The following is a 115,343-nucleotide window of genomic DNA, read 5'->3' as shown; positions in this document are numbered from 1 at the left end:
GTAAAAGCCGCAAAGGAAGCATTTAGAGGGGTTGAAATTTAAACTCATTTTGCGCCTATTTTTGCTCTAAAATTTTTAATGATCCTGTAAAATTTTATTTTCATTAGTGAGTGTGATGTGATTATGAGATTATAACCAATCCTTGCTGGTAAATAGAAAGCTAAAATTTACTACAACAATATGCTTTAAAAGTCAACTAGCTTTGTAGATTTTAGCTTTGTTGCTTTTGCAACTAAAATTTATGTGGGAGATATTTGCTTTAATGTGAGTATAAAATTTTGATTTTAGCTTCTAGCTCAAATTTGTGTGAAATTCGAGCTAGATTAAGGCTTTTAGCCCTCAATGTAGTTTTTAAGTTTTCTACCAACTTTTGGGTGTTTTAGTTTTTTGATAGCTGAGCTTTCTATCTGGCGAACACGCTCGCGAGTGACATTTAGTGCCTTGCCGATCTCTTCAAGTGTGCGGTCGCTCTCATCTTCAAGCAAGCCAAATCTCATCGAAATAACCGCTTTTTCGCGCTCATTTAGCTGCGAAAGTACGTCATCTATCTGCTCTCTAAGGTCACTTTTTAAAATTTGCTCTATCGGAGAAAGTGAGCTTTTATCCTCGACAAAATCTCCAAATTTACCGTCTTCTTCGTTTGCGATCGGAGCTTCGAGGCTGATAGGTTCTTTTGTGATCTTGATAACTTGCTTTACCTTATCAACGCTTAGCCCAACCTCTTTTGCAATAATGCTTACATCAGGCTCTTTCCCCTCTTCTTGGAGGTATTTGCGGTTTATTTTGTTGATACGATTTATCGTTTCTATCATGTGGATAGGTATCCTAATCGTCCTTGCCTGATCAGCGATCGCGCGCGAAATAGCCTGGCGGATCCACCATGTGGCGTAGGTTGAAAATTTATAGCCTTTTCTATATTCAAATTTATCAACCGCCTTCATAAGACCGATGTTGCCCTCTTGGATGAGATCTAAAAACGGCAAGCCCCTGTTTGTATAGCGTTTTGCGATACTTACGACTAGACGGAGGTTTGACTTAGCCATTCTAGCTTTTGCCTCGTCAGAAATTTTCTTTCCGCGTTTGATCTGCTCTAAAATTTCTTTTAGCCTTGTTGGTTCAAGATCAAAGCCTTGCTTGCTTGCCTCTTTTGTCGTAAATAGCTTTTTGATCTCGACATAAGTTGAGACCATCGTAGCTTCTGGCACACGAGCTGCGATCTCTTCTTTACTAAGCTTGATGATATCTTTTAGTATGCTTTTGTGATTTTTTTTAAGCTCGTCGCTAAACATTGGTAGGCGATACTCCAAGCGTTTTAGCTCTCTATCAAATTCGTCATCACTTTTTAGTGCTGTCTCCATTGATTTTACTATCTCGCTAATTAACTTGCTTGTTGGGCCAAGATCCATTAGCTTCTCTTTTAAAATTTTCTTTTTAAATGCAAGAGTCATCTTTGAAGCTGTGTCATCGCTCTCAACTTTATCTTGCTTATTTGCAGTCTTTAGCCACTCTTTTTTTGCCTTTTCGAGGGCCTTGAAACTCTCTATAACTTTTTCTGCGCGCTTGTCGTTTTTGGCTGATTTTTTAGGAGCTTCGTTTTCTTCGTTTTCTTCATCTTCCTCGTCTATATCGTCTTCGCTATCTTCATTTTCTTCGTTTTCACTCTCGTCTTCAAAGCTTTTAAAAAGCTCTTTTACACGGCGTTCTCTATTGATGAGCGGCTCTTTATAGTCAAGTATGAAATCGATCAAAAATGGCACAGAACAAAATGCATCGATAATGATATCTTCGCCAAGCTCAATCCTTTTGCTGATCTCAACTTCTTCATCTTTTGTAAGAAGCGCGATCTGCCCCATCTCTCTTAGATACATCCTCACTGGACTATCAGATCTTGACCACTCTAAAAGGTCACTTTCACCTGAAAGATCGAGATCTTCGTCGATATCTTGATCACTTTTTTGAGCGTTTTCTTGGCGCTTTTTAGCATCAGCTAAATTTCTAAGTTTTGCAGCCTCAGCAGATGTGATGAGCTGGACTTTATTTGTTTTTGCTAGTTGTTCTATTTTTTTTACTATCGTAGCAGTCGGAGCTTTGTCTAATAATTTTACTAATTTTTCGTATGTCAAAAAGCCTTTTGCATTTTCAGCGAAAAGCTCTTCTATCTGAGAAAAAGAGTCTTTTGCGGCGCTCATAAATTTCCTTTCGAATCGTCTAATTGTGATTTAAGTGTTGTTTAAAAGAAAGTGGATTATATCCAAATTTTTTAAAAAGTGCATCAAAGCAGTGAAATTTTATCTATACAAAGCTACCGCAAAAGTCTAAAATTGCGGTAGCTATAAATTTATTAAAACGTCATCTCAAATGTCAGCTTGAAATTTCTGCCAGGCGAGTAAAATCTAGCAAGACCCCTACCAGTATCTTTATTGACCATATTGTTTGTGCCAAAAGTCCTTATACTTCTTGCACTATCCCAGCTTGTGTATTTTCTATCTGTGATGTTATACACACCTGCTGTAAATGTGAAATTTTTCATCGGTCTGTAAAACGCTACAAAATCAAATAGACTATATGTATTACTGACATATCTAACATAAGTATTTTTTGCATCTGGATCATCTTTGGCATAGATATTGTAAGTATCTTCTGGACGTTTTGCTTTTACGTGCGTCATATATAGATTTGCTCCAAATTTATCATTTCTTGTGTGATATCCGACGTTATAGACAAATTTCGCTGGCTGGATGGCATTCATTGGAGCGTCTAGCTTGCCACTCTCATCTACTGACATTCTACCTTTTTGATATAGGTATTTATAGCCGACATTAAAGCCACTTAGTCCACTATAAACTTGCTCTAGGTCTAGATTTGCACTTAGTTCAACACCTCTTACGCGAGCCTTTGCCCTATTTACGTTTTGGTATATTTCCACGGGCATTCTGCTACCGGCATTACCGTATGTTAGTTTGCCACGACGGAGGTATTTTAGATCGATGAAATTTTTATAGTCGGTTTGAAAGAGATTTATCGTAAAAAAGCTAGGTGAGTTGTGAAGAGTCACAGCAAATTCTTTTGTTTTTGCAATCTCAGGCTGAAGGGCTAAATTTGGAAATATCGTAAAATCAGGATGTTGAAATGTAAAATAAATTTCATCAGATGTTGGGGCTCTAAAGCCATTTGCGTATTTTGCCTGAAGTCTTACGTGATCAAATGGATCAAAATTTGTCGCAAGTGAATATGAATGATGTGTAAAATCCCTCTTTTGACTTGCTAGGTATAGTGCATTTTCTTCGGCATTTTTGGTTTTTATCCTTTTTGCTTCTTCTTTATTAGTGCCAGGCGGTATGGTAAAAGGTATAAAAACACCAGCAAAAAGATCAGTTGGTAGCTTTGGTGTTTTGCCTGGTATATAGCTTGGATTGTGTGTTATTTTGTCAAATCTATAGTTTAAATCAACGCTTAAAATTTCAGTCAAAGATATATCATCACCTAGATAAAATGCCTTTGTCTTCGTCTCAACTGGTATTAAGAAGCTAAACGTATCATCTTCATGGCTACAAAGTGTTGTAAATTCGTTTCCTTTATATGGCATACACTTATTTGGTTTCCAGTCGCCAAGTATAGCGGCTCCCTTGCTTGCATCAGCCTTGCCAAAAAAGTATTTTGCCCACCATGCTTTGTTGTATGCTTCGTATCCTTGTCTATTTGTCATACTTTTATCTGTTTGGTTATAAAGCCCACCGTATTTTAAGGCGTGATCCATTTTAAATAGACTAAATTCCTTTGTCGCATCTAAATTTAGCTGTTTTGTATCGGTATTTAGATCCCTATCTTTCCAGTTATTTTCAATGTATCCTGGAGCTCTTGGCAAAAATAGTTCCTCCCCTCCTGGGGTTTTTGGGGTAATCTCTGCATATTTTCCATTTCCATCTGGCATATCTTTTGGAGTTAGATTATAAGTTTTGTATGTATAGGTATTTTTATCAAAAAGAGTTAGTGGTTTTGAGCAGTCGTATTGGTTACAATCAACATAAATATTAGATGCTCCAGATAAAAGAGATGGTTTGTTTGATATACCTTCATAAAAAGTATCTTTTACCTCGTCTCCATGACTATCAACTACTATATTTTCATCATAAAAAAAATTAGCTCCAGGATAGAATTCTTTTTGTATTGTTTTAGTGCTTAGCTCACCACCATATTTATCCACCAGTTTACCTTCGTTATTTAACTTTAATCCTGATGGATTTAGCAGGCCCTGACAGTCGTTTTTATCGCAGTACTCATCAGTCCTTGCTTTTAGCTGGATCTTTTGTTTTGAGTAGGTTAGCTTCATGCTATCCCAAAGTGGATTTTCATCGTAGTTTTCGTATGTGTAAAAGATATTTTCGCGCTTATTTTTGTCATTTACGTGCCTTGTGTCGGTGCTATAGACTATGTCATTTGTATTACCACTTTGAAAAAGAGCAAATTTATACGACCAGTCAGTTCCCATTGTCTCTTTTGTGCTTCTGTCAATACCTACGCTAAAGCGATTAGTCTCATTAAAATTTACGCCAAATTTAAACAGTCTACTATCTGTTTTTATGGAGTAAGGATCTGGCTTTTCTCTCTCTTTGCCTAGTACGCTATCATCGTATGTTTTGTATCCCCAGTTTTTCATCTCATGACCATCTCTTTTTGTAGTGATAAAGAGAATATCAAACCACTTCGCACGTGCAGCCATGGTATGAGAAAAAAGACTTTCGTCATTTGCTGAGGATTTTTGTGCTTTAAAGCCGTAAAACCAGTCTTTTTCTGTAAGATAATCTCTAGCGTCCTTTGTTTCAAACATCACGGAGCCACCAAGTGCGCCTGAGCCAGTTTTTATGCTATCTGCACCTTTTGTAATATTTACTTGTTGGATATTTTCTATCTCGACACCATTTCTTGTGTTGTTAAAATTTCCATATCCTTCAAAGAGATCCTTAAAGCCCTGTGATGAAAGTGTTTCAGCTTGATTAAGTCCATCGATACTGATAGCTACGCGGTTTTCATCAACACCTCTTATAGCATATCCGCTAGAACCAAAGCGACCAGTCTCAACTACGCTGACACCAGTGTCATAGCGCACCATATCTCTAGTATCGCTTACTTGTTGTTTAGTAAGCTCACTTGCTGTCTTTTTTACTTCACTAATCTTTTTATTTTTTACATTTTCTTCTTCCGCCGTTACCTCTACTCCGCCAAGTTCAACTTCTTTTATATTTTCACTCTCTTGGGCTAGCAAATTTAAGCCAGCACAAAGCAAAACAACTAGTGAAGCCTTTTTCATAATAATGTATGTCCTTTTTGTATTTTTATTGTTTTTAATAGTCATTATCTATATTAAAGCTGCGAATCTTAACATTAAATAAATAAATTATTTATTAAACTTTATAAAGTATTTAATAATTAAAAAATCAAAATTTTGGAACAGCTATTGCTTTAAAAATCGTGACAATAATGATTTTTAGGAAATTGTATGCAAAATGGTTATTATCAAGCTACTGCTGGCATGGTAACGCAGTTTAACAGATTAAATGTGATCTCAAATAACCTTGCAAATGTAAATACGATCGGCTATAAGCGAAATGATGTAGTTATCGGTGACTTTGCGAGAATTTTTAAAGAGACGCAAGATGAGCTTCCTCTTAAAAATCACACAAAAGATGGAGCTAAATTTTTAAATAGAACGCTTGACCGCGTACCACAAGTGAGCGAAGAGTACACCGACTTTAGCGCTGGAGGCTTTAAATACAGCTCAAACACGCTTGACTTTGCGATAAAAAGAGATGACGCGTTTTTCTTAGTTGATACCCCAAATGGTGTAAAGCTTAGCAAAAACGGCTCTTTTAGCCTTGATGGCGACGGCTATATCGTCACAAAAGAGGGCTATAAAGTTTTGCCAAGCGGCTACGAGGCACAAAATCCTGGCCAAAGAGGTATCCAAGTGCCACAAGGTGAGGTGCTAACTGCCGATAAAAATGGAAATTTATACTCAAATAACAATCAATTTTCTAAATTTTTTATAGCTCAGCCAAGAGAGATAAGAGATCTTAAAAAGGTTGGAGATAATCTCTTTGAGAGTAGAAATTTTGACGACATCACAGAGCTTGAAGAAGCTGATAGCGTGATGCAAGGTTATGCTCAGATGTCAAATGTAAATCCAGTTTTAGAAATGGTTGGTCTAATAGAAACCCAGCGCTTAGTTGATATGTATCAAAAGGTTATGACAAGCCACATGAATGATCTTAACCAAGATGCTGTTCAAAAACTAGCCCTAAAAGCTTAATAAAAGGATAAAACTATGATGAGATCACTTTACACTGCAGCCACTGGTATGATAGCCCAGCAGACGCAGATAGACGTAACCTCACACAACATCGCAAACGTAAATACTTATGGATACAAGAAAAATAGAGCTGAATTTGCCGATCTTATGTATCAAGTAATGGAGTACGCAGGTACGGCTACAAGCCAGACTACCACAAGCCCAACTGGTATCGAAGTGGGTCTTGGCGTGCGCCCAACGGCGATAAATAAAATTTTCTCTCAGGGCTATTTTAAAGAGACCAGCAACAACCTAGATATGGTAATAGCTGGCAACGGATTTTTTCAGATTCAGCTGCCTGATGGCACTACGGCTTATACTAGAAATGGTGCATTTAAGCTTGATGCAAACGGCACTATCGTAAATAGCGATGGCTATCAGCTAATCCCTCAGATCACCGTGCCTGCAAATGCGACGCAAATTTCTATCGGCACAGATGGCACCGTATCAGTACTCCAAGCAGGTGAGAGAGAGATGGCTCAGATAGGTCAGATTGAGCTAGCAAATTTCATAAACCCAGCTGGCCTTCACTCAATGGGTGATAACAACTACCTGGAAACAAGCGCTAGCGGTAACGTGGTGGTAGGTGTTGCAGGACTTGATGGACTTGGTACGATAAGACAAGGGTTTGTTGAGATGAGTAACGTTCAGCTAGTTGAAGAGATGACCGATCTTATAACTGGTCAGCGCGCATACGAGGCAAACTCAAAGGCTATAACTACGAGTGATTCGATGCTTGAAATAGTAAATGGGCTTAAAAGGTAGGTAGTATGAACGCGACTCTAATTATTGTTGGGCTTATACTACTTTCTTTCATGCTTGAGGTATTTTGCTTTTTAAACAAAACGCCAAAAGGCAAGGACTCGATAAAACAGACGCATTAATTTGGGCGAAATTATAAATTTTTAAGGCATCTTTGTAACTGCCTGTAAAATTTTCTCTTATCCTGCTATCACTTTGATATATTTCGTCCAAAATTTCTGCTTTTAAGAGCAAGAATAAAAGTAGTTTTTAATTAATTAAAATTTTTAAGCTACTGCAAGCTTCATTCAAATCAAGCTCGCAGGCTTTTTTATAGTAGTTTTTTGCTCTATTTTTATCTTTTGGTATACCAGCATCTCCGGTTTCGTAGATAAGTGCAAGAGTGTAGCAAGCAAATGCATTTTTTAGTTCGCAAGCTTTATTATAAAGCTTAAGCCCTTCTTCTTTTTCCTGCGCTAGAGCATCTTTTTGTAGATATATATTTCCTAAAAATAGACAGCTATGTGGATTGCCTAGCTCACAGGCCTTGTTTGCCATAGCTGACATTTTATCGCGCTCATTTTTGTCAAGGTAGATATATATAAGATCGGTGCAGCTTTCTACGTTATTTAAAGCGCATTCACTTTCAAGCTTAGTGGCATCAAAATTTTTACCCCAAGAAAATAGAACACAAAATAAAATTAAAATTACTTTTTTCATCTTTTGGCTCCATAAATTTTTATTATTTTATAAAATTAGCTCCATTTTTACTCTAAATTTTTCAAATTTTGCTAACATTTCGGCTTTTTATGAAGGTAAAAATTTGACATTTAACTACGTTTTTAAACTATCTATTCCTATCTTTATGGGCTATTTCCCACTTGGCGTCGCATTTGGGATACTGGCTAAAGGTATGGGCGTTAGCGCATTTATCGCTGTGGCACTTAGCACATTAGCTTATGGCGGCGCAGCGCAGTTTATGATGCTCTCGCTATTTAGCGTTGGCACGAGCTACGTTGAGGTCTTTATCGTGAGCTATCTAGTAAATTTGCGCCACACTTTTTATGGAATTTCACTTTTAAAAGAGTATAGTGGGATCAAATTTAGGCTTTTAAACATCGCTTTGCTAACAGATGAGACCTTTGCCATATTTAAAAATTTAAAGCTAAAAGAGGCGAGTGATCGAAGCTTTGTCTTTACTTGGCTAAATATCCTTTCTTGGTCTTACTGGGCGGCTGGGACGCTGCTTGGAGCGATACTTGGTGATTTTATCAAGGCTGATACAAAAGGGCTTGAGTTTAGCTTGACAGCACTTTTTATAGTTATTGTGATTGAAATGTTTAAAAATGATAAAAACTACCGCGTGCTCTTTGTGGCGACATTTTTTGGCGTGCTTGGAGTGAGCCTATTTCCGGCTAAATTTGTGCTTGTTGGCTCAATGGCACTTTGTTTTGTATTTTTGCTTTTGTTTAAGGATAAAATTTGATAAGTGTAAGCTCAAGCGAGATGGTGATTTTTGTGGCTGTGCTTTTAAGCGCCTTGGCTACTTTCATCACAAGGGCGACACCGTTTTATGCATTAAGAAACTATAAGTCAAACCCTTATTTAGACGCCATTGAGAAGCATATGAGTATGATGATAATGGTCGTTTTGGTCTGCTACGGCTTAAAAGATACGAAATTTAGCGAATTTCCTTACGGTTTAAGCGAGATAGTAGCGGTTTTTACGGCTATTTTGATGCATTTAAAATTTAAAAATACCCTTCTTAGCGTAGTTATTTCAACCGGAATTTATATGTTTTTGATAAGAATTTTTTAAATAAATATAAAGTTTGGAAGTTAATAATTTTTTTAAATAAATGGCATTATAATGACTTTGCAAATTTTAATGTAAAGGAGCTAAAATGCGTTTAATCTTTAAGGCGGTGTTACTCATGATTTTAGGTGCTACTTTAGCGGTTGCAAAGCCAACCATCTACATACTAGCTACTGGTGGAACGATAGCAGGAAGCGGCTCAGGATCGCTTGATTCGAGCTATACTTCTGGAACTGTTACGGTCGATAAACTAATCGCAGCCGTGCCAGACATCAACAAGATCGCTACCATAAAAGGCGAGCAAATTTCAAATATCGGCTCACAGGATATGAACAACGAAGTTTGGCTAAAGCTTGCAAATAGAATCAACGAGCTTCTAAATAGCGGCAAAGCTGATGGTATCGTCGTTACTCACGGAACGGATACTATGGAGGAGACGGCGTACTTTCTAAATTTGGTCGTTAAAAGCGACAAGCCAGTCGTGCTTGTAGGTGCGATGAGAAATAGCGGCTCACTAAGCGCAGACGGTCCACTAAATTTATTTAACGCTGTAAACGTAGCTATTAGTAAAGATAGCGTAGGCAAGGGTGTTGTGGTCACTATGAATGACGAAATTCACGCCGGTAGAGAGGTGACAAAGACCAACACAACAGGCGTTGATACATTTAAATCACCAAATAGCGGCAAAATCGGAACAGTCTTTTATGGTAACGTAAAATACTATATGAATCCGATCAGAAAACACACAGCAAAATCAGCATTTGACCTAGAAGGCGTAAAAGAGCTTCCAAGAGTCGATATCATCTACTCTCATGCAAATGACAATCCTGACTTTGTAAACATAGCTGTTAAAAACGGCGCAAAAGGTATCGTTAGCGCTGGTCTAGGCAACGGCAACCCTTACTTTAGCGTGCTAGAGGCTCTTGGTGAAGCTTCAAAAGCTGGCGTAGTGGTAGTTCGCGACTCACGTGTAGGAAGTGGCGAGACGACTATGGACGGCGAGGTGGACGACTCAAAATACGGCTTTTTAACAAGCGACAACCTAAACGCGCAAAAAGCCAGGGTGCTTTTGATGCTTGCACTTACAAAAACAAGCGACAAAGCTAAAATTCAAGAGTATTTCTTAACTCACTAAAAAAGAGGCGGCTTGGTCCGCCTTTTAAATTTAAGCTATAAATTTGATCGCTGGATCTGATTTATAGCTTAAATTTTTATATTTGTTAGCTAAATTTCAAGGCTTTTTATGGACTTCTTACTCTTTTTCGCCACGCTTGCTCCTATCTCGCTAATGCCGGGCATCAACATGACCTATGCGATGAGTATCGGTATGAGCTTTGGTTATAAGCACTCGCTTATTATGATGACCGGACAGCTTCTTTCGCTTGCTTTCGTGGCATTTTGCTGTATGCTTGGCGTGGGCGCGGTGCTTCATCATTTTGAGTACGCATTTAAGGCGCTAAACATCATCGCAGGGCTTTATATGCTCTATCTTGGCGCGATGCTTCTTTTTGGCAAGGGCGAGCTTAGTGTAACAAACGTCTCAAATTTACCAAGCAAAAAGCAGATGTTTATAAACGGCCTCATCGTTTGCGTCACAAATCCAAAGGCATGGATATTTTTCTCGGCTTTACTGCCTACATTTTTGGACAAAGAAGATCCCTTTAGCCTTACTCGTATGTGCGTGATCGCGGCAACGCTCGTTTTCATCGAGTTTTGTTCGCTAAATATCTATGCGCTTGGCGGAGCTATGCTAAAGAAATTTCTACAAACGCACCTAAGGCTACTTGAAATTTGCACCGCCATTATCGTCTGTACGATCGGCGTACTTTTACTTTTTAGATAAATTTAGCCTCTTTTTATATAGCTTGGCTAAAATTTGCCCGGTTTGCGCTACATTTTTGGCAAAAGGAGAAAAGGATGAAAAAATTTCTATTTATACTTACAAATCAACCATACAACGGTACCGATAATGCTTACAACGCATTAAGGCTAGCTAAAACGCTAAAAGAAAAAGGCGAAGAGGTTAGAATTTTTCTAATTAACGACGCGGTCGATCTTGCGCGAAATAGCACCAAAAAGCCGGAAAACTACGACGTAGATCTAGTGGCGATGTTAAAAGAGCTTTACGCTAGCGGCGCTATGTTAAAGGTTTGCGGTAGCTGCCAAACGAGGTGCGGTTTGCATGCGGGAGAGCCTTATTTCGAGGCTGAGGTGAAAGGCAGCATGGATATCTTGTCCGAGTGGGTTAGGCAGTGCGATCAAGTAATGACGTTTTAGAGTAGGCGAAAGAGAATTTATGAGCGTAACATTTAAGGTAAAAAATAAAAAGAAGCTTTTCGGCGGATATGAAAAGGCGTTAAGCGAGCGTGAAATTTCAGAGTTTATAGAGGGATTTTGCTTTTTTAATGGTCAAAACGACGAGCCGAGCGAGCTTTCGCTAAACGAAAACGTGATGATCGCAGGCGTATGGCAAAAGAGCGCTCGCGGCTTTGAACTAAGCTACGAAGACGGCAAATATATCGTGCGAGTCTGCACTCCAAGCGGCGTTGGCGACTGGCAGACGGCGATTTTGTTTCTTTCTAAAATTTCAGCCAAAACCGGCTCGAAAATAGAGCGCGACAATGAAGAAATTTACGATAGCGAGCAAATTTTAAAATTTGATTATGAAGCCGACATAATGTGGGGACTCGAAGCTCTAAAGGAGGCAAAAGAGAAAAATCAAATGCTTTATATCTCTGGCCTGGAGCGCGACGTGGCGTTTGATGCGGTTATGATAGATGAAATTTTTGCAAGCTCTAGCCCTGCGGCTAAATTCGATGAGATGATGAGGCAGGTGCAGTATCTTGACGCTTATAGCGCAAGAGAGAATTTATACGAAGATAAAGACGGCAACGAAATTTTTGGCGCGTATACGCTTAGCGAAAATTTACCGACTATCTTGCCTTGCGCTCCCTCTCCGTCATGGCAGGCGCAAGAAGTTCTAGGAGAGCGCAAGGTCTCGCGCTGGATACTTACGCTAGTAGTCGGCGTAGACGATAGGGACGCGCACGTGCTTGGCGAATGCGAATACAACGCTTTTATGAAAAATTTACCAAAAGAAAAATATCGATTCATTGATGCGGCAAATGTGCTAGTTGAGCCACTGAGTGAAGAAGAGATGAGAGAAATTTTTAAAAAGGCAAATGAAGCTTAGGTTTAAATTTTATAAACCACCCGGAGATGAAAATTCGCCTCATATTTGCTTAAAAATTTAAGTCGGTTTTAAGCGCGGATTTAAACTCGTAAAAGCTAGGATTTTACCGGTATTGCCGCTTTTGGGGCTAAATTAGGCGAAATTCAATCTAAAATAATTTATGATTGCTTGGTTTAAAAAAGGATAAAAATGAAAATTTTAAAAACTATTTTAGCGGCGGCATCGGCAGTTTGTTATCTAAACTCGGCCGTTTTACCGCAAAACGACTGGAGCAAAAGAGAGCTAAAAGGCGAGGTAAAAAGCATGACGGCTACGGAGTACGAATACTCAATGGACGGCTCCGGGACGCTAGAAAATACGCGCGTAAAGCGGACGGAGTTTAACGAAAACGGCTATATAGTGCAAGAAACCGAGCATATAAACGGCGTACCGAACGGCTCGGTTTTGTTTGAGTACGGCAAAGACGGGCTAGTGCGCAAAAAGTATCAAGATAGCGCCGTTTATCTCTACGAATACGAATTTGACGGCGAAAATTTAGTCGCGACGGCCAAAGAACAGCACGTAGAGGATAAATTTTATCCCCGCACGGAGAAAATTACCTACGGCAAGGACGGCAAAATGATCGCTCGGGCGGCGTATTCGGGCGGGACGCTAGTGACGGACGATAGCTACGTCTACGACGAAAAGGGCGTTTTAACGCGGATAGAAAATAATATGGAGCTGCGCCACGGCATAGAGATAAGCTTCGAGCGCAAGCCAAACGGCGAATACGAAAAAATCACGCAAGCCCCAAACTCAAAATGGGTTTATTACTACGCCGCAAACGGCGACGAGATGGAGTATACGTCGGTAAATTACTTCGGCTCCGAGGCAAAAATCGGGCAAATCTTGCAGTTTAAAGACATAATGAGGGACGAGCGGGGAAATTTGACGCATAAAACCTCGGTCAAATTTAAGCCAGCGGACAAATACTACGAAAACGGCGACATAACGGAAATCGGCCTATATAAAAAGTTAGAAATCAGCTACGAATACTACTAAAGTAAATTTTTGAGCTAAGGTTATTTTTCCGAAAAAATTTCGCCGTTTATTATAGATTTAACCGTTAAAAATCCGACTATCAAAATCGAAGCGACTAGAACCGCAAAAGCGCCGACTCCTAAAACTAAGTAAAAATCGCTTTGCGTAATTTCGTAAGCTTTTAAAAACGCTATGGAGCTAGCGGCCGTCGGGAAGGTAAAAGCCCACCACGATAGGGCGAATTTGAGTTTAATAAATCTTTTATACGAAAAAAGTATAAGCGCCGCGAAAAATACGTTTATATTAAGTAGTATCGCCGCAAAAGCGTCGAATTGCTCGGTTAATTTTACGTATCCCAAAAACGCCATAGCCGGCGGCGCTAGCGTAATGACTAGCGTCGGGACGAATTTGTCGGCTAACTTATCGCAAAAAACTAACCTATAAAATATAACGGCGAATAAAATAATCCAGAAAAATAACCCCAAACTAAAATAATACCAGATCGCTTGAGATTTTTCGGCTATGATCGGGATTAGCAAGTTGCCCACTACGGGGATAAACCATGCCGGGTTTAGCGTCGCGATATCGAATTTTTCGTCAATCCAAAAAGAAATTACGTAAAGCGTAAAAATCGTTTGCAAGCCTAAAGCCGCGTAAAAAAGCGAGTAGTATAGTAGCGGCGCGTCTTTGTAGGCTAGAGCTAAAAGAAAAAGCGAGATGATAAACCCGCCGAAAAAATTTATCTTTATAGGGTGCGAAAATTCGGCCTTTACTTCTTCTTTAAATTTTAAAAGCTTAAAGAGGTAAAACGCCGAAAGCAGGCAAAATACCGTGCAGTCTAACGCTCTAAGCGCCGAGAATATCTCGCTAGGTAAATCAAATATTTCGCTTAGTTTCTTATAGGCCGCGCAAAGCCCTCCAAGCCCCATAGTACCGGCAAAAAGCATAATCGGAAGCGATTTTATTTTGCTTTGCGAGTCGTTTTGCTTAACGTTGTGCATTGTTTTTCTTTTCGTATTAAATTTTTATGCAATATTACCTATAATAAGGTTAAATTTTTGTAACGAAGTCACGAAAGGGCAAAATGCTAAGCGAAGAGTTAAAAGAAATTTTGCGCGAGAGATTTACGAATAATTTCGATCTAGCAAGCGAGGATCTAAATGCGATCTTTGCTAACGCGTATCTAAAAACCGTAAAAAAGGGCGATATATTTTACTCCGGAAACGATTGCTTCGGATTTATACTTATACTAAAAGGCGTTTTAAGGGCGTTCGTATCGTCTAACTCAAAGGAAATAACGATATTTAGGCTAACTAAAGACGAGAGTTGCGTGTTGTGCGATACGTGTTCTATAAATTCGCTAGAAAATAAAGTAAGCGTCGAAATCGAGCAAGATAGCGAGATCATCGTTATTCCAGCGCGAATTTACAAACCTCTTAAAGAAAAATATCCGAGCATTTTAAATTTTACTCTAAAAATCGTAGCCGATCGGTTTGCCAGAACGATAAACGTTATGGAGCAGGCTTTGTTTTCGCCGCTTTCGGCGCGGATTATGAATTTTTTATCCCAAAGCATCGAAAATCTAAACGAAAATTTTATAAAAATAACTCACGAAGAACTGGCGAATCATCTAGGAAGCGCTAGAGAAGCGGTATCTAGGGTGTTAAAAGAGCTTGAGAGAAGCGGGCAAATAACGCAAAGCCGCGGCGAAATAAGGCTGGTTTCTTAAAATTCTCGTTTTAAGGTAACTTTGTTACGGAGAGAGCGGCCTTTTTTATGTAGCATTTCATAAACTCGTTTAAAAGGAGAATTTATGAAAGGACTGCAAAGAAGAGACACTTTAAAGCTAATGGGGGCCGCGGGACTAGCCGCGAGTATGAGCGGTTGCTCGGTAACGGGTGGCGAAAACGACGATATAAATTCTAAAATCGTCATAATGGGCGCGGGACTTAGCGGTATCGCGTTGGCGGCTAAACTTAGAAGAGATACGCCTAACGCCAAGGTAATTCTCGTGGATAAAGACGAGAAATTTTACTACCAGCCGGGCTTTACGCTAATCGCCGTCGGAATTTACGAAGCTAGCGACGTCGTTTACGAAAAAGCGGATTATATCCCGCAAGGAACCGAGTGGATACGCAAAAACGTATCGGAGATAAAGCCCGAAGCCAATCTGCTCGTTTTAGACGACGGGAGCGAGCTAGGGTATGATTATCTAATCGTAGCAAGCGGCGTGGAATACGACTTTGAAGCCGTTAAGGGGCTGAGCTTAGAGGATATTAACGATACGAGCGGTAACATATCCTCCGTCTACACTCTACAAGGCGCTGTAAAGAGCAACGAGTTGATGAAAAAATTCTCTCAAAACGGCGGTGCAGCGGTATTTTGCGATCAAAAAACCCCGATGAAATGCAGCGGCGCAAATAAAAAAGTAACTTGCATGAGCGAAGATAGGCTGAGGTTGGCCGGCAATCGCGATAAAGGCAGCGTTAATCTTTACGTCGGAGGCGGCAAACTTTTCGGCGATCCGACTTATGCCGCGGCGATGACTCAAATAATGATAAAAAGAAAGATAAAATTTAATCTTCGCCACCAAATCGTAGCCGTCGATAAAAGCTCAAATACCGCTACTTTCGAGTTTTGGACGGCATATAGACAAAACGGCGAAGATAAAATCGCGTCTGAGCTAATCGACGTAAAATACGACTGGCTTCACCTGCCGCCTAAGCAAAAAGGAAGCGAAATTTTAGCTCGCGCCGGCCTAACCAAAGAGGGCGACAAGCTAAATTTTCTAGCCGTCGATAAATACAGCCTGCAAAGTACAAAATTTAAAAATATATTCGGTATCGGCGATATTTGCGGATTTGCAGCCGGTAAAACGGGGGCTAGCGTTAGGAAAATGTATCCGATCTTAGCTAAAAATTTAGCCGATACGATAAAAGGACGAGAACCTAGCGAGAAATTTACCGGATATACGGCTTGCCCTTTTATCACCAAATACGGCAAGGCCATAATGGTAGAGTTTGACTGGGAGGGAACGGCTCCGACGCTAGAGTGCTTCGGCGCTACTAGAGAGAGCTATATGAGTTGGCTGGTTAAAATTTACGGATTTAAACCTATGGTTATGAACGGAATGCTAAAAGCTTTAGCTTAAAGGAGATAAAATGAGCGTTTTAGATAAAACTATACGTTTGATTATAGCGGCGATTTGGTTTTTTATTTTCGGATTTATTTGCGACTGCTGGTTGTGGACGGTCGGGCTAATTCCGCTTTTAACGGGATATTACGGTTACTGCCCGCTTTATAAAATTTTTAAAAAAAGGTAAAAAATATGGTAAGCGTAAAAAGTAGAATTATTAGGGTCGTACTGGGGCTGATTTTTACGGTAGCGGTTTGGTATTTTTACGAGAGCTACTGGGCGTTAATCGGGTTAATCCCGATTATCGTCGGCGTTACGGGTTTTTGCCCGGCGTGTAAATTCCTAGGCAGGTGTTCTTTAAATTTAAAAAAATAAAAAGTGGCGTTTAGCGCCCTTTGCCTTGCCCTTTAGCCGTTTAGGCCGCAAATTTTATTCGCCGTTTGATGAATTATTTAGCTACTTTTGGCTAAAATCTCGAAAATTTAAAAAAGGCGAAACGATGAATAAAGTTTGGAAATTCGGCGACAATATCGATACCGATATAATTATCGCCGCCAGATACTTAAATACTTCCGACGAAAATATCTTAGCAAAACATATAATGGAGGACGCCGATCCTAATTTTAGCTCCAAGATAGATAAGGGCGACATTATCGTAGCGGGCGAAAATTTCGGCTGCGGTAGCTCTCGCGAGCACGCTCCTATCGCGCTTAAAGCTGCCGGTATAGGCGCGGTGATAGCTAAAAGCTATGCGAGAATTTTTTATAGAAATAGCTTTAATACGGGGCTTTTGATACTCGAGATCAAAGAAACGGACGAGATAAACGAGGGCGATGAGCTAAAAATAGACGTAGATAACGGCGCGGTCGCAAATCTAACCAGCGGCAAAGAGTATAAATTTAGCCCTATACCGCCGTTTATGCAAGAGCTTCTAAACGCCGGCGGACTTATAGAATACGCAAAAGTAAAGTTGGATTAAATAATGAGAGAATATAAAATTTGTGTTATAAAAGGCGATGGCATCGGCCCTGAGATCATAGATGAGGCGATAAAAATTTTAGATGTCGTTAGCGCTGAGTTTGGAATAAAATTTGAGTACGACTACAAGCTTATGGGCGGTGCAGCTTATGATGTATTTGGCGTGCCTTTGCCAGATGAGACGCTTAACTCTGCTCTAAACTCTGATGCTGTGCTTTTTGGGGCGATCGGCGGCGAGAAGTGGGATAGCTTGCCAAGACATCTAAGACCAGAGAGCGGGCTTTTAAAGATTAGAAAAGAGCTTGAAGCTTATGCGAATTTACGCCCAGCCATTGTTTTTGATGAGCTAGTGGATGCTAGCACGCTAAAGCCAGAGGTTTTAAGAGGCGTTGATTTTGTCGTGGTTCGTGAGCTAACAGGCGGACTTTATTTTGGGCAGCCACGTGAAAAAGGCGAAGATAGAGCGTTTAATACGATGGTTTATTCTAAAATGGAGATCGAACGCATCGCAAAGATCGCTTTTGAAACAGCAATGCTTCGCAAAAAAAGGGTCTGCATGGTCGATAAGGCAAATGTGCTTGAGACAAGTCAGCTTTGGCGTGAGGTGACTAGCGAAGTGGCTAAAAATTACCCTGAAGTAGAGCTTAGCTTTATGTATGTGGATAATGCAGCTATGCAGCTAGTAAGAGCTCCAGCAAATTTTGACGTCATACTTACTGAAAATTTATTCGGTGATATTTTAAGCGATGAGGCGAGTATGATCTGTGGCTCGATAGGACTTTTGCCAAGCGCTAGCATGGGCGGCAAAGTGGGAATTTATGAGCCAATACACGGCTCAGCTCCAGACATCGCAGGGCAGGGCATAGCAAATCCAATCGCAACAATTTTAAGTGCAGCGATGATGCTAAGATACGCATTTAGTGAAAATGAAGCCGCAGATGCGATAGAAAATGCTGTGAAAGAGGCACTTGCAAAAGGCTATAGAACAAAAGATATCGCTGCTTTTAATGCGGTTGAAATTTGCTCAACTAGCGAGATAGGCGATGTTATCGCAGGATTTATCAAAAAATGAAAAACACAATCACTGAAGCACTGATCTACGAAGCTCAGGGGCTAAAAGATGATGCACTTGAAATTTATAAAAATATCTTAAAGCAAGATCCGTCAAACAAAGATGCCCTTAGCGCGATAAACCGTCTGAGCGGACTTCGCAAAGAGCGAGCGATAAAAAACGAGCAGATGAAAGAGTTTTTTATCAGAATGAAAAGTGATGAAGAGATAAATGAATTTAAAAGGTGGTTGATAAGATTATGAAGCTTGATGATATCGCTAGAATGGCAATCAGTGAGGTTAGTGCCGAGCTTGAGAAAATAGAAGCATTGCAAAGTAAAAAGCAAGAAGAGCTTGAGCGTGAGAATTTAAAAAAAGAGCTTTTGGCTATAGAGACTAATGAAAATGCACTAAATAACGAGCTAAAAGTTGAGACAAATTTACAAAATGAGCAAGCGTTTGAAGTAAAAGAGGAGCCAGTAAGTCCAATAAAAAATAGAGAGGTGAGCGAAGAGAAAATTTTCTTAACAAACCTTGCTGAACGCATAGAAGTACTTTTTGAAGGGCTTAAACAAACTCCTGAGCAAAATCTCGCTTCAAGGCTTGAGCTAACGACAAAATTTTTAGAATTTACCCTTGCAAATATCGAAAATAGACTCCAAAATCTCTCAAAATAAGCCATTAGACGGCTTAAAAAATGAGATAAAAATCAAAAATAAAATTTATAAAAATAGCGAGCTAGACTTTTTTAGATCGCTATTTGCTCCATTTACTTCACGTGTCTATCTAGTTGGTGGCTGCGTGAGAGATGCATTTTTGGGGCGAGAAATTTATGATTATGACATCGAAGCTTATGACATTGAGCCTACTAAATTTAATGAGCTAATGGCTAGCATAGGCGCTAGCGGAGTTGGTAAAAGCTACTTCATCTACAAATACAAAAACTACGACATTGGGCTTCCAAGAAGCGAGAGCAAAACTGGAAATTCACACAAAGACTTTGCAGTAAGCTATATTAACGATCCCAAAATGGCGAGTCTTAGGCGAGATTTTACGATAAATGCCATGATGATGAATATCTTTAATGGAAAAATTTTAGACTTTTACGGTGGAAAGCAAGATCTGGCAAACAAGACATTAAAGCACATTGATAGTGAAAAATTTAAAGAAGATCCACTAAGGGTGCTTCGTGGTGTGCAGTTTAGTGCGAGGCTTGATTTTAGCATAGCTGATGAGACGCTAGCTCTTATGAAAAGCCTTAGTTTAGAGCATCTAAGCAGAGATAGGATAAATACTGAGCTTATTAAATTTTTTCGAGCAAAGCATCTAGAAAAAGGAGCTTATTATCTTTTTAAGCTTGGGCTTTTTAAAGAAATTTTTGGTATGCAAATTTCTATGGATGATGGGTTTTTAAGCTATCTTAAGAGTGCTAGAGAATTTGTGGATGATGAGAGATTATTTTTATATCTACTTTTTGGAAATTTTGAGTCTAATGCAAAAGAAATTTTAGAGAAAATGCGTCTACCAAAGAGCTACTTTTCTATCTTAAAGCAGCCTTATTTTAAGGATATACCAAGCGATAAAGAGCTAATGCAAATTGCCCTAAATATGCCCATAAAATCATGGCTTGGAGCTTATAATAAAGAGCGGATAGAGCGTGCCAAGAAGCTTGGAATTTATGAGGTAAAATTTGACGCGAAAGTTGATGTGGCAGAAATTTTATCAGCTGGTTTTAAAAACGAAGAGATCGCAAAAGAGATAAAACGTAGGCAAGAGTTTGAAATTTCAAAATATCTAATCGAGTATAGGCCTAGAAAAGATTAGTCTTTAAAACTCTTAAAAGCCCATTTTGGCTAAAATAGGCTAGTTTATAACACTTTTTAAGGCAAAGAAAGCTTATGTTTAACATAGTCCTAGTCCACCCTCAGATACCGCAAAATACTGGAGCTATCGGTAGAATGTGCGTTAATGCAAATTTAAAGCTACATATCGTTAAGCCAACGGTCTTTGATCTGAGCGAAAAGGCTGTTAGACGAGCAGGGCTTGACTACTGGAAAATTTTAAATCCAAAAATTTGGGATAGTTTGGAAGAATTTTTAGAAGCGAACTTAAGCCACAAGGATAGATTTTTCTTCGCTACCACAAAGACAAATAGGCTTTACTACGAGGCCGAGTTTAAGCCAGGAGATTTTATATTTTTTGGTGGCGAGAGTACTGGGCTGCCAAGAGAATTTATGGATATAAATTTTAAAAATGCCATAACCATACCAATGGGAAAAGAGGGCAGGAGCTTAAATTTAGCTATGAGCGCTGGCATTATCGCGTATGAGGCGATCAGGCAAAATATCACTGAATTTGACTTTAGGAGTGAGATTTGAGAGTAGTTTTTGCTTTAGTTTTTACCATTTTAGTGGCATTTGCGAGTGAAATTAGCATCGCAACTTATAATGTACAAAATTTATTTGATTGCAAAGATGATGGTAGTGAATATCTTGATTTTAAAGTAGGCGTATCAAAATGGGACTGTGAGGCAGCTGATTCAAAACTACAAAGAACAAGACAAGTCATAAATGCATTAAATACTGACATTATCGCACTTCAAGAGATCGAAAATGAGCAGGTTTTAAAAGCTCTGGCAAGTGATAGCGAGTATAAATTTGTTAGTTTTACAAAGGAGAAAAATTCGCCTGTTGGGCTTGGGCTTATTTCAAAATTGCAGCCAAGTGGCAGTGAAATTTTTAAAGTTCCAAACGTAAAGACGAGAAATATTTTAAAGGTTATTTTTGAGACGGAAGGTAAAAAATTTAGCATATTTGTAAATCACTTTCCAACTTATAAAAATGGCATAAATATGCAAAAAAAGGCTGAAAAAACGTTAAGAACGGCTCTGGGTAAAGAGAAAAACGCGATTATTTTGGGTGATTTTAACTCGCCCTTTGGACAAAAATCCATCCTAAATGATATCATCGCAACGAGAAATTTTTATGATCTTTATAAAGAGCTTGAGCCAAAAGATAGATATTCTCACGCAGTGCATGGCAAAAAAAGAGCGATCGATCATGTTTTGCTTTCGCCCAGCTTTATGGAAAATGGCGATCTAAGTTATGTTAGTGGCAGTTTTGAAGTCTTTAAACCAAGCTTTGCAATCGATGAAAAAGGCTTTGCAAAGAGCGACCTTTACTCGGATCACTTTGCGTTAAAGTTTAAAATTTCAACTGATCCAAGCCCAGTAAAAAAAGGCTTTGTAAGTAAAATTTTTAAAAAAGATGAAAATAAAGCCAATAAAAAAATAAGCGAACAAAGCTATAAGACGGCTGATGTAGATACGCTTTTTGATCATCCAGAAGCTGTGCCAGCAGTGATTGAAAAAGCGGTTGTTATCTTAAAAGATAAGCATGGCTTTATTTTCTCGAAAAATCACCGTGGAATTTATGTTTATGATCCTAAAAATAGCGTTACTGTAGGCGAAGAGCTAGATGTTTTAGTAAAGCGAATGAAAATTTATAAAGATGCGCTTGAAGTCAGCTCTTATGAGATCATAAATGAGCATGGCACAAAAGATATTAGCGAAAATTTATTAGATGCATCGCAATTAAGCGAAGCTAGAAGTGGCGATGTCTTTGCTAAAATTTCGGGCAGACTAGAGAGGGGCTATCTACATACACCATACGGTAAGATCAGGGTTTATAGCAAGAAAAAGCTAAAAGATGGCGAGTATAGTTTTGAAAACGCGAGAGTTAAAATTTACAAGAGAGAAAACCAAATCGTTGTGGAGTAGAGAGTGCAAATTTTAGATATTTTTATGATTACGGCGTTTGTTTTATTTCTTATTTTTATGATAAGAGGCGTCATTTTGCAGTCGCAAGAGAAGGAGAGAGTAAGAAAAATGGTAAGAGAAAAAAGAGAAAATTTTAATAAAAAGAGTGAAATATGAAAGAGTTATTATTAGAAATTGGAGTTGAAGAGCTTCCAGCGATACCGTTTTTAAGGGAGCTGCCAAATATCAATGCTAAATGGCAGGCTGTACTTGAAAAATATAATCTTGTAAGCCCTTTTAAATTTTATTATACGCCGCGTCGTTTGGTCTTTTTTCATGAGAAATTTCCACAATCTCAGCCTGACAGCGTGGCTAGCTTTATCGGTGCGCCAAAGCAAGTTGCGCTAAAAGACGGAGTCTTTACAAAGGCAGCACTTAGCTTTGCAAATAAATGCGGCATAAGCGAGAGCGAGCTTAAATTTAAAGAGATAGACGGCAAAGAGGTGCTTTACTACGAAAAAGAGGTAAAAGGCGAGCCGGTTGCTAGGATAATGGGCGAGATGGTTGAGGAGTTTTTAAAGAGTCTTAACTTTGGCAAGTCTATGCGCTGGGGCAACGGAGAGTTCGAGTTTATCCGCCCGATAAGATCGTTTTTGTGTTTACTTGGTAATGAAGTCATAAAATTTAATAAATTTGGCGTAGAGAGTGGTGATTCAACCTATCCACACAGAAGTATCAGCTACGACAAGATAAAAATTTCAAATATAAAAGAGTATTTTGAAGGCTCAAAGAGCCGTGGTGTCGTGCTTGAAGCAGGCGAGAGAGAAAAAATAATCCTTGATGAGTTTGAAAAGATCAGCCAAAAAAGCGGGCTAAAGATCGAAATCGATAAAGACTTGTTAGCTGAAGTTGTGGCGATCACCGAGTATCCGACAGCACTTCTTGGCTCGTTTGAAGAGGAATTTTTGGAGGTGCCAAGCGAGGTCATCATCACTTCTATGAAAGAAAATCAGCGCTACTTTCCAGTCTTTAAAGATAATAAGCTCGCAAATGGCTTTGTAGTCGTTAGTAACGCCATAACGCAAGATTACTCACTCATTATTAAAGGTAACGAAAAGGTGCTAAGAGCAAGGCTAAGCGATGCGATGTTCTTTTGGCAAAGCGACCTAGCGCACGAATTTGGCCCAGAAAAACTAAAAAATATAACTTATCTAAAAGAGCTTGGAAGTATCTACGAAAAAGAGCTTAGAGAGCTAAAAGTGGCTAAAAAGCTTGCTAGCAACTATGACGAGCTACTTAAAAAAGAAGCTGGCGAGTACAGGGCTAAGCTAGAGCGAGCTGTGATGCTAAGCAAGGCTGATCTTACAACGCAGATGGTTTATGAATTTACCGAGCTTCAAGGTATCATGGGCGCTTACTACGCAAAGGCAAAAAATGAGGATGAAGACGTCGTTTTGGCCATAAAAGAGCAGTATCTGCCAGATGGCGAGGAGGCGCAGTGCCCAAGTAAGGTCTTTAGCTCGGTCATGGCGCTTTCAAATAAGCTTGATACGCTAATGGGACTTTTTAGCATCGGCAAAATCCCAAGTGGCACCAAGGATCCTTACGCTCTAAGGCGCGCGGCAAATGGCGTGATAAAGATCGTTTTGGCGCATAATTTGAAATTTAACGTAAAAGAAATTTTAGAAGATATCGCAAAAGATTATAAGAAATTTGACGTTGAAGTGCTTATAAATTTCATCCTTGATAGGCTCTATACCTTCTTTGACGCAAACGTTTCTATCGTAAAAGCGTGCATAAAAAGTGGCGAAAAGGACATCTTGGAGCTAACCAAGATGATAGAGGCGCTTGCTAAAATTTCAAGTGAGCCAAATTTTAGAGAGAATTTCTCGACATTTAAGCGCCTTGCAAACATCATAAAAGATGATAAATTTAGCAAGGTCGATGAGAGCCTCTTTGAGATAGATGCTGAAAAAGCCTTAAATGATGCATTTAATGCAGTTGATAAGAGCCTAGCGTATGAGCCAAGGCTAAAGGCGCTATTTGCATTAAAACCACAGATCGATGAGTTTTTTGACAAAGTTATGATAAATGTTGAAAACGAGAAAGTGCGAAACAATCGCATCGCAATAATCGGTCAAATTTATAGTGAGATACTAAAAGTAGCTGACATAAAAGAGATCAGCTTTTAAATTTTACGCTAGCTTGTAGCTTTTGCTTGGGCTGGCTTTTTAAAATTTATATTCTAAACTACCTAAAAATATCAAATTCTGGCTCATAGACCTTAGTTTTTATTCCAAAATATCCAAGAACTGAGCTAAATATAAAATCATGTGAAAGGCTTTCATCTCTCCTAGTTTTTAGCCTTTTCAAAAGTTCGCTATCGCTTGAAAAGACGATGGCTGGGATGTGTTTTTGCTCATCTGGAGCGATGGAGTAAGGCAGACCATGTAAATATATACCGTTTTCACCTAGGCTATCTCCGTGATCTGAGAAAAAGAACATGGCAACTTCAAATTTATCTTTTCTTGCTTCAAGAGCGTTTATTAGCTCGCTTTGTAGATAGTCCTCATATAAAATGGTGTTGTCGTAGGTGTTTGCTATCTCTTCTGGTGTACATTTGTTTAGCTCGGCAGTATCGCACGTTGGGGTAAATTCTTTAAATTTGCTTGGGTAGCCTTTGTAGTAGATAGAGCCGTGTGAGCCTTGCAGGTGTAGCACGATAAGGGTAGTGGAATTTGCATCTTCGATGACCTTTTTTGCTTCATTAAATATCACTTCGTCAAAGCCTTCTGCTCTATGATCTGAAGTATGATTTTGATCAAGATTGTCGCAAACGCCCTTGCAGCCGCCGCTATTGTTGCCAAAAAAGTATGTTTTTATTCCAAGTTTGTTGATGATATCAACTAAATTTTCACGAGCTTTAGCTTCGCGGTTGCTAAAATTTTCTCGCTTTAAGTCTGAAAATAAGCAAGGCACGCTAGTCTCTGTGGCTGCTCCACATGAGTAGAAATTTGTAAAACTTACCACACCTTTTTGTTTAGTAAATTTATTCGTATCGTTTTTGGCGTAGCCATTTAGTGAGTAGTTTCTGCTTCTTTGCGTCTCGCCAACTATCAAAACTAAAATTTTCTTTTTATTATCAGCTAGTACCGCATCATCTGCTACATAGGTAAAAGGTAGTGGTTTTTATGTGATCGATTTTACTAGTTTTATAGCCGAGTAGATGGGATAGTATGGGAGCAATGCGGTCCTTAAATTCGAATGCTCTCTAAAAAATGGTATAAAAATTTTAGACGTTAATGAAAATATGATAGCTATCGCAACTATAGAAAATGAGATAATTTTTGCTCTTAATTTAAGCTCATTTTTGAAACTATCATAGTTAATTTTTACAAATAATACATATACGCAAGGTAAGATGGTTGTAAAAATTATCCAAAAAACTAAACCTGTGCTAAAGTAACTAAAAGCTTCTTTGGTATCGGTATGTAGGACGTTTAATAACATATCTTTATCTATAATAACACCATATGCTTGCATAAAGTAAGCAGATATGCCACTTGCTAAAATCAAAATAATCGCAACTGGCTTTAGCGAAAAAGGCAAAAATAAAATACAAAAAATACTAGCGAAAACCAAGATAAAGATAATTGCAAATATAAGAAAAAAGAATATGGAAAAAGAGAGTTGATTATTTTGTAGAAAGCCTGAAAAAACGCCATTGTATAAAAATATATAATTTATAAAAAATATGTAAGCAGTAAATAAAATCAGAAATTTTAAAAAACTGATATTTTTAAATTTATTAATATTTAGCATCTTTTCAGCCTTTGTAAAAAGCCATAATAATAGGACTCAAATGTAAATGGCTAGAAAATTTAAATAAAAAATAAGATTATTTTTTCTTGCCTTTGGAGTTTTTGCTTCAGCTTTTTTGACTTTCGCATTCTCTTTTATACTAAGTTTTTCTTTAACTTTTTGCATATCGTTAAAGCCAATACCTTGGACTTTTTCAAGCTCATCGATGCTTTTAAATTTATGGGCTTTTCTGTATTTTATAATGTTTAACGCTTGACCTTTACTTAGCCCAAGCCCCATTAACTCGTTTTTGCTGGCCGTATTTAGATTAGCGCCATATGCAATACTTGCGACTACTAAACAAAGTAAAATTTTAATCCTCATCTTATCTTCCTAGAATAATAATCCATCATTTTCTTGATCTTGTATGATGTCATTTGCCGGTATATTTTGAGGTAGTGGTGAGTCGTTTGTGTAGTATTCGTCACTGCCTCCATAATAGCCTTTATAAACACCGTCTGGCTGCTCAAATGTACGTCTTAAAGTAGGATAAAGCTTAATGTAGCCTTCCATAAATTTCTTAAACACAGGTGCGGCTGTTCTACCACCGCCTTCAATCTTTTTCATAGGGCTGTTGTCGTCATTTCCGTACCAGATTATCGCTTCGATATCAGGTGAGTAACCACAAAACCAAGCATCGATGTTATTATTTGTTGTGCCGGTTTTGCCTGCTATTTGGATGCCATTTATTTTTGCGTTGCGTCCAGTGCCGTTATTTACGACATTTTGAAGAAGTGTCGTCATCAAAAATGCTTGTTCTGGTTTTAGCACCTGCTTCTTTTGTGGTTCATAGTCCATCGAAGTCCCAAAGCTATTTTCTATATGCTTAATAAGTGTCGGCTCAACCATCTCGCCCTCATTTGGGAACATCGAGTAAAATTTTGCGAAATCAAGTGGCGAAATCCCAAAACTTCCAAGTGCAATAGATAAATTTTCTGGGATATCGTTAAAGCCCATATCTGTAAGCTGTTTACGAACCGAGCTAAGACCAAGATCGTTTAGCAAATTTATGGTTGCGAGGTTGCGCGACTGGGTTATGGCTGATTTTATAGTGATATAGCCTTGAAAACCGCCACTATAATTCTTTGGTGTCCACTCTTTGCCATTTCCCATATCAAATGTCCTGGCGATATCAGCCACTTGAGAAACGACTGAGTAGCCACTATCAAGAGCGATTTGGTATATAAACGGCTTAAAGCTAGATCCTGGCTGGCGCTTGCTTTGAGTGGCACGGTTATAACTGCTTTTTGCGTAGTCAATACCGCCAATTAGAGCTAAAATTTGACCACTTTGTGGATGAGTGACTACTATAGCTCCATTTAGGATTTCTGCATTTGCTTTTTTATCGCGCTTTAAAATTTCATTGTAGCCATAGGCTAGAGCTTCTTGAGCGATCTTTTGGACATTTAGATCAACTGTGCTTTGTATCTTATAGCCACCAGTTTTTATATCGTCAAATTTCTTTGAAGCCTCTTTTATTATCTCATCGACTACGTAAGGGGCTTTATTTCTTGTGAGTGTATCGTCAAAGACCGCTGGCTCTTCAAGCACGCCCTTGCGGTACTCATCCTCGTTTAGCCAGCCGATGCTATACATTCTCTCAAGTACTCTATTTGCACGGCTAAGCGACAAGTCAAGGTGCTTTGTAGGATCATAGGTGCTTGGAGCCTTTGGCAAGCCAACTAGCATGGCAACCTCTTTTATGCTTAGCTCATTTAGCTCTTTTCTAAAATATCCCTCAGCTGCTGTTTTTATTCCGTAGTAGCCATGTCCAAAATAGACGTGATTTAGGTATCTTTCGATGATGTCTTCTTTGCTAAGCTCGCTTTCAAGCTTCATAGCAAGCACGATCTCTTTTATCTTTCTTGTAAATTTCTTCTCACGGCTTAGAGCCAAATTTTTAATGAGCTGTTGTGTTAGTGTTGAAGCACCCTCGACCAGCTTTCTAGCTTTAATATCTTTTATGGCAGCTCTTGCCATAGCTTCTACGTTTATGCCACCATGCTCAAAGTAGCTCGTGTCTTCGATAGCTACCAGTGCTTCGATGACACGCGGTGGGATATCGTTATATTTTACGTAAATTCTATTTTCTTCAAAGATATTCGCGATGAGTTCGTTATTTCTATCAAAAATTTGCGTTGTAAGCTTTGGTTTATAATCAATAATAGCGTAAGCATCAAATCTAACTTGTGAATAAAAATATAAAAATGCTCCGCCAAGCGAAATGGCAACTATAAAGATAAATGCCAAGATATATTTCATAAAAATGCCTTTAATATTTTTAAATTTAGTCCCATTGCTGTGCTGGTCTCGCCGTGCTGGGAGGTGATGTATTTTTTATTAAAATTTTCTATCGTCATGGCTCCAGCCTTGCCTTGCCACTCATTATTTTTTATGTATTCATTAAGGTCATGCTCGTCAAATTTTTTAAATTTATACGTAGTCCTACTTACGTTTATAAGCTCAAATTCGCCTAAAAATATCATCGCCGTATAGACGCTGCATTCGTTACCGCTTTGTAAATTTAGCATGGCAATCGCTTCTTTTTCGTCCTTTGCTTTACCTAAAATTTTATCTCCACACGCCACACAGCTATCTGCAAAGAGTAAATTTTTAAGACCCATGTTTTCTTTTAAAAATTGCTCTTTTTTAGCTTTTACGACATTTTGGACATAAATTTCAGGCTTTACATTTTTTTCTATCTTGCTCTCGTCAAACTGGAAAGAAATTTGAGTGAAATTTATACCAGCATCTTTTAATAAATTTGCCCTTGTTGGCGAGCTTGAAGCGAGTATTATCATAAAAATACCTTATAGCTTATGCCAAGATAAATGGCTGCTAGAGAAGCTAATAAATTTAGCGGTGTAAAATAATAAATTATAACGATCAAACTTTCGTTTAGCTCGATCATTTCATGCGATCTTAGTGCTTTTAAGGCCTTTTTGTATCTATAAAATATATAGCTTAAATTTAATAGCAAAAATAGTTCTATTGCGCATTTTGTTGCTACCATCGCACTTGCCATAGGATTTGTCAAATTTGCATCATAAAATCCAAAAATTATAACCACACTTGTCGCTATTACGCAAAGGATTAGTATAAAAATCGCAATGCCAAAGCGTCTTATAATGTGAAGTAAGATGTGATAGCGTTCCTTGTCTTCAAATTTATTTTTTATAAAGTAGCTTCCAACAAGTACAAGACCGGCTTGTAGCCCCACAAAAAGAGCTACAAAGCACACATGCAAAAATAGTACTACTTGGTCAAATTTTATAAAAGCTATATCGTAATGACTCATTTTTCTAAAGCTTGCCTTGCATACTCAAGTGAATCTTTTATCGCATCTTCTATCATTGATGCATCTTTGCCACCGGCTGTTGCAAAGTCATCTTTGCCACCGCCATTGCCACCTAGGATTTGCGCTGCAAATTTTACCCAAGCACCTGCTTTTAAAGGAGCATTTTTAACGCCAGCTGCAAGAGAAATTTTACCCTCTTCATCTGTTTGGATCAGTAAAATAGCAGCACTTTCATGCTCGTTTTTAAACTCATCTATTAAAGTTTTTATATCTCCACCATCTACGCTTGTGACGCAAAGTTTGGTTTTATTTATATCTAAATAGACTAGCTCATGAGAATTTTTAGCATTTTTTAGTTTGTCTTTTAAAACTCTTAGTTCATTTTTTAGCTTTTTGACCGCATTTATTGGCTCGGTGCTCTTTAGCTCATCTTTTAACTCATCAATCTCAGCTCTAAATGACTTTGCTAAATTTAGCGCAGCTCTTGAGCAAACAGCCTCGATACGCCTAACGCCAGCACTTACGCCACTCTCTTTTGTGATGAAAAACAATCCGATCTCATTTATATTTTTTACGTGTGTGCCGCCGCAAAGCTCTTTGCTGATGTCGCCAAAGCTCACAACTCTTACTTTGTCGGCATATTTTTCGTTAAATAGCGCGATCGCTCCGCTTTTTTTGGCCTCTTCAAGCTCCATAACCTGCGTTTTTGCATTTGCACCGTCTAAGATCCACTCATTTACAAGGTTTTCGATCTTTGAAATTTCTTCGCTAGTAAGTGCCTTTGGATGTGAGAAGTCAAACCTTAGCCTATCTGCCTCGACATTTGAGCCAGCTTGAGCGATGTGCGTGCCAAGCACGTTTCTAAGGGCTGCATGAAGCAAGTGTGTGGCGCTGTGGTGACGTGCGATCTGGGCTCTATCACTGCCAACTTCAAGCTCTACTTCGTCATCAACTTTTAGCGCTGCATTAGTTTTTACTAAAGATAAATTTAGTCCATGAAATTTTTGCGTATCAAGCACATTTGCTTTGCCCACTATCTTACCGCTATCGCCGCACTGGCCGCCACTTTGAGCGTAAAATGGAGTGACATCAAACATCACCCAACCCTCTTTGCCAGCATCTAAACTATCTACATTTTTAAATTCTTCATCAAGCAGGGCTAAAATTTTGCTTTTGCTCTTAAGCTCTTCGTAGCCTATAAATTTATTCTCGCCAAATTTTTCAAGTAGCTCTTTAAAATCGCCCTTCGCACTCTTGTCGCCACTGCCTTTCCAAGCAGCTTTTGCACGTGCTTTTTGCTCGCTCATAAGCTCATCAAACCTTGCTTCATCGACTTTGAGTCCTTTTTCGCGTAGCATGTCGGCCGTGAGATCTAGCGGAAATCCGAACGTATCGTAAAGCTTAAACGCAGCCTCTCCGCTAAAAATTTCTTTTGTATTTTTAAGCTCGCTCTCAAATAGCTCTAAGCCACTAGCGATTGTCGCCAAAAATCTCTCTTCTTCAAGCTTGATCTGCTCTTTTACAGCCGCTTTTTTCTCATTTAGATAGGTGTAGTGCTCTCCCATTAGCTCGCAAACTTTATCGACAAGCTTATACATAAATGGCTCTTTTATGCCTAGCAAGTATCCATGGCGGATCGCACGGCGCAAGATGCGGCGAAGCACGTAGCCACGGCCCTCTTTATCAAATGTCGTGCCCTGAGCTAGCAAAAATGTAACCGAGCGGATGTGATCGCTTATGACGCGGTAGCTAGCGCCACTTTCATAGACGTATGGCTTGCCGCAAAGCTTTGCTACTTCGTTTATGAGCGGCATAAAAAGTGTGCTGTCGTAGTTGCTAAATTTATCTTGCAAGATAGCAGTAACGCGCTCAAGTCCCATGCCAGTATCGATGCTTGGCTTTGGTAATGGGCTTAGTTTGCCATCGGCGCTTCTTTCATACTGCATGAAAACAAGGTTCCAGATCTCTAAAAATCTATCTCCATCGCCGCCCATGTAGTCTTCAGGTGTATTGAAGTGTTCAGCTCCTTGATCGTAAAAAATTTCACTACAAGGACCACATGGTCCAGTATCTCCCATCTGCCAGAAGTTATCGTGATCGCCAAAGCGGTAAATTCTCTCTTTTGCGATGTGAGTGCTCCAAATTTCAAACGCCTCATCGTCGCTTTCATGAACGGTTACATAAAGCTTATCTTTTGGTAGTTTTAGCACCTCTGTGACAAATTCCCAAGCGTAAGCGATCGCCTCTTTTTTGAAGTATTCGCCAAAGCTAAAATTTCCTAGCATTTCAAAAAATGTGTGGTGGCGCGCCGTGTAGCCGACATTATCAAGGTCGTTGTGCTTACCACCAGCTCTTATGCAGGTCTGACAGCTAGTGCGGATAGGTGGTGTTGGGCGTGGCACTTCGCCTGTGAAAATGCTCTTAAACGGTACCATACCGGCGTTTGTAAAAAGTAGTGTTGCATCGTTTGGCACGAGCGGTGCTGAAGCTACGACTTCGTGACCTTTTGATTTAAAAAAATCAAGATATGCCTTTCTTATATCTAAATTTTGCATTTTTATCCTCGTTAGTTTTAAATTTTGCTCGATTTTAGCTAAAAATCGTTTGTAAATTTATAAAAAAATACAAAATTAATTTTTGCTTAATATATTTTATAAATTTATTTGTTTAAAAGCGATTTGCAATTAAAATAGCCTAAAAATTTATAACTAAAAGGTCTTTAGTGAAACTCAAAATTGGCATTGTTGGATACAATCTAGTTGGCAAGCGGCACTATATGGAGCTGAGGCGTTCTGACAAATTTGAAGTTTGTGGAGTTTTTGATAAAGAAAATAGAGATGATGCTTGCAGAGCTCCGTTTTTTGATGAGTTTAAGAAATTTATAGAAGTAGCCCAGCCACAAGCTGTCGTACTTTGTTTGCCTCAACATGAGATTGTAGAGGCCTTTTGTCAGTGTGCAAAATATTGCCAAAATATCTTGATTTCAAGGCCAATATTTAAAAGTGTAAGCGAGCTAAAAGAGATAAAATATGCGTCGGTAGTAAATAAAGTAAGAGTTTGCACCGGCGTTGATGAGCGTTTTAACCCAACCATTGTTTCATTAAAAAAGGCACTTTTAAAAGAAGAAGAAATTTATAGCATTTCAATTGCGCATTTTAGACCACTTTGTGAGGGAAATATTATAAATGAGCTTTCACTTTGCGATATAGACCTTGCGAAAAATTTAGTAGATAGTGAAATTTGCAGCTTTTTTTATACTCAGGCAAATAAAACAAACACCAAAATATGCGACAATGTTGGAATAAACATTAAAATGAAAAATCAAATTTTGGTGAGTATTACTGATTCTTTTTGTGGTTCATTAGAACGTTTTAAAATAGAAGTAAATGCCAAAGAAGGTGTTTATTTTGGCGATCTTATTGATTACAAACTTCACAGAGTAAATGAAAATGGTCAGATGAATTTAAAAACCGATCCTTTAAACAATGAAATAAAAGCCCAATATGATGCCTTTTATGATCTTTGTCAAAGCGGCGAAAGTAGCGAGCTTTCAAGCATTGATGATGCGATAAAAATCAAAGAGCTATTTTGATGAAAAAGGCACTTTTGCTTTTGAATATGGGTGGGGCAAATAGCCTTGCTGATGTAGAAATTTTTCTAAAAAATATGTTTAACGACCCTTATATTTTGGGTATAAAGAATAAATTTTTAAGAAAATTTGTAGCTTTTATGATCACAAAAGGTAGGCTAAAAACGGCTAAGCATAACTACGAACAAATAGGTGGCAAATCGCCTATTTGCGAGCTTACAGCTAAGCTTTGCGATAAAATTTCAAGCTTACAAAATGAGTTTGATGCAGTTGATTTTGCAATGAACTATACTTCACCATTTGCAAAAGATGTGCTTAAAAAGTATGAAAATTTTGACGAGATAGTGCTTTTACCACTTTATCCTCATCATTCACAAACCACAATAACTTCGAGTTTAGATGATTTTAAAAAAGCAAAAGATGAGTTAGGTGTAAAGGCTAAAATTTTTCTTTGTGGACCATTTTACGATGATGAAATTTATAATAAAATCATAATCTCGCACATAAATGAAGCCATAAATAATATAGATGTAAGCGATGTGGAGCTTATCTTTTCAGCTCATTCGTTGCCTCAAAAAATTATTGATAAAGGCGATGTCTACGAAAAACATATAAATGAGCATGTGCAAATTCTAAGCAAAATGATAAAAGATAGCGGATTAAACTTCAAAGAGATAAATTTAGCCTACCAATCGCGTCTTGGGCCTGTAAAATGGCTAGAGCCCTCACTAAATGAAATTTTGGCAAAGTGTAAGAGTAAAAAGGCTCTTATCTATCCGCTCTCTTTTTGCATAGATAACTCTGAGACTATTTTTGAGCTAGTTATTGAGTATGCAAAGATCGCAAAAGAGCTAAATTTTAGCTTCTACAAGGTTGTTTGGTGCCCAAATTTTAGTGATGAGTTTGCTAGTTTTATCTTACAAAAAGCAAAAACAGCCAAAGAGATTAACTTTTAGGAATAAATCTTGCTTATAAAATATATCTCAATACAGTAAAAAGGAGATATATGAAGGTACAAAATAACGACATAATCGATTATCTATTGCAATCAGGCTCAAGCAAAACTAAAGATAAAAAAAATAGTTTTGATGAAATTTTAAGCCTTGCTATGGATAAGATCGCAAGCGATGCAAAAATTTCAGACAAGATTGAACAGTTTAAAAAAAGGATTACTGAAATCGGTGCAGTTGGTTTTATAAGCGAGCTAAATTCTAATAAAATAGAAGAGAAAATAGCCCAAAAGAAAAAGGAGCTAACAGAACTTCTAGGCATAGATGATCCCGCAAAAACACAGGATCAAAAAAATGAGCTGCTTAAAATAATGGATAAAATTTTAAGTGATTACCGCAAAGAGCTAAATGTAGCACTTGCTAATCAAGTTCTGCTAGAGAAGCAAAAAAATCTTAATAGTAAAAGTAGTAACTCGGTTAATCTAAGTTCTGTTTTAAATGAGCTAGGACTTGCTTAAAATTTATATAAAAGATATTTAAGCCTATATAACTTAGCCAAAAAATCTATCTTTTTACGGCAAAGTTATGCCAAATTTTATAGCAGCCCCGTATATTATTGCGCTAATTATTCCAGCAAAAAAGCCAGCTACCATATCATCGCCCATTACGCCAAGGCCACCTTTTACATTGCGGTCGATCCTACCTATTATTGAAGGCTTTTTAATATCAAGCACTCTAAAAAGCACAAGCGAGAGCATGAGTTGAGAGATCGTAGCTCCGCTAATGGCAATAGCAAGCCAAACTCCAGCAACTTCGTCTATAACAATAAAACTTTCGTCGTGAGAATTTATCTTTTTTTCAAAATCATCTATAACGCTAATGCTTACCAAAAATAGCAAAATGCTAGCTAGAAAAAGCGTGGTTGATGATAAAAAATAAAGTACAAAATAAGCTACCACAGCGCCAGCCACCGAGCCCCAAGTGCCAGGTGCTTTTGGCAAAAGCCCAAATCCAAAAAAAGTTAAAAATAGTTTTTGCATAAATTTCCTTAAGTGAGCGATGATGTTTGATAAAGCTTCATAAGCTCTTCGTAAAAATCGCGGTCAGTTTTGTTTTCAAGTAGTCCTGAATTTACAAAAAGATCATCACAAAGCTTTTGCACGTCTTTGAAGCGATTTGTAAAGAGTTTGCTTAAAACTAGTGCAGAAATTTCTGGCCTCACAAGAATGGCTGGAGGCATAATGCCGTTAAATAGCAGCTCTTTGATAACATCTGGATGATATTTGATCTGATGATGTTGTCCGTGCGGGCAACTTTTGGTACTAACTAGTGTCTTGCATTTATTGCAATAAACTAGCTCTGGCAGTACGATTACCTCTAAATTTAGGTCGTTTTTGTAAATATCAAGAATCGTATGAGCTTCATTGTGATCAAAAAACATTCCAATTCCTGAGTGGTTTTGTCCGATGACTAGCTTATTTGCCCCAAATCTTGAAGCAGCGATGCACTCAAGTGTTGGGTTTGCATGTGAGCTAAAAAGAGTCGTATTTTTTAGAGCAAAGACAAAGACCTTTTTTATCGGTAAATAATTTTGTATAAAATAATCTAGCACTTGCTTTCTAATCTCGTAATCAACGTGCTTTTCTTCGCGTGTTCGTATTAAAAAAATGATTACTAAATCAGCTTTGTCAATAGTCATTCTAACAAGGCGCTCGTGAGCTCTATTAAATGGATCAGCCGTTAAAAAGACAGCCGTTATCTTTTTAGCGCCATCTTCTTTTATTAGATCGTTTAGTGCATTTTTACTTATTTGCATACTTTCATCATAAAGCTCAAATTCGCCACTAATGCCGTATTTGCCTAAATTTAGCTCCTTATCATTGCTAGCTTCGTTTGCTAAAAATATATTTTTAGCTCTCATGTTCTCGTCAAATTTAAAGACCTTGGCAACATTGATGTGCCCAACAATCTTACCATCAAGACTTAGATTTACCTTTTGTCCAGGAGTAAGCTTGCTGGCAATATTTTGATTTAGCTCGCCAAATGGAGCAAATCCAAAAGAATACGGCATCGGCTCACCATTAAAATAGCCTTTCTTACTTACCTCTTTTATCTGTTCATCGTCCATCAGCGAGTCATAATCTGAGAGAATTTTATTTTTTATTAGCTCCAAAGCACCAAAAACTTCGGTATTTATAGAAATTTCACTATTTTTTCTTGCTGACGTCATATTTCTTTCTCTTTTCCCAAAGTGATTTTCTAGAAATTCCAAGCTTTTTGCTAAGTTCTGTATCAGGAAATTTATCTTGATAATTAACGATTATGTACTTTATATATTCATCTATCGTAACGATCTCATCGATATTGAAATTTTTATCGCGTCCTGAAAGTTCAAGCTCGTCAAATGGTGCTTTTTGTGCAAAATCGCTAGTTGATATCGCAACCTTTTTCTTTTTGCAAATTTCTAAAATTTTCTCTTTTTCTTCTTGTTTTAGCTCCTCTAAATTTGTCATATAGATTAGCTCATCACCATTTTTGGCTAGTGCCTTTTCAAGCTCAGAGAAACAGGCTTTGCCTAAAAATAAAAATGGTAATTTGCAAGCTTTTACGTAGCTAAATATAAATTTATCGCTGTATCCGCTTTTGCTTGATTTTAAAAGCAGTGGAAATTTTATCTTTTTTGCCTCAAAGCTAGAAATTTCATACTCTTTTAAAGCGTAATTTACGTAGCTTTCATAGTTTTTGATCTCATTTTTGAAATTTCTAAATTCCTCAAAATGCTTTATCTTTCTAACTAGCTCTTCTATCATAAATGGCTTTTGGATGTAATCAACCGCACCCGCTTGTATTGGCTTTAGCACGGTGTCGCTGTTGATATAAGCGATTAATAAAATGATGATAGAGCTTTTAAATTTTTCGATAACAGGGTAAAAATCTTGCCCTGGAAGTGTGGTAGAAAGTAACACTACATCAAAATTTTCAAACTTTAACGCTTCTTTTACGCTTTTAGCGATCTCGCAGTCGTAGCCAAAATCAGCTAGCTTACTAGCCATTGAGCCAGCTAGGTAAATTTCATTTTCTACTATTAAAATTTTCATATTTGCTTCCAGTTGTAAAATTTAAGGCTTGCACTTGCCATTACGGCGATCCCTTCGCATCTGCCTACAAAGCCAAGCCCTTCAGTAGTCGTCGCTTTTACATTTATGCGGCTTTGGCTCAAATTTAGAGCTTTTGCGATATTTGCCTCCATTTTTGACTTTAGCTTTGAAATTTTTGGTTTTTGCGCCATTATCGTAATATCAGCGTTTGTTAGCACAAAGCCCACACTTTGCACCCTTTTGTAAGCTTCCTCAAGCAAGTAAATGGAGCTAATATCTTTAAATTTAGCGTCCGTATCAGGAAAAAGCTCGCCTATATCGCCAAGTCCAGCAGCTCCCAAGATAGCGTCAGTTAGCGCATGAAGTGCCACGTCGCCGTCGCTGTGAGCCTTTAGCCCAAACTCATAGTCGATCTTCTCGCCACAAAGAATCAAAGGACGGCCCTTTTCAAACTCATGCACGTCAAAGCCATTTCCCACAAAGACTTCATTTTCTGGCTCTTTTAAAGCAGAAATTTTGGCAAGATCCTCTTTGTAAGTGATCTTTCTTGCCATCTCATCACCTAAAATTTGCCAAACGCTCGCACCAATGGCTCTCATAGCCGAGCTATCATCTGTGTAAATTTCGCCGCTGCTGAGAGCCTTTTTAAGAAGTGCTGTGCGCGAGAGCTGCGGTGTTTGGATAAGTTTTACCTTTTCTCTGTCTATTGCATTTTCGCCAAGATAGGCAGTGTCAGCGATCTTTAGTGCAGGCACCACGCAGTCAGCCTGAGCGGCCGCCTCGATGATCTTGTGAAAGAGCTCGCTTGATATGCAAGGACGCGCGATGTCGCTAACTAAGACAAATTCACTATTTACTAGCTCAAGTGCGTTTTTTAGGCTATCTTGCCTGGTTTCGCCGCCATCAACAAATTTATAATTTGGAGCAAATTTTGACATATATTTGCACTCTTTGCTAACGACAATGATCTCTTTAAATGTGTAAAAGTTACTCAAATTTTTAGTGGCAAATAGCCAAAGTGGATCGCTTCCTATTCGAAGCCATTGCTTCTTTACTGGTAGCTCAAAACGGCTAGAATTTCCTGCTCCAAGCATTATAAGTGATATATCAAGCAAGATAACTCCTTTGAAAATTGTTACAGAATTATACATTTCAAAACTTCAAAATTTCTTTTTAAAAAGTAAATTTTTAAAAGCTTATTTAGTTAGTTTAAATCAAAAAAGGACTAAAATGAGATTTTTAAAAATCAAAAAAGGCCTTATATGAGAGATAAGACGCAGATGTATTATGCTAGGCGCGGCGAGATAACACAAGAGATGAGCTATGTGGCAAGGATCGAAGGGCTTAGTGAAAATTTAGTGATGGATGAGGTGGCAAAAGGTAGCATCATCATCCCAGCAAATATAAATCATAAAAATTTAAAGCCAATGGGCATAGGTAGAAAGCTAAAGACAAAGGTCAATGCAAATATCGGCAACTCAAGCTTAAGTAGTGATATTTGTACTGAGCTTAGAAAGCTTGAAATTTGCCTAGAATTTGGCGCTGATACGGTTATGGATCTAAGTACGGACGGCGATTTGGACTCTATTAGAAGTGCGATCATCGAGCATTCAAGCGTGCCAGTTGGCACAGTGCCTATGTATGAAATTTTAAAAGAGGCAAAAGAGGTTACCAATATCACAAATGAGCTCATTTTAGAGATACTTGAAAAGCAAGCAAAGCAAGGGGTTAGTTACTTTACGATACACGCTGGATTTTTGCGTGAGTTTTTGCCGCTTGTCAAAAAGCGTAAAATGGGCATAGTAAGCCGCGGTGGCAGTTTAAGTGCAAGCTATATGTCAAAGCTAAAGAGACAAAATCCTTTCTATGAAATTTTTGATGAAATTTTAGAAATTTGTGCAAGATATGACGTCTCGCTCTCGCTTGGCGACGGTCTTCGCCCAGGATGTCTTTTTGATGCGACAGATGAGGCACAGCTTAGCGAGCTAAAGGTGCTTGGAGAGCTTACGCTTCGTGCGTGGCAAAAAGATGTGCAAGTGATGATCGAGGGCCCTGGTCATGTGCCATTAAATCAAATTGAGTATAATATGAAAATCGAACAAGAGCTCTGCCATGACGCCCCATTTTACGTGCTTGGGCCGCTTGTCTCAGACATAGGTGCAGGATACGATCATATCACGTCAGCGATCGGCGGCACAATGGCAGCATATCACGGCGCTAGCATGCTTTGCTACGTGACACAAAAAGAGCACCTTGGCTTGCCAAATGAAAATGACGTAAGAGAGGGCATTGTAGCCCATAAGATAGCAGCTCATGCCGCAGACGTCGCGCTTGGCAAAGCTGGAGCTATCGAAAAAGATCATGCGATGAGTGATGCGAGATATGCGTTTGATTGGAACAAGCAGTTTGAGCTTAGCTTTGATCCAAAAAAGGCTAGAGAGCTTCACGATGAAAGCTTGCCAGAAGATGCGTTTAAGAGCGCTCATTTTTGTTCGATGTGCGGACCAAAATTTTGTGCATATAAAATTTCAAAAGATCTAGAAAAAGGAGAAAAATGTTAAATAAAGAAGAGGTCTTAAATAGGCTAAAAGGTGTTATATATCCCGGTTTTGAAAAAGATATAGTTAGCTTTGGCTTTGTAAAAAATGTAGAAATCGGCGATAAAATTACAATAGAAGTCGAGATAGTTAGCTCAAGCCCAGAAGTGGCAAATGAGCTAAAAACGGACATCAAACGTGTCATGGGCTCAAATGAGTATGTGTTAAATTTGATCCAGCCAAAGATACCTGAGGAGAAAAGTAACACTCAAAGTGGCAAAAATATCGCGCCACAAGTTAAAAATTTCGTAATGGTAAGCTCAGGTAAAGGCGGCGTTGGTAAATCAACTACGACTCTAAATTTAGCCATCTCAATGGCAAAACTAGGCAAAAAGGTTGGAATTTTAGACGCTGACATCTACGGACCAAATATCCCAAGAATGCTTGGCGAAGTAAATACTCAGCCACAAGTCGTTGGTAACAAGCTAAAACCGATACTTAGCCACGGAGTTGAGATGATGAGTATGGGCGTTTTGATGGAAGAGGGCATGAGCCTCATCTGGCGTGGTTCGATGATCATGAAAGCGATCGAGCAGCTGCTAAAAGACGTGCTTTGGAGCGAGCTTGATGTCTTGTTTCTTGACATGCCTCCAGGAACGGGAGACGCGCAGCTAACTCTAGCTCAAAGCGTACCAGTAACGGCAGGTGTCTGCGTCACAACGCCACAAGTTGTAGCGCTTGACGATAGCAAGCGTGCGCTTGATATGTTTGAGAAGCTCCACATCCCAATCGCTGGCGTCATCGAAAATATGAGTGGTTTTATCTGCCCAGATAATGGCAAAGAGTATGACATCTTTGGCAAAGGCACGACTGAAGAGGTGGCAAAAGCTTACAACACGCAAATTTTAGCTGAAATCCCTATCGAGCCAGCTGTTCGCGTGGGTGGAGATAATGGTAAGCCAGTTAGCTTCTACGAGCCAAACTCAGTCACTGCAAAACGCTACGAGAGCGCGGCTGCTAGACTTTGGGAAGTGATAGAAAATATAAATAGTGATGGCGGAGCTGATAACTCAGCGATCCAGCCCGTAAATGACGGCAAGAGTGCTTGCTCGAAGTAAAATTTACAAAAGATAAAATTTAGAGCAAATTTTAAAATTTGTTCGTTTAAAGTTGGCTACCAAAATTTAGCTTTGCTTGATGCTTGGCTTAAATTTTGGAGCCAAAATGCACTTCAAATCAAAAATTTATTAACAGGAGAAAAGATGAAAGCGATCGTAACCGTAGTCGGAAAAGATAGAGTTGGCATCGTTGCTGGCGTCTCAGCAAAGCTTAGCGAGCTTGGACTAAATATAGATGATATCTCACAGACTATTTTAGATGAGTTTTTTACGATGATGGCAGTGGTTTCAAGTGATGAAAATAAGGACTTTACGGCCTTAAGAGCAGAACTTAACGAGCTTGGAGAGAGCCTAAAAGTAAAGATAAATATCCAAAGTTCCGCTATCTTTGATGCGATGCATACAATCTAAGGAAAAACAATGGACATCAAAAACGTAACCGAAACGATCTCGATGATCGAAGAGCAAAATTTTGACATCAGAACGATCACGATGGGCATTAGTTTGCTTGACTGTATCGATCCTGATATAAACAAAGTTTGCGACAAAATTTACGCAAAAATCACCACTAAAGCCAAAGACCTAGTCAAAGTGGGCAATGAAATTTCTGCTGAGCTAGGCATACCAATCGTCAATAAAAGAGTGAGCGTGACGCCTATCTCGATAATCGGCGCCGCAACGGACGCAAAAGACTACGTGATGATCGCAAAGACGCTTGATAGGGCGGCTATTGAGGTTGGTATTGATTTTATAGGTGGTTTTTCAGCTTTAGTTCAAAAGGGATATCAAAAGGGCGATGAAATTTTGATAAATTCTATCTCACAAGCACTTTCTCAGACTTCAAAAGTATGCGCAAGTGTCAATGTCGGCTCAACAAAAACTGGCATAAATATGAGCGCAGTGCGTGATATGGGACGCATTATAAAAGAGACGGCGGCAGCATCTCGGATGGGTTGTGCCAAGCTTGTCGTCTTTGCAAACGCAGTCGAGGATAATCCTTTCATGGCTGGGGCATTTCACGGCGTGGGCGAGGCTGATGTGGTGATAAATGTTGGCGTTTCTGGTCCAGGAGTAGTAAAAAGAGCCCTTGAAAAGGTGCGTGGCGAGAGCTTTGACGTGGTGGCTGAGACCGTTAAAAAAACGGCGTTTAAGATCACGCGTATCGGCCAGCTAGTTGGCCAAATGGCGAGCGAGCGACTTGGGGTTAAATTTGGTATCGTCGATCTCTCTCTTGCCCCAACACCAGCTGTGGGCGACTCGGTAGCTCGTGTGCTTGAAGAGATGGGGCTTGAGGCTGTTGGTACGCATGGCACGACTGCGGCACTTGCTTTGCTAAATGACGCGGTCAAAAAAGGTGGTGTAATGGCATGTAACCAAGTGGGCGGCTTAAGCGGTGCATTTATACCAGTTTCTGAGGATGAGGGCATGATAGCTGCGGTGCGCGCTGGCTCACTAAATTTAGAAAAACTTGAAGCGATGACCGCGATATGCTCGGTTGGTCTTGATATGATCGCTATACCTGCTGACACACCAAGCGAGAGCATAGCTGCGATGATCGCTGATGAGGCGGCTATCGGCGTTATAAATCAAAAAACAACGGCCGTTCGAATTATACCTCTTGGACGTGAGGGCGATATGATCGAGTTTGGCGGCCTTTTAGGAAGAGCGCCTGTGATGAAGATAAATAAGGCCTCAAGTGCCGATTTCATCGCTCGTGGCGGACAAATTCCAGCACCTATCCATAGTTTTAAAAACTAATCTTCAAAGTCCGCTTTAAATTTGCGGACTTTCTTTCAAATTTACTCCAACCTTTCAACTGCTTTTAGTTAAAATAATAAAAATTTTAACTAAGGAGCTAAAATGAAAATTTTATCACTGCTTACGGCGCTACTTTTTGGAGCGGTATGTGGCTTTGCAAACGATGGCAAAGTAAGAAGTATCGACATCTACGTCACGCCTTACTACTCAGCAAATGCTGGCAAGGTGGAGTATGTCAAGGTCTATGACAAGATAGATGAGCTTTTAAAAAGTGGCAAAGAAGAGGACTTTAAAAAGGCTGAAAAGATCGTGCAAGACGCCCCGCAAATGGTCTCTCCGATAACTCTTTTTGTCCTTTCAGCTCGCGCTTATGATCTTGGACTTCGCGATGATGCGGTATTTTGGTTTTATGCGGCAAAAAACCGCGCGATCTTGCTAAGAGGCGTTATAGACATGGAGGGCGAGAAATTTACTGACGTGGTGGCTGCGATAGGGGCGTTTATGAAGCTTGTTGGCGACGTGGTCAATCCTTATGCATTTTGCGATATCAAAAAGCAACAAGAGATCGCTGATAAAGCGCTTGAATGGACTAAGAAAAATGCTTATGAAGCGATGTTTTCGCCAGAATTTAGCTCGCCTCACGAAGATAGAAAAGCAGCCCTTGCAAAAGGCATAGAAAAGCTAGAAGCGCGCAATAAAAAAGAGAAAGATTACTTTTTAGACAAAGACAATCTTGCTAACTTTAAAGCTATGCGCAAGCAAAATGGCACTGATGAGAAATTTTGCTTCTAAATAGCGAGAAAAACTGAAAATTTGCTTGTAAATTTAGCTTTTGCTTTATGTTAAAAGGGCAAATTTACAAGCTATTTCTATTTTAAATCACGACAAATTTGCTTAAATTTGGCTCTTTTTCATAAGAGTAGCAAAACCACAAAAATGAGAATAAAAAATGACTTTGAAATTTGGCGAACTTAAAAAAGTTGCAACAGATGATGGCTTTATCTGGTATGCGGAGACTGGGCTAAAAAGCGAAATTTTTGATCAGGTAGCGTTTTGCCTTGTTAGCACAGATGGGGCAGACGTGGATGATGAGACTACTTTACTAGCAGAGAAAATCGCCCAAGATATCGACCGATACATAAAAGAGGCGCTTATCTTTTTAAAAGATGAGCTTAGGCGAGGGCGCTTTTTGAGTAAGGACGAGCTTGGCTTGCTTGACGTGCCAGTTTGTGAGCTGCCATTTAGTTCGCCACAATGTACCTTTTATGCTGGTGATAAGCAGTGGTTGATGAGATTCGCAGGGGGCGAGCTTGATATCTGCGAGCCTTACGGTATAGGGGTGATCTTTGAGGGTGAAAAGCCGCTTTGTTTAGAAAATTTAGAGCTTAGCAGTGAGTGCTAAACGTTTAAATTTACACATTAAGAGCTAGTTAAGATTTTCAAGCCTTGCAAAAAATGATGAAATTTTGTTTTTAGGTATTGGCTGCGATCAAGAGGCGCTAGGGTTTTTTAAATGATTAAATTTTGCTGCCTTAGGTTTTGCGCCCAAAACAGCAAATTTATAAGCTAAGCGTTGCAGCAGTCGCTTGGATCTTTTTCTTTTGTGATCCTAGCTCTTAGGTCGTGGCGGATGATCTCTATCGACCAAAACCAGACCATGTGACCCACAAACTCAGAGACATACTCATACCAAGGAAGTGTCCAAAGTGGCGGAGTGAGGCCAAGAAGCGGCAGTGAGATACCATGAACTGCGATAGTTGCTAAGATACCAGCCATCACGCCTTGCCACATCGTGATCTTTGGAAATTTCTCAGCCACGACGCAGTAGCCAACGGCAAAGACGACTGAGAAGATGATGTGCGTTAGCATCACGTAGTTAAATGCATGCCCCGCAAACTCGTATATAGCGGCGTTTGGATCGGTGATACTGACATAATCTCTTAAAAACACATAAGGGGGATTTAGAAAATTTCTCGAGCAGTCGATCGCATCAGCCGCTCTGATGGCACTTTCTGGTCCGCAAGCAGCGTTAAACATATCCATAGGGCTTCTTGGTGGAAGCGGCACTTCTGCGCCCCACTTAACAAAAGCTGAAACTACGCCAGCGATTAAACCGATCAGCGCAGCTAAGGCAAATTTTGGTTTGGTAGCTAAATTTGACATTTTGTCTCCTTGTAAAATTTGCGACATTTTATTTCTATTTTCTTTATGATAAGGTTAATCATTATTATAATTTATAAATTTATCAAAGCTCAAATGCTTTAAAATCATAAAATTTTTAGCCATTTTTGGCTAGACTAAGAAAAAAATTTAAAGGAGAATAGATGTCTAAAGAGTTTAAAGACGCAAACGAATTTAAGGAATTTTTTGAAGAATTTAGAAAAAAAGATGGCTACAAAGATCCAGTTGCTTTTGGCATCGCAAGAGTCGATCGCGGACAAAAAAATAGTGACAAAATTTTGCAAGCAAGTTACGCCGTTGTAAATTATAAAGAGAGCTTTTTAAGCGCAGCTGCCTTTATCTACGCTTTGCAAAAGTGTGATGTTGAGGTTGATTTTAGTGCATCCGAGTTCGTGACTGATCTCACGCCAAAGGTAGCAAAAAAGGCTAGCAAGCTCTTTAGCGTCTTTGAAAAAGATATAAAATCGCATAAAAATGTGGAGAATTTACACGCTGTGAAGATGGCATTTGAGGATGATCTTGAGCTAAATGAGAATAAATTTAAGCTTGTATTTTTGTTCGATGACGCAAAGCCACTTAGCGTAGAGGCTGTCTATCTCAAGCTCTACTTGATCTCGCTTGGCAAGGTCGCACCTAGGACGATCGTACTTGATGGAGCCTTTGGAGTACTACCAAATGTCGCATGGACTAGCCAAAATATCCCGATCGAGCTTGAGTGGCTAAGAGAAAATGAAATTTCTCTAAAGATGTTTGGCGAGTATCCAGCGATCGTGAGCGTGGATAAATTCCCAAGATTTCTAAGTCACATCATCCCAGCTGATAACACGAGAATTTTAGACGCTGCCAAAGTCCGCATGGGCGCTGCTGTGCATCCTGGCACGGTCGTCATGCCAGGCGCTGCTTATATCAACTTTAACGCAGGCACGACTGGTGGTGTGATGGTTGAGGGCAGGGTTAGCAGCTCTGTCGTCGTGGGCGAGGGCAGCGACGTTGGCGGCGGAGCTAGCATACTTGGCGTACTAAGTGGCACGAACGGCAACCCTGTAAGCATCGGCAAACACTGCTTGCTTGGCGCAAACTCAGTTACTGGCGTGCCACTGGGCGATAACTGCATCGTGGATGCTGGCATAGCGGTGCTCGAGGGCACAAAGGTCTATATCTCGGCCAGCGAGCGCGAAAAACTAGCTAAGATAAATCCTAGCTTTAAATTTGAAGCTGAAATTTACAAAGCGCTTGAGCTTGGCGGTCTAAATGGACTTCATTTTAGACAAAATAGCCAAACAGGTCAGATCACTGCAAGTGCGAGCAAAAGGGCGATCAAGCTAAATGAGGCACTTCATTAAAAGGAGCTAGCATGAAAGTTGGCATTTTGATGTTTGACAAGATAAATTTGTTAAGCTTTGCCAAAATTTATGATTTTTTGCATAAATTTGAGGATTTTAATATCAAGACTTACGCACTAAAGCCTGAGGTTGTCGATGAATTTGGCGTCAGGCTTCATCCAGAAATTTATGCAGAGAGCCTTTATGGCGTGGATATCTTAGTCGTGCCAGATGGCGTTGGAGCACTTGGATTAAGATATGATGAGATATTTTTAAGCTGGGTTAAAAGCTCAGCGAGTGCGAAATTTAAGATAGGTTTTGACCTTGGCGTGCTTATCCTTGGTGGGGCTGGATTTTTAGAAGACAGAGAGGCTTGCATAAGGGGCGGATACAAAAACGCACTTAGTGACTACTGTGATGTTAATGACGCTAAGATGTGCGAAAGTAGGGGTGTCATAAGCGTTAGTGAATTTGATGATAGAATCAAAGAACAGCTGACAACGATACTAGGTAAAGATAAAATTTAAGAGTTTTGAGACTTAAATTTCTTAGTTTAGTGGGTTAGAAAAAAGACTTTTTGTTAAACATTTCCTTTATCCTTAAAAGAGAAGATGCCAACAAGATCGACAATATCCACTTTTTAATTTTCAATATCGCACATTATTTCAACATACTCCAGTGCGATATTCTTATCATTTTTACTTAACTCATTAAGTTTTTTAGTCACATCAAAAATGATATCTATGCCACCATTTTTTATTGTCATGGCGAAGTATAAAAATTTAAACTAAGGCTAGATAAATTTTAGCTGGGTTGCGCTCTTACAAGAACAGCATTTCATAAAATTTAATGCAAAATATCAACTAAAATTTAACTAGCCAGTATTTGCTGGCTAGTTAAATTATTCGACAGTTACGCTTTTTGCAAGATTTCTTGGCATATCGACGTTGTTGCCAAGCCTAACAGAAATTTCAAGTGCAAGTAGCTGAAGCACTAGCATCATCTCAAAAAATTCGCTCATATAATGATCTTGAACGCTTGTTTTTACGTAGTCATCGCTTAGCTCAAACTCAAGTGGGCTTATCGCTAGGATGTATGCATCTCTTGCAGCAAGCTCTTCGACGTTGCTTTTTGTTTTTTCGTATAACAAATTTTGAGGCATTAAAGCGATCGTAAATAGCTTCTCATCTGCAAGTGCGATAGGGCCGTGTTTCATCTCACCTGATGGATAGCCTTCGGCGTGAAGATATGAAATTTCTTTAAGCTTTAGCGCACCTTCAAGTGCCAGCGGATAGAAGATGTCTCTACCGATGAAGAAGAAGCCATGACCGTGCAAATAGTGCTTGCTTAGGCGGTGAAGCTTTTCTTGAAGAGAGTTATTGATATTTAAAATTTGTGGAATGTGAAGAAGCGTTTTGATCTCGTGATCAAGCTCTTTTTTGCTGATAGAATTTTTAGCTGCCGCCATTTGAAGCACAAGCATCCAAAGCACGATGATCTGCGTTGCAAAGGCCTTTGTGCTTGCCACACCTTTTTCGATGCCAGCACGAGTTAGAAGTGTATTGTCAGCTAGCCTAACGATAGATGAGTTATCGACGTTGCAAATCGCAAGCGTTCTAAGCCCAGCCTCTTTTGCTATCCTAAGTGCCTCAAGAGTATCGGCTGTCTCGCCACTTTGTGAGATGACGATGAAGAGCGAGTTTTTGTTTAGATAAGGCTTTCTGTATCTAAATTCACTTGCTACTTCGACCTTTGTTCTAACTTTGGCAAGTCTTTCAAAAAGATAGCTTGCAACAAGCGCTGCATGGTAGCTCGTACCGCACGCACAAAGTACGACATCATCGATACTTTTTAGATATTCATCGTCTAAATTTTCAAGGGTAACTTTGTGGTTTTTGACTCTGCCCATGATGGTTTCAGATACGACCGCACCTTGCTCGTAAATTTCTTTCTCCATGAAAAATGTATATCCCTCTTTTTGGGCATAGCTCTTATCTTTTGGTAAAGCATTAAACGTTATGCTAGCCTTTTTGCCGTGTTTAAAAACAGCAATCTCGTCTAAGCTCACATAGCCGTAATTATTGTCATCAAGATATGCCACCTCTGTTGCATTGCCGATAAGTGGAGCGTCAGATGAAGCAAAGTATAGCTCTTTTTTGTCGCTCTTTCCTATCGCCATAGGAGCAGCATCTTTTGCAAAAAATATCTTATCAGGTGCAGTTTTGGTGATAAGTAGTGTCGCATAAGCGCCTCTAAGCTTTGCGATAGTTGCCTCATAAGCTTTAAATGGGTCTTTTTTCTCTTTTAAAATTTCTTCAAAAAGATGCACGATCACCTCAGTATCGGTTTGGCTGACAAATTTCACGCCCTTTGCTTCAAGCTCATCTTTAAGCTCTTTGTAGTTTTCGATGATGCCGTTGTGAACGACAAATGAGTGCTCGCCAAGGTGCGGGTGAGCGTTTATCTCAGTTGGTTTGCCGTGAGTTGCCCAGCGTGTGTGACCTATCGCCACACCAAAGCCAGTTGATGTAAAGTCTTTTGTCTTTAGGGCTAAATTTTCAAGCTTGCCAACAGCTTTGAAAAAATCTATCTTGCCATCACTCATCACAGCCATACCAGCGCTGTCATATCCTCGGTACTCAAGCTCTTTTAGACCGCTTAAAATGACCTCTTTTTTCTCTTTATCTCCGATGTATCCTACGATTCCACACATGTTTTACTCACTTATTAATAAATTTAATATCTCTTCGCCTTTACTCTCAAGTCGTTCGTTTTTCTCGATCAAAAAGAGATTTCTTGTTCTATTTTTGACCGTTTGAATTCTAGCACTCGTGACTTGAAAATGAAGCCTATCAAAAACACTCATCACATAAGCCATTAGCCCACGCTGATCTTTTGCGTTGATGCTAAGTTTGGCGTAATCTTTTGAGTGATTTAGCTCGAAGTTTATCTCATCTTTGTTAATGTTTGGTTTCAAAGGCTCTTTTAAAACCTCGCTATTTAGGGATTTTAGAGCTAAATTTTTAGTAATTTCAAGCTCCTCTTTTTTAACATTTTGGTTAAAATCAAGCCTGATATAAAATTTTTTCTCAAATAGCTCAAAAATTTCCATATATGCAAGGTCAAATTTAGCAAATTCATAGAGTAGGGCACTTAAATTTAGACTCTTTTTTGTATAGATCTGAATGCTTAAATTTTTAGAGTTATTTATAAAAATTTCTGTCGCATCTAAGCTATCTGCGACCTTGCTTAAATTTATGATCTCACTCGCACTATATTTTATAAAGACAAGATTTGATGTGATTTTAAAAATTTTCTCTTGCAAGCTTGATTCAAGCGCCAAAAACTCGCTATTTCGTTTTACAGACTGCTCTTTTTTTACGCGCCTTGTCGCTTCATCTAGTAAATTTTCATCGCTAAATGCACTAAGAGAAATTTCATAAAGCTCTCTTAAAAGCTTTGCTGTATAGGCGTTATAGAGCCTCTCGTTTGTCGCATTTATCACGCAGTAGCTAAGGATGTAAAGTAGCTTTAAGGCCTGTTTGTCGCCCAGCTTTGAGATAAAAGCAAATATAACGCGTTGGGAATAAATGTCTTCTCTGTTTGAGACGTTGCTCATTAGCGTGTGGTATTTTATCAAGATGACGCCGATATTTACGGCCTTTTGGCTTAAATTTAGCTTGTTTGCATATGCTCTAAAGATATTTGCGCCGATATTTGCGTGGTCTTTACCAAGCCCCTTGCCAACGTCGTGCATTAAAGTCACGATCTTTAGCATCGTCTTGCCCTCCAAGCAAAGCTCGGTGTAGAGATTTTTTATAAATTTATCTTTTATATTTTCAAGAAATTTTACGCTTAAAATACTATGCTCATCGACCGTAAATTCATGATAGCCGTCGTACTGAGCTAGCTGGCTAATGTGTTCCATTGGTTTTATTAAAATTTGTATCATTTGCGCATCAAGCAATGACTTTAAAATAGCGTAGGAATTTTTTCTTAAAAATATCTTCTTAAACTCGCTGATAGCGCGCTCTAAGCCACTTTTTGTGATAATGGCTCGCTTGATGTAAAAGATCGCGCTTATATCAAATTTATAATCCACATCTTTTAGTTCTAAAAGCTCGGTTATTAGATTTTCAATGAGAGCTGGCTTTTTATGAAGCGGCACGTAAATAACGCCATTTATCTCGTAAAAGCCATTTTTTAGCCTTGCAAATTTTCTCTGCTCAAAGCTTAGCTCGCTTTTAAAAAGTGGTCTACAAAGAGAAGCGACGATAAACCTTGAATAAATAGCAACATTATTCATCGAGCTTAGCATCTTTTGGCTGATGACGCTTTCGTTATCTTGAAGCTTTTTAGACTTTGTCTGCATGAAATTTGTCGTGATCTCAACGCTTGAAGCACTAAAAGTATCAGAATTTTGCGTCAAATTTAAGGTGGTTAGTAGGCTTAGTAAAAAGTCCACATTTAGGTTAAAGCTAGCGATCTCTTTTTCATTCATCACTTTTAGGGCTTGTGATCTAACTGAAATGTCGCTATCTAGGCAGTTTAGTATGCAGTTTAGGTGATAAATTTCATCTATCCCGCCAAAGCCACTTTTTAGATTTGGCTCTTGGGCTAAGTAGCTGATGCTAGAAAACGGCAAAAATGCCTTTAAATGGTAGTTTAAAAAGGCTTTTTTATCAAATTCTTTTAATTTTACGATCTCGCTTTTTACTAGACGGTAGAGACTTTTTGAACCACAGATATATCGGACTTGCGATGTTTCGCTTTTAAATTTGAGATCGTCTTTGTAATTTGTAAAAATTTCATCTATTTCAACGCTTTTTATATAAAAATTTATTCCAGAGCTACTTAAAATTTCGCTAAATTCTTTTAAGAAATTCTTTATGTTGTAGCCTTTTAAATTTTTATAAACTAGTAAAATTTCAAGCTCACTATTTGCGCTAAGTAAGGTTTGGGCGTATTTTCCAGTAGCTAAAACACTAAAAGCAAAGCTGTCATTTTGCGGCACAAAATCATCAAAAAATTCTCGCATAGTTTCATTTAAATAAGATTTTATAAAATCATCATATTCTTTGGCTAAAAAATTTGCAAAATTTCTACCCTGATTTTTTTGAAAATGTTTTGGTAAATTTGCCTTAAAATCAAGAAATTTCTCTTTAATTTTTAAATAATTGTCGCTATTTTTGGTACTTTTATCAGCCAGCATTTAATGTTTCCATTGTTAAAAATATCTTGGCAAATGTTACATAATTTTTGCAAAAACAAAGCTTTATTTGCCTATAATAAAGCCTTAAGTTCAGCTTTAGGACGATAAAGATAATGAATCTATTACAAAAACTAGAAAGTGGCGAGAGATTAAGCAAGCAAGAGGCTTTTTCGCTTTATGAGCTTGATCTTTTTACCTTGGCTAAATTTGCCGATAAAAAGCGCAGAAAACTGCATGGCAACAAGGTCTTTTTTAATGTAAATCGCCATATCAATCCAACAAATATCTGTGCTGATATCTGTAAATTTTGCGCATTTTCGGCTCACAGAAAAAATCCAAATCCATACTTAATGAGCCACGAAGAGATTTTAAAGATCGTTGATGAGAGCGTGAGCCACGACGTAAAGGAGATACACATCGTATCAGCTCATAACGCAAAAAGTGGCTGGCAGTGGTATTTAGAAATTTTTAAAAAGATAAAGGCAGCTCATCCAGAGCTTCACGTAAAGGCGATGACGGCAGCTGAGATCGACTTTTTGTCAAGGCATTACGGCTTAAGCTACGATGAGGTGATAGAAAAGATGCTTGAATACGGCGTCGATAGCATGCCAGGTGGTGGGGCTGAAATTTTTGATGAAGAGATCAGGGCTAAAATTTGCAAAGGTAAAGTAAGTAGCGAAAACTGGCTCAAAATCCACAAAATGTGGCACGATCACGGCAAACAAAGCAACGCAACAATGCTTTTTGGTCACATAGAAAGCCGTGATAATAGGATCGATCATATGCTAAGGATCAGGGGTTTGCAGGATGAAACTGGCGGTTTTAACGCATTTATCCCGCTAGTTTATCAAAGAGAAAATAACTACTTAAAAGATGTGAAATTTCTAGGATCATCTGAAATTTTAAAGACTCTGGCGATCTCACGTCTTGTGCTTGATAATGTCCCACATATCAAAGCTTACTGGGCTACTTCGACGCTAAATTTAGCGATGATCGCTCAGGAATTTGGTGCTGATGATCTTGATGGCACGATAGAAAAAGAGAGTATCCAAAGTGCGGCTGGTGCAAATAGCACAAATGGCGTTACACTAAAGACATTTTGTGATCTTATTAAAACATCTGGTTTTACGCCGGTTGAGCGTGATAGCTTATATAACGAACTTAAAATTTACTAAAGGAGCTTGGGGTGAAATTTTTTGACTTAGCACAAAACAAAACGAGTGTGAAGCAGGAATTTGGAGCGGGACTTACGACGTTTTTAGCGATGATGTATATCGTGCCGGTAAATGCGATCATTATGAGCAAAACTGGTATGCCTTATGAGGCACTAATCACTGCAACTGCGCTAATTACCATATTTTCTACTATATTAAATGGTCTTTGGGCGAACACACCAGTTGCGATGAGCGTTGGTATGGGACTTAATGCTTATTTTACATTTGGTCTTTGCATCGGTATGAAAGTACCTTGGCAAACGGCTCTTGGCGTTGTTTTTCTAAGCGGCGTGATATTTGTCGTCTTGTCTTTTACAAATTTTAGAATGTGGATAATTAGATCCATCCCACTTGACCTAAGAAGAGCGATAAGTGCTGGCATAGGCACCTTTATTAGCTTTGTGGCATTTCAGCAAATGGGCTTTATCGTAAATAGCGACGCTGTTTTGGTTGGTATAGGAAATTTCAAAGATCCAAACGTACTTCTTGGCGTTTTGGGGCTATTTTTGGTTATTTGCTTTTGGGCGTGGAAGATAAAGGGCGCGTTTATCCTAGCTGTGCTTGCTACTTCAGTGATAGCTTGGGTGCTTGGTATCGCTCCTCATCCAACAGAAATTTTCTCAACTCCAGCCTCTATCTCACCGATTTTTTTAGAGCTTGACATAAAAGGCGCGCTTAGTCTAGCCTTGCTGCCAGTTGTTATCACCTTTTTTGTGACCGATCTTTTTGACTCGATAGGCACACTAGCTGGTGTAGGAACGAGGGCTGGAATTTTTGATGAAAACAAAAAAGATGGCGTCGTAAAACTTGAAAAAACTCTTGAAGCTGACGCTATTGCTACGGCAGCTGGCTCACTTGTAGGCGTAAGTACGACTACATCGTTTGTAGAGAGTGCTAGCGGCGTAGAAGAGGGCGGCAGAACTGGTCTAACGGCTGTATTTTGCGGACTTTTGTTTATACTTACACTCTTTATGTTGCCGCTTTTTAAAGCTATCCCTGGCAATGCCATTTATCCGATCCTTGTGATGGTTGGCGTGCTTATGTTTGCTGAGCTTGCTAGTATAAATTTCAAAGATCCGGCCATTGCGGTTGCGACATTTTTTATAGTCGTGCTCATCCCACTTACTTACTCGATCACAAACGGCCTTGCATTTGGTTTTATGTCATACGTCATAGTTAAGCTCATAAAGAGAGAATTTAGTGATATAAATTTAGGCGTAGTCGTGCTAGCGCTCATTAGTTTTATCGTATTTTTAGTGCATTGATAAGGAAGAAAGATGATATTTTATAGTTATGATGAATTTGCTGTTGATACTAAAAAGATGGCAAAACAGATAAAAGATGAGTTTGATCCAGAGGTGATACTAGCTGTGGCAAGGGGCGGTCTAACGCTTGGTCACTCGCTAGCTGTTGCGCTTAATAATAGAAATTTATTCACCTTAAATTCTATCCATTACGAAGATACAAACAAGCTTGATACGATTAATATCTTTAACGTGCCAGATCTTAGCAAATACACTAAAATTTTGCTCGTCGATGACATCATCGACAGTGGAGAGAGCATGGTCGAGATAAAAAGAGAACTGCTTAAGCGTTATCCAAATTTAGATATCAAAATAGCGACCGTCTTTTATAAAGAGAAGGCTCTGCTTTTGCCAGAATTTAAGGTAAAAGAGGCTCACGATTGGATCGAGTTTTTTTGGGATATACATATTTAAGGAAAATTTTTGCTAGATAAATTTAGAGAATTTGTTGGACATCACGTCGCCTTTAGCGTATTTTTAATATGTTTGATTGATTGTATATTTTTACTTTTTACGGCAAATTCTCTTAGCATAAGTTATAGTGAAGCTGAAATTTTTTTTAATAAACAAAATTTTCTTAGCCATGTTTTAAAAGTAAGCGTTCAAATTTTTGGTCAAACAGATATTGCTCTAAGATCTGTGATGATCGCGTTTCATGTCATAAGTGTCGTTTTAATGTATAAGGTAAGCAAATTTTACATTAAATTAGAGTTTGATAGACTTATTGCGGTATTGCTTTTTATCTTACTTCCTGGCACGATAGCTTCAGCTCTTATCGTCAATAATGCTGGGCTTTGCGTTATGCTGGCGCTCCTATGTATATACTTTTTTCATATTAAAAATAAAATTTTATTTGTAACATTTTTTTGCCTTTCTTTTTTTATAGATGGCGATTTTTTGATATTTTACGTAGGATTTTTTATATTTTCACTTTATAAAAGAAGGCCTCCTCTTGCTTGGCTAAGTGCTATTTTATTTTTACTCACGCTTTACTTTTTTGGCTTTGATACAAATGGTAGGCCAAGTGGGCACTTTATCGATACTTTTGGTATCTTTGCCGCTGTTTTTTCGCCGTTTATTTTTATCTTTTTTGTCTATACGATTTATAGAATTTGGGTAAAAGAGAAAAAAGATCTTTTGTGGTTTATCGCCATTTGCTCATTTTGCTTTTGTATGATAGTCTCAGTGCGCCAAAGGCTGGAACTTGAGCAGTTCTTGCCATTTTGCGTGATCGCAACGCCACTTATGGTAAGAGTTTTTTTTAATTCGTATCGCGTAAGATTGCCAAAATTTAGAAAAGGCTATAAAATTTGCACGACCTTAGTGATGCTTTTTCTAGCCCTAAACTGGTCGATGATCGTATTTAATCAAATTTTTTACCTATTTTTAGACAACCCAACAAAGCATTTTGTATATAAATTTGATGTTGTAAAAGAGCTTGCTGCTAAATTAAAAGAAGTGGAAATCAAGGATTTATACACAGATAATAAAAAGCTTGCATTAAGACTTAAATTTTATGGTATAGATGTAAGAGATGAGTCTAAAAATTTATTAGTAAGCGCCAATCTAGATGAAAAATCAAAATTTTGCATAGAAAAAATGGGAAAAGTAATTGCAAATTTTGACGTAAGAGGTAAGTAGATGCATAAAAACAAGGGTTTTACTGTTATAGAGCTTATCTTTGTAATCATTGCCGTTGGCATACTTGCAGCAATGATCATACCAAGGCTAGAAATAAACGGAGCCAGAGAGGCAGCTACACAGATGCTAACGCATATAAGGTACGCCCAGCACCTTGCCATGCAAGATGATAAATTTGTACATTCAGAAAATGAAAAATTTTGGTTTAAAATGAGATGGGGGATAGCTGTTAATGATACTAGTTTGCAAGAGTGCTCTGTAGATGAGCCTGGGATTAAATCTTGGAAATATAGTATTTTTTATGATAAAAGAGGTAGTGGTAATAAATTTAGTGGTAATTTAAATTCCAAAGAAGAGGTTGCCATCGATACACAAAAATCAAACAAATTCTTAAGTGCGGGCTGGAGAGGCATTCCTCAGTCCTATTGCAATAAAATTAATATAGATTTAAATATTGAAAAAAAATATGGCATAAAATCGGTTAAATTTGTTGGTAGTTGTAGAAAAGGCAAAACACAAACCATTGATTTTGACGAATTAGGTAGGCCCATGAGAGTGGTAAGTGTTACTAACAATAAAGGAGCGAAAAGACCTTATTCAAGACTATTAAAAGGTGATTGTAAGATAGTTTTAACAGATAAAAATAACAATGTAGCTTCTATAAATATAGAAAAAAGAAGTGGATACGCATATATAAACTAAACCCTATAAACCTATAATAAAAATACATAACTTAAAATTTTTAATCGCCAACAAATTTTTCTCAAATTCCCTAATTATTTCAACTATCTTTAAGTATTGCTCATATATAATTCCAGCTCACGAAACGAGAAACCACCTTTAACTTCATTGGTTAATAAAGCCTTTTCTTTTTATCGTTGTTCTTTTAACTTACAATTGTTAAACTATTAGTCAATCTTTGAAATCTAAACAAGTGATCGATTGAGCCAGTCTATTATTTTATAATTTATAATAGATTAGACAAACTAATATATAAAACTAAAAGTTTTTTGATTAAAAACTTCATAATAAAATCCTATTAAATAAATTTTGATAGGTAATTAATATGGAGAGTTTGATCCTGGCTCAGAGTGAACGCTGGCGGCGTGCCTAATACATGCAAGTCGAACGGACAAGTAAGAGCTTGCTCTTATGAGTTAGTGGCGCACGGGTGAGTAATGTATAGCTAATCTGCCCTACACTAGAGGACAACAGTTGGAAACGGCTGCTAATACTCTATACTCCTGTCTTACATAAGTTAGATAGGGAAAGTTTTTCGGTGTAGGATGAGGCTATATTGTATCAGCTAGTTGGTGAGGTAATGGCTCACCAAGGCTATGACGCATAACTGGTCTGAGAGGATGATCAGTCACACTGGAACTGAGACACGGTCCAGACTCCTACGGGAGGCAGCAGTAGGGAATATTGCTCAATGGGGGAAACCCTGAAGCAGCAACGCCGCGTGGAGGATGACACTTTTCGGAGCGTAAACTCCTTTTGTTAGGGAAGAACAATGACGGTACCTAACGAATAAGCACCGGCTAACTCCGTGCCAGCAGCCGCGGTAATACGGAGGGTGCAAGCGTTACTCGGAATCACTGGGCGTAAAGGACGCGTAGGCGGATTATCAAGTCTCTTGTGAAATCCTATGGCTTAACCATAGAACTGCTTGGGAAACTGATAATCTAGAGTGAGGGAGAGGCAGATGGAATTGGTGGTGTAGGGGTAAAATCCGTAGAGATCACCAGGAATACCCATTGCGAAGGCGATCTGCTGGAACTCAACTGACGCTAATGCGTGAAAGCGTGGGGAGCAAACAGGATTAGATACCCTGGTAGTCCACGCCCTAAACGATGTATACTAGTTGTTGCTAAGCTAGTCTTGGCAGTAATGCACCTAACGGATTAAGTATACCGCCTGGGGAGTACGGTCGCAAGATTAAAACTCAAAGGAATAGACGGGGACCCGCACAAGCGGTGGAGCATGTGGTTTAATTCGAAGATACGCGAAGAACCTTACCCGGACTTGATATCTAACAAATCATCTAGAGATAGAAGAGTGTCTGCTTGCAGAAATGTTAAGACAGGTGCTGCACGGCTGTCGTCAGCTCGTGTCGTGAGATGTTGGGTTAAGTCCCGCAACGAGCGCAACCCACGTCATTAGTTGCTAACAGTTCGGCTGAGCACTCTAATGAGACTGCCTTCGTAAGGAGGAGGAAGGTGTGGACGACGTCAAGTCATCATGGCCCTTATGTCCGGGGCGACACACGTGCTACAATGGCATATACAATGAGAAGCAATATCGCGAGATGGAGCAAATCTATAAAATATGTCCCAGTTCGGATTGGAGTCTGCAACTCGACTCCATGAAGCCGGAATCGCTAGTAATCGTAGATCAGCCATGCTACGGTGAATACGTTCCCGGGTCTTGTACTCACCGCCCGTCACACCATGGGAGTTGATTTCACTCGAAGCCGGAATACTAAATTAGTTACCGTCCACAGTGGAATCAGCGACTGGGGTGAAGTCGTAACAAGGTAACCGTAGGAGAACCTGCGGTTGGATCACCTCCTTTCTAGAGTACATATAGATATTCTCTCACAAGATATCTATAAGAAAGATATTCTCAATCATCCTTGTTTAGTTTTGAAAGATTGATAGACCTATAGGGGCCTATAGCTCAGCTGGTTAGAGTGCACCCCTGATAAGGGTGAGGTCACAAGTTCAAGTCTTGTTAGGCCCACCAGAGAATTTAATTGGGGAATTAGCTCAGCTGGGAGAGCGCCTGCTTTGCACGCAGGAGGTCAGCGGTTCGATCCCGCTATTCTCCACCATAAAATAGTTTAACTATATTAAGTCTAATTAGAGAGCTTAAAAATTAAACTTTCTAATTAGACTTTTGTCTAAATGTTCTTTTAATTAATATTGTTAATAGTCACAAGCAAGTTTTAAAAACAATTTTACAGGACTTGTTAAAGATTTAAATTTCTATTCTCTTTGCATTTAATGCAAAAGTTTGACATCACAATCTATTTAGGATTTAAAACTTATCTAAATAGTAGTCAATGCTTTCCGTCTTGAGAGCTAGAATTTAAATACAGTAACATAAAGTTATCTTTAACAAGGAAGTGATGCGAATTAGAATAATCTAATATAGAAAAGGTAAGCTACAAAGAGCAAGTGGTGGATGCCTTGGCTAGTAGAGGCGATGAAAGACGTGCCAGGCTGCGATAAGTCTCGGGGAGCCGTCAAGGGGCTTTGATCCGGGAATTTCTGAATGGGGCAACCCAGTTAAGTGCGAGCTTAACTACCTAATATGGAGCGAACGAGGGGAATTGAAACATCTTAGTACCCTCAGGAAAAGAAATCAAAAGAGATTACGCTAGTAGCGGCGAGCGAACGCGTAAGAGGGCAAACCACTAGTTTACTAGTGGGGTTGTAGGACTGCAATATAGACTAAACTTAGCTAATAGAATAATCTGGAAAGATTAAGCATAGAGGGTGATACTCCCGTATATGAAAGCTTTGTTTTACTTAGCAGTATCCTGAGTAGGGCGGAACACGTGATATTCTGTCTGAAGCTGGGTAGACCACTATCCAACCCTAAATACTACTACTAGACCGATAGTGCACAAGTACCGTGAGGGAAAGGTGAAAAGAACTGAGGTGATCAGAGTGAAATAGAACCTGAAACCATTTGCTTACAATCATTCAGAGCCCTATGATTTATCAGGGTGATGGACTGCCTTTTGCATAATGAGCCTGCGAGTTGTGATGTCTGGCAAGGTTAAGGAAACCCGGAGCCGTAGCGAAAGCGAGTCTTAATAGGGCGTTTAGTCAGACGTTGCAGACCCGAAACGATGTGATCTATCCATGAGCAGGTTGAAACCGGTGTAAGAGCCGGTGGAGGACCGAACCCGCTAGCGTTGAAAAGCTATGGGATGACTTGTGGATAGGGGTGAAAGGCCAATCAAACATCGTGATAGCTGGTTCTCTCCGAAATATATTTAGGTATAGCGTCATGTAGTAATACTAGGGGGTAGAGCACTGAATGGGCTAGGGCATACACCAATGTACCAAACCCTATCAAACTCCGAATACCTAGTGTGTAATCATGGCAGTCAGGCGGCGAGTGATAAAATCCGTCGTCGAGAGGGGAACAACCCAGACTAACAGCTAAGGTCCCTAAATCTCATTTAAGTGGAAAACGATGTGGAGTTACTTAAACAACCAGGAGGTTGGCTTAGAAGCAGCCATCCTTTAAAGAAAGCGTAATAGCTCACTGGTCTAGTGATTCTGCGCGGAAAATATAACGGGGCTAAAATGAGTACCGAAGCTTTAGACTTAGTTTTACTAAGTGGTAGGAGAGCGTTGTATTTGCGTTGAAGGTATACCGGTAAGGAGTGCTGGAGCGAATACAAGTGAGCATGCAGGCATGAGTAGCGATAATTGGGGTGAGAATCCCCAACGCCGTAAACCCAAGGTTTCCTACGCGATGCTCGTCATCGTAGGGTTAGCCGGGTCCTAAGCAAAGTCCGAAAGGGGTATGCGATGGAAAATTGGTTAATATTCCAATGCCAACTATAATGTGCGATGGAAGGACGCTTAGAGTTAAGCAAGCTAGCGAATGGTAGTGCTAGTCGAAAGGTGTAGGTTAAGATCCAGGCAAATCCGGATCTTTTTAAGCCGAGACCCCACAGGCGTTTGAAGTTCTTCGGAATGGATAGCGAATTGCCGATACTGTCGAGCCAAGAAAAGTTTCTAAGTTTAGTTATAGTTGCCCGTACCGTAAACCGACACAGGTGGGTGGGATGAGTATTCTAAGGCGCGTGGAAGAACTCTCTTCAAGGAACTCTGCAAAATAGCACCGTATCTTCGGTATAAGGTGTGCCTAACTTTGTGAAGGATTTACTCCGTAAGCATTGAAGGTTACAACAAAGAGTCCCTCCCGACTGTTTACCAAAAACACAGCACTCTGCTAACTCGTAAGAGGATGTATAGGGTGTGACGCCTGCCCGGTGCTCGAAGGTTAATTGATGACGTTAGCTCTGCGAAGCGTTTGATCGAAGCCCGAGTAAACGGCGGCCGTAACTATAACGGTCCTAAGGTAGCGAAATTCCTTGTCGATTAAATATCGACCTGCATGAATGGCGTAACGAGATGGGAGCTGTCTCGAAGAGGGATCCAGTGAAATTGTAGTGGAGGTGAAAATTCCTCCTACCCGCGGCAAGACGGAAAGACCCCGTGGACCTTTACTACAGCTTGACACTGCTATTGGGATAAAAATGTGCAGGATAGGTGGGAGGCTTTGATCCATAGACGCCAGTTTATGGTGAGCCATTGTTGAGATACCACTCTTTTTTATTCTGATAGCTAACTAGCTTGAGTTATCCTCAAGTAGGACAATGTCTGGTGGGTAGTTTGACTGGGGCGGTCGCCTCCCAAAATGTAACGGAGGCTTACAAAGGTTGGCTCAGAACGGTTGGAAATCGTTCGCAGAGTATAAAGGCAAAAGCCAGCTTAACTGCGAGACATACACGTCAAGCAGGGACGAAAGTCGGTCTTAGTGATCCGGTGGTTCTGTGTGGAAGGGCCATCGCTCAAAGGATAAAAGGTACCCCGGGGATAACAGGCTGATCTCCCCCAAGAGCTCACATCGACGGGGAGGTTTGGCACCTCGATGTCGGCTCATCGCATCCTGGGGCTGGAGCAGGTCCCAAGGGTATGGCTGTTCGCCATTTAAAGCGGTACGCGAGCTGGGTTCAGAACGTCGTGAGACAGTTCGGTCCCTATCTGCCGTGGGCGTAAGAAGATTGAGGAGAGTTGACCCTAGTACGAGAGGACCGGGTCGAACCAACCACTGGTGTACGAGTTGTTCTGCCAAGAGCACCGCTCGGTAGCTATGTTGGGATGTGATAACTGCTGAAAGCATCTAAGCAGGAAGCCAACTCCAAGATGAATCTTCTTTTAAGAGCTCATATAGACTATGTGTTTGATAGGCTGGGTGTGTAATGGATGAAAGTCCTTTAGCTGACCAGTACTAATAGCTCGTCTGCTTATCTTTTAATAAGCATCACTTCCTTGTTAAGGATAAAAACTTAATAAGATATGTTTTTATAAAACTTTGTTTATGACTTTTAACTTTATCAAGTAGTGTTAAATAAGAGATTTATCTGATATATCTTTTATTTAACACTGCCCGTGACTATACAGACGAGGAAACGCCTTGCTCCATCTCGAACCAAGAAGCTAAGCTCGTCCTGGCTGATGATACTCTCCCTTACTGGGATGTTGGAAAAGTAGGTCGTTGCGGGCTTTGTTAATTTTTAATATTCTTTATCTAAACAATCATCTTTTAATATTTATATTCTTAAATAATTAGACTTTTTATCTTTACATTTATAAATATTTTTTAGTTTATGCTTTTATACGAGTGTTGACTAAAAACACCAAATATGATAGACTCCAAACCCAAATTTACCCAAAAAGGACAAAAATGAAAAAGATTATAATCTCACTATTGGCAGCAGCTTCTACATTACTAGCAGCCATAAATTTAAACACCGCCACAAAAGAAGAGCTAATGAGTTTAGATGGTATAGGATCTTCAAAGGCAGATGCAATAATAGAGTATAGAAAAGCAAATAAATTTAACTCAATAGAAGATATAAAAAATGTAAATGGTATAGGCGACAAGACATTTGAAAATCTAAAATCAGATATATCAGTATCAGGCACTACAAAGATAGATGACACAAAATCTAAAATAAAATCTAAAAAAGATGAGATAAAAGAAAAAGCAAGTAAAAAGAGTGATGAAGCAAAAAAGAAAAAAGATAGTGCTAAAGATGATAGTATAAAAGAGATAAAAGATAAGAAAGAAGGCCTAAAAGATAAAGCAGAGAAAAAGAGTAAAGCTAAAAAAGAGAAGAGCAAAGAGTAATAAATCTAGAAATTTATAAAAATTCTTACATAAAATATATAAAAATAGTTAGGAGCGCATAGCGTTCCTAATAAAAAATAGATTGGTTTTTATATATTTGCCTACTTTTTAAATTCTATAACTTAGTTTGTCAACTTTTTAAATTTTATAGATTAATAAGTTCATCTAATAGATCTTGTAAAGTAATGCTTCTTAAACTATCCTCTAAGGCTTCTTGTGCTTTTAGGAAGTGGTTGGTTAAGAGGCCCTGGGTATTAACACAAAGTAGGGAGGGAGTAATCTAGCTATGAATCCTAGCTTGCAAGATTCTCTATTTAATATTTTAAATAAGCTTACTATTGAATATTCTAAATATCTAATTAAATTTATAGAAAACTCTATTTAGATAAAGTCCTTCAGCTTGAGCTGGGATACGAGTTAAGGCAAGGTGTCCATTAAGCGAAGCATTGATGAGCTCACCACCATTTTTTATACTTAAAGCTTTAAGTAGATTTGCAACCATAAGCCGTACTTGAGCGCGTAAAAAGCCATTCGCTTTAAAAACGATGATAGTTTGGTTTTTGTATTCATAACAAAATGCCTTAAAAATTTCTCGCACTGGACTTTTTGTATCACTTCCTGTTTTCATATAGGAGCTAAAATCATGCTCGCCAACGAAATTAGATAAAATTTCATTTGCTTTTTTGATATCAAATTTTGGCAAAAAGACTTTATAGTTTGAGCTAAAAACGTCAAATTCTCCATGATCTATAATGTATCTATAAGACCTTGCTATGGCGTCAAATCTCGCCTGAAAGCTATCATTAACCAAATTTATGCGTTTTATATGAATATTTGGATGAGCATGGCGGTTGATTAGCTCTTTTAGATGCTCTAAATTTTTAAAATGATCGCCACAAATTACGCTTGAGCTTTGATTAATCGCATGAACTTTTTTATCTGTACGTGAGCTAGAGACTATTTTTTCAAATATTCCAACGTGAGCTAGAGCACGCGAAAGCTCATCTTCTACGCCATTTTCATGAGGCTGAGTTTGCGAGCCTTGAAATTTAGAGCCATCGTAGCTATAAATTAGTTGGATTTTCATTAGTATCTTCGCACGATCTTGGCTTTAAAAAGCAAAATTCCTGCCAACAAAAAGACGAAAAATATGAGAGGAATCGCAAAAGCTGGCTTTGATGAAAATAGCATTATGAGCGTAAAATACCCAAATAAAACGCCAAATGTCCCAACATAAACCATGCCCTTTTCATATCTATAAGTAACGATGCCAAAGCTTATGGCAAAAAGTGTACTGGCAAGTGGAAATAGCGCAACAAGCACATATGTGCTAAGGTCTTTTCTTCTTTTTTCACTACTATTTGCCTCCGCCCAGTACTCTTTTATACTGCCGATATTGCTTATCTCTTCACTTTGTGCAGTCCTTATCTTCATGGATTTGAAGTTGCTTTGATGATAAATTTCATCTTTTATATCATACATTTTTCCATCTACTAAAGAGAGTTCAATACTTTGATTTGTATTTGTGATTTTTGCATTTTTTGCAGTGATTAAGCGTTGGGAGTCTTTAATGTAAGGATTAAACATCACAATATCTTTATAGGTAGTGCCGTTGTTATCTTGCATTTCACTACCCACATAGACCATCCAGTCAGAAAATTTTTGTCCAAACTGAGTTGGCTTTAAATTTAGCTTTGCAACAGTCTTTTTATAATCAATAAAATTTGCATTTAGCTGTGCGGCTATTGGTATCATTATGATGGCGATGACAAGTAGAGCGGTGCTTAAAAATGCTGAAAATATTAAGAAAAATTTAGCAATTTTATTTGGTGAGCCACCAAGTGTAAAAATAACGATACTTTCATTCTCTTTCGATAGCCTAAAAAGCGTCATCGCAAGTGATACAAAAAATGCGATAGGCACGACAAAAAGTAGTACGCGTGGAAGCATAAATGAGTAGAGTTTAAAAAGCTCACCAAAGCTGATCTCAATGTAAGAAGTGATGCGCGCGATTTGGATGAAAAATACGATCGACATGATCAAAAAAAGCGTACTAAATAGCGACGCAAAAGTCCCTAGGAAGTTAAACAAAAGATATCTATTCATTCTACTCATAAATAAACCTTAAAATTTCTAAAATTTGCTCTTTAAAAGCGTATGTAATAAGTAAGCCAAGACTTAAAAATGGCACAAAAGCCAGCTCGTAGCCCCTTTTTTGAACGAGCGCATAGACTGGAAGCGTAAAAAGTGCTGCAAGATAGATTGCCACTAAAGCCAGTTTGACTGGCAAGATAGCTCCGATGATCGCCGCTATAAAGATATCTGCACTACCCATCGCTTCTTTTTTTATGGCAAAGCTTACGACAAATCTCAGCGTCCAAAAGATAAGTGCAAAAAGGAATAAATTTAAAATCTGGGCAAAATTTCCTTTAAATATAAAAAGCATCAGAGCATAGATAAATGCGAAAAATAGCGCTGCAAAAAGAAGCGGATCTGGCACGGCTTTATATCTTATATCTATGACGCTAAGAGCTAGCAGCATTATAAAACAAAGCCCTAAAAATAGCGCATAAAGCAAGGTTTCTACGCTTAAAATTTCGCCGCACTCTTTAAAAAAACAGATCAAAAAAAGTATCCCAGAAATTAGTTCGATCACTGGATAGAAGAGGCTTATTTTTTGCTTACAAAAGGCACATTTGCCGCCTAAAAATATCCATGAGAAAATTGGAACATTGTGATAAAAATTTAGCTTATGATCGCAGTTTGGGCAATGAGAAGCTGGAAAATTTATACTTTCATTTCTTGGTAAGCGGTAGATCAAAACATTTAAAAACGAACCGATGCAAATGCCAAGAATAAATGTAAAAACGGCAAAAAAAATGACTAAATTATCCATTATCTTGCTAAACTCCGCCAAATCTTCGCTCTATGTTTTTAAATTTGCTAACGATGCTTGCAAGCTCATTTTTGCCAAAGTCGGGCCAAAGTGTGGGCGTAAAAAATAGCTCCGCGTAGCTTGCCTGCCAGAGCATGAAATTTGAGAGTCTACTTTCGCCACCAGTTCTAATGAGAAGATCCACCGGCTCACTCTCATCAAGTGCTGCATTTAGGCTCGCTTCATTTATCTCGCAGCCTTCTAAATTTAGCTTTCTTACAGCTCTAATAATTTCATCTTTTGAGCCGTAGTTTATCGCTAAATTTAATAATAAATTTTTATTCTCTCTTGTAGTGTTTTTGGTGATCTCTATCTCGTTTTTTAGCTCATCGCTAAATGGCGAAATGTCGCCGATTGTATTAAATTTGATATCATTTTTTATAAAGTCAACACGCTTTGAAATGAGAAATTTCTTAAGTAAATTCATCAAAAACTCGACCTCTTTTTGTGGCCTTTTCCAGTTTTCAGTACTAAACGCGTAAAGACTTAAAATTTTCACGCCATTATCGATACAAAATTCGCACATATCGCTTACTACATTTGCTCCAGCTTCGTGCCCATTTGTCCGCAAAAATCCACGTTTTTTAGCCCAGCGTCCATTTCCATCCATGATAATAGCAAGGTGGTTTAATTCATTCAATCTTTAGCCTTTTATATCAATAATTTGTTCTTTTTTGCTCCAAAGAGCACTCACATTTTGCACTGTTGTGTTGGCGCTAAATTCTCTTTTTAACAAGCTAGCTACATTATTAAATGGAGTCGCGATCTCGCACAAAGCTTCATCTTTAAATTTAAAAATAAGTGGAGCAAAATTTGAAAATATTAAAAAAATTTTCATATCATTCTCCTCTTTTTTTAGCTGAAAAACGCCGTTTGTACCATTATAAATAAATGGTATATGCACGACATTTTCTTGCAGAGCAAAGAGCATTTTTGCTAGCATTTTCATCTCGTCTTTTGTTTTAGCTTCACTTAGACTTTTAAATAAATAGTCATAAAACCACGATAAATTCTCATTTTCTATCAAATTTTCGATAAGATTTAGCCCATCAGCCAAGACATCTTCGTCTAAAATTCTTGGCTTTTCGTATAAATTTTTTATGACGATATTTTCGCCCTGGCTTTGCACCTCGCCCCAGTATTTCGAGCCTACGTTTAGCTCTTTTGCGCTTTTTGTGTTTAAATTTCTATTTGCAAAATTTAAAATGTATCTGTTAAAACCGATCTTTTGGCTTACTAAGATACTAAGCGGAAGTGACGAATTTATAGCTACTAACGGAGAATTTGCATTTTTTGCTATTTTTTGAATGCGAGAAATTTTCTCTATCATAAATTTGCCGCTAGCTCCACTATGCGCCCTGCAATCTCGTCTTTTGAGGCAAGCGGCAGCAAAGTTTCATTATTTTTCGTGATGAAATTTACCTCATTTTGCTCGCTTGCAAAGCTGTTTTTCTCACCCAAGATATTTAGGCAAACTGCGTCAAGCCCCTTTTGCTCTAGCATTGCTCTAGCGTTTTTGTGTGCGCTCTCACTTGGGATTTCAAGCTTAAAGCCGATCTTTTTACATTTAAACTCTTTTAAGCTTTGCAAAATATCGACATTTCTCTTTAGACTTAAGCTTAAAATTTCGCCAACGTTCTCTTTTTTTATCTTGCCATCAATTTTTGTCGGCATAAAATCGCTTACTGCAGCACACATCACAAGTAAATTTGCGCTCTCACACTCGCTCTTACAAAGCTCTAAAAGCTCGCTACTTGAGTCAAAATTTAAAATCTCAAATGGCTCGTTTTCAGCTTCAAAGCTAGCAAGTAGTTTTACCTCCGCACCGGCGTAGTAAAAGGCTCTAGCCAAGGCTCTTGCCATCTTGCCGCTTGAGAAATTTGTAATGGCTCTAACATCATCTATCTTTTCGGTTGTCGCGCCACCAGTTATCACCACTTTTTTGCCTGCAAAAAGTGGCTTGCTAAGCCTTTTAATAACAGCTTCAACTATCACTTCAAGGTTTGCAAGACCGCCCTTACCAACGTCGCCACAAGCTAGAGTTTTAAGCACTGGCTCAACCACCAAAGCGCCGTTTTTCTTTAAAATTTCAAGCGAATTTTGTGTAGAAAAGTGCTCGATCATATTATTATTTGCAGCAGGGGCAACGACTAAAGGCACGTGCGAGGCGGCGATTAGCGTTTGCATAAAGACATTGTCACAGATGCCAGCTGTTAGCTTATTTATCGTATTTACCGAGGCAGGTGCGATGAGGACTAGATCCATTTTAGAGTAGACTATGTGATTTACGCCATCTTGCCAGTTTTGCGTTTGTGAGCTTAAAATTTTATGCTCGCTTAGCGCCTCAAAGCCGCTTACACTGCAAAATTCAAGCGCTCCGTCACTTAAAGCCACATAAACATCAGCGCCTTGCTTCTTAAGCAGTGATAAAATTTCGAATGCCTTATAAAAGGCGATACTACCGCAAACGGCAAGTAAAATTTTCTTATTTTTTAACATCGTCTTTGCCAAAGAATTTCTCAAAAAAGCCGCTTTTGTTCTCTTGGCGACCTCTGCTGATAGCTAGAGCGCCGCTCTCAACGTCTTTTGTGATGGTGCTGCCAGCTGCGATGATGACGTTATCAGCGATATTTACAGGGGCGACTAGCTGCGTATCTGAGCCAACAAAGACATTTTTGCCGATCTTGGTTTTATATTTTGCCTTGCCGTCGTAGTTGCATGTGATGGTACCACAACCGATATTTGTGCCACTTTCTATCTCGCAGTCGCCAAGATAGCTTAAGTGTCCAGCTTTTACGCCGCTAAGAACGCCTTTTTTAACCTCGACGAAATTTCCTATGTGTGTGTCAAAAATTTCAGAATTTGGCCTGATGTGAGCTAGTGGACCGATGTCTGAGTTTTTGATGACGCTACTTTCTATTACTGATGAGCTTTTGATGATGCTCTCAGTGATGACGCACTCGCCAAGGATACTTACGTTTTCTTCGAGTACGCACTCGCCTTCAAATTTGGCTCTGCTGTCTATGAAAATGCTCTCAGGCATGCGCATCAAGACGCCAGCTTTCATCAAATTTTGCTTGATCTCATCTTGCATGATCTTTTCTGCAATGCTAAGCTGAAATTTATCATTTATGCCCATAAAATTTTGTTCATTTACATTCACTGCGACGCACTTTAAACCCTTTTCATTTGCTATTTTTATGGCATCTGTTAGGTAGTATTCTTTTTGCGCATTTTGGTTGCTTATAAGCGGTAAAATTTGCTCTAGAGCCTCGCGTTTAAAGCAGTAGCAGCCAGCATTTACGCTTTTTATGGCAAGTTGCGCTTCGCTAGCATCTTTTTGCTCGACGATGCCTTCAACTTTGCCATTTTTTATGATGACTCTGCCGTAGCCAAAAGGATTTGCTGCTTCAAAAGAGCTCATAACCACGTCAGCTTCGGCATTTGCTAGACGCATTAGATCAGTTGATTTTACAAGAGGCATATCGCCACAAGTTACAAGCACCTTTTCGCCGCTTAAATTTACGCTTTTTATCGCTCCAGCAGTGCCTGGGAAATTTGTATGATCTTGCTCAAAAATTTTAGTTTGAGGGAAAATTTCTTTTATCTTTTTGCTAATTAACTCTTTTTCGTAGTGAAGCACGACGCTAACGTCATTTGTGATCGCATAAGCTTGCTTTAAGATGTGAATGATCATTGGCTCGCCGCAAAGTTCAAATAGGACTTTTGGACGTTTTGATTTCATTCTGGTGCCAAGACCAGCCGCTAAAATTATGATTGAAGTATTGTTCATTTTTAAGCCTTTTAACGTTAAAAATTTCGCAGATTGTAGCAAAAAATGCCAAACATTTTTTTTAATTTAACGATTGTTTCAACAAAAAGCTAATAAAATAGCAATTCTTAAGAATTTATAAATAAAGTGAGCTTAAATGGATTTAGGAACCGTCGTCGGCTGGGTTTTGACCCTGGTGCTTTTGTTTGGATCAATGGCGATAGGCGTTGGTATAGGACCATACATCGATATCCCTTCTGTGATGATCGTTTTTGGTGGTACTATCGGCGTTATGATGGTTGGCTTCAAGATGGAGACGCTTAAAGGAATTGGTAAATTTTATGGCATTGCTGTTAAGCCATCAGTCGTAGTAAATTTACCTGAGACTATAAAAAAAATAGTTGATTATTCAACTAAAGCTAGACGTGATGGTATCTTATCGCTTGAAAGCGAAGTAAATAATGAGACAAATCAGTTTTTAAAAAGAGGTCTTTCAATGGCGGTCGATGGCAATGAGCCAGATGCGATAAGAGCGCTTTTAGAGATCGATATTGATCAAACTAGTACAAGACATTCAAATAATATTAAAATTTTTGAGCAAGTCGGCGGTTTTGCGGGTGCTATGGGTATGATCGGTACGCTCATTGGTCTTGTTGCGATGCTTCTTAACATGTCAGATCCTAGTGCGATCGGCCCATCAATGGCGGTTGCATTGCTTACGACGCTTTATGGTGCGATGATAGGTAATATCATAGGTGCGCCTGTGGCAAACATCCTCTCTATTCGCGATGCTGATGAAGCACTTGAAAAACAAGTCGTACTTGAGGGAATCATGTCGATACAAGCAGGTGATAATCCAAGAACGCTTGAAGCTAAACTATTAGCATTTTTACCACCAAAAGATAGAAAAAGTCAGTTTGAATAATGGGTAAGTTAATAAAACCAGAAGAGTGTCCAAAATGTATGCCTGAGTGGCTAGCTGCTTTTGGCGACCTCATGTCACTTTTGCTTTGTTTTTTCGTTTTATTACTTTCTATGGCGACAATGGATGCTAAAAAGATGGAGGCCGCTGTTGGCTCACTAGCTGGTGCTTTAAGTGTGCTTGAAGGTGGTGCTAGACCTGAAAATCAGATAGAAAAAGAGACGGATCCAGAAAATACTCGTGCAAAAAAGATAAGCAAGCAAAAGGGCTCACAAAGTGAGCTAAATATGAATGTTAAAAAGATAAATGAGCTACTAGCTGCTAGCGGGGCACCTGAGATCACTATGGAAGAGAGCGAAGATGGCTTTATCGTAAGGCTTCCAGCAGCTATGCTTTTTGATAAAGATAGTGCTGAAATTTCTGGTGAAGATGCGAAGCTATTTTTAAAACGAATAGGTATGATTGTGGCAAAAATGCCTAATGATGTAAAAGCCGATATTATCGGCCATACAGATAATATAGAACCAAGCAAAGACTCAGCTTATAAAAATAACTGGCAGCTCTCAACTGCAAGGGCTTTAAGCGTAGTTGAAGAGCTAATCAACGATGGTGTGCCACAAAATAGGATAATAGCTTCTGGTAAAGCTTCGTTTGATCCGATCGCTAGTAACAGCACAGAAGATGGCAGAGCTAAGAATAATAGAGTAGAAATTCACTTCATATCGCTTGAGCCAAAAAATAAAGAGGCTACTAAGAAAAGTATCCTTGATATGAGGAATTAGTCGTGAAAGCACTGCTTGGTTTAGCGGTTTTACTTTGCACGGTTTTTGGGGCTGATCCTGCGCTACCAACTATAAATTTAAGTCTAAATTCTCCAACAAATGCCGAGCAGCTTGTAAATTCTCTAAATGTTTTACTAATCCTCACTGCACTTGCACTCGCTCCTTCGCTCATTTTTATGATGACAAGTTTTTTAAGGCTTGTTATCGTATTTTCATTTTTGCGCCAAGCGATGGGTACGCAACAAGTGCCTCCTTCAACAGTGCTTATCTCGCTTGCGATGGTTCTTACATTTTTTATTATGGAGCCAGTTGGGCAAAAGAGCTATAATGATGGCATAAAGCCTTATATAGCTGAGCAGATAGGCTATGAAGAGATGCTTGATAAGAGCTTAAAGCCTTTTAAAGAATTTATGGTAAAAAACACAAGAGAAAAAGACCTTGCACTTTTTTTTAGGATTAGAAATTTGCAAAATCCAGCAAATATTGAAGAGATACCGCTAAGTATCGCAATGTCAGCTTTCATGATAAGTGAGCTAAAGACATCTTTTGAGATAGCGTTTTTGCTCTATTTGCCATTTCTTGTCATCGACATGGTCGTAAGCTCAGTACTGATGGCTATGGGTATGATGATGCTTCCTCCTGTAATGATCTCACTACCATTTAAACTACTCATATTTGTACTTGTTGATGGCTGGAATTTACTAATAGGAAATCTTGTAAAAAGCTTTCACTAATGAAAAATTTTTTATTCATTTTTTTGCCGGTATTTTTGCTTGGTTCAAATTTAAGCGTGATCGCAAACAAAGCAACGCAAAATGAAATTTCAAAGATCAAAGAGCTTGAGTTTAAAAGAGCAAATTTAAACGATGAAGCCACATTAAGCTCATATATGCCAAGTCTTAGCCTAGAGGGCTCATACGGCAAAAATGCAAGCACTTTTCCAAGTATAGTCGCTAAAGAGTCAGCCGGTGTGCTAGCTAGGATAGATTTTTTGCTATATGATGGCGGAGCTAGAGAGGCTAGACTAAAGATGAGCCAGCTTTTAAAAAACAAAGCCGTGATCGCTAGTGATGAAGCTAAAAACTACCTTGCATTTAAGGCTGTAAATTTATACTTTAACGCAGCTGCGCTTGAAAATATAATCACAGCCAAACAGGCTCAAGCAAATTTTTTAAAAGGTGTTTTAGATAAGCTTGAAAAGGCAAACATTGCAGGCCTTGCCGCAAAAGATGAGCTTGAAAATGTAAGGGCTAAATATTACTTAGCTAATAGCACGCAGCTTGAATACAAAAACAAAATGGAGCAAATTTTAAATGAGATAAATTTGCTAACTGGTGAGCAAATTTTGCCAGTAGCTGGAGCAAAGATGGCTGATATTAGCTCAAATTTAGCTTCAAAAAATGCCGAGCTTGATAGACTAAGCCAAGATATATTTTTAGGCGAGGTCAAGCTTAGCGAGACAAGAGCTGGCTTTTTGCCTCAAATTTTGCTTTATGACACCTATGGATTTTACAAAAATAATTACGATATCGATCTAGGCAGGCTTAGTTCTTACCGCTCATACGTGGATAAATACCTAAAAGAAGATACTCATGGCAATAAATTTGGTATCGCTTTTAAATGGAAAATTTTTGATTTTTTCGCCACTAGTAAGATGAGTCAGGCTCAAAAGATCGCACTTGATGAGGCAAGGCTAAATTTGGAGTATAAAAGGCGTGAAAACGAGACAAAGCTTAAAAATTTGCAAAGTGAAATTGTGGTGCTTACTTCAAAAATCGCTTCACTAAACGAATATGTAAGAGCAAGCGATTTGGCATTAAAAGCTAGCTATGAGAAGTATAACTCTGGGCTTTTGGGATATAGTGACCTGCTTGAAGCACTTTCTCAAAAATTTGATGCCATTAGTCTTTTTGAGAGTGCAAAAGATGAGCTTGAGATCAAAAAAGCGGAGTTCTTTTTTGAAAATGGCGAGCCGATTTTAGAGAGGATTAGGGATTGAAAAAGCTGATAATTTTAATGATATTTGGCATTTTTTCATTTGCTAGTGAGGAAATTTTTGCTGACTTTGAAGTCTATGCCAAACAAAGCTCAAAGCTCGCATTTGAGAGCAGTGGCAAAGTGGATAAAATTTTTGTAGATGTATCAAGCCACGTTAAAAAAGGCGACGTTTTAGCTAGCCTTGATCAAAGTAGCCTAGAAATCGCTCTAAAAAAGGCAAAAAATGATCTTGAGCTTGCAAAAAATGCTAGTGAATTTGCAAAAAATACTTTAAGTAAATTTACTCAAGTAAGGGACGTCACTTCAAAGCAAGAATTTGACGAGGTAAAGTATAAATTTGACGAAGCGATACTTCGGGTTCAAAGTGTACAAATTGCTATTTTAAATGCGCAAGATCACCTTAAAAAAGCTGTTTTAAAAGCTCCTTTTGATGGCGTTATCGCTAGTAAAAATGTCGAGCTTGGCGAGAGTGCTTCGCCGCTTCAGCCAGCCTTTGTCTTAAACTCTGAGGAGGCTAAAATTTTAATAGCGATCGATGAAAAATATGCAAATTTAGTAAAAGTTGGTGACATTTTTAAATTTAAACTTGACGCAACAAGCGATGAAAAAGAGGTAAAAATCGCTCTCATCTATCCAGAGATCAAGCGAGAGACTAGAAAATTTTACGCCGAGGCTTATGATATGAGCTTAAAACCTGGCATGTTTGGTCAAGGCAGAGTGCTAGTTAGTAAAAGAAAATGATAAAAACAGCCATCAACCGCCCTATAACTACATTAATGGTTTTTTTAAGCCTCGTTGTCTTTGGCATCTACTCGCTAAAGACGATGAATGTAAATTTATACCCACAAGTAAATATCCCAATCGTTAAGATCACGACCTACGCAAACGGCGATATGAACTACATCAAGACAAAGATCACGCAAAAGATCGAAGATGAAATTTCAAGCATTGAAGGTATCAAGAAAATTTACTCAACAAGCTTTGATAACCTAAGTGTGGTTAGCATCGAATTTGAACTAAATAAAGATCTAGAGAGCGCTACAAACGACGTCCGTGACAAGATGCAAAAGGCACGTCTAAATGCAAACTACGAGATAGAAAAGCTAAATGGCCTATCTTCAGCCGTCTTTAGTCTCTTTATCACAAGGCTTGATGGCAATGAAACTAAGCTAATGCAAGAGATCGATGACGTGGCAAAGCCGTTTTTGGAGCGCATTAGCGGCGTTTCAAAGGTCAAGACAAATGGCTTTTTAGAGCCAGCGGTGAAAATTTTACTTGATAGATTTAAGCTTGATAAAAACGCCCTTAGTGCAAACGAAGTGGCAAATTTGATAAAGGTTGAAAATTTAAAAGCGCCGCTTGGCAAGATAGAAAATGAACAGATCCAAATGGCGATCAAGTCAAATTTTAGCGCCAAAAGCGTAGATGAGATAAGAAATTTAACGATCAAACAAGGGGTCTTTTTAAAAGATATCGCAAGCGTTGATCTTGCTTACAAAGACGCAAATGAAGCTGCGATAATGGATAAAAAAAGTGGCGTTTTACTTGGTCTTGAGCTAGCCCCAGACGCAAACGCTCTAACCGTGATCGCTCTAGCTAAGTCAAAGCTAGATCAGTTTAAAAGCCTGCTTGGCAGCGAATACGACGTAAAAATAGCCTACGATAAGAGCGAAGTAATACAAAAGCACATCGATCAAACCGCCTTTGATATGATCCTTGGCGTCTTGCTAACTATCGTGATCGTATATCTGTTTTTAAGAAATTTCTCGATCACTATCATCTCAGTCGTAGCGATCCCAACTAGTATCGTGGCAACATTTTTCATCATAAACGCCCTAGGCTACGACATAAACCGCCTAAGTCTTATCGCCCTTACGCTTGGCATTGGAATTTTCATAGATGATGCGATCGTCGTCACTGAAAATATCGCTAGCAAGCTAAAAGATGAGCCAAATGCCCTAAAAGCAAGCTTTGCAGGTATAAAAGAGATAGCATTTAGTGTCTTTGCGATCTCGCTCGTTCTGCTTTGTGTCTTTGTGCCTATCGCCTTTATGAGCGGTATCGTTGGCAAGTACTTTAACTCATTTGCGATGAGCGTGGCAGCTGGCATCGTCATATCATTTTTTGTGAGCATTTTTCTTGTGCCAACTCTTAGTGCTAGGTTTGTAAATGCCAAACAAAGCGGTTTTTTTCAAAAGAGCGAGCCATTTTTTGAGGCACTTGAAAATGGCTATGAGAAAATTTTAGCTTTAGCGCTTAAATTTAAGCTCATATTTTTATCCATAACGCTTGTGGTCGTTGTTTGCTCATTTGCTCTGGCTAAATTTGTAGGTGGTGATTTCATGCCAAGCGAGGATAACTCGGAGTTTAACATCTACTTTAAGCTTGACCCATCACTTAGCCTGCAAGCTAGCAAAGAGAGGCTAAAAGATAAAATTTCACTCATAAATACCGATCCTCAGGTAGCTTACGCCTACTTCATCCTTGGCTACACAGACGCCAAGCAGCCTTATCTTGTAAAAGCTTACGTTAGGCTAAAGGAGCTAAAAGATAGAGCTAATCACGAGAGGCAAAACGCTATCATGCAGAGGTTTCGCGACAAGCTAAAAAGTGACGATATGAGTGTCATTGTGGCTGATCTTCCGGTAGTTGAAGGTGGCGATGTGCAGCCAGTTAAGCTTACTATCACATCTGAAAATGGCAAAGATTTAGAGAAATTTGTACCAAAGATCAGCAAGATGCTAAAAGAGATAAATGACGCAACGGATGTAAATTCGCCCGAAGAAGATCTGCTAAAGCGTGTGCAAATTTCTATCGATGAAGATAAGGCAAAAAGGCTAAATTTAGACAAGGCCAGCATTGCAAGCGCTGTTTATAGCGCATTTAGCCAGAATGAGGTCTCTGTTTTTGAAAACGAAAATGGCAAAGAGTATGAGCTTTACATGCGTCTTGATGATAAATTTAGAAGCGATACAAATGATATCTTAAAGACAAAAATAAGAAGCAATGAGGGCTTTTTTGTCACACTTGGCGATGTGGCGACGATTAGTTTTGAGCAAAAGCCAGCTAGTATTTCAAGGTTTAATAGAGCTGATGAGATAAAATTTCTAGCAAATACCAAAAACAACGCTCCGCTAAATAGCGTGGCAAATGAAATTTCAAAGAAGCTTGATGAAATTTTGCCAGCAAATTTCAAGTATAAATTTTTGGGATTTGTTGAGCTGATGGATGATACGAATGCCTCTTTTATCTTTACAGTGAGCGCTAGTGCTGTGCTTATTTACATGGTGCTTGCTGCACTTTATGAGAGCTTTTTGTTGCCATTTCTTATCATGCTAGCCATGCCACTTGCCTTTTGTGGTGTGGTGATAGGGCTTTTTATAAGCGGCAATCCATTTAGCCTATTTGTCATGGTTGGCGTCATCTTGCTCTTTGGTATGGTCGGCAAAAACGCCATTTTGGTGGTTGATTTTGCAAACCACTTTGCAAATAACGGCATAGAGGCAAACGAAGCTGTGAAAATGGCTGCTAAAAAGCGACTAAGGGCTGTTTTGATGACCACTTTTGCGATGATATTTGCCATGCTGCCTCTTGCTCTTAGCAGGGGTGCTGGCTATGAGGCCAACTCGCCTATGGCTATAAGCATCATCTTTGGGCTCATTAGCTCGACTTTGCTAAGCTTGCTTGTCGTGCCAGTGCTTTTTGCATGGGTCTATAATCTTGATAAATTTATAAGAAAATTTTATGAAAGGGAGAGAATTTGAAGAAGATTTTGGCGGTTTTGCTCTTTGCTTTGCCTCTTTGGGCTGGAAATTTACTAGAGATCATCGCTCTGGCGCAAAGTGCGAAGCTTGAGAGTTTGAAAGAATTTAATAAAAACGAATATATAAATAAAAACAAGAGTAACAAACTAAATTTATCCCTTGATGGCAGATATACCTTTGTGCCTGACGAGCTAAAGGGCGGGTATATGACAAAGGCTGGATCGATAACCGCAAAGGTCGAGTATCTCATCTTTGATGGCGGTGCGAGCGAGGCTGCTGATAAAATTTTAGACCACAAGGGCGTGGAGAAAATTTACAAAGACGAAGAGCTGATGAATCTTACTGCTTTTCAGGTCGCAAAGGTCTATTTTAATGCCGTTGCACTAAATTCGCTTATAAATTTAGAGACAAAATTTATGGATAGTTTTGCAAAAGCTGCGGCTGAAAATGAGTTTTGGTTTGAGTATGGCGAGATAGATAAGAGCGAATTTGATGCGATAAATTTTACTCTTGATAAAAAAAGAGCCGAGCTAGACGAGCTTGGACTTAAGCTAGCTGAGCTAAACTCAAGGATAAATTTGCTCTCAAATGGTGAGATCAGCTTTAACGCTGGCTCAAAGATAATGATGCCTGATTTTAGTAAAGATGATATAAACGCAAAACTTGGGGCGATGGAGCAAGAAAAATTTATAAAAGAGCAAGAAAATGAGAAGCAAAAGAGTAAATTTGCTCCAAAAATTTACTTAAAAGATACGCAAAGTGTGAATAATAACAGCTTTAAAAAAGGCGAAAGAACGACTTCACAGATGATAGGCGCTTACGCTGATGCGAACAGGCCTAGAGTGGAGTTTGAGTGGAAGCTACCTGATAGCTTAAGTCTTAGCAAGCAAAGTCAAGTTAAACGCATTGAAGAGCAAAAGGCGGCACTTGATCTAAGCGATGAGGAAAATAGGATAATCACTCGCCTAAAAGAGCTAGAAAGCGCGATCAAAGGCTTAAATGCAAAGTTAAATTTGCAAGATTTGAAGCAAGGTAAGCTTGATAGTGATTTTATTGATCTGCTAAATGGCTATCTTGATGGCGAGATAAAATATGAAGAATTTTTATTTGTGAGTGAGAAAAATTTTAGCGATAGGGCAAATTTTATCCTCGATGGCGATTTACTTGAGCTAAATAAGCTTGAGTATTTTTTTGAATGTGCAAGAAAAATAAATGAGGTGATAATTGAATAAACTGATCTTTGTAACCATTTTGTGGGCGTTTAGCTTTAGTTTGATAGGTGAGTTTTTAGCTGGCAAGGTTGATAGCTATTTGGCTGTTTTTATTCGGGTTACGCTTGCGAGCTTAGTCTTTTTGCCATTTACAAAATTTCGTGGCATCAGCCCAAAACTAGCATTTGGCATCATGGCGATCGGAGCGGTGCAAATAGGACTTATGTATCTATTTTATTACAACTCATTTTTGTATCTAAGTGTGCCAGAAGTCGCACTTTTTACCATTTTTACGCCGTTTTATGTGACGCTCATCTACGACGCATTTAGCTTTAAATTTAGACCACTTTATCTATTTAGTGTTGGCGTTGCGGTTTTTGGAGCTTTGGTTATAAAATATGGCGCTATAAACGATGGTGTATTAAAGGGTTTTTTGCTAGTGCAAGCGGCAAATATCTGCTTTGGAGCAGGGCAGAGTGCATATAAAGCACTTTTAGAAAAATTTGACGTGGACCAAAAAAATGTCTTTGGCTACTTTCATTTTGGTGCATTTTTTGTAGCTGTCGTTGCACTTCTTACTCTTGGCAATCCAGCCAAATTTTCTCTTACTTTAACGCAAATTTTAGTGCTTCTCTGGCTTGGAGTGGTCGCTAGTGGGCTAGGGTATTTTATGTGGAACAAAGGCGCTTGCGAAGTCGATAGTGGCGTGCTTGCCATTATGAATAACGCTCTCATTCCAGCTGCTATCATCGTAAATTTAGTCTTTTGGCAAAAGGACACAGACTTAACTAGGCTAATTTTAGGCGCTGTTATAATGTATATATCTTTGATAATTCATAACAAGATAATGAAATTTTATGGTACGAAGATCGCTTAGGCGTAAATTTTATAGCTAGCAATAGCAAAGCATAAAAGCCCAAGCAGTGGCAAAATGTAGAATATGGATCTAAATTTTATAGCTAGAAGTGAAGCGATATTATAAAAGATAAAAATAATGGCTGGCACAAAAATTTTAGTCGAGCTTAGTCTAAAATTTAAAACATTATTTAGCAATCCATCAAAAATATTGCCATATGAAGCGATATGAAGCGCAGCACTTAATGGATAAAAAACGCTAAAGATGTAGTTGATAGCAAGGACGCTAAGCTGCTGTAAGCTAATGAGCGGAAAGAAATAAAGCACGCAAATTTCCATTGCAAAGCAAACATATAAATTTAAAAGTATAAGATGAACGAAGGGCGAAAATTTATCTTTTAGGTGTTTAAAGTATAAAAATATATAAAAAACGCCCATGAGTGAAAAGTAAAAACCTACGCTAAAAAGTAGCTGCGGAAAGAGCGATATGCTAACAAGCGCTACTATAAAAAGTGTCTTGAAGTTTAAAATTTTAACGCCTTTTAACGCGCAATAAAATCCTAAAATGCTCATTAAGAACGCTCGCAAAAAGCTTGGTATAAAGCCTATTATAAAAAAGTAAAATGACAAGATTATAAAAACGATAATGGCTAGATCAAAGTTGTAGTTTCTAAAAGGTAAAAACCTCGCATATAAAAATTTTAAAAGCGGCCTAAATACAAAAAATATAACTGCGCTTATAAAACCTAAATGATAGCCACTTATGGCTATAAGATGCGCTATACCAAGGTGCGAGACGTCATCTCTTAACTTTGCATCAATACTTGTGCCTAAAAATAGAGCCGAGTAGAGCTGTGAAATTTTGCTATTTTCATGCTGGGCGTAGATTAGTGATTGTAGTTTTTGGTTGATATTTAGCGTGGCTTTTTGTGGCAGTTTTTCGCGTGAAAAGCTAGGCATGTAAAAGGAGGAAGCAAGATAGTCTTTAAAACTAACGTCTAAATTTATGACGCTTAGAAATATATTATCTCCAGCTTTAAAGTCATCCGTCTTTGCTCCAAGCGTATAAAATGAAAACTCATCAGTCTTAAGCTTTAAAATTTGCCTTTTCTTACCGTCATCGCCAAGCTTTTCGTAGCTAGAAATCACGGTTGCTGTTAGCTCTTGTTCACCTTTGTCCATAAAAATTTGATATTTATGATAGCTAATAGCTAAATTTATAGAAAAAATACAAAGGCAAAACAGACAAAATATAGTAAAAATTTCTCTATTTTTTAAAGCTTTAAAACGCATCAGCCTTCAAATGAAACATCAGATACTGGCATTGCAGACATATCTTCAAACCTTGAGTGTTGCTTTTGAAAGAGCACATCAACTGAGCCAGTTTCGCCATTTCTGTTTTTGCCAACGATGATCTCGGCCTTTTCTTGAAGCTTATTAAAGACGTGATCGCTCTTGTACTTTTTGCCCTCGGCACTTGCGCGTTTTTCTTTCTCTTTTTCTTCTTGTTCTAGATAAAACTCATCTCTATAAACAAAAAGAATGATGTCAGCATCTTGCTCGATCGCGCCTGACTCTCTTAGATCGCTTAGCATAGGGCGCTTGTTTGCGCGAGATTCTAGGCTTCTGTTTAGCTGAGAAAGGGCGATGATTGGCATATCTAGCTCACGTGCTAAAAGCTTTAATCCGCGAGAAATTTCAGCTATTTGGACGTGACGATCAGCGTAGTTATTTGTACTCATCATAAGACCGATGTAGTCGATCACGCAAAGTGAAATTTCAGGATGCATAGCCTTTAGTTTTCGCATTTGCGTTCTTACTTGATGGATGTTTACATAGCCGCTATCATGTACAAAAAGCTTGCTAGCAGCAAACTCATCGCAAGCATCGCTAAATCTAGCCAACGCTTCATCATCCATCTTTGCGGTCATTATGTCTTGAAGTGGGATAGAGGTCTTGCTTGCTAGCATTCTCATCATTATTTGCTCAGCTGGCATCTCGAGCGAGAAGAAAACAACTCCGGCATTATTTTTTAAAACCTGACTCATAAAATTTAAACAAAGTGTCGTTTTTCCCATGCCTGGACGAGCTGCGACGATGATGAGGTCACCATTTTTAAAGCCTTTTATCATCTCATTTAGCTTTTTAAATCCAGTATCAAGTCCAACAATATCTTTTTCGCCAAGTAAAGCTTGAGCATTAATATGATCCATCATTTTCATGATGATCTCTTTGCCTTCTTTTATAACTCCAGTGCTTCCACCTTCTATCAAAGAGTAAAATTCCTGGCTAAGATCATCGACCATATCGCGGCTTGGCTTATCTTCATTTACTTTGCTTGGTATATTGTGAGCTATTTTTACAAGACTTCTTTTTATAGATTTTTCTCTTAGTTCATTTGCATATTTTTGAATGTCTATTAGGGAATTTGTGCCCAAAATATCTAGTATTAGCTCTTCGTCGTATTTTTCGCCAAGTCTATTTTTTAAAAATGGCATAGTTATAGGATCATCGCTATTTAGGCATGCCACCATTGCATCATATATTTGCGAATGCCCTTTTAGATAAAAATCCTTTGCCTTAATAATGTCAAAAATTTCACCTAAAATATCGTTGTTTTGCAAAATGGAGCTTAGTATAGCTCGCTCCATATCAATGTCGTAAAGGTTGGTAAATTCTATCTCGTTAACTCTTTGCTTTGCCACAACTTTTCCTTTAGTCTCTACTTTTTATCTCATCGTCGATCTCTTGTAAAAATCTATCTACAAGCTCGCTCTCAGGCAGCCTTGCGACCACTTCGCCATGACGCATTATCATCCCATTTCCTTTTCCAAATGCTATGGCAACATCTGCACCTTTTGCCTCACCTATGGCATTTACCACACAGCCCATGACTGAAACGTTTAGCGGCTCTTTTATACCTTTTGTTTTTTCTTCTACGAGCTTTACTGCTGCCATTAGATCAGCTTGCAAACGCCCACAAGTTGGGCATGAGATGATGTTTAACCCCTCTTTTTGACGGCCACTATCTTTTAAGATCGCCTTTGCGACCTTGATCTCCTCTTCTAACTCACCTGTTATGCTAACTCTCATCGTATCGCCGATGCCTTCAAGCAAAAGCCCACCAAGAGCGATCGCGGACTTGATAGTCGCGTGAAAAGTGGTACCTGCCTCTGTTACGCCTAGATGAAATGGGTAGTTTGTCTTTGGGCGAAGCGCTCTATAAGCTTGCATCGTGCGCTCTACGTCGCTTGATTTAAGTGAAATTTTAATGTCTGTAAAGTCAAAATCCTCAAGAAGCTTGATGTTATACATCGCACTCTCCACCATCGCCTCCACAGTGCGGCCGTAGCGATCCTCAAACTGCTTTTCAAGCGAGCCAGAATTTACGCCTATGCGGATAGGTAAATTTCGCTGCTTGCAGGCATCAACGACCGCTTTTATGTTTTTGGCTGAGCCGATGTTGCCGGGATTTATGCGGATAGCATCGACAAATTCGCTAACGATGAGCGCATAGGTGTGGTTAAAGTGAATGTCTGCAACGACTGGAATAGGTGAGCCCGCAACGATCTGTTTTAGCGCGCTGGCGTCTTCTTTATCAAAAACTGCGCAGCGCACGATATCACAGCCGGCAAAATATAGCCTTTGTATCTGCTCAAGCGTGCCTTTTACGTCTTTTGTCTTTGAAAATGTCATTGATTGCACGGATATTGGTGCGTCACCGCCTATTAAAACATTGCGAATTTTTATCTGTTTTGTTGGGTATCGTTGCAAAATTTTGCCTTTAAATTTTTATTGGGGATTATATAAAATCTTGGCTTTTAAATAAATTTGTTAAAAGTAGTTATAAATATTTTTTTAATTGATAGCATTATATGCTGGTAATATAATCTAGCGTGTAAATTTTATTTTACACACCCCAACTCTAAAAAATCTCTTTCTTTATATATTTTGTATTTTGTCTTATCAAAAATAGTTAAGGTTTTACCTTTGTTATCATCTATAGATTTTCTTATTAAATCTATATTTAAATATTTTGATATGCTCGAATTGCTGTCATGCATTTTTGCTAATATTCTTTGATATGCTACATCTCCAGCATGAAAGCCATCAATAAATTCACAACTATCCTTATAATAATTTCTCATATCATGAAAATCATAATGTTCTATGCCAGTATTATTTATTAAATTTCTAAATTCATTTATGTAATTATACTTATTGCCAAGGCTATCCATTTTCTCAACAACTTCATTTGCTAAGGGCGGTATAAAGAGTATTAATTTTATGTCATTATCTTTTGCAAATTTTATAATCTTATTGAAAATTTCAACTCTTTCTTTAGAGATGTGATTGGCATATTCAAATCTCCTATTGCCATTATCTATTCTATTAAAAGTATTTGAAAAACTTATGTCGCTATTTTCTTTGTCACCTAAAATAAATTGAGAGTATTGATATGAGCCATCTTTTCTAAAACCATTTGAGTATTCCAATGACCTTATTCCTATATTTTGATAATTTGTTATATCATTCTTGTCTCTTGAAATGTATTTAAAAATTTTAAAGTCTATTTCATTTTTTATAATATCAGATAAAATTTTATTTATTTTATCTTTTATATTAGTGCTTTTTTCTTCTAAATTATTGACTAGACTAGGCTGATAATAATTCTCATTAAACCACCAAAAATCTAGGCCTAAGATTATGAGTCTAGGTTTATGATATTTTGTCATTTCTTTTAAGAAAGAGTATCCTTCATTTAAAAAATTCATCGCACCACCAGCTGTTATAAAATTTGTATTAAAATTTTCTTCTCTAAATTGCATAACCCTTGATGATCCTAACGCTATAACCTCTGGTTTTTTATTTTTTATTAATTCTAATTTATACTGAAGTGCATTGAATTCTAAAGGGTTATATACAGCATCTTTTTCTAGCTGAAATTTTACAATTTTTTCTATTGTGGTATTTTCCTTGGCTTTATGTAAGAGCTTGTAAATAAAAAGAGAAGGTATTGATACCAAGAAAAAAGCAAAAAGATACACAAAAAATATGATTATTGAAAGTTTTTTATTTGTCAGCATTTGAAATCCTAAAAATTAAAGTATAGAAATTCTGTTTTTACTGCTATCATTGAGTAAAATGATAGCAGTAGGATAACTATGAGATTAATTATTTTCAGGTAATTTGGTTTAAAATTAGCCATCTTTTCTGTAAGGTTTTTAAAGGCTAAAGCCAAAATAAAACCAAATAAAATAAATAAAAATGTGCTTTTATCCCCGATTCTTTCTATAAAGCCATTAAAACTAATTCCATATTTAGATAAAAACTCAAGCTTTGCTGCTAGAAAATTTGGCAAAACTATTCCACTAAGCCCAAACATCCCTTTTAGTACCTTTAAAGCGTCGTCCCAGTCCTTGGCTCTAAAAAAGACCCATGCGATATTTACGAAGTTAAAGGTTATAAACCAAGCTACGAATTTATTTAGTTTAAAGCCCAGCTCGCTCCAAATTCTATGAATAACCAAGGCAACGCCATGCAAAAATCCCCAAAATACAAATGTCCAACCCGCACCGTGCCAAATGCCGCCTATTATAAAAGTCGTCATTAAATTTATATAAGTTCGAAATTTTCCTCTTCGATTACCTCCTAGCGGGATATAAATATAGTCTCTCAAGAATCTACTTAATGTTATATGCCACCTGTGCCAAAAATCCTGGATATTTAAGGCTTTATAAGGTGAGTTAAAATTTATTGGAAGCTTTATATTAAAAAGAAGCGCCGCGCCTATAGCCATATCGCAGTACCCGCTAAAGTCAAAGTATAGCTGAAATGTATAGCTTAGGCTGGTTGCCCATGCTTCAAATAAATTTAAAACATTCGCCTTGTCAAAACCATTTGTTACCCAAACAGCAAAAGTATCAGCGATAACTACCTTTTTAAAAAGGCCTATTGAAAATATAAATAGTCCAAGTGCTATATTTTTATAATTAATTATTTTATTTCTAGCATTTGCAAACTGCGGCATCATCTCTTTGTGATGCACGATCGGACCAGCGATTAGCTGCGGAAAAAAGGTAACAAATAAGCAGTAGTTTAAAAAGTCATACTGCCTCGTACCCCCCCCCATAGCACTATCGACTAAATAGGCTATTTGCTGAAAAGTAAAAAACGAGATCGCAAGAGGTAAAAGTAAATTTAAATGAGGTATATGAGTGTTAAAGATAAAATTTACATTGCTTATAAAGAAGTCCGAATATTTAAAATATCCAAGTAGCATTAAATTTGCCACAATACCTAGTATAAGAATAAATTTTTTAGAAATTTTACTATCTTCTTTGTTTAGCTTCACTCCAAAGCAGTAGTTAAACAACATGGAGCCTAAGATTAGCGGTAGATAAATGACGTTCCACCAGCTGTAAAAAAAGAGAGATGACAGAACCAAAAAGCCTTTTGCCAATTCTGTAAGGCGCTTTTTATTTAGATAAAAGTATATAAAAAATGTAAATGGCAAGAATAAAAATATAAATTCATAAGAGTTAAAAAGCATTGATGTATCCGTTAAATTTTTGGCGAGATTATAGTAAACATTAGCTAATCCCTAACTAAAGTTGACCGGGTCTATATCAATATCACTAAGCTCGCTTCTGCAAAGATTTGCGGCTTTTAAAAGAGGTATATGAGAGTTTGAGCGAAGTAAAATTTCATATCTAAATTTGCTTCCAAGATACTCTATCTGGCACTTTCCGTATCCTATGATCTCAAGCTCATCGCTTCTTAAAGGTTCTATTCTTTGCACAAATTCATTCAATGTATTTTTTACTATGTGTTCATCTTTATGCGAGATGATAATGCGAAGAAGCCTAGTAAATGGCGGATAAAGCTCTTTTCTGTAATCTATCTCATCTTTTAAAAATGCGTCATAATCACTGATGTAGCTCTCAAAAAAATCTCTTTGTTTGCTTTGAATGATAACTCTACCAGCCCCGTTTCTACCAGCTCTTCCAGCTACTTGCATGGCAAGAGCGATCGTTCGCTCTCTGGCTTTATAATCAGGAAAATTTAAAAGCTCGTCAAATCCCATGATGACAGCAAGCTCTACGTTGTGGTAATCATGCCCTTTGCTTAGCATTTGCGTACCAAGCAAGATATCTATCTTGCCGTCGTTAAATTCCTTCAAAGCCTTTACGAGCTTGTTTTGCGTCGTTATTTCATCTCTATCAAATTTAGCGATTCTAGCATTCGCAAACTCAGCTTGCAGCCGCTCAAGTAGCTCGCTAGTGCCAATTTTTTTGGCCTCTATCATCTCGCTACCGCACTGGTGACAAATTTTTGGCACGGCCATTTTATGCTCGCAGTATTGACACTTTAGCACGTTTTGTTTTTTGTAATAGCTCATACCGATGCTGCAAAATGGGCACTTTAACGTTTCACCGCAGTTTTTGCAGACTAGATATTTAAAATTTGCCCTTGTTGGCAGGCAGATGACAGCTTGCTTTTTATTCGCGAGTGTCTTTGAAATTTCATCTTTTAAAATTTCACTAATTCCAGTCTCGCTCTCATCGAAAATGTAATTTTTTTGCGAATCAAAATATGTCCCTTTTAAGCGAAAATGCTCCTGCTTGTAAAAGCTAGTAAGGCTTGGTGTGGCACTTCCAAGTACCACTTGTAGATCAAATTTGCTAGTTAGAAAGAGGGCGAGATCTCTTGCGTTGTAGTGTGGTTTTGAACCTGTGTTTTTGTAGCTATCGTCGTGTTCTTCGTCGATGATGATGAGTTTTAGCTTCTCAAGTGGTAAAAATAAAGCCGATCTCGCACCTGCAACGAGCCTAACTTTTCCACTTTTTATATCTTTTAAAATTTGCTCTTTTTTCTTTGGCGTGATCTTTGAGTGCCAGACTGCTACTGCCTCGCCAAAGAAGCTCTCAAGGCGTTTTTGCATTTGTGGCGTGAGTGAAATTTCGGGCATTAAAAATAGCGCTTGGCTGCCTACGTTTAAAATTTCTCTGATCTTTACTATGTAAATCTCGCTTTTTCCGCTTCCAGTGTCGCCAAAGATGAGTGAAATTTTACGTTTATTTATAAAATCCAAAGCCTCTTGCTGTTTTTCGCTTAGTTTGGGTGCTACATTAAAATTTTGATTTTCATAAATTTGATCTGCTGCAATAGTGTCATTTGGTTCAAATAAATTTAGGCTGACGCCAAGTTCGCATGTGTAATATTTTGAGATAAATATTGCCAATTCGCTTTGTATTGAAGTTAGATTAATCGGTAGAATTTCTAAAATTTTACTTGTTTTAAACTCTGGTTTGTCAGTCTCTTTTATGATAAAAGCAGTAAGAATTTTGCCTCTTAAAGAAGCTTTTACGCCTTGAAATTTTTCTAGTTTTTGATCGCTTTCATAAGTGAGTGGGGCTAAATTTAGCCCATAAAATGCGAGTATGTAATAGTGCATTATTGAAGTGATTTGCAAATTTCATTTTCATCACTGCAACCAAAATCACCAGTATTTTTGTCGTATTTGAAATTTGCTACTTTGCCATCTAACCTAAATGTATATTTGTCATCGCTTATTCTATGCCAGCCATTTTTGCTGCCGCTATCTTTTATCGGTATATTTATAACATTTTTGAAGAGTTTGCTTGGATCGCCATCGTCTAGTTTTTGTGGAAATTCTGGCTTTGCTTGTAAGATATTGTCATTGTATTTTAGTGAAATTCCGCTTCTTATAGCGGCAAGTTGAGTTTTGGCATTTGAGATGGTAGCATCACTTCTAGAAAAAAATAGCCTAGGTATAGCGACTGTGCTTAAAATACCTAGTATAACTACTATAAATATCAGCTCAAGCAAGGTGTAAGCTCGTCTTTTCATCTCTCTTCTCGCTTTAATATCTCATCAACGTTGCCAGTTAAATTTTTTACCGCCTTTATCACAGCATAATTTTCATAACATTTTTCTATAAAGGCGTTTAAAAGCTCTTTTGGCTCGATGAATTGGCGTCCGCCCATTAAATTTTGCCAGTCATCTTCAAAGAATTTAGCAAAATCATCATCAAGCGTGATCGTGTAGTCGCGAGATGATATCGTGAGCGTGATTTTTTTCATATTTTAGCCAAGCTTATCTGCCAAGGACAGCTTCTATTTTTCTCATTACATCGTCAGCTTCGGTATTTTTCTTGTCAAGATCCTCTTCTAAACGCATGATTTGATTGCTTTTTGCCTCATTTTGTGCTTTTAAAGTTACGATCTCATTACGCAACTCTTCGTTCGTTTTGCAAAGTTCGTCATATTTTGTGATCAGGTCATTTACTTTATCGCTTAGTGTGGTTAAGATAGCGTTGTCTTCAAACATCAAGATTCCTTTAAAATAATAATTAGGCTCGTATTCTAACACGCAGAGGCTAAATTCTTATTAAAATTCTCATTTGACAAAGCACTATCTTTGCTATAAAATTCGCCCAAATTTAAAGGCGATCAATGAGTAAATTTGAAATTTCATCTAAATTTAGCCCAAGCAGCGACCAAGCAAGAGCGATAAAAGAGATAGTAAAAAGTATAAAATCAGGCAACAAATATCAAACTCTTCTAGGCGTGACAGGGTCTGGCAAGACTTTTACCATGGCAAATGTCATACGTGAGCTAAATATGCCAACGCTTATAATGACGCATAATAAATCTCTTGCCGCTCAGCTTTATAGCGAATTTAAGGGCTTTTTCCCAAAAAACCATGTCGAGTACTTCATAAGCTACTACGACTACTATCAGCCAGAGGCCTACATCCCAAGAAGCGACCTATATATAGAAAAGGATAGTTCGGTAAATGAGGAGCTTGAGCGCTTGCGCCTCTCTGCGACGGCTAGCTTGCTAAGCTTTGACGACGTCATCTGTGTCGCCTCAGTCTCTGCAAACTACGGCCTTGGTAATCCAAGCGAGTATAAAGGGATGGTGGCATATCTTAGCGTAGGCGAGAAGATAAGCCAAAGAAAGCTTTTAGAGCAGCTTGTGGATATGGGCTACAAGCGTAATGACAACTACTTTGACAGGGGTGATTTTCGTGTAAATGGCGATGTGGTGGATATTTACCCAGCTTACTACAACGACGAAGCTCTAAGGATCGAGTTTTTTGGCGATGAGATCGATGCGATGTATCATTTTGACGTGCTTGATAACAAAAGACTAAAGGATATCTCTAAATTTACGCTTTATGCGACAAGCCAGTTCATCGTGGGCGCTGATAGGCTAAAGATCGCGATGAAAGAGATCGAAGAGGAGCTTGATGCACGTTTGAAAGAGTTTAACGAGCAGGGCAAGCTAGTCGAGGCGCAGAGGCTAAAGCAAAGGGTAGAGTTTGACCTTGAGATGATGGCAAGTACTGGCATGTGTAAAGGCATCGAAAACTACGCGCGCCACTTAACTGGTCAAAAGCCCGGAGAGACGCCATACTCGATGTTTGACTACTTTGAGATAAGCGGCAAAGACTATCTGGTCATCGTTGATGAGAGTCACGTGAGTTTGCCGCAGTTTAGGGGTATGTATGCAGGCGATAGGAGCCGTAAAGAGGTGCTTGTGGAGTATGGATTTCGCTTGCCATCAGCGCTTGATAACAGGCCACTTAAATTTGATGAGTTCATAAGCAAAAAGGCGAAATTTCTCTTTGTTTCAGCCACGCCAAACGAATACGAGCTTGGTATCAGCCAGGGGCATGTATATGAGCAAATTTTGCGACCTACTGGGCTGCTTGATCCGCTTATCGAGATAAAAGATAGTGACAATCAAGTCGAGGCGCTATTTGACGAGGCAAAGGCGGTCATCGCTAGAGGTGAGCGCGTGCTAGTTACGGTGCTAACTAAAAAGATGGCCGAGGAGCTAAGCCGCTACTACATCGAGCTTGGCATAAAGGTCAAGTATATGCACTCAGACATCGACGCGATCGAGCGAAATGAGATCATTAGGGGGCTTAGAAGTGGCGAATTTGACATGCTAATAGGTATAAATTTGCTCCGTGAGGGGCTGGACTTGCCTGAAGTGAGCCTGATAGCCATAATGGACGCTGATAAAGAGGGCTTTTTGCGCTCGACCACGAGCCTTATACAGACGATGGGGCGCGCAGCTAGAAATGTAAATGGCAAGGTGCTAATGTTTGCCAAAAAGATCACGCACTCGATGAAAGAGGCGATCGATACGACGACTGCAAGGCGTAAATTTCAAGATGAATACAACAAAGCTCACGGCATCACGCCGCACTCTGCTAGCAGAAATATCGAAGAGAGCCTGCACGTCGAGGATGATGGCGAAATTTACAAGCGCGGTAAGAATTTAGAGAGGATGCCAGCTAGCGAGCGAGCCGCGATCGTAAAAGAGTTAAGAAAGCAGATGCTTGAAGCGGCGGCGCAGCTGGAGTTTGAGAAGGCGGCGGCGCTAAGAGATGAGATAGCAAAGATGAGAAAACTTTAAGGCGATTTTGTCTTTTTTGCTATACGTCGTAAAATTTCACTCTACTTCAGTCACATACTATATGTATGCTCCTTTGTATCGTAAAATTTCGCCGCATCTAGCAAAAAAATACTGCCTCTTGAGGTTTTAAAATTACTAAACAAAACAAAAATTTCTTGTCTTGGTGGCTTAAATTTATTTGCTTTATCTTCGGTTGAAAGTTTCTTCGTTTCTGTTTGCAGTTACGAGCTTGCAAAGCAATTAAAATCATCGCAAGATACTTTGCCTTGATACTTTATTGATCAAAATTTAAATTTTCTATTTGTCTAGTCTGCGAAATTTTTAACTGCATAACATTTAAATCTATCACAAAATACTGCCGCCAAAAGCTATGGCTCGGCTCTTTTACATCTTAAAATTTCGCTTGTTTCCCTGTAGCGAATTCTTGTTGCGAGTAGGGCAAAACAAATAGAAATTAAAATTTACTCGTAAATTTCCTTACGTAATTTTTATATAAAAATGAAGCAAGAGATATAAATTTAAGTTCTACTGGCTGGCTTTAAAAAGTAGCTCGATACCGCGCAGACAAGTGAGACTGCAGCGATAAAGTAAAACGAGTGCGTTAGGCTAAAGATGTCAGCGATCTTGCCGATGACCGTCGCAAATATACCGCCGATTGTAATGCTAAGCCCAAGCGTTACGCCAGAGGCTAGGCCGATTTGATTTGGCAGATAAAGCTGTGCAAGGGCGATTGAAGGGCTAAATGATAGGCTGATGCAGGCACTCACGCACATAGAGGCCACGAGAAATAGCCAGTAGCTGTCGATAAAGAGCATTAGCACGACTAGCGGCGCGGCGATGCTTAGGCTTATTTTGATGAGCCTAAACTAAGCCGTATCTATCGGCTAGTGCCCCGCCAAATAGCGTAGAGATCGCACCTGCAGCAAAAAACATACTTAAATTTATATTTGCAGCCTCTTTGCTAAGACCAAAAATTTTGATTAGATAGATGCTGAAAAATGCCGCAAAGCCAAAAGTGACGATAGAGCGTGAAAATATACATAGACAAAGCCTCAAAAATGCGCCCAGATCGTCTTTTAGAGCGCTTGTTTTTTGTGAGATTTGCTTTTTGTGACTGCCTTCTAGCGCTTTTATAAATTTTCCCTTTTTAAGGTATAAAAGTGTTAGAAAAATTTGAGGGATTATAAAGACTAGCGTCCCTTTTAGGCCAAAATTCCCCACAAAAACGGCGACTAAAATGGGCCCAACTGCAAAGCCCACGTTACCACCAAATGAAAATATACTTATGCTTTTGGCTCTATTTTTGGCGTTTGAGGCGTAGTTTACGATCCTTGCGGCACTTGGGTGAAAGAGAGCGGCGCCGATACCGCTTATCATCACGCAAACTAGGATGATGTAGTAGTTTGTCACAAAGCCAGTGAGGCTCATGCCCCCGCCTGCAAGCAGTAGCCCAAGCGGGATGACGTATGGCAGCTCTTTTTTGTCGCTTAGGCGGCCGATAAGTGGCTGGATGAGTGAGCTTGCTAAATTTGTGGCGGTCACGAGCGAGGCAGCTGTGGCGTAGTCGTAGTGGTAGCTCGCGATGAAAAAGGGTAGCATCGCACCAAGCGCGCTTTGGTTTATGTCGCTACAAAAGTGCCCAAGCCCCATTAGATACTTTAAATTTTCCGCCTTTTTCATCTAAAATAGCCCTTTTAAAAGCCCCTTTAAATTTTGTTTTTCACCGCTTGTGTCATCATCATCTTTGCCAAGCTTTTTGTCTAAAAATCTACCTATCTCTTTTTTGACCTTATTTTCAAGATATTGCGATCTGACGTCGTATTTTAGCTTGTCTGTCGTGCCTGAAATTTGCACGTTTAGATCGGTCTTTTCTAGCCTGCAAACAAGCGGCGCGTTAAGCATTTTTGTAGCAGTGTTATAAGTGCCGCCTGTAACCTTTATATCGCTCTTTGGCGAGCTTAAATTTACGTTAAAAACAACGTTATTGCCCTTTATGTCACCGTAAATTTTGCCGTCTTTGTAAATTTCTTTTGTGATGTCCTTGCCGGTGAAGGTTTTTATATTGTTTGTGAGATTTGTGTTGGCTAGGTGACCCTCTTTTAGCAAGATGTCAAATTTGCCGAGCTTTTGCTTTGTTTCGTAGTCAAATTTAGCATCGCCGTTGCCGTCATATAGATGATCCAGCCCCAAAGTCTGCGTTAGCCCTTTGACTTCAAAATTTTTTAGCACCGCATCAAGCGCGCCACCTTTGTAGTTTGCCTCGAGTTTACCATTGAATAGATCATCTGAAGTAGCTTTTACGCTTAGATCATCCACTTTACCGTTTGCCGTTACGATGGCTGCAAATTTACCGTGAAGCTCGCGGCCAGCTAAAAATGCAAGCTTATTTAGCTCTGAAACTACCGCTTGAAGCTTTAAGCTTAGCGTGCTTATGCCCACGTCAAAGCTGCCATCTATACCCTTTATATCAGCTAATGAGCTAAGAAAGTCGCCACTAAATTTTGCTACGTCGCCTTTATAGTCTAGGCTCAAATTTGAGCTAAATTTCTCATTTTCTGGGAATTTTTTATCAAGTATTTTGCTAAGCGCTGCGGCGTTAAATTTGCCATCATTTAAAGCGATCTCAGCGGCGATGCTTTGGCTTTTGCTAAAGATATTTTGCCCCTTTGCTTGCACATTTGCCTTAGCGTTTGCCAGTCTGTCGTTGCCACTAAGTGCTAAAATTTCTCCTAGCTGCGACTCTTTTAGGCTAAGATCAAGATTTTCATTTTTTATAGTGGCGTTTAGTTTGCCAGCAAAGGCATCGCCACCTAAATTTAACTCATCTATCTTGCTATCTTTGACCTTTACATCGCCCGCAAGCATCATCTTTGAGCTAACCTCAAAGCCACTAACCGCTTTAAATTTCTCAGGGTCGCTAATGAGCAGGGCAAATTTGCTAAAAATTTGGCTGTTTTTTAGGTCATAAACGCCCTTTATATCCTTTAGCTCTCCAAGATCGCTAAGCACGTTTGCGTCAAAATTTACAAGCTCGCCTTTTGCTATGGCGCCACCTTTAAGCTCAAATTTCGCCGCATTTTTAAGCTTTGCAAGACCATTATCTATAAGGCCATTTTTTATCTCAAATTTAGCCTCGCCCGCAAGCTTTTTTAGCTCGTCAAAGCCGCTAAAATTTGCATTTAAATTTATCTCTCCGTCTGCGTAGCTAGGCTGCAAGGCAAGTACTAGAAGCTCTTTTAGCTTGATGTTAGCCGCATTTATGGTCAAGTTTTTACTATCAAAATTTGCATTTATCTTACCACCAAGCCCGTTTATCTCAGCTTTTAGGTTTTTAAGGGCATTTTCTTGCATCGTAATTTCGCCATTTGCATCCACGGCGCCACTTAGCTGTTGCCCCAAAAGCTTGCCAAAAAGAGCAAGATCAGGCACATTTAGAGAAAAGTCGCTCTTTAAATTTTTGCTACTTAGATCATAAGTCGTCTCATTTGCTTTTAAAGTAGCTTCAGGTGCGATGATAATGGTTTTTGCGCTCACTTTTTCATTTGCAAATTTAGCATTTACGCCGCCTTTAAAGTTTATATCTTTTGCTAAATTTAGTCCAAATTCATTTTTTAGAATTTCTTTGTTTATCGTTGCACCGCTTGCTAAAATTTGAGCGTTAATGATCGGCTCATTTTTCTCATCAACCCCTTGCATGTTGCTCGTTAGATCAAGCTTGCCGCTAGCTAAATTTGGATTTTTAGCAAGAGCTGATATCTCAGAAAGCTCGATGTCTTTAGCATCAAGATTTAGAGCTTTTGGTAGGTAGTCTTTTAAATTTGCGTTTAAATTTATGTTTGAGCCAAGCGCCGTGCCAGTTGCTGTTAGCTTGAAGTCGCTAAATTTACCAGCCACGTTTGCTTTAAGTGCGACATCTTTTTTTAATCCAAGCTTGCTAGCCTTTGCCATGTTGGTGTTTATGTCTATGTTTAAATTAATACTTTGAGCAAGTAACGAGAGATCGCCATTTGCCTTTAAATTTATGGTGCTCATCGCGGTCGCTTCTAAATTTAGCGTGCTAAGCCCAAGGTTAAAATCTTTAAATTTGATGTCGATACCGCGAGCGAGTGCCTCTTTTTCTATTTTGTTGGCTATAAATTTATTACCAAAAGAGCTAAAGATAAAGCCAAAAATGCAAAGGATTATCAGCCCCAAAGCCACTACTAAATAGGCTATTTTTTTCATAAATTTCCTTTATATTAGTTTTACATATCATAAAACTTTAGTGTAAGTGACTAAAGTTTTAATAAAATTTAACTATAAATTATTGACTTTTTTAGAAAAAAGTGCTAGGATCTCATCACTCAAAAATAAAGAGTGCTAAAAAAGACAATTAAACCAAAAGGATGAACAATGAACTTTCAACCATTAGGCAAGCGTGTTCTAGTCGAACGCGTAGAGGAGACAAAGACCACGGCTTCGGGCATCATTATACCTGATAACGCAAAAGAAAAACCTTTAAGCGGTGAGGTAAAAGCAGTTGGTGCTGAAGTAGAGGGTGTAAAAGTTGGTGATAAAGTTGTATTTGCAAAATACGGTGGCACTGAGATAAATTTAGATGATAAAACATATCTTGTTTTAAACATTGATGATGTTTTAGGCGTGATTAAATAATTTAAAAAGGAAAAACAATGGCAAAAGAAATTTTTTACTCTGATGATGCAAGAAACCGCCTATACGAGGGCGTAAAAAAACTAAATGATGCTGTAAAAGTAACAATGGGACCAAGAGGTAGAAACGTCCTTATCCAAAAGAGCTTTGGCGCTCCAAACATCACAAAAGACGGCGTTAGTGTGGCTAAAGAGGTTGAGCTAAAAGATACTATCGAAAACATGGGTGCAAGTTTAGTTAGAGAAGTAGCAAGTAAGACAAACGACCAAGCAGGTGACGGCACGACAACAGCTACTGTACTAGCTCACGCGATATTTAAAGAGGGTCTTAGAAACGTAACTGCTGGCGCAAATCCTATCGAAGTAAAACGCGGTATGGATAAAGAAGTAGCAGCTCTTATAGATGCACTAAAAAATATCTCTAAAAAAGTATCAGGTTCAAAAGAGATCGCTCAGATCGCTACTATCTCTGCTAACTCAGATGAGAGCATCGGCAAACTAATCGCTGATGCGATGGAAAAAGTTGGCAAAGATGGCGTCATAACAGTAGAAGAGGCAAAATCTATCCAAGACGAGCTAAGTGTTGTTGAGGGTATGCAGTTTGACCGCGGATATCTAAGCCCATACTTCATCACAAACCCTGAAAAGATGCAAGTTGAGCTAAGTAACCCATTTATATTGCTATTTGACAAGAAGATTACAAATTTAAAAGATCTACTCCCTGTGCTTGAGCAAGTACAAAAGAGTGGCAAACCGCTACTAATCATCGCTGAAGATATTGAGGGCGAGGCACTTGCAACGCTTGTTGTAAATAAGCTTCGCGGCGTGCTAAACATCTCAGCTGTTAAAGCTCCTGGCTTTGGCGACAGAAGAAAAGCGATGCTTGAAGACATCGCTATCTTAACAGGTGGCGAAGTTATCAGCGAAGAGTTAGGCAGAACACTTGAGAGCGCTACTATAAACGACCTTGGACAAGCTTCAAGCGTAGTTATCGACAAAGATAACACAACTATCGTAAATGGTGCAGGCGAAAAGTCAGCAATAGACGCTAGAATAACTCAGATCAAAGCACAAATTGCAGAGACAACAAGTGACTATGACAAAGAAAAACTTCAAGAGCGCCTTGCAAAACTAAGTGGTGGCGTGGCAGTTATCAAAGTAGGTGCTGCGACTGAGACTGAGATGAAAGAGAAAAAAGACCGCGTAGATGACGCACTAAGTGCTACTCGTGCAGCCGTAGAAGAGGGTATCGTAGTAGGTGGCGGTTCAGCTCTTATCCTTGCTTCAAAGAGCGTAAATTTAAATTTACAAGGTGATGAGGCAATCGGCGCTGAGATCGTTAGAAGAGCGCTTCGTGCTCCACTTCGCCAAATCGCTGAAAACGCTGGATTTGATGCAGGCGTGGTAGCAAACGCAGTTGAAACAAGCAAAGATGCAAATTTTGGCTTTAATGCTGCAACTGGCGAATATGTAAATATGTTTGAAGCTGGTATCATCGACCCAGTTAAAGTTGAGAGAGTTGCGCTTCAAAACGCTGTTAGCGTGGCTAGCTTGCTACTAACAACTGAAGCAACTATCAGCGAGATAAAAGAAGAAAAAGCAATGCCTGCAATGCCTGACATGGGCGGAATGGGTGGTATGGGCGGCATGATGTAGCAGCCCTTTTCGAGCTAGAGCCTTCTAGCTCGAATTTATATTTAAACTTTAGCCTCACTAAATTTATAAAATTATTTACTCCTTTTTAAATTTATTCTTGTATCATTTTGCTTTCTTTTAGGGAGAATTTACAATGAAATATGATGAAATTTTTAGAGAATACGACATCCGTGGCATTTTTGAAAAAGACTTGACAGAAGATAGCGTCAAGGCTATAGGGCTTGCTTTGGGTAAGAAATTTAACGAATTTGGCGTAAAAACCTTAAGTGTTGGCTTTGACGCAAGACTAAGTGCTAGAACGCTTTTTAGGTACCTGCTAAGTGGCCTAAACAAGGCTGGTGGCTTTAAAATTTACAACATCGGCTTACTTCCAACTCCCGTTGGCTACTTTAGTGTTTATGCTGATTATTTCGACGCAAATATCATGATCACGGGCTCTCACAACCCAAAAGAGTACAACGGCTTTAAGATTACTATCAAAAAAGATAGTTTTTTTGGCAAAGATCTGCAAATTTTAAAAGATAAAGTTAATGAGATAATCGCCTCAAATTTAGAGATCGCAGACGATGAGAGCTGTGAGAAATTTAATATCCTAGAAAAATATGTCGAGTTTTTTGTAAAAGAATTTAGTGAGCTTAAAAATTTCAAAAAGCCTTTTATCATCGACTGTGCAAATGGAGCTGTTGGCGTGAGTTTGGTGCCTATCGTCAAGGCACTCGGGCTAAATGCAAAAATTTTATATGAAGATCCAGACGGAAATTTCCCAAATCACCATCCAGACCCAAGTGAAAAAGAGAATTTAAAAGAGATATTTTCGCTCATCGAAAAGAAGGAGTTTGACCTTGGATTTGGCTTTGACGGAGATGGCGATAGGATTGCGGTTATAACGCCAAAAAGAGATATAAAAGGCGATGAGCTAGCATATCTTTATGCTCTAAATATGAAACATCCAAAGGTGCTTGGTGAGGTTAAGTGTTCGCAAAACATGTACGATGAGATCGCAAAGATCGGCGAAGTTTTCATGGGTAAGACTGGGCATAGCAACATCAAAAAGATGATGAAAGAGCTAAACGTAGATCTCGCAGCTGAAGTTAGTGGCCATATCTTCTTTAAGGAGCGCTATTTTGGCTTTGATGATGCGCTTTATGCGATGATGAGGGTGCTTGAGCTAGTTCATAAAGGCTTTGACCTTGACGGTGAGCTTGATAAGATGCCACTTGTCTTTAGCACCGATGAGATCAAGATAAAGACGACTGACGAGGCTAAATTTAAGATAGTAGCCAAGCTAAAAGAGTGTGTGAAAAACGAGAGTTGCGACCTGCCAAAGATAAAAAATATTATCGACATTGATGGCATAAGAATTCAGTTTGAAAATGGCTGGGCGCTAGTGCGCGCATCAAATACAACGCCAGTTATCGTCACTAGATTTGAGGCAAAGAGCAAGGAATTTCTAGAAGAGATCGAGCAAAAGGTGACAAATTTATTAAAGAGCTTAATGTAGCTTACAATAAGCATTTTGGGCTAAATTTACTCCAAAATGCTTTTAAAATTTTATTTAGACATTCAAAAACTAAGATCTATCTTTCTTGCCTAGCTTTCGCGGATTTTTTCTCTGCATACATACTATCTGTAATTTAAATTTATCAAAAACATGCATCTTAGCTTTTTTGAACCTTCATGTGGATAATGCAATTTAAATCCAAAAGTAGTCTATATAATATTGGCGTTCAGTTTATTGTTGCAAGGGTTCATCTACTAGCTTACTGCTCAGGTATGTAAGATATCCGTCCTTTATGGATTTTATGCAGTGTAACCTACCGGCAAAAATTTTTACAAACGTATTTGTTAAATTTAAAAAAAGAGAGATGGCGTAAAGATTTACGCCATTAAATTTTTAAAGTTTGCCGCCTTCAACGACAAGTGATTCTGGATTGACACTATCACCATAGATCGGTTTTAGTGTAGCATCATAGTCTTTATGGAAGAAATTTTCTTTTCCAAGCTCAATGATCTCATTGTTTAGCCAGTCAAGTAAAGCTTTGTTACCTTTTTTAACAGCTGGTGCTATCACATCCACATCACCAAGTGCTTCAACACCTACGACAAAGCCTGGAGTCTCTTTTGCCCAGGCAAAAAGTAGGGCATTATCATGTGCTAGTGCGGCACCTCTTTTATCAACCAAAGCTGCAAATGTTTCAGTATTTTGGTCATATTTTGCAAGCTTAATGTCAGGATAATTTTTTGTAAAAAACGCGTCTGCGGTTGTGCCCTTATTTACGATTAGGGTTTTGTCTTTTAGCTCATCGATGCTCTTTATCACCGCACCTTCAGGGCTTACGATGCCAAGCGAAACCTTCATGTATGGAAGTGCAAAATCAACAACTTGTGCACGCTCAGGTGTTTTTGTAAAATTTGCAAGCGTGATATCTACTTTATCAGCTACTAAAACTTCAACTCTACCAGCAGCCTCAACTAGCTCAAATTTTACCTTACTCTCATCGCCTAGTAGGTCTTTTGCGATACGTTTTGCAAAGTAAATATCATAGCCTTGGTTTTTGCCGTCTTTATCGACATAGCCAAATGGTGGTTTGTCGCTAAAAACGCCAATTCTTACATATCCGCGCTCTTTGATCTTTGCGATCGCATCAGCTTCGTTTGAAGCAGCTTTTGCCGTGTCGGCACCTTTGTCATTACCACAACCCGTTAGAAAGACGGTAGCGATTAATGCTAATAAGAAAAATTTAAATTTTCTCACTCTTTCTCCTTGTAAAAAAGTTAAATAAATAAGAGCGTTAAAATTTCGCTCTAAACGCATTTTGAAAAAACGGCAAATTATCTCTTATTTTTTCTAAAACGAGAATAAATTTAGAAATTTCTTCGCGCGATCGCTCTTTGGGTTGGTAAAAAATTCCTCTGGCTCGCTGATCTCCACGATCGCCCCAGCGTCCATAAATACGATCTTGTTTGCAACCGCCCTTGCAAAGCTCATCTCGTGGGTGACTATTAGCATCGTCATGCCATCTTTGGCTAAATTTAGTATCACGTCAAGCACCTCTCTAACGATCTCTGGATCAAGCGCAGCCGTAACCTCGTCAAATAGCATAATTTCAGGGTTTAAACAAAGGCTTCTTACTATTGCTATGCGCTGCTTTTGACCGCCGCTTAGCTCCTTTGGATAGGCAAATTTCTTATCAAGTAGCCCAACCTTGCTTAGCCACATATCAGCTGTCTTTTCGGCCTCGACCCTATCTCTTTTTTGCACCTTTAAAGGCCCAAGAAGGACGTTGTCTATGACGTTCATGTGATCAAACAGCTCGTAACTTTGAAAGACCATGCCGACTTTTTGGCGGATCCTTTGCCAATCATTAAATTTAGCGTCTATCACTTCACCGTCTATAATGATCTCACCGCTTGCTATGCTCTCAAGACCGTTTATACACCTAAGAGTTGTGCTTTTGCCACAGCCAGATGGTCCAAGAAGCACGACCACTTCGCCGCTTTTAACCTCTAAATTTATATCTTTTAAGGCGTGAAGCTCTCCATAAAATTTATTTATTTTTTTAAGTTCTAATATATTTTCGCTCATTTTAGCTCCATTTTTCTTCTAGTTTTTTTGATAATTTTGAGACTGGATAGCAGATCGCAAAATATAAAAAGAATATGAGCGTGTATATCCAAAATGGCGCCATAGGATTTGTAAATACATTTCGCTCAATGATCTGCTGACCGACTTTGACCACCTCTACAACGCCGATTAGCACGACTATGGAGGTCGTTTTTATCATACGGCTTAGTAAATTTACAGCTCCAGGCACTAGCCTTCTCGTGGCTAGTGGGATGATGACGTGAGAGTAAATTTGAAATTTACTAAGTCCAAGCGATGCGGCTGATTCAAATTGATGTTTTGGTATTGATGTTATTGCGCCACGCACGATGTCCATCATTTCAAAAATTCCCCACAAGCTAAAGACGATGAGTGAGGCTGTAAATGCTGAAATATGAATATCAAACGCCTTACTGACACCAAAATAAAATAAAAATAGCCAAACGATCTGAGGCATTATGCGAACGATTTCTAGGCAAATTTTTAAAATAAAATAGATAAATTTGTTTTTCATGCTCATAAGCACGCCAAACACTAAGCCACCGATTATAGAGATAAAGATAGAGATAAATGAAATTTCTGTGCTAACGACTAGACCTTCAAAGAGCCTTAGTAAATTTTGCGTGTCAAATAAAATACTAACTCCTTGCATTTCTCACCCTTTTTTCGACATAGCTAAGTACTAGCGAGACTGGCAAGATAATGATGAGATAGCTAATAACCAGCATAAAAAGCGCTTCGTCTGTTTTGTAATAAAGCCCAATGAGATCCTTTGCGACGTAAACTAGATCGGCAAGGGCTACGATACTAACGATGCTTGTCTCTTTTAGTAAAAAGATAATATTTGCACTAATGCTTGGCACTGCCACACTAAATGCTTGAGGCAAGATAACATATCTTAGGAGCTGATTTTTACTAAGTGCGATGCTTAGTCCCGCTTCTATCTGTGACCTTCTCACCGCCTCAAAGCCAAGCCTAAAGCTCTCACTCATGTAGCTGCCACCAAGAAAGCTAAGCCCAGCGACCGCACAGGTAAAGCCGCTCATCGACACTCCAAGCTTTGGCAAGCCATAATATAAAAAGAAAAGCTGTATAAGAAGTGGCGTATTTCTTGAGAGCTCGACATAGCAGTCAATCACTTTTGATAGAAATTTGAGCTTGTAAAATTTCACAGCCATACAAAAAATACCGATCAAAATAGAAAAAACGATCCCTAAAAAGGCGATCTCACAGGTAAGCACTCCGGCCTTAACATAAAGCGGATAAAATTTCTCAATAAACTCAAAATCCATAAAACTTTAATCCAATCTGAAAAATGGAGTTATTTTATCTTATAATCATAAATTTAAAACTAATTAGATATGATCTTGCTTTAAATTTAAGCTTGAAAAAAGGATAAAATTTGATCGATCTTTTTCAGATCATCGGCTTTTTAGGGATGATTTGCATCGTGATGGGTTACTTTTTACTTCAGATTGGCCGCCTAAATAGCCGCAATCTAGCCTATCAGATAATAAATTTAGTAGGTGCGGTGCTACTTATCATCTCGCTTTTTGTGCACTTTAACCTCGGTTCATTTTTGATAGAGGTCTTTTGGATATTCATTACGATTTATGGAATTTATAAAATTTATAAGGAGAGAGCGTGAGAGCGTATGCAGAGTGGGAAAAGCAGGAGCTTTTGTTTTTATCGCTGCCACATAGTAAGAGTGACTGGGAACCTTATTTAGAGGAGATTTTAGCTAGTTATGAAGAGCTAGTGGCTGCTATTACGCCCTTTGAAAAGGTGGTGCTCATCTGCCCTGATGAGGCAAATTTCGCTAGGTTTAAGAAATTTAAAAATGTTGAGTTTGTTAAGCTTGAGACTGATGATACTTGGATCAGAGACTACGGCATGATCGACGTTTGTGCCGAAGATAGCGTAAAGAGTTATGACTTTAAATTTAACGCTTGGGGCGGTAAATTTAAGAGCTCAAAAGATGATGCCCTAAATTTGGAGCTAGCTAAAATTTATAAAACCAGGCTTGAGCCAGTTGATATGATACTAGAGGGCGGAAGTGTTGAGTTTAACGGAGATGGCGTGCTTTTAACCACCTCAAAATGCTTACTAAATGAAAATAGAAACAAAGCACTTAGCAAAGAGCAGATCGAAGAAAAACTAAAAAATTTATTTGGCTTAAAGCGTATCATCTGGCTTGAAAATGGCTTTATAAAAGGCGATGACACAGATAGTCACATCGACACTTTAGCGCGTTTTATCACGCCTGATACTATCGCTTACGCATCTTGCGAAGATGAGAGTGATGAGCACTTTGATGAGCTTAAAAAGATGGAGGATGAGCTTAAAAAAACTGGCTTTAAGCTACTTGCTCTGCCGCTTCCTAAGCCTAAATTTTATGAGGGCAAAAGGCTTGGCTGCACCTATGCAAATTTCATCTTTATAAATGGTGCCTTGATCGTGCCAACATATAACGACGAAAACGATGAAAAGGTGCTAAATTTACTAGCCAAGGCGCTGCCAGATAGAAAGATCATCGGTGTAAATTCGCTAGTTTTTGTCCGTCAAAATGGCTCGCTTCACTGCTCAAGCCAAAATAGATACAAGAGGGCTTAGCCTTGTCAAGTCCGTTTGATTATGAGTTTAACCGCATAAATAAGCAGGAGTGCACGCAGGGCGAAAATAAGGCCGTTATCGCAGCTGGAGCTTGCGCCTTTTTGCTCGCACTTGTGAAATTTGCAGCTGGGCTTTTTAGCGGCTCAGTCGCTGTGCTTGGCTCGGCGATTGATTCAATGCTTGATTTTATCGTTTCACTTTTAAATTTATTTGCGCTTAGAAAGTCAAGAAAGCAAGCCGATGAGAGATTTAACTTTGGCTACACAAAGCTAGAGGCCTTGGCAGCGCTATTTGAGTGCGTCATCATCGTGCTGGCTGCTGGATATATATTTTATGAGAGCGTTAAGAAATTTAGCGAGCCAAATTTAGAGATAGACCTTGGCTTAAGCCTTGGCGTGATGGTGTTTTCGGTCATAGTGACGCTATGTTTGGTGCTATTTTTAAACCAAATTTCTAAAAAAAGTGGCAACCTTATCATAAAAGCAGACGCGCTGCACTATAAGATCGACCTTTTTAGCAACCTTGCAGTCATCATCTCACTACTTATCATTAAATTTAGCGGCTTTGTGATGATAGATGCGATCTTTGGTATCGTGATAAGTGGCTACATCGCTCAAAGCGCCATAAGTCTTGGCAAAGACGCCTTTGGTGTCTTGCTAGATCACGCAGCAAGCCCTGAGGTCACAGAGGAGATCATCAAGATGATAAAGGCAAAGCAGAGGATTTCAGACTTTCACTACCTAAACACAAGGCAGAGCACAAATACCATATTTTTAACGCTGCATTTAGTTTTTGACAAAGATATCTCGCTTTACGACGCGCACGAAGTAGCTGACTCGCTTGAAGCTGAGATAAGAGAGAAATTTAAGGAATTTTCGTGGCAGATAACCACGCATTTAGACCCATACAACGACAAAGAAGGGAAATGAGATGAAAGTAGCACTACTTCAACAAGAATTTAAAGGGACAAAAGAGGCGACCATCGCAAAGACGCTTGAGCTAATAGCTGAGGCAAAAAAAGGTGGCGCTGATCTAGTCGTCTGCCAAGAGCTGCACCAGACGCAATACTTTTGCCAAAGCGAGGATACAAATTTTTTTGATCATGCAAACGACTGGCAAGAGGACGTCGCTTTTTGGGGCATGGTAGCAAAAGAAAATGGCGTTGTTTTAGTCACTTCGCTCTTTGAAAAGAGGGCTGACGGACTTTATCACAACACCGCCTTTGTCTTCGAGCGTGATGGCAGCGTGGCTGGCAAATACCGAAAAATGCACATCCCTGATGACCCTGGATTTTATGAGAAATTTTACTTCACGCCTGGCGATATCGGCTTTGAGCCGATCGAAACTAGCCTTGGTAAGCTTGGAGTTTTGGTCTGTTGGGATCAGTGGTATCCAGAGGCGGCAAGGCTCATGGCGCTAAAAGGGGCGAAAATTCTCATCTATCCAACGGCTATTGGCTGGTTTGAGGGTGATAATGACGATGAAAAGTCAAGACAGCTTGAAGCGTGGGTGGCGGTACAACGAGGTCACAGCGTGGCAAATGGCCTGCCGGTTGTTGCAGTAAATCGTGTGGGCTTTGAAAAAGATGATAGCGGCGTGATGGATGGGATAAAATTTTGGGGAAATAGCTTTGTCTTTGGCCCACAAGGCGAGCAACTTTTCCGTGCAGATAGCCATAGCGAGCAGTGTAAGATCGTAGAAATAGACATGAAAAGAAGCGAAGAAGTGCGCAGAATTTGGCCATTTTTAAGAGACCGCAGGATCGATGCCTACGCAAATATCACAAAGAGGTTTATCGACTAAATTTAGAGCTAGAATTTCTAGCTCTTTTAAAATGTAAATTTCTTATCCACTATGCGGACTATCCTGCCGCCAAGCCTTTTTGCCTGCTCTTCGTTGTGCGTGGTGATGATGATGGTGTATCTTTGCGACAAGCTTTTTAAAAGCTCCTCTATAATCAAGATATTTTTCATATCAAGCGATGAGCATGGCTCATCAAGCATGAGCACTTCTGGCTTTGTCGTTAGCATCCTTGCAATGCAAAGTCTTTGCTTTTGACCGCCGGAAAGTTTGCTAGCTGGCATATTTAAGTCACTTATTTCATCTAGTAAATTTACGCTTTTAAGCAGCTCTTCTACTCTTTTTTGCTTATCTTTTATGTTGCCCTCATAAAATTCCATCGCATAGGTCAAATTTCTCTCGACGCTAAAAGGAAATAGCGTGGAGTCTTGAAAGAGTATGGCTAGCTTTCGTCTTAGCCAAATTTCGCCCTTACCTTTGATATTTTGGCCTTTAAATAGGATCTCTCCGCTATATCGGCCGCCCTTTTGCTCCAAAAAGCCATTTAGCGTCGAAAGAAATGTTGATTTGCCACATCCTGAGCTACCCATTAGGCAGATGATCTCGTTTTTGGCGACGTTTAAATTTAGATATTTTAAAATTTCATTATCTTGGTAAAAGATACTAAGATCTTTTATGTTTAAAATATCTGGCAATTTTCTCTCCTATATCAAATAAAACTACGGCTGAAAGCAGGTGCAAAATGATAAGTATAAAGATGAGCACAAGCGCCGTGGCGTAGGCATTTTGCGTTGCGACTGACTGGCTTAGGAGCATGTGCAGGTGAAATGGTAGTGCCATGACTGGCGAGAGCAGGCCTTCTGCCTTTGCCATGAAGACAACCCCTGTTAAAAGTAGCGGTGCGGTAGCTCCTATGGCATAGCTGCCAGCTAGTATCAAGATCGATATGATATTTTTTCTAATAGTTGGCAAAACCAGTTTTCTAGCCATAAAATTTTTATCAACGCCAAGTGCGAAGCTATCTCTTAACATCTTTTCATCGATCTGCGAGATCACCTTTTCAACGCTTACTTCAACAAATGGAAAGACCATCAAAGCAAGCGTAATGCTAGCTGTTAGCAGGCTTTTTGGGATATCAAGGCTAACGATAAAAAGTCCATAAACAAACATTCCAAGCAAGATAGAAGGTATCGAAGCCATCGTTTGGATGATAAATTTAAGCCCAAGCTTTATCGTGCTAGAAGTGCAGTAAATTTGCCTATAAATGGCGCAGCTAACGCCAAGAAGTGCTGAAAATATCATAGATAATATCATCAGCAAAAATGAGCCTATGATGGCGTCTTTTATGCCGCCGCTCTCACCTAAATTTAAACCTTGCGGGTTTTTGGTTAGAAAGTCTAAATTTATCTGAGAGATGCCATTTGCAAAGATGAAAAAAAATATCCAAAATATCACCGCAATGACGATAAAAACGCAAAGATAAGTGTAAAATTTGACTAAAAAATCCTTAAAAGCGTTCATTGTTTTTCTCAAATTTAAAGATAAAGATATTTAGCAAAAATATAAAAACAAGCAGGATAAATCCGCTTGCAATAAGAGCGTGATAGTGCAGGCTGCCAGCCTCGCTCATACCCATTTCAAGGGCTATTAGAGATGGTATGGTTTGAGCTTTTGAGAGCAGGTGCGGAAAAAGCGGGGTGTTGCCTATGACCATCATCACAGCCATCGTCTCGCCAGCTGCCCTTGAAAATGCGAGTATAAAGCCTGAAATGCTTGCTTTGATCGATTTTCTTAAAATGACCTTACGTATAAAGTATCCCGTGCTTACGCCAAGAGCGTCTGAGTTTGTCTTGAAATTTTGCTTTAGCAGACCCACGCTTTGGAGCAAATGCGAGGTAAAAAAGGGCAGTATCATTACACTAAGGATGAGGCTTGCTGCTAGAACTGACTCTCCAGCGGACATTTTTAACCCTGATTCTAAAATTTTCACAACCGTGTAAAGTGCGAAAAATCCGTAAATGATCGAGGGTATACCAGCTAAAATTCTTATCATCCAGTCTAGCACATGTCTAAGCCAGGCATTCGCAAAAAAGCAGACAAAGATAGTAACGCCAAGCGAGATAAAAAATGAAAATATGCAAGCTAAAAACGCAACTGCAAAATTTGCGACTAGGATATTAAATAGTCCAAAGCTAAAAGGCTCTGTGCTAACGTCCCAGTCGCCATTTAGTAAGAAGTCAAAAAGGCTTACTTTTGCAAAGAAACTCGTGGAATTTATCAGTAAAAACCCCACGAGTAAAAGCAAAAGCATGGAGGATAAAAGTGTGAAAAGATATATCGCGCCTTTAAAAATTTGCCCTGTCATTGGCTATTTTACTGGTATAAATCCCATTTTTTCGATAGTCTTTTGACCTTCGGCTGAATTTAACACGTCAACAAAAATTTGCTCACTCTTGCTTAGATCGCCACTTTTTACGATGATGAGCGGACGAGAGATGTAGTATTTGCCATCAACTATATTTTTAACAGTTGGTTCGACGCCATCAACGTTTAGTGGTATTAGCTTGCCTTTGTTTTGGTTTGTGATACCAAAAGATGCGTAGCCAATAGCATTTTTATTTTCGATGATCTTTGAGACTAGTGCGCCCATTGATGGTGATTGGATGACGTTTTTGCTAACTTTGACATCTTTCATGATCTTTTTTTGAAATACCTCGTGAGCACCGCCACCAAGATCTCTTGTAACTACGACTATTTCGTCATTTGGTAGGGATTTGTCAAGGTCACTCCACTTTTTGTACTCGCCTGAGAAAATTTTGACGATCTCGTCTTTGCTTAAATTTCCGCCCTTTAGCTTTATCACCTCATTTTCTGGGTTTACAGCCACGCAAAGTGCGTCTATGCCAAGCGTATAGGCTTTCATATCCTTGATCTTTGCCTTTTCGCTATCTTTTATATCGCGAGCTAGCATGCCAAAGTCAGCGACATGATCAAGTACAGCTTTTACGCCAGCGCCAGAACCACCAGCTGAGACAAAAATGGTGATATTTTTGTTTGGCAAAGAGCTATCAACCTTGTCCCAAGTCTCGTACTTTTCAATAAAGTCGGTTGAAATTTTAGCAATAACTGGAGCCAGAGTAGATGAGCCACTAAAGCTAACCTGCGTTTTCTCGTCTGCACCAGAAGCAAAATTTAAAGATAAAAGCAGCATAGAAGCAGCCAACATAAGTGATTTTTTCATGAAAAACCTCCAAAATTTGATTGTTATTAACATTTATAAAAGCTATTGATTAGTTGTAAATTTGCAACAGTTTTTCTAAAACTTAGAACTGCGGTGGATTATACAATAAAAAACGATATTTAAATAGCCGGTTTATCAAATTTATTTTGGCTGATAAAGAAATATAAATTTAATCTTAAGAAAATATTTTTTTAAGTCTTGATTGTGTAGAATGGTTGCAACTTTACTAAAACGGCATGAAAATATCATATCAAATAAGGTAAAAAGCTAAATTTATAGAATAAAATAGCCTTAAATTTCTTGAAAGGATCTTAGATGAAAACTACTTCTTTGGCACTTGCTGGTTTGCTTTTAGCAACAACTCTTTCGGCAAAAGAATTTATCAGTATCGGTACTGGCGGCATGACAGGTACTTATTATCCGATAGGTGGAGCGATTTGCCGTTTAGCAAACAAAAATACTAATGTAAAATGCTCAGTCCAATCAACTGGCGGCTCAGTCTATAACGTGAATAACGTCCTCAAAAAAGAGCTTACATTTGGCTTCGTTCAAAGTGACGTTGTCTATGATAAATTTAATGGCACTGGCAAATTTGACGGAGCAAAAGATGAAAATTTACGCTCAGTAGTTGCTATCTATCCAGAACTTCTTGCATTTGTTGTAGCAAAAGATAGCGGTCTTACAAGTGATCTTGCTTCATTTGCAGGTAAAAAATATAACGTCGGAAACCCAGGCAGTGGCAACGAAGTAAGCACGCTTGAAGTCTTTAAAGCAAAAGGCTTTGACGTTTCAAAACTAGGCTACCGCGGCGTTTTAACAGTTGGCGAATGCCCACACGCACTAAAAGATAAAAAGATAGACGGATATAGCTTTGTAGTCGGTCACCCAACCGCAAACATCACTGACGCTGCGACATCTTTGCCTATCGATATCCTAAATATCGAAGGTAGCGAGATCGACAAACTTCTTGCAGACAAGCCATACTTTGCAAAAGGCGTGATCCCAAAAGGCTCATATGACGGCGTCGATCACGATGTAAACACTATCGGCGTAAAAGCTGTTTTGGTAACCAATAAAGACACAAAAGATGAGGCCGTAAAAGCTGTGATAAAAGCTATTTTAGACAACTTTGATGAGTATAAAACTCTTCACCCAGCGCTAAAATCAGTAAATAAAGAAGATCTTGTCCAAGGTCTTTCAGCTCCGCTTCACCCAGCTGCAGAGGCTGCATTTAAAGAGGCTGGTATTTTAAAATAATCCATTTCCAGAGGCTTTTGCCTCTGGATAAAATTTAAATATACAAATTCTTTTAAATTTATATATTTAAATTTTTAAAGGAGAGAGATGAACGAAGTCAAAGACAACGAAGAACAATTTGTCGAAGTAAAAACAAGGGAGATAAATAGCAATTTTTATAACTATTTCATTGCGATCGTATGCTTTTCTTGGTCAGTTTTTCAGCTTTATATAGCTTATTTTCCGCTAAATACAAACATTTCGCGCTCGATACACTTAGCCTTTGCGGTTGGTCTTGTATTTTTGCTTTATCCAGTCACTTTTCATAAAAAGGCACATTCTAGTTTGCCATTTTACGATCTAGTCTTTTGCGTGGTAGGCGTAGTTACTGTGCTTTATCCGGCGGTTTATTTTTATGAGCTAGCTGATAGGACCGGGGACTACATCACACAAGATATCGTCATATCATTTTTAGCGATCATTGTCTTGCTTGAGGCTGGCAGGCGTGTCATGGGACCAGCACTTCCAATTATTTGTATATTATTTTTGATATATGATCACTTTGGCCCTTATATGCCAGACATCATCGCTCATCAGGGTGCCAGCTTTGAAAAGATCGCAGGACACATGTTCTTGACAACTGAGGGCATCTTTGGTGTGCCTATCGGAGTTAGCGTTAGCTTTATCTATCTTTTTGTTCTTTTTGGCTCATTGCTTGAGAGGGCAGGTGCTGGGCAATATTTCATAAATTTAGCTTTCTCTCTTCTTGGAAAATATAGAGGCGGTCCAGCTAAGGCCTCGGTCATCGCAAGTGGTCTAACTGGCATGGTTTCAGGAAGCTCCACTGCAAATGTTGTAACCGTTGGCACATTTACCATACCACTTATGAAAAAAGCTGGTCTTTCACGCACAAAAGCTGGAGCCATCGAAGTTGCAGCTGGCGTAAATGGACAGCTCATGCCACCTATCATGGGCGCAGCTGCTTTTATCATCGCTGAGTTTTTAGGCATGACATATACAAATGTCATGATGGCGGCGGTTATCCCAGCGTTTGCTTGTTATTTGTCGCTATTTTTTATCGTTCATTTAGAAAGCGTGAAGCTTGGCTTAAAAGGTATAAATCAAAGCGAGTTTCACTCAAGATTTAAAATTTTTGTAAGCGGACTTCACTATATAACTCCGATTTTGATTTTGCTTTATACGCTATTAATCGCAAAAGAGTCAGCCATCGCTGCAGCATTTAATGCGATTGGATTTTTATTTTTAATAATGATCTTTCAAGAGCCAGTTAAAAAACTAGCAAGTGGCGAAAAAGTTGGAATAAATGATGTGTTAATAGGCTTTGAAGATATATTTTGGGCGATGGTTGCAGCCGCAAAAAGCATGACAACGATCGCTATAGCAACCGCGCTTGCAGGTATCATCGTGGGCTCTATCTCTCTAACTGGCCTTGGCCAAGTACTTTCAGATCTAGTTGAGCTACTTGCTGGTGATAATATAGTTATGATATTGCTTCTTACTGCGATGATGTCGCTAATACTAGGAATGGGTCTTCCAACGACGGCAAACTACATTGTAGTTTCAAGTCTTGTGGCACCTGTTATTTTATTTTTAGCGCACAAAAATGGCTTTTTAATCCCAGCCATTGCTGTGCATCTTTTTGTCTTTTACTTTGGAATTTTAGCTGATGACACGCCACCAGTTGGTATCGCAGCTTATGCAGCAGCTGGTATTGCTAAAGCAAATCCTATAACTGTTGGTGTTCAAGGATTCTTTTATGATCTAAGAACGGCGATCTTGCCATTTGCCTTTTTCTTTAACAACAAACTTATGCTAATAGAAAGCGTAAATGAGGGCGACCCGCTTGATTCAAAAGGAATAATCTGGATGAGTAATCCGCTTGAAATTTTACTTGTCTTTGGTATGGCGATCGTGGGAATGTTTGCTTTTTCAAGCTTACTTCAAGGCTTCTATGTTACAAAGCTTAGAATTTGGGAGCGTATTCTTTTGATCCCTGTTGTGCCACTAGCTCTTGTACCAAATATATGTGCGAAATTTAATCTTATACCAAACGAATACACTGCTTATATCGTAGCTGCTGTACTTTATGGATTTGTTTTTATGACTCAATGGGGCATTAAAGATAAACCACTTGATCAAATAAAAATAATCTAATCTTAGGCAAGAGCGTTCTTGCCTAAATTTCTAATATAAATTTTTAGAGCTACCTTTATACTTTGGATAATTTCTATTTAAAATAAGTGTTTTTTGGATTTTTTGTTTAAGGATAAAAGAATTTTTAGGCTCGAAAGCCTAAAAATTATAGTTGTTTTGAGCGTCTTAGATCACCTGCAAATTCGCAAGACATCTTATCACCTAATTCGCAGCCTTTTACTAAAAATTCATAAGCTTTTTTAAATTCTTTAGCCTCTATCAAGATAGAACCTACCATCTCGCAAGAATATCCATCATTCTTCTCACAAGCTTTATTAAAAAGTTCTCTTGCTTTTTGTGGCTCAGTATTTAGATAAAGTCCACCAGCTGCCGAGCAACCTTCAACCTCACCAGCTTCGCAAGCTTTGTTATAGTACTCTAAGGCCTTGCTTGGATTAGGTAGAGCTGTTTTTCCTAGTTGGTAAATCGCTCCAACTTTTACGCAAGATTTTACATCATTTGCCAAACATCCTGCTTCAAATTTAGCCAAAGCTTCTTTAAAATTTGAGCTCCCATATGCCTTTAGGCCATCTTCAAAGTTGCCTGCAAAAGCACAAGTGGCTAAGATTGAGATAAAAATCATTTTTTTCATTGAAATTCCCTTTTTTGTGAATTAACATGCAATTTTAGCATATTAATTTTTACACTTACTTGATGAAAAATAATTACGCTTTTAAAATTTGCTCTTGTTTTTTATAATCAGGCATGATTTTTTCTATAAAATCGTAAAAACTTTTTTGATGATGCGGATAGAGCAGGTGTGTTAGCTCGTGAAGAACGACGTAGCGTACGGCTGAGAGCGGCTTTTCTATGAGTCTTAGGCTTAGGTTTATATAGCCTTTTTTGTGGTTGCAACTACCCCAGCGAGTTTTGCTATTTCGTATGACGATGCGCTTGATTGGCTTATTTATAAAAGGCTGAAAATGGCTTACAAGCTCTAAAAATAGCTCTTTTGCTCTTACTTTTTTAAAACGCTCAAGGCTTTTTAAATTTGGCGTAAAGACAAACTCGCCATCAAAAAATGGCTCTTTAAAATTTTCATCAAATTTTATCTTATAAATTTGCCCAAGAAATTTTACCTCATCATCTTTTGGTAAATTTGCAAGAGCTTTTTTGTAAGTATTTTCAATCCAAATTCTGTGCATCTCAAGAAAGCTAAGAGCCATCTTTTGTGTGCTGTAAAATGGCATAGATAGCGTGATCTTAGCGTCCTTGCCAACTCTTAGACGCATGGATTTTACATTTGTTTTAAAATTTATTAAAACGCTTAGCCCATAAAAGTCTAAATTTATGCTCTTTTGCTTTAAACTAGGCGTTTTTCTTGCCATTTTTTGCTTCTCCAGCGCCACGTATTTGCAAGGCCTCTTAGCCACTCATCAGCACAAAATCCTATCCAAACGCCGATAATTCCCCAGCCAAGATAGATGCCTAAAAAATATCCAAGTGGCAGCGAAAGCCCCCACATAAAGATAAGGCCAGTTGCAAGAGGAAATTTTGCATCACCGCTTGCACGAAGGGCATTTACGATGACGATATTAAAGGTTCTGCCAGCTTCAAGAAATATCGAAAGTGTAAAAAGCGGTAGCATGATCGCACGTAAATTTTCATTTAAATTTAGTGCGTCCATGATTTGATACTTTAGTGCATAAGCTATAAGCACGACTACTAGCGTGATAAAAACTCCAAGTCTTAGCGCTCTAAATGTCCTTGTATAGGCCTCATTAAACTCGCTTGCTCCAACTAAATGCCCAACGATGACCTCGTTTGCCACGCTAATGCTCGCTCCACAAAGCAAGATAAGAAGTGTGATCTGAAAGTAAATAGTCTGCACGCTAAGGCTAGCCTCGCCCATGCTTGCCACAAAGCCAAAAGCGACCATGTATTGCGCCATCCAGAGTAAATTTTCGCCTGCGCTTGGAAGGCCGATTGAGAGGATTTTCTTTAAAATTTCAAATGGTACGACAAGCAGTTTTTTAAAATAAATTTTAACTTTTGCCTTTTGACTTAGCATATAAGCTAGCACAAAAATGCCTACTAATCTGCCAACAAGTGTCGAGAGAGCGACTCCTTGTAGTCCTAAATTTGGCAGATTAAACCAGCCAAAAAGGGAGATAGCATTGCCCAAAATCGTAATTACGTTCATTAAAACCGAAGTTAGCATAACAGCAGTTGCTAGATTATAAACACGAAGCACCGCAGCTAGCACCATGCCGATACCATCAAAGAGCAGTGCAAAGCCAAGGATATGTAGATATGAGAAGCTATCATTTATAAGCTCTTTTGGCACGTTTAGTAAATTTAAGATGTTGTAGCCAAAGACGTAGATAACGATAGCTGAGAAGATACCAAAGAGCGTATTTGACGTGATACTTGCGTGTATGACGTTTGAGGCAAGATCGTTCTTTTTAGCTCCAAGTGCTTGGGCGACGACGACTGAACAGCCAATGCTTAGAAAGTTAAAAATGGTCATAAAAAGATCCATCACTTGATTACCAGCACCCATTGCACCAACTAGATGCACACTCACTTTTGTAACCATGTAAGTGTTGATGATGAGCGTAATGAAGTGTAAAAACATATCTAAAAATATAGGAATTACTAATTTTTTCATAGAAAGATTCATTAAATGCTCGCTTGAAAGTCTAAATTTATGTGGCAATTATAGCCAAATTAGGTTTTAGCTCCCTTTTGATATAATCGCGAGAAATTTAAAAAATGAGAGAAAAATGGCATTAATCGACCTGATAGACGTAAGTAAAAAATTTGGCGCAAACGAGATTTTAAACGCTGTAAATTTTAGTGTAAATGAAAATGAGAAAATAGCTATCATCGGCAAAAATGGCAGCGGCAAGAGCACGCTTATGAAGATCATCTCTGGTGAGGTGGCAGCAGATAGCGGCAGACGCATAGTGCAAAACCTAATAAGCGTCGAGATGCTAGCGCAAAATCCAAATTTTAACGCCACTTTTAGTGTAAGAGATGCGCTAAATAACGAGCTAAAGGAGATATTTGACGCGATAAGCGAGTACGAAAAGAGTGGTGTTTTACTAGCAAATGATCCTGAAAACAAAGAAATTTTAAAAGAGCAAGAGAGACTATTAAAGTTTATAGAGGCAAAGGATGGCTGGAATATCGAGCATAAGATCGAGCGAATTTTGCAAGAATTTAAGCTAAAAGAGTATGAAAATAGGCCCATTTGCTCACTAAGTGGCGGCGAGATCAGACGCGTGGCACTGGGTGCACTCATCCTTAAAAAGCCAGATGTGCTGCTACTTGATGAGCCAACAAACCACCTTGATGTTTACATGGTCAAATTTCTTGAAGATATGCTAAAGGGCTCAAATCAAAGCATAGTTTTTATAAGTCACGATAGGTATTTTATCGATGCGCTGGCAACCAGGTGCGTTGAGGTTGAGGATGCAAGCTTAAAAAATTTCGAGGGCGGATATGCAAACTATCTAACCAAAAAAGAGGAAATTTTAGCAAGCCTTGCAAAGTCGCATGAGACGCTGCTAAAACAGCTAAAGGCTGAAGAGGAGTGGCTAAGAAGAGGCGTAAAAGCTAGGCTAAAGCGAAACGAGGGCAGAAAAGAGCGGGTACTTGCTATGCGAGAAGAAGCCAAGAAAAATCCAGGCGTGATAAGGCGAGTGAGGCTAGAGCTTGAGCGTGCTAGTAAAAATTTCAACCAAACGCAGAGCCAAAACCGCAAAAAAATGCTATTTGAGTTTAAAAATTTAAGCAAAAGTATAGACGGCAAGGTGCTTTTTGAAAAATTTGACGCAAGAGTCTTGCAGGGCGAGAGGATCGCCATAGTCGGACGAAATGGCAGTGGCAAAAGCACGCTACTTAAAATTTTACTAGGACTTGAAAAGCCAAGTAGCGGCGAGATAAAAAGAGGAGAGGTGAGTATCGGCTACTTTGATCAGGCTAGAAATGTCCTTGATGATGAGAAGAGCCTAATTGAAACCTTTTGCCCAAATGGCGGCGATCATGTGCTAGTTCGTGGGCGAAATATGCACGTTTATGGATATCTTAAAAATTTCCTCTTCCCGAAGGAATTTTTAGATAAAAAGATAGGCGTTTTAAGTGGTGGCGAGAAAAACCGCGTCGCTTTGGCGCTTCTTTTTACCAAAACTTACGATGTGCTGGTGCTTGATGAGCCGACAAATGACCTTGATATCGCAACTATCAACATCTTAGAAGACTATCTGCAAAGCTTTGAGGGGGCTATTTTGTTAGTTAGCCACGATAGATATTTTGTCGATAAGATGGCAAATAAGCTTTGGGCGTTTGAGGGCACAAAGATAAATGTCTTACATGAAGAGTATAGCGTCTATTTGGAGCTTGAAGATGAGATGAAAGAGCTTGATAAATTTGAAAAAGAGCTCGCAAATAGCCAAAATGAAGCGAAGCAAAAGAACAAAACAGGCGCAAAGCTAAGCTATAAACAGACACAAATTTTAAACACATATCCAGACAAAATTTCAGCCCTTGAAGCGAGAGTAGCCGAGCTAAACGAGGGGTTAAGCGATCCTAAAATTTATCAAGAAGTGGGCCTAACTAAGCTTTATGAA

General features: G+C 38.8%; 108 protein-coding genes, 2 tRNA genes and 3 rRNA genes (2 of these 113 cut by a window edge). 64 read left to right on the top strand and 49 right to left on the bottom strand.

The window, feature by feature from the left end; genetic code table 11:
• Positions 1–42: the final stretch of a flavodoxin family protein gene (locus CYO92_RS02200; RefSeq protein WP_103589537.1), read on the top strand. Its footprint begins 477 nt before the window's first position; only the last 42 of its 519 coding nucleotides appear in the window; its start codon lies off the left edge, out of view; the stop codon is at positions 40–42.
• Positions 43–332: 290 nt separating this feature from the next.
• Here CYO92_RS02200 and rpoD read toward each other — a convergent pair whose 3' ends face one another.
• Together rpoD and CYO92_RS02190 are read right to left on the bottom strand one after the other, a co-directional pair.
• Positions 333–2,189 (bottom strand): RNA polymerase sigma factor RpoD, encoded by a 1,857-nt coding sequence (gene rpoD / locus CYO92_RS02195; protein WP_103582998.1) that lies wholly within the window; start codon positions 2,187–2,189, stop codon positions 333–335.
• A gap of 152 nt (positions 2,190–2,341) precedes the next feature.
• Positions 2,342–5,308 (bottom strand): TonB-dependent receptor domain-containing protein, encoded by a 2,967-nt coding sequence (locus CYO92_RS02190; protein WP_103589536.1) that lies wholly within the window; start codon positions 5,306–5,308, stop codon positions 2,342–2,344.
• A 189-nt stretch (positions 5,309–5,497) separates the two neighbouring features.
• Between CYO92_RS02190 and CYO92_RS02185 the strand changes: the two genes are divergently transcribed.
• Positions 5,498–6,307: a flagellar hook-basal body protein gene (locus CYO92_RS02185; RefSeq protein WP_103589535.1), complete on the top strand. Its 810-nt coding sequence runs from the start codon at positions 5,498–5,500 to the stop codon at positions 6,305–6,307.
• A gap of 15 nt (positions 6,308–6,322) precedes the next feature.
• Positions 6,323–7,111, top strand: a complete 789-nt coding sequence (gene flgG / locus CYO92_RS02180) for a flagellar basal-body rod protein FlgG (RefSeq protein ID WP_021091447.1) — start codon at positions 6,323–6,325, stop codon at positions 7,109–7,111.
• A 246-nt stretch (positions 7,112–7,357) separates the two neighbouring features.
• Here flgG and CYO92_RS02170 read toward each other — a convergent pair whose 3' ends face one another.
• Complete coding sequence (locus tag CYO92_RS02170; protein WP_103589534.1) at positions 7,358–7,807, bottom strand: tetratricopeptide repeat protein; 450 nt, start codon at positions 7,805–7,807, stop codon at positions 7,358–7,360.
• A gap of 103 nt (positions 7,808–7,910) precedes the next feature.
• Here CYO92_RS02170 and CYO92_RS02165 point away from each other — a divergent pair, with 103 nt between their 5' ends.
• From CYO92_RS02165 to CYO92_RS02135, 7 genes are all read left to right on the top strand, one after another.
• Positions 7,911–8,573: an AzlC family ABC transporter permease gene (locus tag CYO92_RS02165; protein WP_103589591.1), complete on the top strand. Its 663-nt coding sequence runs from the start codon at positions 7,911–7,913 to the stop codon at positions 8,571–8,573.
• Entirely contained in the window at positions 8,570–8,905 is a 336-nt protein-coding gene (locus CYO92_RS02160) for a branched-chain amino acid transporter permease (RefSeq protein WP_103589533.1), read from the top strand. The genes CYO92_RS02165 and CYO92_RS02160 overlap by 4 nt, the downstream gene beginning before the upstream one ends.
• 85 nt (positions 8,906–8,990) lie before the next feature.
• Positions 8,991–10,037 (top strand): type II asparaginase, encoded by a 1,047-nt coding sequence (locus CYO92_RS02155; protein WP_103589532.1) that lies wholly within the window; start codon positions 8,991–8,993, stop codon positions 10,035–10,037.
• Between the two features lie 108 nt (positions 10,038–10,145).
• Complete coding sequence (locus tag CYO92_RS02150; RefSeq protein ID WP_103589531.1) at positions 10,146–10,745, top strand: LysE family translocator; 600 nt, start codon at positions 10,146–10,148, stop codon at positions 10,743–10,745.
• A 74-nt stretch (positions 10,746–10,819) separates the two neighbouring features.
• On the top strand, positions 10,820–11,179 hold the full coding sequence (locus CYO92_RS02145) for a DsrE/DsrF/TusD sulfur relay family protein (protein WP_103589530.1): 360 nt from the start codon (positions 10,820–10,822) through the stop codon (positions 11,177–11,179).
• 19 nt (positions 11,180–11,198) lie between these two features.
• Positions 11,199–12,095: a DUF4299 family protein gene (locus CYO92_RS02140; RefSeq protein WP_103589529.1), complete on the top strand. Its 897-nt coding sequence runs from the start codon at positions 11,199–11,201 to the stop codon at positions 12,093–12,095.
• A 189-nt stretch (positions 12,096–12,284) separates the two neighbouring features.
• Positions 12,285–13,136, top strand: a complete 852-nt coding sequence (locus CYO92_RS02135) for a hypothetical protein (protein WP_103589528.1) — start codon at positions 12,285–12,287, stop codon at positions 13,134–13,136.
• A gap of 20 nt (positions 13,137–13,156) precedes the next feature.
• On the opposite strand, the gene CYO92_RS02130 is transcribed toward CYO92_RS02135, so the two are convergent.
• A complete protein-coding gene (locus CYO92_RS02130) occupies positions 13,157–14,116 on the bottom strand; it encodes an SLAC1 anion channel family protein (protein WP_103589527.1) in 960 nt (319 codons plus the stop codon).
• An 83-nt stretch (positions 14,117–14,199) separates the two neighbouring features.
• Between CYO92_RS02130 and CYO92_RS02125 the strand changes: the two genes are divergently transcribed.
• The 13 genes from CYO92_RS02125 to glyS all read left to right on the top strand — a co-directional run bounded on the left by CYO92_RS02125 (position 14,200) and on the right by glyS (position 24,228).
• The gene (locus CYO92_RS02125) at positions 14,200–14,844 is read left to right on the top strand and encodes a Crp/Fnr family transcriptional regulator (RefSeq protein ID WP_103589526.1); all 645 of its coding nucleotides are present in this window, start codon (positions 14,200–14,202) and stop codon (positions 14,842–14,844) included.
• A gap of 84 nt (positions 14,845–14,928) precedes the next feature.
• Positions 14,929–16,266, top strand: coding sequence for an NAD(P)/FAD-dependent oxidoreductase (locus CYO92_RS02120; protein ID WP_103589525.1), 1,338 nt, complete (start codon positions 14,929–14,931; stop codon positions 16,264–16,266).
• Between the two features lie 10 nt (positions 16,267–16,276).
• On the top strand, positions 16,277–16,438 hold the full coding sequence (locus tag CYO92_RS02115; RefSeq protein ID WP_021091464.1) for a YgaP family membrane protein: 162 nt from the start codon (positions 16,277–16,279) through the stop codon (positions 16,436–16,438).
• Positions 16,439–16,443: 5 nt separating this feature from the next.
• Positions 16,444–16,626: a YgaP family membrane protein gene (locus tag CYO92_RS02110; protein WP_072594653.1), complete on the top strand. Its 183-nt coding sequence runs from the start codon at positions 16,444–16,446 to the stop codon at positions 16,624–16,626.
• A gap of 124 nt (positions 16,627–16,750) precedes the next feature.
• Positions 16,751–17,230, top strand: a complete 480-nt coding sequence (locus CYO92_RS02105; RefSeq protein WP_087580646.1) for a 3-isopropylmalate dehydratase small subunit — start codon at positions 16,751–16,753, stop codon at positions 17,228–17,230.
• A gap of 3 nt (positions 17,231–17,233) precedes the next feature.
• Complete coding sequence (gene leuB / locus CYO92_RS02100; RefSeq protein ID WP_103589524.1) at positions 17,234–18,301, top strand: 3-isopropylmalate dehydrogenase; 1,068 nt, start codon at positions 17,234–17,236, stop codon at positions 18,299–18,301.
• Positions 18,298–18,543, top strand: a complete 246-nt coding sequence (locus CYO92_RS02095; RefSeq protein WP_021089560.1) for a hypothetical protein — start codon at positions 18,298–18,300, stop codon at positions 18,541–18,543. Before leuB ends, CYO92_RS02095 begins: the two co-directional genes overlap by 4 nt.
• A complete protein-coding gene (locus CYO92_RS02090) occupies positions 18,540–18,956 on the top strand; it encodes a CiaD-like domain-containing protein (protein WP_103589523.1) in 417 nt (138 codons plus the stop codon). The genes CYO92_RS02095 and CYO92_RS02090 overlap by 4 nt, the downstream gene beginning before the upstream one ends.
• Positions 18,916–20,103 carry a CCA tRNA nucleotidyltransferase gene (locus tag CYO92_RS02085; protein ID WP_103589522.1) on the top strand — a complete coding sequence of 396 codons (1,188 nt, stop codon included), beginning with the start codon at positions 18,916–18,918 and terminating at the stop codon, positions 20,101–20,103. Before CYO92_RS02090 ends, CYO92_RS02085 begins: the two co-directional genes overlap by 41 nt.
• 74 nt (positions 20,104–20,177) lie before the next feature.
• Complete coding sequence (locus CYO92_RS02080) at positions 20,178–20,657, top strand: tRNA (cytidine(34)-2'-O)-methyltransferase (protein WP_085658320.1); 480 nt, start codon at positions 20,178–20,180, stop codon at positions 20,655–20,657.
• Positions 20,654–22,057 (top strand): endonuclease/exonuclease/phosphatase family protein, encoded by a 1,404-nt coding sequence (locus CYO92_RS02075; RefSeq protein WP_103589521.1) that lies wholly within the window; start codon positions 20,654–20,656, stop codon positions 22,055–22,057. The genes CYO92_RS02080 and CYO92_RS02075 overlap by 4 nt, the downstream gene beginning before the upstream one ends.
• Positions 22,058–22,081: 24 nt before the next feature.
• On the top strand, positions 22,082–22,213 hold the full coding sequence (locus CYO92_RS09470) for a hypothetical protein (protein ID WP_258033816.1): 132 nt from the start codon (positions 22,082–22,084) through the stop codon (positions 22,211–22,213).
• Positions 22,210–24,228, top strand: a complete 2,019-nt coding sequence (gene glyS / locus CYO92_RS02070) for a glycine--tRNA ligase subunit beta (protein WP_103589520.1) — start codon at positions 22,210–22,212, stop codon at positions 24,226–24,228. Before CYO92_RS09470 ends, glyS begins: the two co-directional genes overlap by 4 nt.
• Positions 24,229–24,286: 58 nt before the next feature.
• Here glyS and CYO92_RS09465 read toward each other — a convergent pair whose 3' ends face one another.
• The 7 genes from CYO92_RS09465 to alaS form a co-directional block, all read right to left on the bottom strand.
• Positions 24,287–25,156 (bottom strand): phosphoethanolamine transferase, encoded by an 870-nt coding sequence (locus CYO92_RS09465; RefSeq protein ID WP_223315353.1) that lies wholly within the window; start codon positions 25,154–25,156, stop codon positions 24,287–24,289.
• 69 nt (positions 25,157–25,225) lie between these two features.
• On the bottom strand, positions 25,226–25,858 hold the full coding sequence (locus tag CYO92_RS09460) for a phosphoethanolamine transferase domain-containing protein (RefSeq protein ID WP_223315354.1): 633 nt from the start codon (positions 25,856–25,858) through the stop codon (positions 25,226–25,228).
• Positions 25,859–25,894: 36 nt separating this feature from the next.
• Positions 25,895–26,221 (bottom strand): ComEA family DNA-binding protein, encoded by a 327-nt coding sequence (locus CYO92_RS02060; RefSeq protein ID WP_103589519.1) that lies wholly within the window; start codon positions 26,219–26,221, stop codon positions 25,895–25,897.
• Between the two features lie 9 nt (positions 26,222–26,230).
• Entirely contained in the window at positions 26,231–28,159 is a 1,929-nt protein-coding gene (locus CYO92_RS02055; protein WP_103589518.1) for a transglycosylase domain-containing protein, read from the bottom strand.
• The gene (gene maf, locus CYO92_RS02050) at positions 28,156–28,698 is read right to left on the bottom strand and encodes a septum formation inhibitor Maf (protein WP_103589517.1); all 543 of its coding nucleotides are present in this window, start codon (positions 28,696–28,698) and stop codon (positions 28,156–28,158) included. The genes CYO92_RS02055 and maf overlap by 4 nt, the downstream gene beginning before the upstream one ends.
• Positions 28,695–29,195: a 3-isopropylmalate dehydratase gene (locus CYO92_RS02045; RefSeq protein ID WP_084042051.1), complete on the bottom strand. Its 501-nt coding sequence runs from the start codon at positions 29,193–29,195 to the stop codon at positions 28,695–28,697. The genes maf and CYO92_RS02045 overlap by 4 nt, the downstream gene beginning before the upstream one ends.
• The gene (alaS, locus tag CYO92_RS02040) at positions 29,192–31,750 is read right to left on the bottom strand and encodes an alanine--tRNA ligase (RefSeq protein WP_103589516.1); all 2,559 of its coding nucleotides are present in this window, start codon (positions 31,748–31,750) and stop codon (positions 29,192–29,194) included. The genes CYO92_RS02045 and alaS overlap by 4 nt, the downstream gene beginning before the upstream one ends.
• Before the next feature lie 167 nt (positions 31,751–31,917).
• On the opposite strand from alaS, the gene CYO92_RS02035 reads away from it, so the two are divergent.
• From CYO92_RS02035 to CYO92_RS02025, 3 genes are read left to right on the top strand one after another with little or no spacing between them, the layout of a single operon-like run.
• Complete coding sequence (locus CYO92_RS02035; protein WP_103589515.1) at positions 31,918–32,787, top strand: Gfo/Idh/MocA family protein; 870 nt, start codon at positions 31,918–31,920, stop codon at positions 32,785–32,787.
• Entirely contained in the window at positions 32,787–33,740 is a 954-nt protein-coding gene (gene hemH / locus CYO92_RS02030) for a ferrochelatase (protein ID WP_103589514.1), read from the top strand. Before CYO92_RS02035 ends, hemH begins: the two co-directional genes overlap by 1 nt.
• Positions 33,741–33,790: 50 nt before the next feature.
• Positions 33,791–34,252 carry a response regulator gene (locus CYO92_RS02025; protein ID WP_103589513.1) on the top strand — a complete coding sequence of 154 codons (462 nt, stop codon included), beginning with the start codon at positions 33,791–33,793 and terminating at the stop codon, positions 34,250–34,252.
• A gap of 54 nt (positions 34,253–34,306) precedes the next feature.
• Here the strand turns inward: CYO92_RS02025 and CYO92_RS02020 are convergent, their stop codons facing one another.
• From CYO92_RS02020 to CYO92_RS02005, 4 genes are read right to left on the bottom strand one after another with little or no spacing between them, the layout of a single operon-like run.
• On the bottom strand, positions 34,307–34,774 hold the full coding sequence (locus CYO92_RS02020) for a phosphatidylglycerophosphatase A family protein (RefSeq protein ID WP_103589512.1): 468 nt from the start codon (positions 34,772–34,774) through the stop codon (positions 34,307–34,309).
• A gap of 8 nt (positions 34,775–34,782) precedes the next feature.
• Positions 34,783–35,964 (bottom strand): sulfate adenylyltransferase, encoded by a 1,182-nt coding sequence (locus CYO92_RS02015; protein ID WP_103589511.1) that lies wholly within the window; start codon positions 35,962–35,964, stop codon positions 34,783–34,785.
• Entirely contained in the window at positions 35,942–36,832 is an 891-nt protein-coding gene (locus CYO92_RS02010; protein WP_072594670.1) for a response regulator, read from the bottom strand. Before CYO92_RS02010 ends, CYO92_RS02015 begins: the two co-directional genes overlap by 23 nt.
• Positions 36,829–37,947, bottom strand: coding sequence for a bifunctional 2-C-methyl-D-erythritol 4-phosphate cytidylyltransferase/2-C-methyl-D-erythritol 2,4-cyclodiphosphate synthase (locus tag CYO92_RS02005; RefSeq protein ID WP_103589510.1), 1,119 nt, complete (start codon positions 37,945–37,947; stop codon positions 36,829–36,831). The genes CYO92_RS02010 and CYO92_RS02005 overlap by 4 nt, the downstream gene beginning before the upstream one ends.
• A gap of 147 nt (positions 37,948–38,094) precedes the next feature.
• On the opposite strand from CYO92_RS02005, the gene thiC reads away from it, so the two are divergent.
• From thiC to CYO92_RS01975, 6 genes are all read left to right on the top strand, one after another.
• Positions 38,095–39,393 carry a phosphomethylpyrimidine synthase ThiC gene (gene thiC, locus CYO92_RS02000; RefSeq protein ID WP_103589509.1) on the top strand — a complete coding sequence of 433 codons (1,299 nt, stop codon included), beginning with the start codon at positions 38,095–38,097 and terminating at the stop codon, positions 39,391–39,393.
• Positions 39,387–40,487, top strand: coding sequence for an Mrp/NBP35 family ATP-binding protein (locus tag CYO92_RS01995; protein ID WP_103589508.1), 1,101 nt, complete (start codon positions 39,387–39,389; stop codon positions 40,485–40,487). Before thiC ends, CYO92_RS01995 begins: the two co-directional genes overlap by 7 nt.
• A gap of 144 nt (positions 40,488–40,631) precedes the next feature.
• Positions 40,632–40,898: an ACT domain-containing protein gene (locus CYO92_RS01990; RefSeq protein ID WP_021091480.1), complete on the top strand. Its 267-nt coding sequence runs from the start codon at positions 40,632–40,634 to the stop codon at positions 40,896–40,898.
• 9 nt (positions 40,899–40,907) lie between these two features.
• On the top strand, positions 40,908–42,245 hold the full coding sequence (locus tag CYO92_RS01985; protein ID WP_103589507.1) for a PFL family protein: 1,338 nt from the start codon (positions 40,908–40,910) through the stop codon (positions 42,243–42,245).
• A gap of 102 nt (positions 42,246–42,347) precedes the next feature.
• Entirely contained in the window at positions 42,348–43,037 is a 690-nt protein-coding gene (locus tag CYO92_RS01980; RefSeq protein ID WP_021084217.1) for a hypothetical protein, read from the top strand.
• Between the two features lie 157 nt (positions 43,038–43,194).
• Entirely contained in the window at positions 43,195–43,647 is a 453-nt protein-coding gene (locus tag CYO92_RS01975) for a hypothetical protein (RefSeq protein WP_103589506.1), read from the top strand.
• Between the two features lie 164 nt (positions 43,648–43,811).
• Here CYO92_RS01975 and CYO92_RS01970 read toward each other — a convergent pair whose 3' ends face one another.
• Positions 43,812–44,408, bottom strand: coding sequence for a YagU family protein (locus CYO92_RS01970; protein ID WP_103589505.1), 597 nt, complete (start codon positions 44,406–44,408; stop codon positions 43,812–43,814).
• Between the two features lie 161 nt (positions 44,409–44,569).
• Here CYO92_RS01970 and CYO92_RS01965 point away from each other — a divergent pair, with 161 nt between their 5' ends.
• Both CYO92_RS01965 and CYO92_RS01960 read left to right on the top strand, forming a co-directional pair.
• A complete protein-coding gene (locus CYO92_RS01965) occupies positions 44,570–45,769 on the top strand; it encodes a 2,3,4,5-tetrahydropyridine-2,6-carboxylate N-succinyltransferase (protein WP_103589504.1) in 1,200 nt (399 codons plus the stop codon).
• An 11-nt stretch (positions 45,770–45,780) separates the two neighbouring features.
• Entirely contained in the window at positions 45,781–46,275 is a 495-nt protein-coding gene (locus tag CYO92_RS01960; RefSeq protein WP_103589503.1) for a hypothetical protein, read from the top strand.
• A gap of 113 nt (positions 46,276–46,388) precedes the next feature.
• Here CYO92_RS01960 and CYO92_RS09455 read toward each other — a convergent pair whose 3' ends face one another.
• The 3 genes from CYO92_RS09455 to CYO92_RS01950 all read right to left on the bottom strand — a co-directional run bounded on the left by CYO92_RS09455 (position 46,389) and on the right by CYO92_RS01950 (position 50,960).
• The gene (locus CYO92_RS09455; RefSeq protein WP_258030559.1) at positions 46,389–46,514 is read right to left on the bottom strand and encodes a hypothetical protein; all 126 of its coding nucleotides are present in this window, start codon (positions 46,512–46,514) and stop codon (positions 46,389–46,391) included.
• Positions 46,515–46,649: 135 nt separating this feature from the next.
• Positions 46,650–48,461, bottom strand: coding sequence for a glutamine--fructose-6-phosphate transaminase (isomerizing) (glmS, locus tag CYO92_RS01955; protein WP_103589502.1), 1,812 nt, complete (start codon positions 48,459–48,461; stop codon positions 46,650–46,652).
• A 3-nt stretch (positions 48,462–48,464) separates the two neighbouring features.
• On the bottom strand, positions 48,465–50,960 hold the full coding sequence (locus tag CYO92_RS01950; protein ID WP_103589501.1) for an HD domain-containing protein: 2,496 nt from the start codon (positions 50,958–50,960) through the stop codon (positions 48,465–48,467).
• A 110-nt stretch (positions 50,961–51,070) separates the two neighbouring features.
• Here CYO92_RS01950 and mqnE point away from each other — a divergent pair, with 110 nt between their 5' ends.
• The 11 genes from mqnE (at position 51,071) to CYO92_RS09630 (ending at position 62,061) form a co-directional block, all read left to right on the top strand.
• Entirely contained in the window at positions 51,071–52,135 is a 1,065-nt protein-coding gene (gene mqnE / locus CYO92_RS01945; protein ID WP_103589500.1) for an aminofutalosine synthase MqnE, read from the top strand.
• A gap of 11 nt (positions 52,136–52,146) precedes the next feature.
• On the top strand, positions 52,147–53,439 hold the full coding sequence (locus CYO92_RS01940; RefSeq protein WP_072594681.1) for an NCS2 family permease: 1,293 nt from the start codon (positions 52,147–52,149) through the stop codon (positions 53,437–53,439).
• Positions 53,440–53,451: 12 nt separating this feature from the next.
• Positions 53,452–53,892 carry a phosphoribosyltransferase gene (locus CYO92_RS01935; protein ID WP_054196841.1) on the top strand — a complete coding sequence of 147 codons (441 nt, stop codon included), beginning with the start codon at positions 53,452–53,454 and terminating at the stop codon, positions 53,890–53,892.
• Positions 53,893–53,901: 9 nt separating this feature from the next.
• Positions 53,902–55,119: a hypothetical protein gene (locus CYO92_RS01930; protein ID WP_103589499.1), complete on the top strand. Its 1,218-nt coding sequence runs from the start codon at positions 53,902–53,904 to the stop codon at positions 55,117–55,119.
• Positions 55,120–55,821 (top strand): pilus assembly FimT family protein, encoded by a 702-nt coding sequence (locus tag CYO92_RS01925; RefSeq protein ID WP_103589498.1) that lies wholly within the window; start codon positions 55,120–55,122, stop codon positions 55,819–55,821.
• A gap of 361 nt (positions 55,822–56,182) precedes the next feature.
• Positions 56,183–57,693: ribosomal RNA gene (locus CYO92_RS01920) — 16S ribosomal RNA — on the top strand.
• Positions 57,694–57,787: 94 nt separating this feature from the next.
• Positions 57,788–57,864 (top strand) — tRNA-Ile (locus CYO92_RS01915).
• A gap of 12 nt (positions 57,865–57,876) precedes the next feature.
• A tRNA-Ala gene (locus CYO92_RS01910) sits at positions 57,877–57,952 on the top strand.
• A 326-nt stretch (positions 57,953–58,278) separates the two neighbouring features.
• Positions 58,279–61,182, top strand: a 23S ribosomal RNA gene (locus CYO92_RS01905).
• Between the two features lie 133 nt (positions 61,183–61,315).
• Positions 61,316–61,434: ribosomal RNA gene (rrf, locus tag CYO92_RS01900) — 5S ribosomal RNA — on the top strand.
• Together the 16S, 23S and 5S rRNA genes with 2 tRNA genes alongside form the textbook arrangement of a ribosomal RNA operon.
• Before the next feature lie 180 nt (positions 61,435–61,614).
• Positions 61,615–62,061, top strand: coding sequence for a helix-hairpin-helix domain-containing protein (locus CYO92_RS09630; protein ID WP_103588717.1), 447 nt, complete (start codon positions 61,615–61,617; stop codon positions 62,059–62,061).
• Positions 62,062–62,416: 355 nt separating this feature from the next.
• Here the strand turns inward: CYO92_RS09630 and truA are convergent, their stop codons facing one another.
• From truA to glmU, 7 genes are read right to left on the bottom strand one after another with little or no spacing between them, the layout of a single operon-like run.
• Entirely contained in the window at positions 62,417–63,148 is a 732-nt protein-coding gene (gene truA / locus CYO92_RS01890) for a tRNA pseudouridine(38-40) synthase TruA (RefSeq protein ID WP_103589347.1), read from the bottom strand.
• Complete coding sequence (locus CYO92_RS01885) at positions 63,148–64,176, bottom strand: LptF/LptG family permease (protein WP_103589346.1); 1,029 nt, start codon at positions 64,174–64,176, stop codon at positions 63,148–63,150. The genes truA and CYO92_RS01885 overlap by 1 nt, the downstream gene beginning before the upstream one ends.
• A complete protein-coding gene (locus CYO92_RS01880) occupies positions 64,169–64,957 on the bottom strand; it encodes a prepilin peptidase (RefSeq protein ID WP_103589348.1) in 789 nt (262 codons plus the stop codon). Before CYO92_RS01880 ends, CYO92_RS01885 begins: the two co-directional genes overlap by 8 nt.
• Positions 64,958–64,964: 7 nt before the next feature.
• Positions 64,965–65,636 carry a polyprenyl diphosphate synthase gene (uppS, locus tag CYO92_RS01875; protein WP_103589345.1) on the bottom strand — a complete coding sequence of 224 codons (672 nt, stop codon included), beginning with the start codon at positions 65,634–65,636 and terminating at the stop codon, positions 64,965–64,967.
• A gap of 3 nt (positions 65,637–65,639) precedes the next feature.
• Positions 65,640–66,326, bottom strand: a complete 687-nt coding sequence (locus CYO92_RS01870; protein ID WP_103589344.1) for a hypothetical protein — start codon at positions 66,324–66,326, stop codon at positions 65,640–65,642.
• The gene (gene coaBC, locus CYO92_RS01865) at positions 66,323–67,495 is read right to left on the bottom strand and encodes a bifunctional phosphopantothenoylcysteine decarboxylase/phosphopantothenate--cysteine ligase CoaBC (RefSeq protein WP_103589343.1); all 1,173 of its coding nucleotides are present in this window, start codon (positions 67,493–67,495) and stop codon (positions 66,323–66,325) included. Before coaBC ends, CYO92_RS01870 begins: the two co-directional genes overlap by 4 nt.
• Positions 67,482–68,789, bottom strand: a complete 1,308-nt coding sequence (gene glmU / locus CYO92_RS01860; RefSeq protein ID WP_103589342.1) for a bifunctional UDP-N-acetylglucosamine diphosphorylase/glucosamine-1-phosphate N-acetyltransferase GlmU — start codon at positions 68,787–68,789, stop codon at positions 67,482–67,484. The genes coaBC and glmU overlap by 14 nt, the downstream gene beginning before the upstream one ends.
• Before the next feature lie 136 nt (positions 68,790–68,925).
• Between glmU and CYO92_RS01855 the strand changes: the two genes are divergently transcribed.
• The 8 genes from CYO92_RS01855 to CYO92_RS01820 are packed head-to-tail and all read left to right on the top strand — an operon-like array spanning position 68,926 to position 78,322.
• Positions 68,926–69,693 (top strand): motility protein A, encoded by a 768-nt coding sequence (locus tag CYO92_RS01855; RefSeq protein ID WP_021091276.1) that lies wholly within the window; start codon positions 68,926–68,928, stop codon positions 69,691–69,693.
• Entirely contained in the window at positions 69,693–70,472 is a 780-nt protein-coding gene (locus CYO92_RS01850) for an OmpA/MotB family protein (protein WP_035167452.1), read from the top strand. The genes CYO92_RS01855 and CYO92_RS01850 overlap by 1 nt, the downstream gene beginning before the upstream one ends.
• A gap of 11 nt (positions 70,473–70,483) precedes the next feature.
• Positions 70,484–71,206 carry a flagellar type III secretion system pore protein FliP gene (gene fliP / locus CYO92_RS01845; RefSeq protein WP_413784126.1) on the top strand — a complete coding sequence of 241 codons (723 nt, stop codon included), beginning with the start codon at positions 70,484–70,486 and terminating at the stop codon, positions 71,204–71,206.
• Positions 71,206–72,471, top strand: coding sequence for a TolC family protein (locus CYO92_RS01840; RefSeq protein WP_103589340.1), 1,266 nt, complete (start codon positions 71,206–71,208; stop codon positions 72,469–72,471). The genes fliP and CYO92_RS01840 overlap by 1 nt, the downstream gene beginning before the upstream one ends.
• Complete coding sequence (locus CYO92_RS01835) at positions 72,468–73,211, top strand: efflux RND transporter periplasmic adaptor subunit (RefSeq protein ID WP_103589339.1); 744 nt, start codon at positions 72,468–72,470, stop codon at positions 73,209–73,211. Before CYO92_RS01840 ends, CYO92_RS01835 begins: the two co-directional genes overlap by 4 nt.
• Positions 73,208–76,234 (top strand): efflux RND transporter permease subunit, encoded by a 3,027-nt coding sequence (locus tag CYO92_RS01830; protein ID WP_103589338.1) that lies wholly within the window; start codon positions 73,208–73,210, stop codon positions 76,232–76,234. The genes CYO92_RS01835 and CYO92_RS01830 overlap by 4 nt, the downstream gene beginning before the upstream one ends.
• Positions 76,231–77,466, top strand: a complete 1,236-nt coding sequence (locus CYO92_RS01825) for a TolC family protein (protein WP_103589337.1) — start codon at positions 76,231–76,233, stop codon at positions 77,464–77,466. Before CYO92_RS01830 ends, CYO92_RS01825 begins: the two co-directional genes overlap by 4 nt.
• Positions 77,459–78,322: an EamA family transporter gene (locus tag CYO92_RS01820; RefSeq protein ID WP_103589336.1), complete on the top strand. Its 864-nt coding sequence runs from the start codon at positions 77,459–77,461 to the stop codon at positions 78,320–78,322. The genes CYO92_RS01825 and CYO92_RS01820 overlap by 8 nt, the downstream gene beginning before the upstream one ends.
• Here the strand turns inward: CYO92_RS01820 and CYO92_RS01815 are convergent.
• From CYO92_RS01815 to CYO92_RS01775, 9 genes are all read right to left on the bottom strand, one after another.
• Positions 78,319–79,482 (bottom strand): ComEC/Rec2 family competence protein, encoded by a 1,164-nt coding sequence (locus tag CYO92_RS01815; RefSeq protein ID WP_258033815.1) that lies wholly within the window; start codon positions 79,480–79,482, stop codon positions 78,319–78,321. The genes CYO92_RS01820 and CYO92_RS01815 overlap by 4 nt on opposite strands.
• Before the next feature lie 110 nt (positions 79,483–79,592).
• Entirely contained in the window at positions 79,593–81,005 is a 1,413-nt protein-coding gene (locus CYO92_RS01810; RefSeq protein ID WP_103589335.1) for a replicative DNA helicase, read from the bottom strand.
• Between the two features lie 10 nt (positions 81,006–81,015).
• On the bottom strand, positions 81,016–82,074 hold the full coding sequence (gene ispG, locus CYO92_RS01805) for a flavodoxin-dependent (E)-4-hydroxy-3-methylbut-2-enyl-diphosphate synthase (RefSeq protein WP_085658583.1): 1,059 nt from the start codon (positions 82,072–82,074) through the stop codon (positions 81,016–81,018).
• A gap of 131 nt (positions 82,075–82,205) precedes the next feature.
• Positions 82,206–83,387 carry a DUF1574 family protein gene (locus CYO92_RS01800; protein WP_103589334.1) on the bottom strand — a complete coding sequence of 394 codons (1,182 nt, stop codon included), beginning with the start codon at positions 83,385–83,387 and terminating at the stop codon, positions 82,206–82,208.
• 8 nt (positions 83,388–83,395) lie between these two features.
• Positions 83,396–84,853: an MBOAT family O-acyltransferase gene (locus CYO92_RS01795; protein ID WP_103589333.1), complete on the bottom strand. Its 1,458-nt coding sequence runs from the start codon at positions 84,851–84,853 to the stop codon at positions 83,396–83,398.
• A gap of 51 nt (positions 84,854–84,904) precedes the next feature.
• On the bottom strand, positions 84,905–86,758 hold the full coding sequence (locus tag CYO92_RS01790; RefSeq protein WP_103589332.1) for a primosomal protein N': 1,854 nt from the start codon (positions 86,756–86,758) through the stop codon (positions 84,905–84,907).
• Positions 86,758–87,174: a type II secretion system protein gene (locus tag CYO92_RS01785; RefSeq protein WP_084042158.1), complete on the bottom strand. Its 417-nt coding sequence runs from the start codon at positions 87,172–87,174 to the stop codon at positions 86,758–86,760. The genes CYO92_RS01790 and CYO92_RS01785 overlap by 1 nt, the downstream gene beginning before the upstream one ends.
• Entirely contained in the window at positions 87,171–87,407 is a 237-nt protein-coding gene (locus CYO92_RS01780; protein ID WP_054196819.1) for a hypothetical protein, read from the bottom strand. Before CYO92_RS01780 ends, CYO92_RS01785 begins: the two co-directional genes overlap by 4 nt.
• A gap of 13 nt (positions 87,408–87,420) precedes the next feature.
• Positions 87,421–87,654, bottom strand: coding sequence for a cell division protein ZapB (locus CYO92_RS01775; protein WP_021091279.1), 234 nt, complete (start codon positions 87,652–87,654; stop codon positions 87,421–87,423).
• A 125-nt stretch (positions 87,655–87,779) separates the two neighbouring features.
• On the opposite strand from CYO92_RS01775, the gene uvrB reads away from it, so the two are divergent.
• Positions 87,780–89,756 carry an excinuclease ABC subunit UvrB gene (gene uvrB, locus CYO92_RS01770; protein ID WP_103589331.1) on the top strand — a complete coding sequence of 659 codons (1,977 nt, stop codon included), beginning with the start codon at positions 87,780–87,782 and terminating at the stop codon, positions 89,754–89,756.
• A 518-nt stretch (positions 89,757–90,274) separates the two neighbouring features.
• Here the strand turns inward: uvrB and CYO92_RS09295 are convergent.
• The 3 genes from CYO92_RS09295 to CYO92_RS01760 are packed head-to-tail and all read right to left on the bottom strand — an operon-like array spanning position 90,275 to position 93,980.
• Complete coding sequence (locus CYO92_RS09295; protein WP_180997982.1) at positions 90,275–90,577, bottom strand: hypothetical protein; 303 nt, start codon at positions 90,575–90,577, stop codon at positions 90,275–90,277.
• A gap of 40 nt (positions 90,578–90,617) precedes the next feature.
• Entirely contained in the window at positions 90,618–91,436 is an 819-nt protein-coding gene (locus CYO92_RS01765) for an MFS transporter (RefSeq protein ID WP_180997862.1), read from the bottom strand.
• The gene (locus CYO92_RS01760) at positions 91,437–93,980 is read right to left on the bottom strand and encodes a tryptophanyl-tRNA synthetase (protein WP_103589330.1); all 2,544 of its coding nucleotides are present in this window, start codon (positions 93,978–93,980) and stop codon (positions 91,437–91,439) included.
• 168 nt (positions 93,981–94,148) lie between these two features.
• Here CYO92_RS01760 and groES point away from each other — a divergent pair, with 168 nt between their 5' ends.
• The 3 genes from groES (at position 94,149) to CYO92_RS01745 (ending at position 97,562) form a co-directional block, all read left to right on the top strand.
• Positions 94,149–94,409: a co-chaperone GroES gene (gene groES, locus CYO92_RS01755; RefSeq protein ID WP_021091238.1), complete on the top strand. Its 261-nt coding sequence runs from the start codon at positions 94,149–94,151 to the stop codon at positions 94,407–94,409.
• Between the two features lie 17 nt (positions 94,410–94,426).
• Complete coding sequence (gene groL, locus CYO92_RS01750) at positions 94,427–96,061, top strand: chaperonin GroEL (RefSeq protein WP_002940160.1); 1,635 nt, start codon at positions 94,427–94,429, stop codon at positions 96,059–96,061.
• A gap of 133 nt (positions 96,062–96,194) precedes the next feature.
• Complete coding sequence (locus tag CYO92_RS01745) at positions 96,195–97,562, top strand: phosphomannomutase/phosphoglucomutase (protein ID WP_103589329.1); 1,368 nt, start codon at positions 96,195–96,197, stop codon at positions 97,560–97,562.
• A gap of 393 nt (positions 97,563–97,955) precedes the next feature.
• On the opposite strand, the gene CYO92_RS01740 is transcribed toward CYO92_RS01745, so the two are convergent.
• From CYO92_RS01740 to CYO92_RS01725, 4 genes are all read right to left on the bottom strand, one after another.
• On the bottom strand, positions 97,956–98,816 hold the full coding sequence (locus tag CYO92_RS01740; protein WP_087577940.1) for a cysteine ABC transporter substrate-binding protein: 861 nt from the start codon (positions 98,814–98,816) through the stop codon (positions 97,956–97,958).
• A gap of 93 nt (positions 98,817–98,909) precedes the next feature.
• A complete protein-coding gene (locus CYO92_RS01735) occupies positions 98,910–99,647 on the bottom strand; it encodes an amino acid ABC transporter ATP-binding protein (protein WP_103576670.1) in 738 nt (245 codons plus the stop codon).
• Position 99,648: 1 nt separating this feature from the next.
• Positions 99,649–100,317 (bottom strand): amino acid ABC transporter permease, encoded by a 669-nt coding sequence (locus CYO92_RS01730; protein WP_084110058.1) that lies wholly within the window; start codon positions 100,315–100,317, stop codon positions 99,649–99,651.
• Entirely contained in the window at positions 100,304–100,957 is a 654-nt protein-coding gene (locus tag CYO92_RS01725) for an amino acid ABC transporter permease (RefSeq protein ID WP_103589328.1), read from the bottom strand. Before CYO92_RS01725 ends, CYO92_RS01730 begins: the two co-directional genes overlap by 14 nt.
• A gap of 110 nt (positions 100,958–101,067) precedes the next feature.
• Here CYO92_RS01725 and CYO92_RS01720 point away from each other — a divergent pair, with 110 nt between their 5' ends.
• Genes CYO92_RS01720 through CYO92_RS01705 form a run of 4 tightly spaced genes read left to right on the top strand, consistent with a single transcriptional unit; the run spans position 101,068 to position 104,081 of the window.
• Positions 101,068–101,313 carry a CBU_0592 family membrane protein gene (locus tag CYO92_RS01720; RefSeq protein ID WP_103589327.1) on the top strand — a complete coding sequence of 82 codons (246 nt, stop codon included), beginning with the start codon at positions 101,068–101,070 and terminating at the stop codon, positions 101,311–101,313.
• A complete protein-coding gene (locus tag CYO92_RS01715; RefSeq protein ID WP_103589326.1) occupies positions 101,310–102,278 on the top strand; it encodes an agmatine deiminase family protein in 969 nt (322 codons plus the stop codon). Before CYO92_RS01720 ends, CYO92_RS01715 begins: the two co-directional genes overlap by 4 nt.
• 2 nt (positions 102,279–102,280) lie before the next feature.
• Positions 102,281–103,207 carry a cation diffusion facilitator family transporter gene (locus tag CYO92_RS01710; RefSeq protein ID WP_103589325.1) on the top strand — a complete coding sequence of 309 codons (927 nt, stop codon included), beginning with the start codon at positions 102,281–102,283 and terminating at the stop codon, positions 103,205–103,207.
• A gap of 1 nt (position 103,208) precedes the next feature.
• Complete coding sequence (locus tag CYO92_RS01705; protein ID WP_103589324.1) at positions 103,209–104,081, top strand: carbon-nitrogen hydrolase; 873 nt, start codon at positions 103,209–103,211, stop codon at positions 104,079–104,081.
• A 26-nt stretch (positions 104,082–104,107) separates the two neighbouring features.
• Here CYO92_RS01705 and CYO92_RS01700 read toward each other — a convergent pair whose 3' ends face one another.
• Genes CYO92_RS01700 through CYO92_RS01685 form a run of 4 tightly spaced genes read right to left on the bottom strand, consistent with a single transcriptional unit; the run spans position 104,108 to position 107,319 of the window.
• Positions 104,108–104,773, bottom strand: coding sequence for a phosphate ABC transporter ATP-binding protein (locus tag CYO92_RS01700; RefSeq protein WP_103589323.1), 666 nt, complete (start codon positions 104,771–104,773; stop codon positions 104,108–104,110).
• The gene (locus CYO92_RS01695; protein ID WP_103589322.1) at positions 104,742–105,599 is read right to left on the bottom strand and encodes a PstA family ABC transporter permease; all 858 of its coding nucleotides are present in this window, start codon (positions 105,597–105,599) and stop codon (positions 104,742–104,744) included. The genes CYO92_RS01700 and CYO92_RS01695 overlap by 32 nt, the downstream gene beginning before the upstream one ends.
• On the bottom strand, positions 105,586–106,443 hold the full coding sequence (gene pstC, locus CYO92_RS01690; RefSeq protein ID WP_103589321.1) for a phosphate ABC transporter permease subunit PstC: 858 nt from the start codon (positions 106,441–106,443) through the stop codon (positions 105,586–105,588). Before pstC ends, CYO92_RS01695 begins: the two co-directional genes overlap by 14 nt.
• Before the next feature lie 3 nt (positions 106,444–106,446).
• Positions 106,447–107,319: a phosphate ABC transporter substrate-binding protein gene (locus CYO92_RS01685; protein WP_084042175.1), complete on the bottom strand. Its 873-nt coding sequence runs from the start codon at positions 107,317–107,319 to the stop codon at positions 106,447–106,449.
• Between the two features lie 315 nt (positions 107,320–107,634).
• On the opposite strand from CYO92_RS01685, the gene CYO92_RS01680 reads away from it, so the two are divergent.
• Together CYO92_RS01680 and CYO92_RS01675 are read left to right on the top strand one after the other, a co-directional pair.
• The gene (locus CYO92_RS01680; RefSeq protein ID WP_103589320.1) at positions 107,635–108,576 is read left to right on the top strand and encodes a TAXI family TRAP transporter solute-binding subunit; all 942 of its coding nucleotides are present in this window, start codon (positions 107,635–107,637) and stop codon (positions 108,574–108,576) included.
• 87 nt (positions 108,577–108,663) lie between these two features.
• Positions 108,664–110,730 (top strand): TRAP transporter permease, encoded by a 2,067-nt coding sequence (locus tag CYO92_RS01675; RefSeq protein ID WP_103589319.1) that lies wholly within the window; start codon positions 108,664–108,666, stop codon positions 110,728–110,730.
• Positions 110,731–110,875: 145 nt separating this feature from the next.
• Here the strand turns inward: CYO92_RS01675 and CYO92_RS01670 are convergent, their stop codons facing one another.
• The 3 genes from CYO92_RS01670 to CYO92_RS01660 all read right to left on the bottom strand — a co-directional run bounded on the left by CYO92_RS01670 (position 110,876) and on the right by CYO92_RS01660 (position 113,392).
• Positions 110,876–111,361: a tetratricopeptide repeat protein gene (locus tag CYO92_RS01670; protein WP_087580722.1), complete on the bottom strand. Its 486-nt coding sequence runs from the start codon at positions 111,359–111,361 to the stop codon at positions 110,876–110,878.
• Positions 111,362–111,434: 73 nt separating this feature from the next.
• Entirely contained in the window at positions 111,435–112,097 is a 663-nt protein-coding gene (locus tag CYO92_RS01665) for a M48 family metallopeptidase (RefSeq protein WP_180997863.1), read from the bottom strand.
• Complete coding sequence (locus CYO92_RS01660) at positions 112,073–113,392, bottom strand: MATE family efflux transporter (protein ID WP_103559260.1); 1,320 nt, start codon at positions 113,390–113,392, stop codon at positions 112,073–112,075. The genes CYO92_RS01665 and CYO92_RS01660 overlap by 25 nt, the downstream gene beginning before the upstream one ends.
• A gap of 103 nt (positions 113,393–113,495) precedes the next feature.
• Here CYO92_RS01660 and abc-f point away from each other — a divergent pair, with 103 nt between their 5' ends.
• Positions 113,496–115,343: the 5' portion of a ribosomal protection-like ABC-F family protein gene (abc-f, locus tag CYO92_RS01655; RefSeq protein ID WP_103559239.1), read on the top strand. The gene runs 84 nt beyond the window's last position; the window shows 1,848 of its 1,932 coding nt (coding positions 1–1,848); it begins with the start codon at positions 113,496–113,498; its stop codon lies off the right edge, out of view.

This window comes from Campylobacter concisus (assembly GCF_002913715.1).
In the GTDB taxonomy this organism is placed as follows: Bacteria; Campylobacterota; Campylobacteria; order Campylobacterales; family Campylobacteraceae; genus Campylobacter_A; species Campylobacter_A concisus_AG.
Note: the sequence above shows the minus strand (reverse complement) of the source record. Positions and strands in the feature narration are given on the sequence as shown.

Excerpts from the sequence above, each read along its gene's own strand:
- rpoD (WP_103582998.1), bottom strand. The coding sequence starts at position 2,189 with ATGAGCGCCGCAAAAGACTCTTTTTCTCAGATAGAAGAGCTTTTCGCT.
- CYO92_RS02190 (WP_103589536.1), bottom strand. The coding sequence starts at position 5,308 with ATGAAAAAGGCTTCACTAGTTGTTTTGCTTTGTGCTGGCTTAAATTTG.
- CYO92_RS02185 (WP_103589535.1), top strand. The coding sequence starts at position 5,498 with ATGCAAAATGGTTATTATCAAGCTACTGCTGGCATGGTAACGCAGTTT.
- flgG (WP_021091447.1), top strand. The coding sequence starts at position 6,323 with ATGATGAGATCACTTTACACTGCAGCCACTGGTATGATAGCCCAGCAG.
- CYO92_RS02170 (WP_103589534.1), bottom strand. The coding sequence starts at position 7,807 with ATGAAAAAAGTAATTTTAATTTTATTTTGTGTTCTATTTTCTTGGGGT.
- CYO92_RS02155 (WP_103589532.1), top strand. The coding sequence starts at position 8,991 with ATGCGTTTAATCTTTAAGGCGGTGTTACTCATGATTTTAGGTGCTACT.
- CYO92_RS02150 (WP_103589531.1), top strand. The coding sequence starts at position 10,146 with ATGGACTTCTTACTCTTTTTCGCCACGCTTGCTCCTATCTCGCTAATG.
- CYO92_RS02145 (WP_103589530.1), top strand. The coding sequence starts at position 10,820 with ATGAAAAAATTTCTATTTATACTTACAAATCAACCATACAACGGTACC.
- CYO92_RS02140 (WP_103589529.1), top strand. The coding sequence starts at position 11,199 with ATGAGCGTAACATTTAAGGTAAAAAATAAAAAGAAGCTTTTCGGCGGA.
- CYO92_RS02135 (WP_103589528.1), top strand. The coding sequence starts at position 12,285 with ATGAAAATTTTAAAAACTATTTTAGCGGCGGCATCGGCAGTTTGTTAT.
- CYO92_RS02130 (WP_103589527.1), bottom strand. The coding sequence starts at position 14,116 with ATGCACAACGTTAAGCAAAACGACTCGCAAAGCAAAATAAAATCGCTT.
- CYO92_RS02125 (WP_103589526.1), top strand. The coding sequence starts at position 14,200 with ATGCTAAGCGAAGAGTTAAAAGAAATTTTGCGCGAGAGATTTACGAAT.
- CYO92_RS02120 (WP_103589525.1), top strand. The coding sequence starts at position 14,929 with ATGAAAGGACTGCAAAGAAGAGACACTTTAAAGCTAATGGGGGCCGCG.
- CYO92_RS02115 (WP_021091464.1), top strand. The coding sequence starts at position 16,277 with ATGAGCGTTTTAGATAAAACTATACGTTTGATTATAGCGGCGATTTGG.
- CYO92_RS02110 (WP_072594653.1), top strand. The coding sequence starts at position 16,444 with ATGGTAAGCGTAAAAAGTAGAATTATTAGGGTCGTACTGGGGCTGATT.
- CYO92_RS02105 (WP_087580646.1), top strand. The coding sequence starts at position 16,751 with ATGAATAAAGTTTGGAAATTCGGCGACAATATCGATACCGATATAATT.
- leuB (WP_103589524.1), top strand. The coding sequence starts at position 17,234 with ATGAGAGAATATAAAATTTGTGTTATAAAAGGCGATGGCATCGGCCCT.
- CYO92_RS02095 (WP_021089560.1), top strand. The coding sequence starts at position 18,298 with ATGAAAAACACAATCACTGAAGCACTGATCTACGAAGCTCAGGGGCTA.
- CYO92_RS02090 (WP_103589523.1), top strand. The coding sequence starts at position 18,540 with ATGAAGCTTGATGATATCGCTAGAATGGCAATCAGTGAGGTTAGTGCC.
- CYO92_RS02080 (WP_085658320.1), top strand. The coding sequence starts at position 20,178 with ATGTTTAACATAGTCCTAGTCCACCCTCAGATACCGCAAAATACTGGA.
- CYO92_RS09470 (WP_258033816.1), top strand. The coding sequence starts at position 22,082 with ATGATTACGGCGTTTGTTTTATTTCTTATTTTTATGATAAGAGGCGTC.
- glyS (WP_103589520.1), top strand. The coding sequence starts at position 22,210 with ATGAAAGAGTTATTATTAGAAATTGGAGTTGAAGAGCTTCCAGCGATA.
- CYO92_RS09460 (WP_223315354.1), bottom strand. The coding sequence starts at position 25,858 with ATGCTAAATATTAATAAATTTAAAAATATCAGTTTTTTAAAATTTCTG.
- CYO92_RS02060 (WP_103589519.1), bottom strand. The coding sequence starts at position 26,221 with ATGAGGATTAAAATTTTACTTTGTTTAGTAGTCGCAAGTATTGCATAT.
- CYO92_RS02055 (WP_103589518.1), bottom strand. The coding sequence starts at position 28,159 with ATGAAATATATCTTGGCATTTATCTTTATAGTTGCCATTTCGCTTGGC.
- maf (WP_103589517.1), bottom strand. The coding sequence starts at position 28,698 with ATGATAATACTCGCTTCAAGCTCGCCAACAAGGGCAAATTTATTAAAA.
- CYO92_RS02045 (WP_084042051.1), bottom strand. The coding sequence starts at position 29,195 with ATGAGTCATTACGATATAGCTTTTATAAAATTTGACCAAGTAGTACTA.
- alaS (WP_103589516.1), bottom strand. The coding sequence starts at position 31,750 with ATGCAAAATTTAGATATAAGAAAGGCATATCTTGATTTTTTTAAATCA.
- hemH (WP_103589514.1), top strand. The coding sequence starts at position 32,787 with ATGAAAAAGGCACTTTTGCTTTTGAATATGGGTGGGGCAAATAGCCTT.
- CYO92_RS02025 (WP_103589513.1), top strand. The coding sequence starts at position 33,791 with ATGAAGGTACAAAATAACGACATAATCGATTATCTATTGCAATCAGGC.
- CYO92_RS02020 (WP_103589512.1), bottom strand. The coding sequence starts at position 34,774 with ATGCAAAAACTATTTTTAACTTTTTTTGGATTTGGGCTTTTGCCAAAA.
- CYO92_RS02015 (WP_103589511.1), bottom strand. The coding sequence starts at position 35,964 with ATGACGTCAGCAAGAAAAAATAGTGAAATTTCTATAAATACCGAAGTT.
- CYO92_RS02010 (WP_072594670.1), bottom strand. The coding sequence starts at position 36,832 with ATGAAAATTTTAATAGTAGAAAATGAAATTTACCTAGCTGGCTCAATG.
- thiC (WP_103589509.1), top strand. The coding sequence starts at position 38,095 with ATGAGAGATAAGACGCAGATGTATTATGCTAGGCGCGGCGAGATAACA.
- CYO92_RS01995 (WP_103589508.1), top strand. The coding sequence starts at position 39,387 with ATGTTAAATAAAGAAGAGGTCTTAAATAGGCTAAAAGGTGTTATATAT.
- CYO92_RS01990 (WP_021091480.1), top strand. The coding sequence starts at position 40,632 with ATGAAAGCGATCGTAACCGTAGTCGGAAAAGATAGAGTTGGCATCGTT.
- CYO92_RS01985 (WP_103589507.1), top strand. The coding sequence starts at position 40,908 with ATGGACATCAAAAACGTAACCGAAACGATCTCGATGATCGAAGAGCAA.
- CYO92_RS01980 (WP_021084217.1), top strand. The coding sequence starts at position 42,348 with ATGAAAATTTTATCACTGCTTACGGCGCTACTTTTTGGAGCGGTATGT.
- CYO92_RS01975 (WP_103589506.1), top strand. The coding sequence starts at position 43,195 with ATGACTTTGAAATTTGGCGAACTTAAAAAAGTTGCAACAGATGATGGC.
- CYO92_RS01970 (WP_103589505.1), bottom strand. The coding sequence starts at position 44,408 with ATGTCAAATTTAGCTACCAAACCAAAATTTGCCTTAGCTGCGCTGATC.
- CYO92_RS01965 (WP_103589504.1), top strand. The coding sequence starts at position 44,570 with ATGTCTAAAGAGTTTAAAGACGCAAACGAATTTAAGGAATTTTTTGAA.
- CYO92_RS01960 (WP_103589503.1), top strand. The coding sequence starts at position 45,781 with ATGAAAGTTGGCATTTTGATGTTTGACAAGATAAATTTGTTAAGCTTT.
- CYO92_RS09455 (WP_258030559.1), bottom strand. The coding sequence starts at position 46,514 with ATGACAATAAAAAATGGTGGCATAGATATCATTTTTGATGTGACTAAA.
- glmS (WP_103589502.1), bottom strand. The coding sequence starts at position 48,461 with ATGTGTGGAATCGTAGGATACATCGGAGATAAAGAGAAAAAAGAGGTC.
- CYO92_RS01950 (WP_103589501.1), bottom strand. The coding sequence starts at position 50,960 with ATGCTGGCTGATAAAAGTACCAAAAATAGCGACAATTATTTAAAAATT.
- CYO92_RS01935 (WP_054196841.1), top strand. The coding sequence starts at position 53,452 with ATGATATTTTATAGTTATGATGAATTTGCTGTTGATACTAAAAAGATG.
- CYO92_RS01925 (WP_103589498.1), top strand. The coding sequence starts at position 55,120 with ATGCATAAAAACAAGGGTTTTACTGTTATAGAGCTTATCTTTGTAATC.
- CYO92_RS09630 (WP_103588717.1), top strand. The coding sequence starts at position 61,615 with ATGAAAAAGATTATAATCTCACTATTGGCAGCAGCTTCTACATTACTA.
- truA (WP_103589347.1), bottom strand. The coding sequence starts at position 63,148 with ATGAAAATCCAACTAATTTATAGCTACGATGGCTCTAAATTTCAAGGC.
- CYO92_RS01885 (WP_103589346.1), bottom strand. The coding sequence starts at position 64,176 with ATGAGTAGAATGAATAGATATCTTTTGTTTAACTTCCTAGGGACTTTT.
- CYO92_RS01880 (WP_103589348.1), bottom strand. The coding sequence starts at position 64,957 with ATGGATAATTTAGTCATTTTTTTTGCCGTTTTTACATTTATTCTTGGC.
- CYO92_RS01870 (WP_103589344.1), bottom strand. The coding sequence starts at position 66,326 with ATGATAGAGAAAATTTCTCGCATTCAAAAAATAGCAAAAAATGCAAAT.
- coaBC (WP_103589343.1), bottom strand. The coding sequence starts at position 67,495 with ATGTTAAAAAATAAGAAAATTTTACTTGCCGTTTGCGGTAGTATCGCC.
- glmU (WP_103589342.1), bottom strand. The coding sequence starts at position 68,789 with ATGAACAATACTTCAATCATAATTTTAGCGGCTGGTCTTGGCACCAGA.
- CYO92_RS01855 (WP_021091276.1), top strand. The coding sequence starts at position 68,926 with ATGGATTTAGGAACCGTCGTCGGCTGGGTTTTGACCCTGGTGCTTTTG.
- CYO92_RS01850 (WP_035167452.1), top strand. The coding sequence starts at position 69,693 with ATGGGTAAGTTAATAAAACCAGAAGAGTGTCCAAAATGTATGCCTGAG.
- CYO92_RS01840 (WP_103589340.1), top strand. The coding sequence starts at position 71,206 with ATGAAAAATTTTTTATTCATTTTTTTGCCGGTATTTTTGCTTGGTTCA.
- CYO92_RS01830 (WP_103589338.1), top strand. The coding sequence starts at position 73,208 with ATGATAAAAACAGCCATCAACCGCCCTATAACTACATTAATGGTTTTT.
- CYO92_RS01815 (WP_258033815.1), bottom strand. The coding sequence starts at position 79,482 with ATGGACAAAGGTGAACAAGAGCTAACAGCAACCGTGATTTCTAGCTAC.
- CYO92_RS01800 (WP_103589334.1), bottom strand. The coding sequence starts at position 83,387 with ATGCTGACAAATAAAAAACTTTCAATAATCATATTTTTTGTGTATCTT.
- CYO92_RS01795 (WP_103589333.1), bottom strand. The coding sequence starts at position 84,853 with ATGCTTTTTAACTCTTATGAATTTATATTTTTATTCTTGCCATTTACA.
- CYO92_RS01790 (WP_103589332.1), bottom strand. The coding sequence starts at position 86,758 with ATGCACTATTACATACTCGCATTTTATGGGCTAAATTTAGCCCCACTC.
- CYO92_RS01785 (WP_084042158.1), bottom strand. The coding sequence starts at position 87,174 with ATGAAAAGACGAGCTTACACCTTGCTTGAGCTGATATTTATAGTAGTT.
- CYO92_RS01780 (WP_054196819.1), bottom strand. The coding sequence starts at position 87,407 with ATGAAAAAAATCACGCTCACGATATCATCTCGCGACTACACGATCACG.
- CYO92_RS01775 (WP_021091279.1), bottom strand. The coding sequence starts at position 87,654 with ATGTTTGAAGACAACGCTATCTTAACCACACTAAGCGATAAAGTAAAT.
- uvrB (WP_103589331.1), top strand. The coding sequence starts at position 87,780 with ATGAGTAAATTTGAAATTTCATCTAAATTTAGCCCAAGCAGCGACCAA.
- CYO92_RS01765 (WP_180997862.1), bottom strand. The coding sequence starts at position 91,436 with ATGAAAAAGGCGGAAAATTTAAAGTATCTAATGGGGCTTGGGCACTTT.
- CYO92_RS01760 (WP_103589330.1), bottom strand. The coding sequence starts at position 93,980 with ATGAAAAAAATAGCCTATTTAGTAGTGGCTTTGGGGCTGATAATCCTT.
- groES (WP_021091238.1), top strand. The coding sequence starts at position 94,149 with ATGAACTTTCAACCATTAGGCAAGCGTGTTCTAGTCGAACGCGTAGAG.
- groL (WP_002940160.1), top strand. The coding sequence starts at position 94,427 with ATGGCAAAAGAAATTTTTTACTCTGATGATGCAAGAAACCGCCTATAC.
- CYO92_RS01745 (WP_103589329.1), top strand. The coding sequence starts at position 96,195 with ATGAAATATGATGAAATTTTTAGAGAATACGACATCCGTGGCATTTTT.
- CYO92_RS01735 (WP_103576670.1), bottom strand. The coding sequence starts at position 99,647 with ATGAGCGAAAATATATTAGAACTTAAAAAAATAAATAAATTTTATGGA.
- CYO92_RS01730 (WP_084110058.1), bottom strand. The coding sequence starts at position 100,317 with ATGCAAGGAGTTAGTATTTTATTTGACACGCAAAATTTACTAAGGCTC.
- CYO92_RS01725 (WP_103589328.1), bottom strand. The coding sequence starts at position 100,957 with ATGGATTTTGAGTTTATTGAGAAATTTTATCCGCTTTATGTTAAGGCC.
- CYO92_RS01705 (WP_103589324.1), top strand. The coding sequence starts at position 103,209 with ATGAAAGTAGCACTACTTCAACAAGAATTTAAAGGGACAAAAGAGGCG.
- CYO92_RS01695 (WP_103589322.1), bottom strand. The coding sequence starts at position 105,599 with ATGAACGCTTTTAAGGATTTTTTAGTCAAATTTTACACTTATCTTTGC.
- pstC (WP_103589321.1), bottom strand. The coding sequence starts at position 106,443 with ATGACAGGGCAAATTTTTAAAGGCGCGATATATCTTTTCACACTTTTA.
- CYO92_RS01685 (WP_084042175.1), bottom strand. The coding sequence starts at position 107,319 with ATGAAAAAATCACTTATGTTGGCTGCTTCTATGCTGCTTTTATCTTTA.
- CYO92_RS01680 (WP_103589320.1), top strand. The coding sequence starts at position 107,635 with ATGAAAACTACTTCTTTGGCACTTGCTGGTTTGCTTTTAGCAACAACT.
- CYO92_RS01675 (WP_103589319.1), top strand. The coding sequence starts at position 108,664 with ATGAACGAAGTCAAAGACAACGAAGAACAATTTGTCGAAGTAAAAACA.
- CYO92_RS01670 (WP_087580722.1), bottom strand. The coding sequence starts at position 111,361 with ATGAAAAAAATGATTTTTATCTCAATCTTAGCCACTTGTGCTTTTGCA.
- CYO92_RS01665 (WP_180997863.1), bottom strand. The coding sequence starts at position 112,097 with ATGGCAAGAAAAACGCCTAGTTTAAAGCAAAAGAGCATAAATTTAGAC.
- CYO92_RS01660 (WP_103559260.1), bottom strand. The coding sequence starts at position 113,392 with ATGAATCTTTCTATGAAAAAATTAGTAATTCCTATATTTTTAGATATG.